At 62.8% G+C, this 114443-nt stretch carries 105 protein-coding genes, 1 tRNA gene, 5 pseudogenes and 1 riboswitch (1 of these 112 only partly in view); of the genes and pseudogenes, 55 read left to right on the forward strand and 56 right to left on the reverse strand.

The window, feature by feature from the left end:
• Positions 1 to 535 carry the 5' portion of a 3-keto-disaccharide hydrolase gene (locus V1294_RS35770; protein ID WP_334503889.1) on the reverse strand. Its footprint begins 68 nt before the window's first position, so only the first 535 of its 603 coding nucleotides appear in the window; it begins with the start codon at positions 533 to 535; the stop codon falls past the left edge of the window.
• A gap of 227 nt (positions 536 to 762) precedes the next feature.
• Here V1294_RS35770 and V1294_RS35775 point away from each other — a divergent pair, with 227 nt between their 5' ends.
• The 3 genes from V1294_RS35775 (at position 763) to V1294_RS35785 (ending at position 1968) form a co-directional block, all read left to right on the forward strand.
• On the forward strand, positions 763 to 1230 hold the full coding sequence (locus tag V1294_RS35775) for a cupin domain-containing protein (protein ID WP_334503891.1): 468 nt from the start codon (positions 763 to 765) through the stop codon (positions 1228 to 1230).
• Positions 1231 to 1327: 97 nt separating this feature from the next.
• Positions 1328 to 1567 (forward strand): DUF2171 domain-containing protein, encoded by a 240-nt coding sequence (locus V1294_RS35780; RefSeq protein WP_275190496.1) that lies wholly within the window; start codon positions 1328 to 1330, stop codon positions 1565 to 1567.
• A 59-nt stretch (positions 1568 to 1626) separates the two neighbouring features.
• Positions 1627 to 1968 carry a hypothetical protein gene (locus tag V1294_RS35785; RefSeq protein WP_334503893.1) on the forward strand — a complete coding sequence of 114 codons (342 nt, stop codon included), beginning with the start codon at positions 1627 to 1629 and terminating at the stop codon, positions 1966 to 1968.
• On the opposite strand, the gene V1294_RS35790 is transcribed toward V1294_RS35785, so the two are convergent.
• Positions 1942 to 5484 (reverse strand): sensor domain-containing phosphodiesterase, encoded by a 3543-nt coding sequence (locus tag V1294_RS35790; RefSeq protein WP_334503895.1) that lies wholly within the window; start codon positions 5482 to 5484, stop codon positions 1942 to 1944. The genes V1294_RS35785 and V1294_RS35790 overlap by 27 nt on opposite strands.
• Before the next feature lie 384 nt (positions 5485 to 5868).
• Here V1294_RS35790 and V1294_RS35795 point away from each other — a divergent pair, with 384 nt between their 5' ends.
• The 3 genes from V1294_RS35795 to V1294_RS35805 are packed head-to-tail and all read left to right on the forward strand — an operon-like array spanning position 5869 to position 9117.
• Positions 5869 to 6918 carry an Ldh family oxidoreductase gene (locus tag V1294_RS35795; RefSeq protein WP_334503897.1) on the forward strand — a complete coding sequence of 350 codons (1050 nt, stop codon included), beginning with the start codon at positions 5869 to 5871 and terminating at the stop codon, positions 6916 to 6918.
• A 28-nt stretch (positions 6919 to 6946) separates the two neighbouring features.
• Entirely contained in the window at positions 6947 to 8314 is a 1368-nt protein-coding gene (locus V1294_RS35800) for an LLM class flavin-dependent oxidoreductase (protein WP_334503899.1), read from the forward strand.
• A gap of 17 nt (positions 8315 to 8331) precedes the next feature.
• A complete protein-coding gene (locus V1294_RS35805; RefSeq protein WP_334503902.1) occupies positions 8332 to 9117 on the forward strand; it encodes a fumarylacetoacetate hydrolase family protein in 786 nt (261 codons plus the stop codon).
• A gap of 196 nt (positions 9118 to 9313) precedes the next feature.
• Here the strand turns inward: V1294_RS35805 and V1294_RS35810 are convergent, their stop codons facing one another.
• Positions 9314 to 10501 (reverse strand): acyltransferase, encoded by a 1188-nt coding sequence (locus V1294_RS35810; RefSeq protein ID WP_334503904.1) that lies wholly within the window; start codon positions 10499 to 10501, stop codon positions 9314 to 9316.
• A 30-nt stretch (positions 10502 to 10531) separates the two neighbouring features.
• A complete protein-coding gene (locus V1294_RS35815) occupies positions 10532 to 11815 on the reverse strand; it encodes a serine hydrolase domain-containing protein (protein ID WP_334503906.1) in 1284 nt (427 codons plus the stop codon).
• 129 nt (positions 11816 to 11944) lie between these two features.
• Between V1294_RS35815 and V1294_RS35820 the strand changes: the two genes are divergently transcribed.
• On the forward strand, positions 11945 to 12406 hold the full coding sequence (locus V1294_RS35820; RefSeq protein WP_108519885.1) for a carboxymuconolactone decarboxylase family protein: 462 nt from the start codon (positions 11945 to 11947) through the stop codon (positions 12404 to 12406).
• A 134-nt stretch (positions 12407 to 12540) separates the two neighbouring features.
• On the opposite strand, the gene V1294_RS35825 is transcribed toward V1294_RS35820, so the two are convergent.
• The 6 genes from V1294_RS35825 to V1294_RS35850 form a co-directional block, all read right to left on the reverse strand.
• The gene (locus V1294_RS35825; protein WP_334503908.1) at positions 12541 to 13401 is read right to left on the reverse strand and encodes a D-amino-acid transaminase; all 861 of its coding nucleotides are present in this window, start codon (positions 13399 to 13401) and stop codon (positions 12541 to 12543) included.
• A 57-nt stretch (positions 13402 to 13458) separates the two neighbouring features.
• Positions 13459 to 14190, reverse strand: coding sequence for an amino acid ABC transporter ATP-binding protein (locus V1294_RS35830; protein ID WP_334485402.1), 732 nt, complete (start codon positions 14188 to 14190; stop codon positions 13459 to 13461).
• A gap of 6 nt (positions 14191 to 14196) precedes the next feature.
• Positions 14197 to 14889: an amino acid ABC transporter permease gene (locus V1294_RS35835; protein WP_334485404.1), complete on the reverse strand. Its 693-nt coding sequence runs from the start codon at positions 14887 to 14889 to the stop codon at positions 14197 to 14199.
• Positions 14890 to 14891: 2 nt separating this feature from the next.
• Positions 14892 to 15623, reverse strand: coding sequence for an amino acid ABC transporter permease (locus V1294_RS35840; protein ID WP_334485406.1), 732 nt, complete (start codon positions 15621 to 15623; stop codon positions 14892 to 14894).
• Between the two features lie 214 nt (positions 15624 to 15837).
• On the reverse strand, positions 15838 to 16689 hold the full coding sequence (locus V1294_RS35845) for an amino acid ABC transporter substrate-binding protein (RefSeq protein WP_334504967.1): 852 nt from the start codon (positions 16687 to 16689) through the stop codon (positions 15838 to 15840).
• Between the two features lie 103 nt (positions 16690 to 16792).
• A complete protein-coding gene (locus V1294_RS35850; RefSeq protein WP_334503910.1) occupies positions 16793 to 17761 on the reverse strand; it encodes a LysR family transcriptional regulator in 969 nt (322 codons plus the stop codon).
• A gap of 669 nt (positions 17762 to 18430) precedes the next feature.
• On the opposite strand from V1294_RS35850, the gene V1294_RS35855 reads away from it, so the two are divergent.
• From V1294_RS35855 to V1294_RS35865, 3 genes are all read left to right on the forward strand, one after another.
• On the forward strand, positions 18431 to 19402 hold the full coding sequence (locus V1294_RS35855) for a Bug family tripartite tricarboxylate transporter substrate binding protein (protein ID WP_334503912.1): 972 nt from the start codon (positions 18431 to 18433) through the stop codon (positions 19400 to 19402).
• Between the two features lie 149 nt (positions 19403 to 19551).
• A complete protein-coding gene (locus tag V1294_RS35860) occupies positions 19552 to 20037 on the forward strand; it encodes a tripartite tricarboxylate transporter TctB family protein (protein ID WP_334503914.1) in 486 nt (161 codons plus the stop codon).
• Between the two features lie 7 nt (positions 20038 to 20044).
• Entirely contained in the window at positions 20045 to 21553 is a 1509-nt protein-coding gene (locus V1294_RS35865) for a tripartite tricarboxylate transporter permease (RefSeq protein WP_334503916.1), read from the forward strand.
• A gap of 7 nt (positions 21554 to 21560) precedes the next feature.
• Here the strand turns inward: V1294_RS35865 and V1294_RS35870 are convergent, their stop codons facing one another.
• Positions 21561 to 22946 carry a M20 family metallopeptidase gene (locus V1294_RS35870; protein ID WP_334503918.1) on the reverse strand — a complete coding sequence of 462 codons (1386 nt, stop codon included), beginning with the start codon at positions 22944 to 22946 and terminating at the stop codon, positions 21561 to 21563.
• A gap of 194 nt (positions 22947 to 23140) precedes the next feature.
• On the opposite strand from V1294_RS35870, the gene V1294_RS35875 reads away from it, so the two are divergent.
• Together V1294_RS35875 and V1294_RS35880 are read left to right on the forward strand one after the other, a co-directional pair.
• Entirely contained in the window at positions 23141 to 24529 is a 1389-nt protein-coding gene (locus V1294_RS35875; RefSeq protein ID WP_334503920.1) for an LLM class flavin-dependent oxidoreductase, read from the forward strand.
• A 319-nt stretch (positions 24530 to 24848) separates the two neighbouring features.
• Complete coding sequence (locus V1294_RS35880) at positions 24849 to 26108, forward strand: IS110 family transposase (RefSeq protein WP_334494766.1); 1260 nt, start codon at positions 24849 to 24851, stop codon at positions 26106 to 26108.
• 216 nt (positions 26109 to 26324) lie between these two features.
• Here the strand turns inward: V1294_RS35880 and V1294_RS35885 are convergent, their stop codons facing one another.
• The 3 genes from V1294_RS35885 to V1294_RS35895 all read right to left on the reverse strand — a co-directional run bounded on the left by V1294_RS35885 (position 26325) and on the right by V1294_RS35895 (position 29899).
• Positions 26325 to 27989, reverse strand: a complete 1665-nt coding sequence (locus V1294_RS35885) for a thiamine pyrophosphate-binding protein (protein WP_334503922.1) — start codon at positions 27987 to 27989, stop codon at positions 26325 to 26327.
• Between the two features lie 123 nt (positions 27990 to 28112).
• Positions 28113 to 28625 carry a GFA family protein gene (locus tag V1294_RS35890; RefSeq protein WP_334503924.1) on the reverse strand — a complete coding sequence of 171 codons (513 nt, stop codon included), beginning with the start codon at positions 28623 to 28625 and terminating at the stop codon, positions 28113 to 28115.
• A 149-nt stretch (positions 28626 to 28774) separates the two neighbouring features.
• On the reverse strand, positions 28775 to 29899 hold the full coding sequence (locus tag V1294_RS35895; RefSeq protein ID WP_334503926.1) for an alkene reductase: 1125 nt from the start codon (positions 29897 to 29899) through the stop codon (positions 28775 to 28777).
• A gap of 106 nt (positions 29900 to 30005) precedes the next feature.
• Here V1294_RS35895 and V1294_RS35900 point away from each other — a divergent pair, with 106 nt between their 5' ends.
• The gene (locus tag V1294_RS35900) at positions 30006 to 30386 is read left to right on the forward strand and encodes a winged helix-turn-helix domain-containing protein (protein WP_108519874.1); all 381 of its coding nucleotides are present in this window, start codon (positions 30006 to 30008) and stop codon (positions 30384 to 30386) included.
• A gap of 71 nt (positions 30387 to 30457) precedes the next feature.
• Positions 30458 to 31309 carry an SDR family NAD(P)-dependent oxidoreductase gene (locus V1294_RS35905; protein ID WP_334503929.1) on the forward strand — a complete coding sequence of 284 codons (852 nt, stop codon included), beginning with the start codon at positions 30458 to 30460 and terminating at the stop codon, positions 31307 to 31309.
• 152 nt (positions 31310 to 31461) lie between these two features.
• Here the strand turns inward: V1294_RS35905 and V1294_RS35910 are convergent, their stop codons facing one another.
• The 7 genes from V1294_RS35910 to V1294_RS35940 form a co-directional block, all read right to left on the reverse strand.
• Positions 31462 to 31668, reverse strand: coding sequence for a hypothetical protein (locus tag V1294_RS35910; protein WP_028350436.1), 207 nt, complete (start codon positions 31666 to 31668; stop codon positions 31462 to 31464).
• 93 nt (positions 31669 to 31761) lie between these two features.
• Positions 31762 to 32961 (reverse strand): hypothetical protein, encoded by a 1200-nt coding sequence (locus V1294_RS35915; protein WP_334503931.1) that lies wholly within the window; start codon positions 32959 to 32961, stop codon positions 31762 to 31764.
• The gene (locus tag V1294_RS35920; RefSeq protein WP_334504969.1) at positions 32958 to 33956 is read right to left on the reverse strand and encodes a hypothetical protein; all 999 of its coding nucleotides are present in this window, start codon (positions 33954 to 33956) and stop codon (positions 32958 to 32960) included. Before V1294_RS35920 ends, V1294_RS35915 begins: the two co-directional genes overlap by 4 nt.
• A 265-nt stretch (positions 33957 to 34221) precedes the next feature.
• Positions 34222 to 34497 (reverse strand): YiaA/YiaB family inner membrane protein, encoded by a 276-nt coding sequence (locus V1294_RS35925; protein WP_334485432.1) that lies wholly within the window; start codon positions 34495 to 34497, stop codon positions 34222 to 34224.
• 380 nt (positions 34498 to 34877) lie between these two features.
• Complete coding sequence (locus V1294_RS35930) at positions 34878 to 35237, reverse strand: hypothetical protein (protein WP_334503933.1); 360 nt, start codon at positions 35235 to 35237, stop codon at positions 34878 to 34880.
• A 191-nt stretch (positions 35238 to 35428) separates the two neighbouring features.
• A complete protein-coding gene (locus V1294_RS35935; RefSeq protein ID WP_108519868.1) occupies positions 35429 to 35704 on the reverse strand; it encodes a YiaA/YiaB family inner membrane protein in 276 nt (91 codons plus the stop codon).
• Between the two features lie 43 nt (positions 35705 to 35747).
• The gene (locus V1294_RS35940) at positions 35748 to 36443 is read right to left on the reverse strand and encodes a PspA/IM30 family protein (protein WP_334503935.1); all 696 of its coding nucleotides are present in this window, start codon (positions 36441 to 36443) and stop codon (positions 35748 to 35750) included.
• A gap of 104 nt (positions 36444 to 36547) precedes the next feature.
• Between V1294_RS35940 and V1294_RS35945 the strand changes: the two genes are divergently transcribed.
• Positions 36548 to 37156, forward strand: coding sequence for a TetR/AcrR family transcriptional regulator (locus V1294_RS35945; protein ID WP_334503937.1), 609 nt, complete (start codon positions 36548 to 36550; stop codon positions 37154 to 37156).
• Positions 37157 to 37319: 163 nt separating this feature from the next.
• A complete protein-coding gene (locus tag V1294_RS35950) occupies positions 37320 to 37769 on the forward strand; it encodes a hypothetical protein (protein WP_334503939.1) in 450 nt (149 codons plus the stop codon).
• 163 nt (positions 37770 to 37932) lie between these two features.
• On the opposite strand, the gene V1294_RS35955 is transcribed toward V1294_RS35950, so the two are convergent.
• From V1294_RS35955 to V1294_RS35965, 3 genes and pseudogenes are all read right to left on the reverse strand, one after another.
• Positions 37933 to 38346, reverse strand: a complete 414-nt coding sequence (locus V1294_RS35955; RefSeq protein WP_334503940.1) for a Rieske (2Fe-2S) protein — start codon at positions 38344 to 38346, stop codon at positions 37933 to 37935.
• A 17-nt stretch (positions 38347 to 38363) separates the two neighbouring features.
• Positions 38364 to 39470, reverse strand: coding sequence for an amidohydrolase family protein (locus V1294_RS35960; protein WP_334503941.1), 1107 nt, complete (start codon positions 39468 to 39470; stop codon positions 38364 to 38366).
• Positions 39430 to 40302: pseudogene (locus V1294_RS35965) on the reverse strand (amidohydrolase family protein); the annotation flags it as partial. The pseudogene V1294_RS35965 and the gene V1294_RS35960, both read right to left, overlap by 41 nt.
• A 215-nt stretch (positions 40303 to 40517) precedes the next feature.
• On the opposite strand from V1294_RS35965, the gene V1294_RS35970 reads away from it, so the two are divergent.
• Complete coding sequence (locus V1294_RS35970) at positions 40518 to 41003, forward strand: hypothetical protein (protein WP_334503943.1); 486 nt, start codon at positions 40518 to 40520, stop codon at positions 41001 to 41003.
• 113 nt (positions 41004 to 41116) lie between these two features.
• Here the strand turns inward: V1294_RS35970 and V1294_RS35975 are convergent, their stop codons facing one another.
• Positions 41117 to 41269 carry a hypothetical protein gene (locus V1294_RS35975; protein ID WP_334503945.1) on the reverse strand — a complete coding sequence of 51 codons (153 nt, stop codon included), beginning with the start codon at positions 41267 to 41269 and terminating at the stop codon, positions 41117 to 41119.
• On the opposite strand from V1294_RS35975, the pseudogene V1294_RS35980 reads away from it, so the two are divergent.
• The 5 genes and pseudogenes from V1294_RS35980 to V1294_RS36000 form a co-directional block, all read left to right on the forward strand.
• Positions 41257 to 41997, forward strand: a pseudogene (locus V1294_RS35980) (FAD-binding protein); the annotation flags it as partial. The gene V1294_RS35975 and the pseudogene V1294_RS35980 sit on opposite strands and share 13 nt — an antisense overlap.
• A gap of 66 nt (positions 41998 to 42063) precedes the next feature.
• Positions 42064 to 42534 (forward strand): hypothetical protein, encoded by a 471-nt coding sequence (locus V1294_RS35985; RefSeq protein ID WP_334503949.1) that lies wholly within the window; start codon positions 42064 to 42066, stop codon positions 42532 to 42534.
• A 122-nt stretch (positions 42535 to 42656) separates the two neighbouring features.
• Positions 42657 to 44165, forward strand: a complete 1509-nt coding sequence (locus V1294_RS35990; RefSeq protein ID WP_334503951.1) for a glucan biosynthesis protein G — start codon at positions 42657 to 42659, stop codon at positions 44163 to 44165.
• On the forward strand, positions 44153 to 46294 hold the full coding sequence (gene mdoH / locus V1294_RS35995) for a glucans biosynthesis glucosyltransferase MdoH (RefSeq protein WP_334503953.1): 2142 nt from the start codon (positions 44153 to 44155) through the stop codon (positions 46292 to 46294). Before V1294_RS35990 ends, mdoH begins: the two co-directional genes overlap by 13 nt.
• 113 nt (positions 46295 to 46407) lie before the next feature.
• Complete coding sequence (locus V1294_RS36000; RefSeq protein WP_334503955.1) at positions 46408 to 48174, forward strand: adenylate/guanylate cyclase domain-containing protein; 1767 nt, start codon at positions 46408 to 46410, stop codon at positions 48172 to 48174.
• Between the two features lie 127 nt (positions 48175 to 48301).
• Here V1294_RS36000 and V1294_RS36005 read toward each other — a convergent pair.
• Together V1294_RS36005 and cpdR are read right to left on the reverse strand one after the other, a co-directional pair.
• Positions 48302 to 48376: transfer RNA gene (locus V1294_RS36005), tRNA-Val, on the reverse strand.
• A gap of 136 nt (positions 48377 to 48512) precedes the next feature.
• A complete protein-coding gene (gene cpdR / locus V1294_RS36010; RefSeq protein ID WP_027539837.1) occupies positions 48513 to 48872 on the reverse strand; it encodes a cell cycle two-component system response regulator CpdR in 360 nt (119 codons plus the stop codon).
• 322 nt (positions 48873 to 49194) lie between these two features.
• On the opposite strand from cpdR, the gene V1294_RS36015 reads away from it, so the two are divergent.
• The 7 genes from V1294_RS36015 (at position 49195) to V1294_RS36045 (ending at position 56302) form a co-directional block, all read left to right on the forward strand.
• Positions 49195 to 50082, forward strand: a complete 888-nt coding sequence (locus V1294_RS36015) for an N-formylglutamate amidohydrolase (RefSeq protein WP_334485462.1) — start codon at positions 49195 to 49197, stop codon at positions 50080 to 50082.
• A gap of 637 nt (positions 50083 to 50719) precedes the next feature.
• Entirely contained in the window at positions 50720 to 51499 is a 780-nt protein-coding gene (gene hisN, locus V1294_RS36020) for a histidinol-phosphatase (RefSeq protein ID WP_334503957.1), read from the forward strand.
• A gap of 8 nt (positions 51500 to 51507) precedes the next feature.
• Positions 51508 to 52035, forward strand: a complete 528-nt coding sequence (locus V1294_RS36025) for an isochorismatase family protein (RefSeq protein ID WP_334503959.1) — start codon at positions 51508 to 51510, stop codon at positions 52033 to 52035.
• Positions 52036 to 52188: 153 nt separating this feature from the next.
• Complete coding sequence (locus tag V1294_RS36030) at positions 52189 to 53151, forward strand: Bug family tripartite tricarboxylate transporter substrate binding protein (protein ID WP_334503961.1); 963 nt, start codon at positions 52189 to 52191, stop codon at positions 53149 to 53151.
• Between the two features lie 333 nt (positions 53152 to 53484).
• Positions 53485 to 53763 carry a hypothetical protein gene (locus tag V1294_RS36035; RefSeq protein ID WP_334503963.1) on the forward strand — a complete coding sequence of 93 codons (279 nt, stop codon included), beginning with the start codon at positions 53485 to 53487 and terminating at the stop codon, positions 53761 to 53763.
• A 241-nt stretch (positions 53764 to 54004) separates the two neighbouring features.
• Positions 54005 to 54099: riboswitch (TPP riboswitch) on the forward strand.
• On the forward strand, positions 54089 to 54760 hold the full coding sequence (locus V1294_RS36040; RefSeq protein ID WP_247514253.1) for an O-methyltransferase: 672 nt from the start codon (positions 54089 to 54091) through the stop codon (positions 54758 to 54760). It overlaps the preceding riboswitch by 11 nt.
• A 336-nt stretch (positions 54761 to 55096) precedes the next feature.
• Positions 55097 to 56302 carry a Bcr/CflA family efflux MFS transporter gene (locus V1294_RS36045; RefSeq protein WP_334503966.1) on the forward strand — a complete coding sequence of 402 codons (1206 nt, stop codon included), beginning with the start codon at positions 55097 to 55099 and terminating at the stop codon, positions 56300 to 56302.
• A gap of 323 nt (positions 56303 to 56625) precedes the next feature.
• Here the strand turns inward: V1294_RS36045 and V1294_RS36050 are convergent, their stop codons facing one another.
• On the reverse strand, positions 56626 to 57519 hold the full coding sequence (locus V1294_RS36050) for a LysR substrate-binding domain-containing protein (RefSeq protein WP_334503968.1): 894 nt from the start codon (positions 57517 to 57519) through the stop codon (positions 56626 to 56628).
• A gap of 328 nt (positions 57520 to 57847) precedes the next feature.
• On the opposite strand from V1294_RS36050, the gene V1294_RS36055 reads away from it, so the two are divergent.
• Positions 57848 to 58600, forward strand: coding sequence for a sulfite exporter TauE/SafE family protein (locus tag V1294_RS36055; RefSeq protein WP_108519993.1), 753 nt, complete (start codon positions 57848 to 57850; stop codon positions 58598 to 58600).
• A gap of 202 nt (positions 58601 to 58802) precedes the next feature.
• On the opposite strand, the gene V1294_RS36060 is transcribed toward V1294_RS36055, so the two are convergent.
• On the reverse strand, positions 58803 to 59447 hold the full coding sequence (locus V1294_RS36060) for a LysE family translocator (RefSeq protein WP_334503970.1): 645 nt from the start codon (positions 59445 to 59447) through the stop codon (positions 58803 to 58805).
• Between the two features lie 187 nt (positions 59448 to 59634).
• On the opposite strand from V1294_RS36060, the gene V1294_RS36065 reads away from it, so the two are divergent.
• Entirely contained in the window at positions 59635 to 61449 is a 1815-nt protein-coding gene (locus V1294_RS36065) for an adenylate/guanylate cyclase domain-containing protein (RefSeq protein WP_334503972.1), read from the forward strand.
• 154 nt (positions 61450 to 61603) lie between these two features.
• Positions 61604 to 62251: pseudogene (locus tag V1294_RS36070) on the forward strand (di-heme-cytochrome C peroxidase); the annotation flags it as partial.
• Between the two features lie 46 nt (positions 62252 to 62297).
• Here the strand turns inward: V1294_RS36070 and V1294_RS36075 are convergent.
• Entirely contained in the window at positions 62298 to 62708 is a 411-nt protein-coding gene (locus V1294_RS36075) for a GFA family protein (protein WP_334503977.1), read from the reverse strand.
• Between the two features lie 76 nt (positions 62709 to 62784).
• Positions 62785 to 63732 (reverse strand): alpha/beta hydrolase, encoded by a 948-nt coding sequence (locus V1294_RS36080; RefSeq protein WP_334503979.1) that lies wholly within the window; start codon positions 63730 to 63732, stop codon positions 62785 to 62787.
• A 219-nt stretch (positions 63733 to 63951) separates the two neighbouring features.
• Between V1294_RS36080 and V1294_RS36085 the strand changes: the two genes are divergently transcribed.
• The 3 genes from V1294_RS36085 (at position 63952) to V1294_RS36095 (ending at position 66683) form a co-directional block, all read left to right on the forward strand.
• Positions 63952 to 64419, forward strand: a complete 468-nt coding sequence (locus V1294_RS36085) for an Hsp20 family protein (protein ID WP_108521067.1) — start codon at positions 63952 to 63954, stop codon at positions 64417 to 64419.
• 207 nt (positions 64420 to 64626) lie between these two features.
• Positions 64627 to 65400, forward strand: a complete 774-nt coding sequence (locus V1294_RS36090) for an alpha/beta fold hydrolase (protein ID WP_334503981.1) — start codon at positions 64627 to 64629, stop codon at positions 65398 to 65400.
• A gap of 128 nt (positions 65401 to 65528) precedes the next feature.
• A complete protein-coding gene (locus V1294_RS36095) occupies positions 65529 to 66683 on the forward strand; it encodes an IS110 family transposase (protein ID WP_334495995.1) in 1155 nt (384 codons plus the stop codon).
• A 597-nt stretch (positions 66684 to 67280) separates the two neighbouring features.
• Here V1294_RS36095 and V1294_RS36100 read toward each other — a convergent pair.
• A complete protein-coding gene (locus V1294_RS36100) occupies positions 67281 to 67958 on the reverse strand; it encodes a hypothetical protein (protein ID WP_334503983.1) in 678 nt (225 codons plus the stop codon).
• Between the two features lie 481 nt (positions 67959 to 68439).
• Between V1294_RS36100 and gltB the strand changes: the two genes are divergently transcribed.
• The 6 genes and pseudogenes from gltB (at position 68440) to V1294_RS36130 (ending at position 78337) form a co-directional block, all read left to right on the forward strand.
• Positions 68440 to 73188 (forward strand): glutamate synthase large subunit, encoded by a 4749-nt coding sequence (gltB, locus tag V1294_RS36105; RefSeq protein WP_334485497.1) that lies wholly within the window; start codon positions 68440 to 68442, stop codon positions 73186 to 73188.
• Positions 73189 to 73332: 144 nt separating this feature from the next.
• Complete coding sequence (locus V1294_RS36110) at positions 73333 to 74790, forward strand: glutamate synthase subunit beta (RefSeq protein ID WP_334485499.1); 1458 nt, start codon at positions 73333 to 73335, stop codon at positions 74788 to 74790.
• Positions 74791 to 74985: 195 nt separating this feature from the next.
• On the forward strand, positions 74986 to 75366 hold the full coding sequence (locus V1294_RS36115) for a BA14K family protein (RefSeq protein ID WP_334485501.1): 381 nt from the start codon (positions 74986 to 74988) through the stop codon (positions 75364 to 75366).
• 89 nt (positions 75367 to 75455) lie between these two features.
• Positions 75456 to 75701 (forward strand): annotated as a pseudogene (gene gltD, locus V1294_RS36120) (glutamate synthase); the annotation flags it as partial.
• Positions 75702 to 75847: 146 nt separating this feature from the next.
• The gene (locus V1294_RS36125) at positions 75848 to 76474 is read left to right on the forward strand and encodes a hypothetical protein (RefSeq protein ID WP_334503985.1); all 627 of its coding nucleotides are present in this window, start codon (positions 75848 to 75850) and stop codon (positions 76472 to 76474) included.
• Positions 76475 to 78337: a caspase family protein gene (locus tag V1294_RS36130; protein ID WP_334503986.1), complete on the forward strand. Its 1863-nt coding sequence runs from the start codon at positions 76475 to 76477 to the stop codon at positions 78335 to 78337.
• A gap of 58 nt (positions 78338 to 78395) precedes the next feature.
• Here the strand turns inward: V1294_RS36130 and V1294_RS36135 are convergent, their stop codons facing one another.
• Positions 78396 to 80099, reverse strand: coding sequence for an outer membrane beta-barrel protein (locus V1294_RS36135; RefSeq protein WP_334503988.1), 1704 nt, complete (start codon positions 80097 to 80099; stop codon positions 78396 to 78398).
• A gap of 194 nt (positions 80100 to 80293) precedes the next feature.
• Between V1294_RS36135 and V1294_RS36140 the strand changes: the two genes are divergently transcribed.
• Complete coding sequence (locus V1294_RS36140) at positions 80294 to 81313, forward strand: KpsF/GutQ family sugar-phosphate isomerase (protein ID WP_334503991.1); 1020 nt, start codon at positions 80294 to 80296, stop codon at positions 81311 to 81313.
• A 120-nt stretch (positions 81314 to 81433) separates the two neighbouring features.
• Here the strand turns inward: V1294_RS36140 and V1294_RS36145 are convergent, their stop codons facing one another.
• Complete coding sequence (locus tag V1294_RS36145; RefSeq protein WP_334503993.1) at positions 81434 to 81988, reverse strand: carboxymuconolactone decarboxylase family protein; 555 nt, start codon at positions 81986 to 81988, stop codon at positions 81434 to 81436.
• Between the two features lie 72 nt (positions 81989 to 82060).
• Between V1294_RS36145 and V1294_RS36150 the strand changes: the two genes are divergently transcribed.
• The gene (locus V1294_RS36150) at positions 82061 to 82396 is read left to right on the forward strand and encodes a winged helix-turn-helix transcriptional regulator (protein ID WP_334503995.1); all 336 of its coding nucleotides are present in this window, start codon (positions 82061 to 82063) and stop codon (positions 82394 to 82396) included.
• A 183-nt stretch (positions 82397 to 82579) separates the two neighbouring features.
• Here the strand turns inward: V1294_RS36150 and V1294_RS36155 are convergent, their stop codons facing one another.
• The 3 genes from V1294_RS36155 to hemH all read right to left on the reverse strand — a co-directional run bounded on the left by V1294_RS36155 (position 82580) and on the right by hemH (position 85288).
• Positions 82580 to 83026, reverse strand: a complete 447-nt coding sequence (locus V1294_RS36155; RefSeq protein WP_334485511.1) for an NfeD family protein — start codon at positions 83024 to 83026, stop codon at positions 82580 to 82582.
• Between the two features lie 44 nt (positions 83027 to 83070).
• Positions 83071 to 84072, reverse strand: a complete 1002-nt coding sequence (locus V1294_RS36160) for an SPFH domain-containing protein (protein WP_334485512.1) — start codon at positions 84070 to 84072, stop codon at positions 83071 to 83073.
• A gap of 178 nt (positions 84073 to 84250) precedes the next feature.
• The gene (hemH, locus tag V1294_RS36165; RefSeq protein WP_334503997.1) at positions 84251 to 85288 is read right to left on the reverse strand and encodes a ferrochelatase; all 1038 of its coding nucleotides are present in this window, start codon (positions 85286 to 85288) and stop codon (positions 84251 to 84253) included.
• Positions 85289 to 85378: 90 nt separating this feature from the next.
• On the opposite strand from hemH, the gene V1294_RS36170 reads away from it, so the two are divergent.
• From V1294_RS36170 to V1294_RS36190, 5 genes are all read left to right on the forward strand, one after another.
• Positions 85379 to 85777, forward strand: a complete 399-nt coding sequence (locus tag V1294_RS36170) for an MAPEG family protein (protein WP_334485514.1) — start codon at positions 85379 to 85381, stop codon at positions 85775 to 85777.
• Positions 85778 to 85876: 99 nt separating this feature from the next.
• Positions 85877 to 86293 carry a hypothetical protein gene (locus V1294_RS36175; protein ID WP_334485515.1) on the forward strand — a complete coding sequence of 139 codons (417 nt, stop codon included), beginning with the start codon at positions 85877 to 85879 and terminating at the stop codon, positions 86291 to 86293.
• Between the two features lie 80 nt (positions 86294 to 86373).
• Complete coding sequence (locus V1294_RS36180) at positions 86374 to 88035, forward strand: efflux RND transporter periplasmic adaptor subunit (RefSeq protein ID WP_334503999.1); 1662 nt, start codon at positions 86374 to 86376, stop codon at positions 88033 to 88035.
• A 12-nt stretch (positions 88036 to 88047) separates the two neighbouring features.
• On the forward strand, positions 88048 to 91176 hold the full coding sequence (locus tag V1294_RS36185; protein ID WP_334504001.1) for an efflux RND transporter permease subunit: 3129 nt from the start codon (positions 88048 to 88050) through the stop codon (positions 91174 to 91176).
• Between the two features lie 30 nt (positions 91177 to 91206).
• Positions 91207 to 91572 carry a hypothetical protein gene (locus V1294_RS36190; RefSeq protein WP_334504003.1) on the forward strand — a complete coding sequence of 122 codons (366 nt, stop codon included), beginning with the start codon at positions 91207 to 91209 and terminating at the stop codon, positions 91570 to 91572.
• Between the two features lie 25 nt (positions 91573 to 91597).
• On the opposite strand, the gene V1294_RS36195 is transcribed toward V1294_RS36190, so the two are convergent.
• The 4 genes from V1294_RS36195 to V1294_RS36210 all read right to left on the reverse strand — a co-directional run bounded on the left by V1294_RS36195 (position 91598) and on the right by V1294_RS36210 (position 96035).
• The gene (locus tag V1294_RS36195) at positions 91598 to 92035 is read right to left on the reverse strand and encodes an acyl-CoA thioesterase (RefSeq protein WP_334504004.1); all 438 of its coding nucleotides are present in this window, start codon (positions 92033 to 92035) and stop codon (positions 91598 to 91600) included.
• Between the two features lie 169 nt (positions 92036 to 92204).
• Complete coding sequence (locus V1294_RS36200) at positions 92205 to 93233, reverse strand: nickel/cobalt transporter (protein WP_334504971.1); 1029 nt, start codon at positions 93231 to 93233, stop codon at positions 92205 to 92207.
• 62 nt (positions 93234 to 93295) lie between these two features.
• Complete coding sequence (locus V1294_RS36205; RefSeq protein ID WP_334504006.1) at positions 93296 to 93931, reverse strand: DUF1007 family protein; 636 nt, start codon at positions 93929 to 93931, stop codon at positions 93296 to 93298.
• 13 nt (positions 93932 to 93944) lie between these two features.
• The gene (locus V1294_RS36210; RefSeq protein ID WP_334504008.1) at positions 93945 to 96035 is read right to left on the reverse strand and encodes a M3 family metallopeptidase; all 2091 of its coding nucleotides are present in this window, start codon (positions 96033 to 96035) and stop codon (positions 93945 to 93947) included.
• 230 nt (positions 96036 to 96265) lie between these two features.
• Between V1294_RS36210 and V1294_RS36215 the strand changes: the two genes are divergently transcribed.
• From V1294_RS36215 to V1294_RS36245, 7 genes are all read left to right on the forward strand, one after another.
• A complete protein-coding gene (locus tag V1294_RS36215; RefSeq protein ID WP_334504010.1) occupies positions 96266 to 96526 on the forward strand; it encodes a hypothetical protein in 261 nt (86 codons plus the stop codon).
• 652 nt (positions 96527 to 97178) lie between these two features.
• Complete coding sequence (locus V1294_RS36220) at positions 97179 to 98321, forward strand: type III PLP-dependent enzyme (RefSeq protein WP_334504013.1); 1143 nt, start codon at positions 97179 to 97181, stop codon at positions 98319 to 98321.
• A 121-nt stretch (positions 98322 to 98442) separates the two neighbouring features.
• Positions 98443 to 99054 carry a GNAT family N-acetyltransferase gene (locus V1294_RS36225; RefSeq protein ID WP_334504015.1) on the forward strand — a complete coding sequence of 204 codons (612 nt, stop codon included), beginning with the start codon at positions 98443 to 98445 and terminating at the stop codon, positions 99052 to 99054.
• Between the two features lie 4 nt (positions 99055 to 99058).
• Positions 99059 to 99232 carry a hypothetical protein gene (locus V1294_RS36230; protein WP_334485532.1) on the forward strand — a complete coding sequence of 58 codons (174 nt, stop codon included), beginning with the start codon at positions 99059 to 99061 and terminating at the stop codon, positions 99230 to 99232.
• 93 nt (positions 99233 to 99325) lie between these two features.
• Complete coding sequence (locus V1294_RS36235) at positions 99326 to 99715, forward strand: RidA family protein (protein ID WP_057855534.1); 390 nt, start codon at positions 99326 to 99328, stop codon at positions 99713 to 99715.
• Between the two features lie 42 nt (positions 99716 to 99757).
• Complete coding sequence (locus V1294_RS36240; protein ID WP_334504017.1) at positions 99758 to 101188, forward strand: homospermidine synthase; 1431 nt, start codon at positions 99758 to 99760, stop codon at positions 101186 to 101188.
• 224 nt (positions 101189 to 101412) lie between these two features.
• Entirely contained in the window at positions 101413 to 101634 is a 222-nt protein-coding gene (locus V1294_RS36245; protein ID WP_334504019.1) for a hypothetical protein, read from the forward strand.
• A 20-nt stretch (positions 101635 to 101654) separates the two neighbouring features.
• Here V1294_RS36245 and V1294_RS36250 read toward each other — a convergent pair whose 3' ends face one another.
• From V1294_RS36250 to V1294_RS36320, 15 genes and pseudogenes are all read right to left on the reverse strand, one after another.
• The gene (locus tag V1294_RS36250; protein ID WP_334504020.1) at positions 101655 to 102395 is read right to left on the reverse strand and encodes an acetoacetate decarboxylase; all 741 of its coding nucleotides are present in this window, start codon (positions 102393 to 102395) and stop codon (positions 101655 to 101657) included.
• 121 nt (positions 102396 to 102516) lie between these two features.
• Complete coding sequence (locus V1294_RS36255; protein WP_334504022.1) at positions 102517 to 103254, reverse strand: ABC transporter ATP-binding protein; 738 nt, start codon at positions 103252 to 103254, stop codon at positions 102517 to 102519.
• Entirely contained in the window at positions 103244 to 103981 is a 738-nt protein-coding gene (locus tag V1294_RS36260; protein WP_334504024.1) for an ABC transporter ATP-binding protein, read from the reverse strand. The genes V1294_RS36255 and V1294_RS36260 overlap by 11 nt, the downstream gene beginning before the upstream one ends.
• Positions 103978 to 104943, reverse strand: a complete 966-nt coding sequence (locus tag V1294_RS36265; RefSeq protein ID WP_334485542.1) for a branched-chain amino acid ABC transporter permease — start codon at positions 104941 to 104943, stop codon at positions 103978 to 103980. Before V1294_RS36265 ends, V1294_RS36260 begins: the two co-directional genes overlap by 4 nt.
• Positions 104940 to 105806: a branched-chain amino acid ABC transporter permease gene (locus V1294_RS36270; protein WP_334504026.1), complete on the reverse strand. Its 867-nt coding sequence runs from the start codon at positions 105804 to 105806 to the stop codon at positions 104940 to 104942. The genes V1294_RS36265 and V1294_RS36270 overlap by 4 nt, the downstream gene beginning before the upstream one ends.
• Positions 105807 to 105862: 56 nt before the next feature.
• A complete protein-coding gene (locus tag V1294_RS36275) occupies positions 105863 to 107107 on the reverse strand; it encodes an amino acid ABC transporter substrate-binding protein (protein WP_334504028.1) in 1245 nt (414 codons plus the stop codon).
• A gap of 88 nt (positions 107108 to 107195) precedes the next feature.
• Positions 107196 to 108137 carry a dioxygenase family protein gene (locus V1294_RS36280; RefSeq protein ID WP_334504030.1) on the reverse strand — a complete coding sequence of 314 codons (942 nt, stop codon included), beginning with the start codon at positions 108135 to 108137 and terminating at the stop codon, positions 107196 to 107198.
• Between the two features lie 233 nt (positions 108138 to 108370).
• Positions 108371 to 108667, reverse strand: a complete 297-nt coding sequence (locus tag V1294_RS36285) for a hypothetical protein (protein ID WP_334504032.1) — start codon at positions 108665 to 108667, stop codon at positions 108371 to 108373.
• Between the two features lie 253 nt (positions 108668 to 108920).
• A pseudogene (locus V1294_RS36290) lies at positions 108921 to 109526 on the reverse strand (MgtC/SapB family protein); the annotation flags it as partial.
• Between the two features lie 33 nt (positions 109527 to 109559).
• The gene (locus V1294_RS36295) at positions 109560 to 110576 is read right to left on the reverse strand and encodes a WD40 repeat domain-containing protein (protein ID WP_334504034.1); all 1017 of its coding nucleotides are present in this window, start codon (positions 110574 to 110576) and stop codon (positions 109560 to 109562) included.
• Positions 110576 to 111625, reverse strand: a complete 1050-nt coding sequence (locus tag V1294_RS36300; protein WP_334504036.1) for a CobW family GTP-binding protein — start codon at positions 111623 to 111625, stop codon at positions 110576 to 110578. Before V1294_RS36300 ends, V1294_RS36295 begins: the two co-directional genes overlap by 1 nt.
• A gap of 17 nt (positions 111626 to 111642) precedes the next feature.
• Positions 111643 to 112533 carry a metal ABC transporter substrate-binding protein gene (locus V1294_RS36305; protein ID WP_334504038.1) on the reverse strand — a complete coding sequence of 297 codons (891 nt, stop codon included), beginning with the start codon at positions 112531 to 112533 and terminating at the stop codon, positions 111643 to 111645.
• Between the two features lie 2 nt (positions 112534 to 112535).
• On the reverse strand, positions 112536 to 113405 hold the full coding sequence (locus V1294_RS36310; protein ID WP_334485562.1) for a metal ABC transporter permease: 870 nt from the start codon (positions 113403 to 113405) through the stop codon (positions 112536 to 112538).
• Positions 113405 to 114160 (reverse strand): metal ABC transporter ATP-binding protein, encoded by a 756-nt coding sequence (locus V1294_RS36315; RefSeq protein WP_334504040.1) that lies wholly within the window; start codon positions 114158 to 114160, stop codon positions 113405 to 113407. Before V1294_RS36315 ends, V1294_RS36310 begins: the two co-directional genes overlap by 1 nt.
• Before the next feature lie 2 nt (positions 114161 to 114162).
• On the reverse strand, positions 114163 to 114351 hold the full coding sequence (locus V1294_RS36320) for a hypothetical protein (protein ID WP_334504042.1): 189 nt from the start codon (positions 114349 to 114351) through the stop codon (positions 114163 to 114165).
• Positions 114352 to 114443: the final 92 nt, after the last annotated feature.

Genomic DNA, 114443 nt, shown 5'->3' on the forward strand with positions numbered 1-114443 from the left:
CGCTGGCGTGTTTTGAATCCTGGACATCGACGGTTTTCTGGCCGTTGAACACGACCACGAGATGCGGACCCTTGGCCGTGATTTCGTAGGTGTTCCATTTGCCGCCCGCCTTCGGCATCGGGTCGACCTTGGCCACATCCACGATCGCGCCGGTGCCGTAGGTCGGATCGGGCCGCTTGTCGAAAATATTGACCTCGTAGCAGATCTTGGCGTCGATCTTGGCCGACTGGTCGCAGCGAATGAAGATCCCGCTGTTGGCATCATCGTCGGCCCAGAACTCGGCCTTGATCTGAAAATCCTTGTAGGACTCCTTGCTGACGAGATAGGAGGGATCCTTGCCCTCGGTGATCTTGTCTGCGACCAGCGCGCCGTCCTTCATCGCCCAATTGGCCTTGCCGACCTCGGTCCAGTCGCCCATCTTGGTGCCGTCGACAAGCGTCACCCAGCCATCGCCCTGCCCGGACGCGACGCTGGAAAATTGAAGTGCGGCGGCGCCGATCAACAGAGCGGCCGCAATTATCGACAAGCGCTTCATGAACGTAGCCCTCCCATGGCTGCTTTTAGTTGGGCCGAAACCTATCACCGCGACGCGCGGCGTAAATCCGTTTTTCATGCTGCAGCTGCGTTGTGCGACATTTCGCTTTCCGCTGCCGCCGATCACGCATGCACCTGCGCGCCTTGCTCCGCGGGAAGGAGACCGGCTAGCATCACGGCAACAGAGATGAACGCATCTCAGCTCACGAGACGGCAACGGAGGAAACCATGAAGGCGATCATCCGCTCCTGGCGACACCTCATGACACCGCTGGCTTTCGCCGGCATGTTGAGCATCTCTTCCGCTGCGGAACTCAATCCGGCCGCCGTCATCTACAAATTGCCGGACCAGATTCCCTGGGGCCCGGTCAATGCAGCCGGTGCGCAAAGCGCTGTTGTCGTAGGCGATCCCGCCAAACCCGGCTTCTATATGGTCTACAACAAGTGGACGAAGGGCAATCATTTCAGCCGTCCGCACTTCCACCCCAATGATCGCTACATCGTCGTGCTGCAGGGCACGTGGTGGGTCGGCTCGGGGCCGAAATTCGATCCCGCCAACACGACGCCGATGCCGGCCGGCAGCTTTGTCACCCATTTCGCCAAGCAGGTGCATTGGGATGGTGCCAAGGACGAGGACGCCGTTCTCCTGATCATGGGAGAAGGCCCGGCGACCTCAACCGCGGCGGAAGAGAAATAACCGCTGGCGGAACGGGACCGGCTTCGAGAACAACGACCCAGCAACCATTCCGGCAGCGGCGCGTTTTATGTCCCAACCAAATCAGGGGATATAAGACATGGCTTCTGCTTCACAGATCCGGGAACATATGGACGTCATCTCATCGGACAAGAAGACGGTCGGAAAAGTCGACCATATGGAAGGAACCGACAAGATCAAGCTGACCAAACAGAGTTCGCCTGATGGCCAGCATCATCACTTCATTCCGATGTCATGGGTCGACCACGTTGATCAGCATGTCCATCTCAACAAATCAGGCGCGGACGTGACCTCGCACTGGCAGCACGGCCGGCAATAGCCGGCAACATGCATTGCGCCGCCCGTGGATGCAGATATCATCAGGCTTCAGGAGGTTGAATGCATCCGGCGGCGGTACTGCAATTCGAACGCATGATCGGCGAATACAACACGTGGCGTGCCGTTCCGGAAACGGAACGCTCGCCCGCCCCGGCGTGGTGGTGGGGACCCGCGATGGAGTTGCGCGCCTCCTCTCAGCCGCTCCCGGCCGAATGGTGCATCGAGCTCGGATTGCCAGACCGGGCGACATATGCTTCCGCCGCAGACATCTTCCTTGCGATCTTCGCAGGGCAGACGTCGTTGCCTTGGCCTTACGATTTCCCCTGCAAAACCGAAATTCCGGACCCGGCTGTCCGTGAGCTGCATCCGCAACCGTCAGACGACAGCGCCTTCCAACCCTGAGCCGGCTTCCGGCTGCAACGGCGGCGAGGCGAGCCGCGGTTCGGCGCGAAGCAGATCGGCCATCTGCCTGGCGGGCAGCGGCTTGGAGAACAGGAAGCCCTGCATTTCGTCGCAGGCGTGGCTGCGCAAGAAGGCCTCCTGCTCCAGGGTCTCGACGCCCTCCGCAATCACGGTCATGCCGAGCGCCTTGCCCATGCTGATGATCGCCTGCGCGATGGCCTGGTCTTCGGAATCGACGGGAAGGTCGCGAACGAAGGAGCGATCGATCTTGATGGTGTCGATCGGAAACTGCTTCATCAGCGACATCGACGAATAGCCGGTTCCGAAATCGTCGATCGCGAGGCGAATGCCACGGCTCTGGATCGCATCCAGCACCTTGATCGCGCGCGACACGTTCCGCATCACCATGCTTTCGGTGACTTCGAGCTGCAGCAGCACCGGCGACATGCCGCTTGCCAGCAGCGCCTCGTCGACATCGTGCAGCAGATTCGGGTCCGCGAATTGCCGCGGCGACAGGTTGACCGCCATCGTCACCGGCCGCAGGCCGCGTCGCTGCCAGGTCATGTTTTGCGCGCAGGCGTCCTTGAGCACCCAGCGGCCGATCGGAACGATCAGCCCGGTTTCCTCGGCCAGCGGAATGAACTGCCCCGGCGATACGGTGCCGAGTTCGGGATGGATCCAGCGCAGCAGCGCCTCGACGCCGGTGATCTGGCCGCTCGCCATGTCGATCTTGGGCTGATAGTGCAGACAGAACTGGTCGCGCTCCAGCGCGCGGCGCAAGGCACTTTCCAGCGTCAGGCGCTCGATCGACTGCGTCTTGATCTCCTTGGTGAAGAAGCGGAAGGCGTTCTTGCCGTCCTCCTTGGCGAGATACATCGCCATGTCGGCGTTCTTGGTCAGCGTCAGCACGTCGGCGCCGTCAAAGGGGTACATCGCAATGCCGATCGAGGCGGTGGTGTGGCATTCGTGACCGCTGAGCTGCAACGGCTGGCTGAGCACGGACAGAAGCTCTCCGGCGATGCGCTCGACCTCGTGGCGCTCGGCGGTCTCCTCCAGAATGACCACGAACTCGTCGCCACCCAGCCGCGCCACGACATCGTTCGAACGCAGTGCGCGCCGCAGCCTGCCGCCGATCTCCACCAGCAGCATATCGCCGGCGTCGTGCCCCAGCGAGTCGTTGATGACCTTGAACCTGTCGAGGTCGATGAACAGAAGGGCGAACTGCCGCTGATAGCGCGCGGCCGCATCGATCGCACGGCGGAGCATACCGTTGAACATTTCCCGGTTCGGCAGATTGGTCAGACTGTCGTGCGACGCCAGATACTCGATCCGCTCGTCGGCCTTGGTCTTTTCATCGACGCGGTCGAAATTCTCTAATGCGAAAGATACGTTGTCGACGAGCCGTTGCAATAAGTCGGCAAATTCGGGCGTGAACGTGTCTTTCTCCATCGACATGAAAGACATCACGCCGACGACTTGCCCATGCACCCACAGGGGGAATGAACCGCCGGAATTCGTGCCGTCGTTGCGCGCGGTGGCGTGAAACGCTTCGGCGCGCGGATCGCCGAGGTAATCGTTGATGATGCAGGCCTGCTGCGAACGTATCGCCGAACCACAGAGCCCGCGCCCCTCCGGGTGCGCCTCGCTGGTCGATATCACTGCCTCGCGGGCGCTGGACGCAGTCGGACCGGCGGCAGCCACGACGTCGAGATACTCGCTGTCCGGCTTTATCAGCGCGATGGAGGTCAAGGTGAACTTGCCGCCGTTGGCCGCGGCCTCGCACACCAGCTCGAACAGTTCCGCCCGGGATGCCGCACGGATGATCGCCTCGTTGGTTGCGCTCAACGCCGCCAACATGCGTGTCAGGCGCTCCTTCTGGACCTCGGTCCTCGCCTTCTCGTCGGCCCGATCGAAGGTCCCGATCGCGAACGACACGTTGTCGGTGAGTCTCTGCAACAGTTCGGCGAATTCGGGCGTGAACGTATCGATCTCCGAAGAGATGAAAAACATCACGCCGACCGCCTGGCCGGAAACCAGCAGCGGGAACGCCGCGCCCGACATCGCGCCGTCGCTGTGAATGAACTGGTGAAACGCCGACCCGCGCGGGTCAGCGCGCAAATCGTTGGCGATGCAGGCCTGGCGGGAGCGGAAAGCGTTGCCGCACAGCCCGCGTCCTTCCGGATGATCCGCGTTGATCGAAACCTTCACCCGGCGCATGTTGCCGGCCGTTGGTCCCGCCACGGCCACCATGTCGGTGTAGTCGCTGTCGGATCTGGCCAGCATGATGCTGGTCGAGTTGAACCGGCCGCCCGTCGCGGCAGCTTCGCATACCAGTTCGAACAGCTCCGTCCGCGACGTTGCACGAACGATCGCTTCGTTGGTCGCACTGAGCGCCGCCAGCATGCGCCCCAGACGTTCCTTCTGGGCGTCGGCTCTCGCCTTTTCGCCGGCGCGCTCGAAATTGTCCAGCGCGAACGAGACATTCTCCGCGATCCGCGCCATCAGGGCGACGATCTCCTCGTCCTCCGCCCACAGTTTTCCGACAAAGAACAGCAACACGCCGATGCTCTCGTCGGCCTTGATCAGCGGAACGGCGACGCAGGCGGTGACAACCGCTTCGCGTGCGGCCTGATGCCAGGGCTGGCCCTGTGTCGAGTTGAGGATATCGTTGTTGACGGCTGGCAGCTGCGTCCGGAATGCCCTGCCGCAGACGCCCGTTCCATACGGGTTACTCGCATCGATCGAGAACGGCGCCCGCATGATCTGTTCGACGATCGCGCCGGTGCCTGCGGCCGGCTTCAACCAGATCGAGTCCGGCTCCGCAAGCAGCACCACGGTAGCCGCGGATTTTCCGCTGTATACCGCGGCATCGCAAACGCGCTGATAGAGATCCTGTTCGGTCTTGGCGCGCAGAATCGCTTCGTTGGTCGCGCTGATGGCGCCGAACATCCGGTTCAACCGCCGCATCCCGCGCTCGCCGTTCTTGCGCGCGGCCTCATGTTCGAAATTGTCGAGCGCAAACGAAATGTTCGCCGACACGCGCTCCAGCATCGAGACGATCTGCCCGTCGATCGAGTGAGGTTCCCGCCGCGAAACGAGAAGCACGCCGACGCCCTCGCCGTTGCAGGTCAGCGGCAGCGCAGCCGCCGTGCCCACTTGGCCGGCTCTAGCTCCCTCGCGCCAGGGCAGTGAGCGCGGATCATTCAGGAAATCGTTGCTGACGCATATCTTCCGGTCGCGGAAGGCCTGCCCGGAGACCCCGGACCCTTCGGGCGTACCGGCCACGATCGAGATGTCGATGCTGCGCAGGCGCGGGACGTCGTCGCCACAGCCGGCGGCGAAGCGCAGGAGATTGGTTTCCGGCTCCAGCAGGAAGATCGCCACAGCCAGGAAATCCCCGACCGAGAACGCGGCCTCGCAGACCTTCGCGTACAGCTCTTCAGGTGATTTGGCGTACAGAATCGCTTCGTTGGTCGCATTCAACGCCGCAAACGTGCGCGCGATATCGGTCTTCACCGTCCCCAAGCTCCCTGCCGGCAGCACCGCTGCCCCGCGGATTTTATGCGTGCAGGTGGCCTAAATGCTCGTTATTGACGGCCCGCAGTTGCGATTCAGAGTAAATGTCGGACCAACGAACCGCGACGTCGCTCAGGAGAACTACGGGCTGATTCACGATTTGTCAGCCATACCGCCGGCGCGCCGGCTGGGATGCCGGCCCCGCCGAAAGCATGTTCGAATTTTGCAGGATGAAATTCGAAAGCCATCGAGAACCGTGCCTGCGGCCTGGCTAACAGGATATTTCCACGCTTGCCCTGCCGCCGCCGCTTTGAGACCATGCCGGCCGCGGCAACAAGCAAGACCCGCCGTTCGCGCGGGCGCTAAAAGGTAGAGGAAATTCCCATGCCGAAGGTCCAGGCCGGCCGTCTCACGCATATCGGCGCGGCGCTGCTCAAGGCCGCCGGCGCGTCGGAGGAGGAGGCTCGCGCCGTCGCGGCCGGCTGCGTCAACGCCAATCTCGCCGGCCACGATTCGCACGGCGTAATCGCGATCCCGACCTATATCGACCGCATCAAGGCCGGCCATATCGTGCCCGGCGCCAAATGGACCATCGTCCAGGAATCGCCGACCACGACCGTGATCGACGGCCATTGGGGTTTTGGCTTTCACGTCAACGCCCAGGCGATGGCGCTGACGATCGAGAAGGCGAAGACCGCCAACGTCGCCGCCTGCACGGTGTTCCGCCAAAGCCATGTCGGGCGGCTCGCCGCCTATCCTCTGATGGCGATGCGCGAGGGCATGATCGGCATTGCGACCGCCGACTCCGGCCGCTCGCCGAAGCATGTCGCGCCGTTCGGCGGCCGCGAGGCAAGGCTCGGCACCAATCCGATCTCGATTGCGGTGCCATCCGACCTCGAGGCGCCGTTCTATCTTGACATGGCGACCTCGGCGGTCGCGGCCGGCAAGATCGCGCTGTCGGTGGCGCGCGGCGAACAGATCCCGCAGGGCTGGATCATCGACGCCGAGGGACGGCACACCACCGATCCCACCCAGTATCGCAAGGGCGGCGCACTGCTGCCGCTCGGCGGCAGCGAGGGCTACAAGGGAAGCGGCCTCGCTGCAATGGTCGAAGTGCTGTGCGGCCTGCTCACGGGCTTGGGCTTTGGCGTCGAGCCGACCGGCCGTCACAATGACGGATGCTTCATGGCGGTGTTCAATGTCGCCGCCTTCCGCCCCCTGAAGGATTTCGAGAAGGAAGTCGGCGAGTTCGCGCGCTATCTGAAATCGACGCCGCCATCGGAAGGCTCCCCCGGCGTGTTCTATCCCGGCGAGGTCGAACATATCCGCGAACAGCAGCGCAGGCGCGACGGCATCGAGGTCGAGGACGCGACCTGGGACAAATTGAAGGCGCTGGCCACCGACTACAGGCTCGTCGCAGAGCTCGACTTGTAATGAATTCCGCCAGCACAAGGAGAACCGCATGACACGGCAAATGGCACTGGTGGGATTCCTGCAGGCGCAGAACTGCACCAATCTGCCGAGTTCGTGGCGGCACCCGGAATCGCGCGACGATTCGATGTCGGCCGATTACTACCAGGAGATCGCCCGGATTCTCGAAGCCGGAAAATTCCACATGGCGTTCTTCGACGACCGCCTGGCGATGCCCGACCGCTACGGTAACGACCACGCCCACACCGTCGAATACGGCATCCGCTGCGTGAAGATGGACCCGCTGATCGTGCTGACCACGATGGGCATGGTGACGACGAAGCTCGGGCTGGGGTCGACCTGCTCGACCACCTATTACGAGCCATTCGATGTCGCGCGCCGCTTCGCCACCCTCGATCTGATGTCGGGCGGACGCGCAGGCTGGAACGTCGTCACCTCGCTCAACGACGGCGAGGCCCACAACATGGGGAAGGACGCCCATCTCGAACATGACCACCGCTACGATCGCGCCGACGAATTCATGGAAGTCGTGCTCGGCCACTGGGACACCTGGGCAGACGACGCGTTGATCATGGACAAGAAGAGCGGCCGCTTCGCCGATCCGGCCAAGGTGAAGCGGCTCGACCACAAGGGCGAGTTCTTCAAGTCGCGCGGTCCGTTCACCGTTCCGCGCTCGGCGCAGGGCCATCCCGTCATCATCCAGGCCGGCGCGTCCGGCCGCGGCCAGCGTTTTGCGGGGCGATGGGGCGAGGTGATCTTCACCGCCGCGCGCAACGTGGCCGCCGCCAAGGAAGGCTATGCGGCGGTCCGCAACGAAGCGGCCAAAGCCGGCCGCGATCCCGACCAGATGCGCCTCTGCAACCTCACCACACCCGTCTGCGGCGCAACCAAGACTGAGGCCGAGGACAAGATGGCGCTCATCAACAAGCTGCCGCTGCAGATCGATGCGCTGTCGCTGCTCGCGGAGGCGCTGAACTTCGACTTCGCCGCCAAGCCGCTCGACGAGCCACTGACCACCGAAGACCTCAAGAGCATGCAGGGCATCCTTGGCATTCGCGACGGCGTGCTCAAGAATTCGGGGAAGACCAATCCGAGCGCGCGCGACTTCGTCACCTTCTCCGGCCGCGGCCAGGTGCATGACGCGATCGTCGGCGGCCCGAAGGAGATCGCCGACAAGCTGGAGGAGATGTTCGTCGAGCGCGGCTGCGACGGCTTTGTCATCGCAGCCACCATCGTGCCGGGCTCCTATGCCGATTTCGTCCGGCACATCGTGCCGGAACTGCAGCGCCGCGGGCTGTTTCACAGGGATTACGCCGGCAAGACGCTGCGCGAGAATCTCGGCCTGACGCGTCCTGCCGCCGGCGCCTGGAAAGCCACGCCGCGGGCCGCGGCCGAATAAGAACAAGAAGAAGAACCATGCGTTGGCTCAAATTCACCACCGCCGGCAAGACCTCCTGGGGCATTGTCGAGGGCGACAACGTGATCGCCGTCAACGGAGATCCGCTCGGCGAGTGGCAGCGCGGAACGCAGTCACATGCGCTGAAAGCCGTCAAGATCGAGCTGCCGCTGATCCCGCGCACCTTCTATTGCGTCGGGCTGAATTACCTCAAGCATCTCAAGGAAGCCGCCGACAAGGCCGGCACGGTGCCCAACGTGCCCGATCGACCCGAGATCGGCTATCGCGCGCAGAACGCGCTGATCGCCCATGACGAGGATGTGGTGATTCCGGCGACCGCGACCGAGAAGATCCACTACGAGGGTGAACTCGTGGTTGTCATCGGCAAGAAGGCAAAACACTTGAGCGAAGCCAACGCGATGGATTGCGTGTTCGGCTACACCATCGGCAACGATGTCAGCGAGCGCACCTGGCAGAAGGCCGACCGCAGCCTGTGGCGCTCCAAGAACGCCGACACCTTCAAGCCGATGGGGCCGTGGATCGAAACATCAGTCGATCTCGACAAGATGGAAACCGTGATCCGGGTCAACGGCAAGGAGACCGGCCGCTTCCGCACCAACGACATGATCTTCGGCATCGTGCCGTTCCTCGTCGAGCTGACCAAGTATTTCACGCTGTGGCCCGGCGACGTGATCTGGATGGGCACCGACGGCGCCTCACCTAACCTGAAAGCCGGCGACGTCGTTGAAATCGACATCACCGGGATCGGGACGTTGCGCAACAGGTTCGCGGCGGAGGAAGTTTGACGTCCTCAGAAATGAGGACAGGCGCGGGAATCGGCATCGAGTAAGGTTCGTCCGCGCGAGTATCTATCCTGCGTAGAATCATAATGACTCGCAGCTCCACCCCGCTCGGCCCTTAAGCAATCAATATCTCCGCTTGCGGCCTTATGGATTGCTTCGCTTCGCTCGCAATGACGGCTGCGACCTCCTCAGTTGAACCTTAGATCATTCTCGACACAATCGGAACTTTCCGCAACAGCGCCGTGGCCCCCCAGCTCAGCACCAGCGTGCCGACGAAAACGACAGCAAATTTGACGACGGCCGGCCATGAATAATCGTAAACGGCGTATTGCAGCCAGAGGATGAAGATGTAGTGGGTGAGGAAGATGCCGTAGGCAGATGGCCGCATGGCATCGAGCAGCTTCATGCCCGATGCGGCGAAGGCCAGCGATACGGTCAGCACCGTGAACGTCATCGCTGCGCTGAACAGCGCAAAGGCAAGGCCATAGCCGGTCTGCCAGGATAGCGGCGGTGAATCGAAATCTGCGATCCAGTTGTGATGGGCATAGACCAGCAGCAGGATGGCGCCATAGAACAACGACGCAAAGGCAAGCCAAAGCGGCCAGCGCCTGACCAACGCACCTTCCTCGCTCAGGATTCCTGCACGAAGGCTAACCACGCCTATGCCGACACCGGTCAGGAAATAGCCGGCATAGAGCAGAATCCGGCTGGTCTGGATCGGCAGCGGATAGCCGCCCGGCTCCAGCCAACTCGCATCGCCTGATATCAGCCGCATCGGCACGTAGAAGACGACCGAAACCGCGAGGAACGCCGCAAACGCCGTCCACGGCCGGTCGCGCAGCGAAAAGATCAGCAGGCCAGACATCTTCCGCAGGCGCGGCGCGACTGCCAGCAGCGCTGCGGCAACGATGTCGAGCGCCAGCAGCACCCACAGGAACCATGCCGGACCCGACGGCCAGGGGCCGACCGTCAGCGTGCGCCACCAGAAATGAAAGAAGTTGAAGTCGGTGGTGCCGGGCAGATGATAGCGCAGGAAGGTCGGATAGTACGCAATCGGCATCAGCACGAAGATCGAAACCAGAAAGGGAATGCCGAGCCGCCATGCCCGATGGCGCAGGAAATCCGCGGCGCCTCTGCGCATCAGGCTGTCGTGAACGAACAGGCCCGAGATCAGGAACATGCAGGCCATGAAGAAGCTGTCGTTGAACAGCACGACGAGGTCGAACCCCAGCCAGCGCATTTTATCGCCGCTGCCGAAATGGGTGTAGTTGACCACGGAGTGATGGACCAGCACCAACAGCGTGATGAAGGTGCGGGCGCGGTCCAGCGCAACGATGCGCGCCCTCACCTTGACGGTCCTGTCGCTCCGATCGGTCTTGCGCAGCATCTCGCTATTTCCCATCGAGCCTGCGCCCGGTCATTTCTCGAACGCGTCGTAAATCAGCTTCTTGACGTTCACCTGCACATGTTGGCGGGCCGACGGCGCGTTTTCCAGCACGACAAAGAACATTTCCTGGGCGCGGTCGATGACGAGGTAGGCGCCGGTGGCGCCGTCCCATTTGATTTCGCCGAGCGAGCCCGGTGGCGGCGGCACGGCATTGCCGGGATTGGTGCGGACACCAAAACCGTAGCCAAACCCAAAGCCGTCGCCAGGGTAATAAAAGTAATTGCGTTCGACGCCCGAGCCCGGGCCGATATGGTCAGTCGTCATCGCCGCAAACGTAGCGGGACTGAGATACGTCCTGCCGTCGAGCGTGCCGCCATTGAGGAGCATTTGCCCGTAGCGCGCGAGATCGGCAACCGTCGAGACCAATCCGCCGCCGCCGGATTCCCATCGCGTAACATCGAGCGAAGTCCGCTCAACATGCTGATCCTTGCGCAGCGGCCGGGCATAGCGGCTCCGCTCAGCCGGATCGGTCAAAAAGAATTTGGTCGTCGTCACCCCCAGGGGATCGAACAGTTCCGTCTTTTCGAACTGGTACAGCGACTGCCCGGACACGACCTCGATCACGCGGCCGAGCACGTCGATCGAATGCCCGTAATCCCACAGCGTGCGCGGCTGCTCCGCCAGCGGCAGTTTGGCGATCCGCTCGGCAAATTCGGCATTGTCGAAGTCGCCGAGATAAATGCCGTCATACGCCGCCTTCACCGGCCCTCGCGGCCCGTAGAAGCCATAAGTGATCCCCGACGTATGCAGCAGCAGGTCCTCGATTGTGACCGGCCGGCGCAATGGCGCGAGATCGAGCACGGCCTTGCCGGACTCATCCTTGCGCTCGACGCCCACCTTCATGCCGGCGAAAGAGGGAATGTACCTGGCGACGGGATCGTCGAGTTTGATCTTGCCGCGATCGATCAGCATCATCGCGGCAAAACTGGTGACCGTTTTGGTGAGCGAATGCAGCGGAAAGATCGTATCCCTCGTCATATCGATTCCGGCATCGACATCGCGCTTGCCGAACCATTTGAAATAGACCGGCTTGCCGTGGCGTTGGATCAGGACGATGGCGCCCGGAATTTCCCCTTGTGCGACCTGGTCGTTGAGGAACGCGTCGATCCGTGAAAGCTTCTCCAGCGACAATTGCGCGTTCGGCGGCGGACCGAATGCCACGACGGGAAGCAAGGCGCCCAGCCAGGCCAGCGCGACGACCACTGCCAGCAGTGACGCATGATGACTTGATGACACCGGCTTGTGCGTAGGCATCCGCGATTTTCCCCATTGCAGGTAACGACCTTATTAGATCGACAAGCATCGATCCAGATGGCGACCATCTTCTCGATCGGATACACTCCGACAATCGTTCAAATTGAAAACGTTCAGAGGAGAACGACCATGAAACCCCGGATGAACTACTACCAGGCCGCTCCTGACACCATCAAAGCGCTCGTCGCGCTGGAGGCACAGATCGTCGCGTCCGGTCTCGAAAAATCGCTGATCGAACTGGTAAAGACGCGTGCCTCGCAGATCAACGGCTGCGCTTATTGCATCAACATGCACACCCAGGACGCCCGCAAGCTGGGCGAGACCGAGCAGCGGCTGTATCTGTTGAACGCCTGGCACGAGTCGCCGCTGTACACCGACCGCGAACGCGCCGCCTTGGCATGGACCGAGGCATTGACGCTGATCGCCGAAACCCACGCGCCCGACGATCTCTACGCAGACGTGCGCGCCCACTTCTCGGAGACGGAGACGGTCAATCTGACCATGCTGATCGGGGCCATCAATGCCTGGAACAGGCTTGCGATCGCCTTTCGCGCGGTACACCCGGTGAAGGCCAAGGCCGCGGTGGCTTAAGTGACCGCGCAGCGCATCAGCGTCCTCACTCGTCATGCGCGGGCTTGACCCGCGCATCCATCAAACAAGAAAATCTTTGAAGCGCGATGGATTGCCGGGTCAAGCCCGGCAATGACGCTGCGAGAACTATCGCACTACACCGCCGTCGCCTTGGCGAACTCGACATAGATCTCGCGCAGGCGGTTGGTCATCGGGCCGGGCTTGCCGTCGGCGACCTTCTTGCCGTCGATCGATACCACGCCTTGCACGAAAACGCTCGCGCTGGTGACGAAGGCTTCCTTGGCGGCCAGCGCCTCCTCGACGGAAAACGCCCGCTCCTCGACGCGAAGCTGGCGCTCTTCGGCCAGAGCAACCACCGCCTTGCGGGTGCAGCCGGGCAGGATCGCGCTGCCGTTCTGCCGCGTCACGATCACGTCGTCCTGGGTCAGGATGAAGCACGACGACGAGCCGCCTTCGGTCACCTTGCCGTCCTCGATCATCCAGGCCTCGCCGGCGCCGGCCACCGCCGCCGCCTGCTTGGCCAGCACCTGCGCCAGCAGCGCCACGCTCTTGATGTCGCGCCGCGCCCAGCGCAGATCGGGCACCGTGATCACGTTGATGCCGGTCTTGGCTGACGGCGCATTGATGATGTCCTTGGTCGAGGTGAACATGATCAGCGTCGGCTTGACGTCGCCCTTGGGAAACGCAAAGTCGCGCCCGGTATCGGCGCCGCGGGTCACTTCCAGATAGACCATGCCGTTGACGAGATTGTTGTGCGCGATCAGCTCCTTCTGGATCTCCTGGATGCGTGCGGTCGTCTCCGGCAACGCCAGCTCGATCTCGCCGACCGAGCGCTCCAGCCGCGCCAGATGCGAGGCATTGTCGATCAGCTTGCCTTCGAGCACGGCGGCGACCTCATAGATGCCATCGGCAAACAGGAATCCGCGGTCGAGGATCGAGACCTTCGCCTCTGAAAGTGGCACGAACGAACCATTGACGTAAGCGATCTGTTCCAAAGTAGAGGTCTCCTGTCAGCGCGAAGCAATTGCGCCGCGTTTATTATAACCAAATTGTCAATGCGAGAGAATCTTCGACAAGAACTGCTGCGCGCGCTCGCTGCGCGGACTGCCGAAGAAATCGGTCTTCAGCGCATCCTCGACGATCTCGCCCTTGTCCATGAAGATCACGCGATTGGCGACCTTGCTGGCAAAACCCATTTCGTGGGTGACGACCATCATGGTCATGCCCTCATGGGCCAGATCGACCATGACGTCGAGCACCTCGCTGATCATTTCGGGATCGAGCGCCGAAGTCGGCTCATCGAACAGCATCGCGATCGGGTCCATGGCGAGAGCCCGTGCAATCGCCACGCGCTGCTGCTGGCCGCCGGACAATTCGGCCGGGTATTTGTTTGCCTGCACCGTCAGTCCGACGCGCTCGAGCAGCTTGTGGCCCTTGGCCATGGCTTCGTCGTGCGAGCGCCCCAGCACCTTCTCCTGCGCCAGGCACAGATTCTCGATGATCCGCAGATGCGGAAACAGCTCGAAGTGCTGGAACACCATGCCGACGCGGGCGCGCAGCTTCGGCAAATCTGTCTTGGGATCGTTGACCTTGATGCCGTCGAGGATGATCTGGCCCTCCTGAAACGGCTCCAGCGCGTTGACACATTTGATCAGCGTCGACTTTCCAGAACCCGACGGCCCGCACACCACCACCACCTCACCCTTGGCGACGCTGGTGGTGCAGTCCTTCAGCACCTGGAAACTCGGCCCGTACCATTTATTGACGTGGCTGATTTCGATCATGGGTTCTCACCGAACAATAGCAATGCGCGCCTGCAGGCGCCGGACGCCATAGGACGCGACACAGGAAATCACGAAATAGACCAACGCCGCGAACAGATACATCTCGACCAGGCGCCCGTCGCGCTGCGCCACCTTGCTGGCGGCGCCGAGGAAATCCGGGATCGACAGCACGTAGACCAGCGAAGTGTCCTGGAACAGCACGATGGTCTGCGTCAGCAGCACCGGCAGCATGTTGCGGAATGCCTGCGGCAGCACGATGTAGCGCATGGACTGAGCATAGGTCAGGCCGAGCGCGCTTGCCGCCGCCGGCTGTCCCCTTGAGATCGACTGGATGCCGGCGCGCATGATTTCGGAGAAATACGCCGCCTCGAACATGATGAAGGTGACGAGCGAAGAGGTGAACGCGCCGACACGTATCGGCCGCGACGCGCCCGTCAGCCATTGGCCGATATAGGGCACCAGGAAATAGAACCAGAAGATCACCAGCACCAGCGGCAGCGAGCGCATGAAGTCGACATAGAGCCCGGCGATACGGCCGAGCAGCTTGTAGCTCGACAGCCGCATCAGCGCGATCAGCGTGCCGAAGACCAGGCCGCCCAGCGCCGACAACCCGGTCAGCATCAGCGTAAAGCTCATGCCGTCGAGGAAAAGATACGGCAGCGAGCGGCGGATGACGTCGAAATCGAGATTGTCGAACATCGTCATTTCCCCGTGATGTAGCCGGGGATCGCCAGGCTGCGTTCGAGGAAGCGCATGCCGGTGACGACGATGATGTTGATTGCGAGATACATCACGGTCGCGGCGGTGAAGGCCTCGAACACCTGGAACGAGAATTCCTGCATCGCCCGCGCCTGGCCGGTCAACTCGATCAGGCCGATGGTGATCGCGACCGAGGTATTCTTGATGGTGTTGAGGAATTCGGACGTGAGCGGCGGCAGGATGATGCGGAACGCGATCGGCAGGAGCACGTAGCGATAGCCTTGCCCGGTCGTCAGCCCGAGCGCGGTCGCGGCCTGCTTCTGCCCGCGCGGCAGCGAGGCGATCCCTGCGGCGAGCTGTACGGCGACGCGCGCCGACATGAACAGGCCGACCCCGATCGCCGCCGTCCAGAACGGCGCGTTGGGAAGCTGCTTCATCCACAGCCCCGCAGCGCGCGGCAACAGTTCGGGCAGCACGAAGAACCAGAGGAACAGCTGCACCAACAGCGGCATGTTGCGGAAGAATTCGACGTAGCCAAAGCCGATCCAGGATGCCGTCTTCGACGGCAGCGAGCGCAAGATGCCGATGATCGTGCCGAAGATCAGCGCAATGACCCAGGCCAGCAGCGCCGTCTTGATGGTCAGCAGCAATCCCGCCACCAGCATGTCGAGATAGGTGCCGGCCCCGGTCGGGTTCGGCTCGAAGAAGATGTGCCAGTTCCAGTTATAGTTCACGCTGCACCCTGCCCAAAAGTGCCGGTAAGGCCCCTGGTCACTAACGCTTATGTATCACTAACGCTTATGCGTCACTATGCTTATGCAAAAGTCCGGCCATTCTCCGCTTGAAAAATGGCCGGACCAGCTATTTGCCCCTCACCCTGCATAACGGCTTCGCCGTTATTGCTGGAGGCGCCGCGCATAGCGCGGCGCCTCACGATGAGGTCTGCCCTTACTTATACGAATCCGGATCCGGCGAGTCCGACGGCTTGGCGAACTCGTTCTTGAGTTCGGAGCTGATCGGAACGTTGAGATTCAGGTTCTTGGGCGGGATCTTCTGCATGAACCACTTGTCGTAGATCTTCTGGCCCTCGCCGCCCGTGTAGAGCGCCGCGGTCGCGGCGTCGACCACCTTCTTGAAGGCCGGATCGTCCTTGCGCAGCATGATGCCGTAGGGCTCGGGCTTGGAGAACGCATCCTTGGAGATCACATAATCATCCGGCGCTTTCGAGCCGGCGATCAGGCTCGCCAGCAGGATGTCGTCCATCACAAAGGCCACCGCGCGGTCGGTCTCGACCATCAGGAACGCTTCGGCGTGATCCTTGGCCGGGATGATGTTGATGTTGAGGCTGCGCGCTCCGTTGGCCTCGGTGAGCTGCTTGATGTTGGTGGTGCCGGCGGTGGAGACCACCGACTTGCCCTTGAGATCGTCGATCGAATTGATCTTGGCCGCCTTCTTGGTGACGTAGCGGCTCGCGGTCAGGAAGTGGGTGTTGGTGTAGGCGATCTGCTTCTGGCGCTCGGCATTGTTGGTGGTCGAGCCGCATTCGAGATCGATGGTGCCGTTGGCGAGCAGCGGGATGCGGGTCGACGACGTCACCGGATTGAGCTTGACTTCGAGCTTGTCGAGCTTGAGCTCCTTCTTCACGGCATCGACGATCTTGTAGCAGATGTCCATGGCGTAGCCGATCGGCTTCTGGTTGTCGTCGAGGTAGGAGAACGGAATGGACGAGTCGCGGAAGCCGAGCGTGATGGCGCCGGTCTCCTTGATGTTCTTCAGCGTCCCGGTGAGTTCCTGCGCCATTGCCGGGGTGGTGCACAACGCACCCGCGAGCAGGCAGCCGATAATCTGACGGTGTTTCACGTAACTTCTCCCTCCAAAGGTTTCAGATGATTGCTCATCCACCCTAACTCAGCAACTTGCCGGGCCGTTTGGCCGGCGGTCTCGAACTTGTCTTCGCAAGACCGCCCCCGGCGTGCGCGGCACTATGCCTGCACAATTCGGACCAAAACAGATTTAGCCCCCGTTGACCATCATGCATTCGACCCCTGAATGCGACTAAAGACAAAGGCAACGCCCATTTTTCGCCGCCGATCGGGGTCAGCCGCTTCCGCCCCGAAGCCGCCCCGGTGCCCTCCGTTAACCAAGCTACGCCGCGGCCGCTCAGCGCCATCCCGCAGAGGACGTCGGACATGTCGCTTTCGATCACCCGCGTGCCGAAAATGGGAGCATTTTCGAGGATGAGATCGACCAGCCGGGCGAAATAGACGCCGGGCGAATACATCAGAAGCGGCACCGGATGCGACGCCCGTCCGGGCAGCGACGCGCCTCCCTTGGCCACCAGCGCTTCGCTGGCATAGGGCCGCAGGAATTCTGTGCCGAGCGTCACACACTCGTAAAGACCCGGATCGAGATGGATCGGCTGCTGGGCATGGTGGTAGCAGATCATCAGATCCACATTGTCTGACACCAGCGAGGTGACGAGATCGTGGATGTTGCCCACCACCACCGAACAGCTCAGCCGCCGCTCCTGTGACCAGGCCTGCCACCAACGTGGCAATCGCGCGGTCGCCATCGCAAACGGCAGGGCGATGCGGATATGTTCGTTGCGGCGAAGCGGCTTGCCGCCAAGCTCGAGACGGCTGTCGAGCATCTGCCGCAGCAACTCGCCGGCATGTTCGCGGAAACGCTCGCCTTGCGGCGTGAGCTGCGTCGGGTAGACGCTGCGGTCGATCAGGTCGAAGCCGAGCCAGGCCTCCAGCGACTTGATGCGGCGGCTGAACGCGGCCTGAGACGTATTTCGTTTCTCGGCGGCGCGTGTAAAATTGCCGGTCTCGGCCACCATCAGGAAATCCTGAAGCCAGCGAAGCTCCATCACGCTCCCCGCTTTGATGCGTGCCGCGCCCGCCGCGCGGCCGCAAAGGCCGCCTCGGGGCAGCGCAAGGCCGTGGACGCCAACCGGCGCCGGTTCTCGATACGAAATGTGAAGCCCCATGCCGGCAAACGTAGCGGATTGGCCGGCAGGCCGGCCAATGCATGCTTTGCATCGCCACACGGTGCCGTCATCAGTGCGACAATCCCGATCATTCCTCGGCCAGTCATATAAGCCGGTCCGCGTTCACCCATGAGGTCGCGCCTTCATTAGCCTGCCACGTCGCGAGCAGGTTATGCAAATTTTGCATCATGCAGACCTGGCATCAATGGCGGCGTCCCGGGACTTGATTTGGCGAGCGACACCCTTCGCCCGATCGGTTCTTGCGCGTTTCGATCGGACGATCACTGACGGCCGATATTGATCGATCGCAAGCCGGAGGCCAGCGAAGCAAGCGCGTTTGCCCTGCCGCCGGCGGCATAATTCCGTATCTCGGGAAGCCGCGCCAGACCAATTTGTCGCATGCCACATTTCCACCCGATTGCGACGGCCTCGGCGGTGTTCGCCGCGGTCAATACGCTTTTCTTCTCTGGCGATTTCGGGGAAGATCGAACCCAGAAAAAGAAGATAAGCGCGCCTCCCCACAAAAGAGGCCGCAAGGGAGTGTTCGATATGTCCAGAGCTCGCCGTCTGACGATCGCTGTCGCTGCCGTCGGCATGCTGATTTCAGCAGCCGCCGGCGCGCAGGAATATCCCACCAAGCCGATCACGCTGATTGTCCCGTGGCCCGCGGGCGGCTCGACCGACATCTCGATGCGCGCGATCGCCGAAAGCGCGTCCAAGGTGCTCGGACAGCCGATCGCCATCGACAACAAGGCCGGCGGCAGCGGCACCGTCGGCCCTGCCACCATGGCGGCAGGCGCCAGGTCCGACGGCTATACCATCGCCCAAATCCCGATCACCGTGTTCCGCCTGCCCTTGATGCAGGAAGTCTCCTGGAATCCGGACAAGGACTTCACCTATATCGTCCACCTCACCGGCTACACGTTCGGCGTCACCACCAGCGCCGAGTCGCCGTTCAAGACCTGGAAGGACGTCGTCGACTACGCCAAGCAGAACCCCGGCAAGGTGACCTATGCCACCCCGGGCGCCGGCACGTCGCTGCATATCGGCATGGAGCAGATCGCCGGCATGGCGGGAATCAAGCTGACGCAGGTGCCTTTCAAGGGTGGCGCGGAAACCAATGCCGCAGTGCTCGGCCAGCACACCATGCTGCAGGCGGACTCGACCGGCTGGCGGCCGCTGGTCGACGCCGGCAAGCTGCGGCTTCTGATGGTGTGGACCTCGGCTCGCTCGCCGAACTATCCCGATGTGCCGACGCTGAAGGAACTCGGCTACCCCATGGTCTATGACTCCCCGTTCGGCATCGCCGGCCCCAAGGGGATGGACCCAAAGATCGTCGCCAAGCTGCACGACGCCTTCAAGAAGGCGCTGGACGATCCGGCCGTGATCGCCACGCTGGCCAAATTCGACATGGTGCCCAGTTACAAGAGCACCGAGGACTACAAGAAGTTCGTCGTCGAGGTCACCGAGTCCGAGCGCAAGGTGGTCGACAAGCTCGGGCTGGCGAAGAAGACCAAATGAATCGCCGTGTCCCGGGCGCGACGCAGCGCGCGAGCGTTGCTTCGCAGAACCGGGACCCTGCTCAGCAGCGCACCACCATAGCGTCAAGACGCGCGTAAACACGCTAATGGTGCAGCGCTACGTCCGGGGAACGGCTGAAAGAATAATCGATGAGTAACGACACCGACGTCAAATTCCGCCTCAACAATTCCGAGCTGTGGGGCGGGCTGGTCGGGCTTGCGCTCGGCGGCTTCGTGATCTGGTCCGGCCTCAAGCTCAAGCTCGGCACCATCAACGATCCCGGCGCCGGGTTCGTGCTGTTCTATACCGGCATCCTGATGTGCCTGTTCGCCGCCTCGGTCATCATCGCCGCATTGACCGAGGGCGGGCCGACCTTCGGCTCGCGCTGGGTGAACACGCGCTGGACCAAGCCGCTGCTGGTGATCGTCTGCCTCATCGCCTTTTCCTTCGCCCTTAACCCGCTCGGCTTTCTGCTGTCCTCGATTCCGCTGATGCTGCTGCTGTTGCGCGTGGTCGACCCGGTCCGCTGGCCGCTGGCCGTTCCGGTTGCCGTGCTCGTTCCGCTCGGCATGTGGTGGGTCCTCAAACGCCTGCTTCTGATCCAACTGCCTTCGGGCATCTTCGAAATCGGCTGATCGCACCATGGACACACTCATCAATGTCGCCCATGGCTTCGGCGTCGCCCTTCAACCCGTCAACCTGATCTACTGCTTCATCGGCGTGTTCATCGGCACGCTGGTCGGCGTGCTGCCCGGCATCGGCCCGATCTCGGCGATGTCGCTGCTATTGCCGATCACGCTGTCGGGAACGCCGGAGTCCGGCATCATCATGATGGCCGGAATCTATTACGGCTCGATGTATGGCGGCTCGACCACCTCGATTCTGGTCAACATTCCCGGCGAAGCCGCTTCCGTCGTCACCTGTATCGATGGCCACCAGATGGCCAAGCAGGGCCGCGCGGGACCAGCGCTCGGCATCTCCGCATTCGGTTCGTTCTTCGCCGGCACCTTTGCGCTGATCGCGCTGATGCTGGTGGCGCCCAAGCTCGCCAGCGTCGCAATCGCCTTCGGTCCGGCCGAATATTTCAGCCTGATGGTGCTCGGCCTCGTGGTGCTGACCTTCCTGACGCAGGGCTCGATGGCGAAGGCGCTGCTGATGGCCTGCATCGGCGTCGTGCTCGGCGTGATCGGGCTCGACAGCATTACCGCGCAACCGCGCCTGACCTTCGGCCGCCTGGAGCTGATCGACGGCATCGGCCTCGTTCCCGTGGTCATGGGCCTGTTCGGCGTCGCCGAAGTCCTGTTCAACACCGAGCAGGTCATCAAGCGCGACGTCATCAACACCAAGATCACGCACCTCCTTCCAAGCAGGGAGGACTGGAAAGCCAGTGCCGGCCCGATGACGCGCGGAACGGTCCTTGGATTTTTCCTCGGCATTCTGCCCGGCGGCGGCGCGGTGATCTCGTCGTTCGCGTCCTACGCGTTGGAGAAGCGGCTGTCCAAGACGCCGGAGCGCTTCGGCAATGGCGCGATCGAGGGTGTTGCAGGTCCCGAGGCCGCCAACAACGCCGCCGCCGGCGGCGCCTTCATTCCGCTGATGACATTAGGCATTCCGCCGAACGTGGTGATGGCGCTGTTGCTCGGCGCCTTCGTCATTCACGGGCTGCAGCCCGGTCCGCTGATGATCACGCAGAACCCCGGCCTGTTCTGGGGCATCGTCGCCAGCATGTATATCGGCAATCTGATGCTGCTCGTGCTGAACCTGCCGATGATCGGCATGTGGGTGCAGCTCCTCAAATTGCCCTACAACATCCTGTTCCCGCTGATCATCCTGTTCACCATCATCGGCGTCTATTGCTCGAGCAATAACGTGTTCGACGTCTATGTGATGATCGCATTCGGCATTATCGGCTATTTCATGCGCAAGCTCGGCTACGAACCGGCGCCGCTGGTTCTGGCCTTCGTGCTCGGGCCGATGCTGGAGAACAACCTGCGCAAGTCGCTTATTCTCTCGCAGGGCGATCTGATGACCTTCGTCGAGCGGCCGATCTCGGCCGCCTGTCTCGCATTGGCGGCCGTACTGCTGATCGGCCCGCTGCTGCCGGCACTGCGCAAGAAGCGCGAACTGGTCGCGCTCGATGAAGGGGTGTGAGCCGCAGCTAGAACGCCCGCTTCATCTCGCCGAGGTCCCAGAACACCCCCGCCATGATGGCGAGCGCTTCCTCGGTCACCGGCAGAAGAATGTGTTCGTCCGGCGCATGCTGCGAGCAGCCGGGATAGGAATGCGGCACCCAGATCGTCGGCAGGCCCAGTCCTTCAGCGAACACGTCGTTGGGCAGCGAGCCGCCGAAATTGGGCAGGATCGCCGGCGCCTTGCCGGTGGTCTTCAGGATCGAGTTCGCCGTCCAGTTCACCCAGGGGCTGTCGACATCGGTGCGCGAGGCCGCGAAGCGCTGCGCGCCGCTGACCTCCACCATCGGAAAGCCGTTGCCATGCAAATGCGCGCGCACAGCGTCGATGACCTCTTCATATTTGGTGCCGACGACGAAACGGAGCTGCAGCACGGCATTGGCGCGACCGGGAATGGCGTTGGCCGGCTTCTCGATATTGCCGGACGACATCGCCAAAACTTCCAGCGTATTCCAGGCAAACAGCCGCTCGGCCGGCGACAATCCCTCCTCGCCCCAGTCGGCCGCCAGCGCCGGCTCATCGGCAGTCGGCTCGATCTTCACGTCCGCGAGCGCCGCGCGGACGGCGTTCGAGATCCGCGGCGGCTTGAGCGCGTCGAGCTTCATCCGCCCCTTGCCGTCGACGAGGCTCGCGATGGCGTTGCAAAGGATCGTCGCGGGGTTGGCGAGCACGCCGCCCCAATTGCCGGAATGGTTTCCGCCCTCGCGCAAGTTGACGTCGAGGTGAATGCGGTTGCCGCCTCGGCAACCGAGGAAAATGGTCGGCCGATCGGCCGACAACCGCGGCCCGTCGGATGCCAGGAACAGATCCGCCTTCAGGTCCTCGCGGTGGGCTTCGCACACCTGCCGCAGATCGGGCGAACCGATCTCCTCGCCGGTTTCGATGATGAATTTGGCGTTGAACCCGAGCTTGCCGCCGCGGGTCTCGCGCACCGCGCGCAAGGCCGCGAGATTGATGCTGTGCTGGCCCTTGTTGTCGGCGGTGCCTCGGCCATAGACGCGCTCGCCCTTGGTCGTGACCTGCCACGGATCGAGGTTGTCGCGCCATTCGCCTTCCATGCCATCGACGACATCGCCATGGCCGTAGGTGAGCACGGTCGGCAGCGAGGCATCCTCGCGATAATCGGCCAGCAGATACGGACCCTTGCCGCTCGGCGATTCGATCAGGCGGGTGGAGAAGTCGAGGGCGGCGAAGGCGGGCTGGAGGTCATCGACGAGATAGGCGCGCAACGCCTCGCCGCTGCCGGGGTTCTGGCTTTCGGTCCGATAACCGACCCTGCGGCCGAGCTCGGCGAGAAACGCGCCGGAATTCAGATGCTCACGCACCCGCGCAATCGCGTCGGCCCTATCAGCCATATTTTTCTTTCCCTTGTTCACTAATGTGTGGAACGCAACCTATCGGGATAAGCCGCCCGCTGGAAGTGGCATGGACTGCCGAATGGGCCTTGCTAAAAATCGCGAGGATGCAACAATTTCAGGCAACAGCCCGGCGTTTAACCGGGCGAACGCGCAGGGGGACCCTGGACCCTGCACGCACCGAGGTTCGCGTCATGACAAAACAAATCCGGCTCAATGCCTTCGCCATGAACTGCGTGGCGCATCAATCGCCGGGGCTCTGGACCCATCCGCGCGACCGCACCTTAGGCTACAACCGCCTGCCCTATTGGCTCGATCTGGCGAAGACGCTGGAGCGCGGCCGGTTCGACGGGCTGTTTCTCGCCGATGTGCTCGGCGTCTACGACGTGTTCGGCAACAGCCCGGACGCCGCGCTGCGCAATGCCGCGCAGACGCCGGCGAACGAGCCCTTGATGCTGATCCCGGCGATGGCGGCGGTGACGCAAAACCTCGGCTTCGGCGTCACCAGCAATCTGTCCTTCGAGCCGCCCTACCCGTTTGCGCGCAGGATGTCGACGCTGGATCATCTGACCGAAGGGCGGATCGGCTGGAACGTGGTGACCGGCTATCTCGATAGCGCCGCCCGCGGCGCTGGCAAGGACAAGCAGACCGCGCATGACGACCGCTACGAGATCGCGGATGAATATATGGAGCTGGCCTACAAGCTCTGGGAAGGAAGCTGGGAGGACGACGCCGTGCTGCGCGACCGCGCGCGCGGCATTTTCGCCGATCCTTCCAAGGTGCACCGCATTGAGCACGAGGGCGCCAACTACCGGCTCAACGCCATTCATCTCAGCGAGCCGTCGCCGCAGCGGACGCCGGTGCTGTATCAGGCCGGCACCTCGCCGCGCGGACGGCAATTTGCCGCCCAGCACGCGGAATGCGTGTTCATGTCCGGCCCGTCGGCCAAGGTCATCGGTCCGCGCGTGGCGGCGATCCGCACGGCTGCGAAGGAGATCGGACGCAATCCGGCCGAGATCCTGATGTTCTCCATGATGACGATCATTCTCGGCCGCACCGAGGCCGAGGCGAAGGAAAAATACGCCGACTATCGCTGCCACATCGCGCCCGAGGGCGCGCTGGCGCTGATGTCGGGCTGGATGGGTATCGATTTCTCGGGCTACGACCTCGACCAGCAGGTGCGCCACGTTCAGAACGACGCCGGGCGCACCGCGCTCGACAACGTCACGCGAGCGGATCCTGATAGGGTCTGGACCGTGCGCGAGGTCGTCGAGCATGTCGGCATCGGCGGCGCCGGCCCCGTCGTGGTCGGCACGCCGGAGAAGGTCGCCGACGATATCGAAGCCTGGTTCGAGCAGACCGATGTCGATGGCCTCAACGTCGCGTTTGCCACCTCGCCCGGCGATTTCGAGGATATCGCCGACATGCTGGTGCCGGAGCTGACAAAGCGTGGACGCTACAAGAGCGCGTATTCGGAAGGAACGCTGCGGGAGAAGCTGTTTGGTGCCGGACGGGCGCGGTTAACGGAGCAGCATCCGGCGGCGAGGTATCGCGTGAAGCCACGCGCTGCGGCGGCGAAGTAACTTGTAGGGTGGGCAAAGGCGCACTTCGCGCCGTGCCCACCACCTATCCACATCGCTAATCTGAATGGTGGGCACGCTTCGCTTTGCCCACCCTGTACCCTTCTGGCGTTCGGCACCAGTCGTTGATGTAGACTGGCTGCACGGGCCGATCTGCCGGGAGCTGCCTGACCCACCCGTGCTATGAGCCACCTTCGTAGGACCTGCGCCCCGGTGGAGCGGCTGCGATCAATATCCACTAGGAGGTTTGCGCCAAGAGCGCCAGTACAGGGATCGATCGGGATCGCAGTGGGCCCGCTTTGAGAAGCGAGGAGGTCCAGTAATGGTTGAGGATGTGCGTTGGTTTGTCGGGATCGATTGGGCAACACAGAGCCACCGCGTTTGCCTGCTTGATAGCGAAGGAGGACGCATGGGCGAGCGGGAGTTCGCCCATGGCGGAGCCGGACTGACGGAACTGCGAGATTGGTTGCTGCAGAAGACCGGGGCTGCGCCGGGGCAGATCGCCGTCGCGATCGAGATGCCGCATGGTCCCGTGGTGGAGATGCTGCTCGAGCACGGGTTTGTGGTCTTTGCCATCAATCCCAAGCAGCTCGATCGTTTCCGCGATCGCTTCACAGTCGCAGGCGCCAAGGATGACAGCCGAGACGCCCTTGTCCTTGGAGACTCACTGCGTACCGATCGGAAAGCCTTCCGGCAGCTTGCGATCGACAATCCGGTGGTGATCGAGCTGCGCGAGTGGTCGCGCCTCGTGGACGAGTTGCAGCAGGAACGGACGCGTCTGGCCAATCGTCTGCGTCAGCAGCTGTGGCGCTACTATCCGCAGGCGACCGAACTAGCCGATGATGTCGGGGACGACTGGTTCCTGGCGCTGTGGCAAAAGGTGCCGACCCCCGCCGCCGCCGCGAAGGTAACGGAGAAGACGGTTGCGCGCATCCTCAAGGACCACCGCATCCGGCGTCTCGATGCCGCCACCGTGCTGCAGACCTTGCGCAAGACGGCCTTGTTCGTCGCCCCAGGCACGACGGAGGCCGCTTGCGTGCATATCCGCAGTCTCGCGGCGCGCATGCACCTGGTCAATCAGCAGATCAAGGAAGCCCACAACGCCCTGGACGGCCTCTGCGCCGGGCTCGCGGCACCGGACGAGGAGAGCCCGTCGGGGCAGAGCCGTGAGCAGTGTGACGTGGCAATCCTTCGCTCCTGGCCGGGAATCGGCAGGATTGTTCTCGCCACACTGCTCACCGAGGCAGCGCAGCCGCTGCAGGCCCGAGATTATCACGCCTTGCGTGCGCTGGCAGGGGTTGCTCCGGTGACGCGGCAAAGCGGCAAACAACGCTTCGTGATCCGCCGCCACGCCTGCAACAGGAGGCTGCAGACCGCCGTTCATCATTGGTCGCGCGTTGCCATCCAGCACGATGCTGCCGCGCGGCGCCGCTATGATGCCTTGCGGCAGCGCGGCCACGGCCATGCACGTGCGTTGCGTAGCGTGGGCGATCGCCTGCTCTCGGCTCTATGCTCGACCCTCAAGAGCCGGACCCTGTATGATGCCAACCGCGGGAGTTCGCAGATCTCCGTCAAACAGTAAGCCTCATTCCTTGGTTCGGCCGCTTGCGACCATTCCTTCGTCCCGACCTGCCGAACCCGACAGCGACGCGCGCAGACGCTGTCCAGGATGCCATCGGCACCGGCGTAGCCGGCGCGGAGCGTCCTGGACGGCGGCGAGCACGGCGCTACGCTCGTCATTCAAGGACGCCCAGCTCCTTGACGAAAGCTAGGAGGTCCTACGATTTCGCAATGACGATCAATTCACCGAATTGCTCACGACAACCTCGATCAGCTTCGCGCCAGGACGGCTGAAGGCGGATGACAATACGGACTTCAACTGCGAAGGATCGGTGACCCGCGTCGCCTCCAACCCCAGCGACTTCGCCATTCCCGTAAAATCCACCGGCGGGTCGATGAAATCCATGCCGACATAGTGATCGTCGCCGTGGAAGGCGAGCAGCCGCTGCTTGATGATGCGGTAGCCGCCATTGTTGACGATCACAAATGTCAGCGGCAGGTTGTGATTGGCCGCCGTCCATAGCGACTGGATCGAATACATCGAACTGCCGTCGCCGGAGTAACACACGACCGGCCGCTCCGGATTGGCGAGACTGACACCGACGGACGCCGGCAATCCCCAGCCGATGCCGCCCGAAGCCAGCGCGTGATAGCCGTAGCGGTCGCGATGCGGCCGCAGCGCGATCATCTGCCGCGATGACGTCAGTCCCTCGTCGACCAGGATCGCGTTATCAGGCATCGCCTCGACCACCTGCAGCGCCAGCCAGTCCGGATCGATCGGCGAGGTTTTGCCCGCTTTCGAAATTTGTTCGACTAGCGGCTTGCGCCGGGCCGTCCAGTTCTTCGACGCCAGCGCGTCCAGTCCCTGTCTCGCCCGCGTCTCGAGCGCCCCGCCGCCCGCGGCCTTCAGCGCCGGCACCAGCGCGCGCAGGGTTTCCCGCACGTCGGCCTTGAGCGCGATCTCGGCACCGTAATTCCTGGCGAGATCGTGATCGACCAGCCCGATTTGCGCGATCGACAGCCCGTCCGGCAGCGGATCGGTCTCGCTGTAGACCGACATCCGCAGCGGATCGCCGCCGAGCGCAATGATAAGGTCGTAAGGCGCGAGCGTGTCGCGGGCAATCTTCTGGATGCGCGCCAGCGCGCCCATGAAGCACGGGCTTTCGGACAGGAAATGCGCGCCATAGGGTGTCGACGACTGATACGCCGGACAGCCCAGCGTCTCCGCCAATTGAGCCGCCTCCCGCAACGCGTCGCTCTTGACGATCTCGTCGCCGACGATGATCACCGGCCGCTCCGCTTTCAAGATGCGCGCTGTCAGTGCCTGCAGCGATTCGCCTGACGGTTGGACGCGGGTATCGACCCGGGTCGAACGGCCGAGTTCGATGCCGGCCTCGGCATTGAGGATGTCGCCGGGCAGCGAGATGAACACCGGCCCGGTCGGCGGCGTGGTCGCGATCTTGGCGGCGCGGCGCACGATGCGCGGCAGGTCTTCCAGCCGCGTTACTTCCACGGCCCATTTCACCAGCGGCTGCGCCATCTGCACCAGCGGGCCGTAGAGCACCGGCTCCGTCAGGCCGTGGCCCTGCTCCTGCTGGCCGGCGGTCAGGATCAGGGGCGTGCCGGTGAAGCTGGCGTTGTAAAGGGAGCCCATCGCGTTCCCAAGGCCGGGCGCGACGTGGACGTTGCAGGCGACGAGCTTGCCCGAGGCGCGGCTGAAACCGTCGGCCATGGCGACAACGAGGCTTTCTTGCATCGCCATGACATAGGTGAGGTCCGGATGGTCCTTCAGCGCGTGCATGATCGGCAGCTCGGTGGTGCCGGGATTGCCGAACAGATGCGTGACGCCCTCGTCCTTCAGCAGTGCGAGGAATGCGGAGCGGCCGGTGATCTTGTTTTTCATATTTCCTCTCGCCCGCCGGTTCGTTGACTTGCGGGATGGAGGCAGATGATCAAACTTGGAGGGCGCGCGCAATGGAGGGAGGTCATGGCTGCACTGCGTCCGGGGCACGAAGCAGCAGCAACACTAGAACATCCCCTCGCTGTTGGTACGCTTCTTCTTTTTCGAGCGTTGCCAGACCACGCCGGGATATCCCTTCAGCGGCACCAGCGGTTCGCCGGTGTAGGCCCATTCCTGCAGTTCCTCGATCGCGATGTGATAGAGCGGTTGCCGCCCGGTGCGGCCGGAAAACAGCGCACGGGGGATGTTGACCATATGCGGCGAGCGCGGGCGTTCATAGGCGATCGGCGTGCCGCAGTTCGAGCAGAAGCTGCGTACGGTCTTGGTGGCCTCGTCTTCATAACGTGCAAGGCTGGTCTTGCCCTTGGTGATGCGGAAGCGTTTGCGCCAACTTCCGACATAGGTCGCATACGCCGCGCCATGCGCCCGGCGGCTCGCCGGCGAATGATCGTGCCAGGCCCAGCGCGCCGGCACGTCGATCTCGAAGGCGACCTTGCCGCACAGGCATTGGCCGGCGGCGGGTTTGCCGAGGGATACGGCCTTGGTTTTCTTCTTCTCTAATTCCTCTTCCGGAAACATGTTTGGCCCTATCCTCACGTTTCGTCATTGCGAGGAGCAAAGCGACGAAGCAATCCATTCTTTCCCCGTGGACGGATGGATTGCTTCGCTGAGCCTGTCATCCGGCGGCGCTACGCGCCGACCGGGTGGCTCGCAATGATGGCGGTAACTCACGCCTGCTCCAGCTTGCTATGCTCCGGATAATCCGTATAGCCCGCTACGTCGCCGCCGTAGAACGTCGCGCGGTTATAGGGCGTCAGCGGAAAACCGCGTTGCAGGCGGCGCGGCAGGTCCGGATTGGAAATGAAGATGCGGCCGAACGCGACCGCGTCGGCATGGCCATCCCGGATCGCCGCATCCGCCGCTTCGCCGGTGAAGCCGCCGGCGGTGATCAGCACGCCCTTCCAGATCGGGCGGAACAGCACCATCGCCGACGGCACGTTCTGATGGTTGACCTCGGCGCGGCCGGCGCCGGAGGAGCGCGGCTCGATGAAATGGAGATATGCCAAGCCAAGCGGACTGAGCTGTTCAACCGCATATGTGTAGAGCGGCATCGGGTCCGGCTCGCCGCTGCCATTGGCGACGCCATAGGGCGACAGCCGCACGCCGACGCGATCGGCGCCCCACACGTCCACCACCGCCTGCGTCACTTCCATCAGGAAGCGCGTGCGGTTCGGAATCGAGCCGCCATATCGGTCGGTGCGCAGGTTCGTGTGCGACTGCAGGAATTGCTCGATCAAATAGCCGTTGGCGCCGTGCACCTCGACGCCGTCGAAGCCGGCCGCAAGCGCATTCTTCGCCGCCTGCCGATAGGCGTCGACCACGCCAGGAATCTCCGATGTCTCGAGCGCCCGCGGTGTCTCATAAGGCACCGCCTTGCCGTCCGCGGTCGCTGTTCTCAGGTCCGCGATCGGCACCGCCGACGGCGCAACCGGCAACACGCCATCAGGCTGGAACGAGGAATGCGAGACGCGTCCGACATGCCAGAGCTGCAGAAAAATGATTCCACCCCTGGCGTGAACGGCATCGACCACCTCGCGCCAGCCGGAAATCTGTTGCTCGGTATAGATGCCGGGCACGCCGGGGCTGCCGAAGCCCGTCTCCGTCACGGGCGAGGCTTCGGCGATCAGCAACCCGCCCGGCGTCGCGCGCTGCGCATAATATTCGGCGTTGAGCGGCCGCGGCGCGAGCGAGGGTTTTGCCGCCCGCATCCGTGTCAACGGCGCTAACGCGAGACGATGATTGAGCTGATAGGGGCCGACCTTGAGCGGCGAAAACAGCGATGGATAATTCATGTCTATTCCAGAACCCCGTGTTGATACGGATATGTAACCGCTTCAGCTTGTTCGTAAAAGGTTTGGGACGCAACGCGTAGCCTCCAAGCGAGTGAGCACATCTTCCATGCAAAAACCGAGCGGCAAGTCGCTTCCCTCACTCAGTGTTCGCATTGATATCGACGCAGGGGGGCGTATCGGTCCTGGCAAGATCGAGTTGCTCGAAACGATCCACCGAAGCGGCTCGATCTCGGCCGCCGGCCGTGCGATGGATATGTCCTACAAGCGCGCCTGGGATCTGGTCGACGAGACCAACCGAATCTGCCGCCAGGCCGCGGTGGAACGGCAAACCGGCGGCAAGAATGGCGGCGGCGCGGTGCTGACGCCGTTCGGCCTCTCGCTGGTCGCGCGCTACCGCAAGATCGAACGCAATGCCATAAGCGCGGCGCGCAAGGAATTGCAGGCATTGCGATCCGATATCGGCCGGGCGAAGAAACGCGCGGGCTGATAACAGGCGGAAAGTATGCGATAACTGGACGCGCTGAGGTCGCCCTCCCCAAGCAGTCCAGGAAACTTTACATGCCCCATCCCGCCATGTCGCCGAACAATGTTGCCGTGATCACCGGAGGCGCGTCCGGCATCGGGCTTGCCGCCGCCACGCGTTTCACCGCCATCGGCATGAGGGTCTGCATCGCGGATATCGGGGCTGACCGGCTCGCCGAGGCGGCGGCCCAACTGGCATCCGTCGCAAAGGGCGGCGCTGCCGATGTCATGACAGCCTCGGTCGACGTCAGCCGCTTCGACGACCTGGCTAACCTGGAAGCCGCAGTGCAAAAGCGGTTCGGCGGCACCGATATCCTGATGAACAATGCCGGCATCGGCCCCGACAGCAACAGTTTTGGCCCGCTGGAAAACTGGCAGCGCATTCTCGCGGTCAATTTGTGGGGCGTCATTCACGGCACGCAGGCGTTTGCCCCTCACATGGTCGAACGCGGGCGGCCCGGTCTCATCATCAACACCGGCTCCAAGCAGGGCATCACGACGCCGCCCGGCAATCCCGCCTACAACGTCTCGAAGGCCGGCGTGAAAGCGCAGACGGAGGCGCTGCAGCACGAGTTGCGCAACATACCGGGCTGCGGGATCACTGCCCATCTGATGATCCCCGGCCACGTCTTCACCGCGCTGACCGCGCGCGGCCGCACTGAGAAGCCGCCCGGCGCCTGGACGGCGGAGCAGACCGTCGACTTCATGATCGCACGCATCGAGGCCGGGGATTTCTACATCCTGTGCCCGGACAATGACGTGCCGCGGCCGCTCGACGAACGGCGCATGCTGTGGGCGGCCGGCGATATCGTGGAAAATCGTCCCGCGCTGTCGCGCTGGCATCCGGATTATGCGGAGGCGTTCGCGAAGTTTGTGAAGGGGGAATGAGCGTAATGCGTAGGGTGGGCAAAGGCGCGCTAGCGCCGTGCCCACCATCACGCACTCCGCAAGAAATGGTGGGCACGCGGAGCCTGTCATCGGGCGCGCATTCGCGCGACCCGTTGGCTTTGCCCACCCTACAAACTACAAATCGCGCATCCCTACAGCGTCACCTGCTTGTCGCCGCATTGCTTGCAGACGTATTTGACGCGGGTTGCTCCCTTTTCAGCCTGGACGCGGTTCGGCGCACCGCATTTGCCGCAAACTGCCTCGATCCTGGTGTTGCCCTGCTTGATGACGAGGGCCTTCTTTTCCATCGTCTCGCGGATCAGGCGCTCGGCCTCCTCGCGCATCGCTTGCTTCGACATCGGCCTGCCCCGTCGTGAACCGTTACGGCGGCGGTCTTATCACAGTCACGATGCATTTCGTAAGCCGGTCAACAAAATTTGCGTGACGGAATGTCAGATGGTCTCCGGCGTCAGCGCCAGCAGGCGCCGCACCAGGGCCAGCGCCGTTTCCGTGGCCGGATCTGCCGAAATCACGGGAACTGCAAGTGCGATGACGTCGATCGGGTCGTGCGACAGGACGATGAGATGCGTCGCGCTGTTGGCGGCCAGCAGCGACATCACGCGTTCGACGGCGGGATCGGACGATGACAGGCTCCACGGCGCGTCAGGGCGGCGCAGCACCCGCACGCTCGACAGGAAATCGCGCAGCAGCGGCGGATCGTAGCTCAGGAGCTCGCTCTCGCGATAGCGCCGGGCGCTTTCGAAGATCGGGTGACGCGCGAGTTCCGCGATCAGCGCGTCGCGGGTTCTGGCCGGCGACGCCGCGACGGAATTGAGAACGCCGGGCACCTGCGATTCGAAGTGGGCACGCAGCGCGTCCACCATCAATCCGATGGTGAGAACGCCGGCGATCGCAATCGCGCAAAATCGCATGACCTGCGCCGCATCGACCTCCGGCGCGACAAACGCCGCTGCAATACCGAGAAGCGCCGAACTCGAGAGTCGCAACGCCGTCATCAGCAGCGCCTGACGCTGCGTCTCCGCGCCGCGTTCCGCGATCAGGATCGCGGTAACGACGAGCAGCGCCCCCAATGCCCCGAGCCTGACCGGAATATCCGGCATCAACACCCTGAAATCGGTGACGATGAAGGGAATGACGAGGACGGCGCCGACGGCGAGGCGGCCGATGCTGCGATTCTCGGACGCCATCAGCGTGGTCCGGTCGCGCGTCGCCAGCAGCCAGGCGCAGATTGCAAAGCCGCCAAGCTGGAACAGCACAAGCAGGATGGCAAAGGGCGCGGCAAAACGCTCCGACCCTACCGCGCCGGCGAGACCGAGCGCGATGCCGCCGGCCAGAATGACGATCTTGGCCGGGCGCGGGGCATGACGCCGCAGGATCCCTTCGGTGACGATCAAGGCGCCCAGCGGGATCAGCGCGGCCGGGATCATCGACAGGTTGTCGAGCGCCCCGCTGCCGCTCCACCACGCCACGCCACGTACCAGGAACAGCAACGCGATGATGCCAAGCGCGACCAGCAGGCGCCGGGTCAGCGGGCTCCTGGGATCACGCCGGTAGAGCGTGGCCATGGCGACGCCAAGGCCAATCGCGCCGCACAGGTTGACGATGGAATCGGCGATCATTCCCGGCGTCATGGGCCGCTCCCATTACCGGATGTCCGCGGCCGCAAGATGCCGAACGGCCGCGTATCGTCCATCCAGTGAACGGCGGGAAGCACCAGCCGCTGCAGGGCCAGCGCGGTGCCGGTCGCAAGCAGCGCCGGAAGCGAGCCGGAGGGCACTTCGCTCAGGAGATAGCGACGCGCGCCCGCGAGATCGATGCGGCCGAGCTGCAGGACGTCGTCGCCCCTGGCGTAGTCCAGCTCGCGGGCGCAAAACGCGTTGTATTGCTCGTCGCGATGTTTTGGCGCGGCTTCGAAGGTTTTCTTGAGCGCGTCCGATCCGCCGGTATAGGCATTGGTGATGACGAATCTGGCTTCATCGAAGCCGGCTTCCTCACCCACGCCGAACACAGCGCGGTGACGCGACATGATGCCACGCGCCAGTTGCAGATGCGCAAAGCTCTGGCGTGAGTCCGGATGCGGCGACGGAAAAACGTCCGCAAAGGTCTGGCTGACCATGCCGACGACGGACGGCACCTGGGTGACGTTCGATATCCATTTCGGGCGCAGCCCGTCACGGACAAAGAGAACCAGCGCCGTCAGGCCATACAGGACCCAGGACAGTCCCCGCCCGCGCTCGTCGGGATCGACCATGACGAGGCCGAGATGGGTGACTTCGGCAGGTTCGCCATCGAGTTCGACATCCATCACCGACAGCGCGTTGAAGGCGATCGGCCGCCCGGTCGCCTCCTCGGAGATCAGCGTGACGATGGCACGTGACAACCGTTCGCGGTCGCCGGAGAAAATGCCGTAGGTGAGGCTTTCCGCAGGCAGCGTTTTGGCGGCCACGACGCGCAGTTGCGACACTAGTTCGCCGAGCTCGGCTTGCGGAAGCGACAGGCCGGGGGTTTCGACAATGCGCGTGATCAACCCGGAATGGGTGCGAATGGTGAGATCGATGGTCGGCTGGCGCAGCGCCTTCAGCCAGAAGACGCCATAGCCGCCAAGACTTGCGGCCGCGGAGCGGATCTGGCCCAAAGCACGACGGATCGCTGAATTGCCACTCAAGAAAGACGCCATGCCGCTTGCCCGCACTCGGTCCGGATTTGTGCGCCGAGCCCGTTAAGGAGCCATGAGTGCGAGACGTTACTGTGGCAGGAGGGTAAACGATGTGTTGGTGACGTCAAACATTCTGCAAGGCAGGCAAACGGCGAATACCGAAGCATCCGCCGCCTGTCTTCGCCACGACCTCGCCACAGGTTACGAGACCTTGGAAATGATGAAGCCTTGAAAACTAAGAGCCCTTGGAAACTTCCATCAGCAGCCGTTCGGTCTTGGCGTCCTCGATGCGGTTCACAAAGCGGCTGCTCTCATGCACGTCACGCACGGTCTTGGTCAGGGTGACGCAGGACTGAATAAGCATCACGATGCCCATCGCAAGATAGCCCTTGATCCAGAGGTCGACGGGGAGAAAGTAGACGCCGATCGCGACCAGGAAGGCCGAGGCGCCGAACGAACCGTAGGTAAAGGTGACCCAGGCGTTGCTGTGATGCTGGATATTCTGATTCATGGCGCCGTCCTGCAAATGAGATTATGCGATGAAATATCAGTCTCAGACAGGCTGCGTTTCGCGAAGCCGCGCCGCAACCTGATCCGCCCGGCATTTCTGCGCCCGCGCCGGTTAAGGAGCTATGAGCCGATCAGCCTTAGGTTGTGACAGGGTAAACGATACATTGAGCCGCGACGCCAAATGAATCATGACAGGGAACTGCGGCTCCGGCCATGGCGTCCATGAACACGAGCGCTTTCTTCATCGAAGTCAGACCTTCTGCAATCGTCAGTTGACCGGCACCGTCAAAGCGACCAAGCGAACGGCGGATGCTGAGACATCCGCCGTCCTCGCTCGCTAGCGCCGCGCGTCACAGGTTACGCGGCCCGCACATCGCTTCGTCACGCGCAGAGCGGTTCAATCGAACGCCGTTGCCGGTTGCCATTATCGTTCGACAACAGCGAGCACATGCCCATCGGCAGCAGCAGGAACAGGCCGGCGCAGAGTGCGCCGTTCATGACCTCTGGCGGCACCGTCGGCGAGAACATGATCGCGAACAGGGCGAGAATCAGGCCGATGGCAATCGTCATGCCGAAGGCTGCGGTCAGGGATGCCCTCAAGAGCGTCGGCAAACCCCGTGCAAGATACCCGTCCATGAGCCCGGCGATCGACGATACAGGCAAGGTGAGCAGAAAGGCCGTTATTGCGCATACACCAATGAAGCCATCGTCGATCCGACCCGCGATGGCAGCAGCAACCATCCACACCGCGAGCGCAACCAGCGAAGGTCCCAGCAGAAGAAACACCACGGGTCGTTTCATTGAAGTCGATCCTTCCTTGAGACTTCCGACGCAAAGCCGGATTGCAGCGATTTCTCGATCATGCCTGGCCGCCGAACGGACGGCGAATGCCGAAACATCCGCCGCCCGCCTCGCCAGCACCGCGTCACAGGTTACGCGGCCTTGGAAACTTCCATCAGCAAACGCTCGGCCTTGGCGTCCTCGATGCGGTTCACCATCTTGCCGCTCTCGTGCATGTCGCGCACGGTCTTGGTCAGGGTGACGCAGGACTGAACGAGCATGACGATGCCCATCGCGAGGTAGCCCTTGATCCAGAGATCGAGCGGTAGGAAGAACACGCCGACGGCGACCATGAAGGCCGAGGCGGAAAACGAAGCGTAAGTGAAGGTAACCCAGGCACCGCTGTGGGGTTGGACGTTCTGGTTCATGACAATCTCCTGTTGATATGGGTTAAATCGATCAAATTCAGTTTCAGGCAGCCTGCGTGCGTTTGGCGTTCAGCCGCGCGAGCACGTCGTCCGCGGTTGATTTCAGCCGAGGGCCAAAGCCCTGTTCGGCGAGCTTCTCGGCGGTCGCCAGCGGACCGCTCGCGGCATCGAGTTCGATCAGGGCGTCAGAAGCGGCCTGGGCCTCGATCTGGCGTTCACGCAGCCGCTTCAGCGTGTTCTCCGCTTCCGGCAGCGTGGATTCGTAGGGACGCGCGGCTTCGATGCCGCCCCGGCGAAGCGCACGAACCGCTTCCGACGCGCGGGCGATGCGACGGCCACGATCAAGCTCGGTGATCCGGGCTTCGGCATTGGCGACCTGCCGCTTCATGCGCGTGATTTCAGACGCGAACAGCGTCCGCGCAGTCATCGCGGCATCGCGGTCGGCCTCGAGATTGGCAATCGCCTGTGCCGCTTCGCGGGCGAGATCTTCCCGGCCGCCATCGAGCGCTGCGGTGGCGCGGACTTCGAGATCGGCGATCCGGGCGTTGGTGGCGTCGAGACGGCGGCCTTCCTGCTGGTCGCCTGCGATCGCCAGCGCCAGCGTGCGCTTGGAACGTTCGACGGCCGCGGCCGCGTCACGCATCTGCTGGTCGAGAATGAGAAGTGCCGAGCGGTCTTCCAGTTCTTCTCCCGCGGCAGCCACGCTGCTCCGGAAGAGCGTCAAAACAGTTTTGAACATTGGTAACTCCCTGTGTTATGAGCATCGCTCATGATTCAGTTGTAGCACCAACATGAGCATTGCTCAAGAACTATTTTGAGCATCGCTCAAGAAATTGGTAAATAATGTCTAAAGCAATGGAAAGACGAGCAAAATTCCGGGAGGAACTGATCCTGGCGGCGGAGCGAAGCATCTCCGCGGGCGGATTGGCCGGCCTGAAGACGCGGGAGCTGGCGCGGGAAATCGGCGTCGCCAACGGCGCGGTCTATAATCTCGTCGAGGATATGGACGAACTGATCCTGCGGGTGGGATCGCGCACGCTTGGGCGGCTCGACGCCGCGCTGACAACCGCTGAAAGCGATGGCCCCGCCTCCCCTCGCGAAACGCTGGTGCGCATCGCGGTCGCCTATTGCAATTTCGCCGCGGAAAATCTCGAACTGTGGCGCGCGCTGTTCGAACACCGGATGGCGCCGGGCAAACCTGTTCCGGAATGGGCGATCAGCGAGCAGATGGCTCTGTTCCGCCATATCTATCGTCCGCTCGCCGCGCTGTTTCCAAACCGTTCGCCGGCGGAGCTCGGCGTGACGGCGCGCAGTCTTTTCTCCGCCGCGCACGGCATGGTGCTGCTCGGCCTCGAACAGAAGCTGATCGCGGTGCCGGTCGAAGCGTTGCGCGAGGAGATTGCGATCATCGTTGGAGCGATGGTCGATGGGCTGACGGCGATGCATGATTGAGTTTCGACGAAGCTCGCGCGCACCGCGCCTCATGAATCAAAATTTAGCCAGTCTCGCACGGAGTTGAATAGCCGATCGCTCCAAACGAATGGTGATTCCTCGCAATCGTCGCCACCTGACGAAGTGTCCTGGTTGGGAGCAACCTTTCTGACGGAGAATGATCATGTTTCGAAAGCTGGTAATCGCGTTGGGGGCAGTTGCGTTGGTCGGCCTGGCCTCACCGACAATGGCGTTGGCGCGCGGCGGCGGAGGTGGAGGCGGTCATGGCGGCGGCTTTGGTGGTGGTGGCGGCTTCCATGGTGGCGGCATGGGTGGCGGCGGCTTCCATGGCGGAGGCTTTGGTGGTGGCGGCTTCCACGGTGGAGGTTTCCACGGCGGCGGTTTCGCCGGTGGTTTCCACAATGGCGGCTTCGGTCGCGGATTCCATGGCGGTTATGGACGCCGCTTCGTGTACGGCTCGGGGCTAGGCTACGGCTTCTACCCGTATGGCTACTACAATGATTACGCCTACGACCCCTACGCCTATTACAATGACGGCGGCTGCTATGTGGTTCAACGCCGCGTGCACACCAGGCATGGCTGGCGGCGGCAGCCCGTTCAGGTCTGCGGTTGAGGCCGTGTTGGCGGCGTCAAATGATCTCGGTGCAATCTCGCACTGAGATCGCCGCCATCGCGTTTCGGGCGAAGCATGCGACTTGATCTGAAGGTGGGTACCGCAAGGAAAAGCGCGTCAGAACATCAGAGCCCAGCTCTGATTCAATCAGAACCGATGTGGCTCAGGTCTCGATGATGACATAGCTGTCCTCGACAAGCACCGGAAACGTCTCGGCGACGTAAGGCCCCTTCTGCAGTGCTTCGCCGCTTTCGACCGCGACAGGATAGGAGCGGACCTTGACGCGCTTCGGATCGAAATACGATTGTCCGTTGCGCATGTCGAATTCCCAGCCGTGCCACGGGCAACGCAACAGCTCGCCGACGCGCGAGCGCTGGTAGACGCCGGGCTCCGGCGAGGTCAGCCGCGCGACGCAGGCGGCCTTTTCCAGCGGCGCGCCTTCGTGCGGGCAGCGATTGAGCAGCGCGAAGAACTCGCCATTGACGTGGAACACGACGATGTCGCGGCCGTCGACGCCGAACACCTTGTTGCCGCCGGGCGGGATGTCGGACGTGCGGGCGACGATGTGACGGGCCATGTTATCCTTGTCGTCGCTCAGAGCTTGTAGAGCGCGCGGGCATTGCCGTTGAAGATTTTCCGGCGCTCGGTCTCGCTCAGTGGCGTCTTGAAGGCAAAGCGCGGATCGTCGAAATCCCAGTGCGGATAATCCGACGAGAACAGCAGGCGATCGGCGCCGACCCACTCGATCAGCGAGCGCAGATGCTTGCCTTCATCGGGCTCGTCGATCGGCTGCGTCGTGAACCAGAAATGCTCTTTCACATACTCGGACGGGCGGCGCTTCAGATGCGGCACCTCGCTGCGGAACGCCTCGAAATGCCGATCCATCCGCCAGGTGGCCGACGGGATCCAGCCAAATCCACCTTCGATGAACACGATCTTGAGATCAGGGAAGCGTTCCGGCACGCCTTCGAGCACGAGGCTGGTGAGCTGCGCCGCCATGGTGTGCGCGTTCGACTGGTGTTCCTCGACATAATAAGACGGCCAGCCGCCGCCGGTCGGCGCATGCCCGCCATAGCCGCCGACGTGAATGCCGAGCGGCAGGCCGAGCTCTTGCGCGCGTGCGTAGATCGGCCAGTAGCGGCGGCGGCCGAGCGGCTCGTTGGCGCGCGGGCAGACATTGATCTGCACATAGCGGCCAATTTTTGCGCAGCGCTCAATCTCGGCGATCGCGAACTGCGTATCGTCCTGGCCGGCGAGGATCGAGGCCTTCAGCCGCGGATCGCGGTCGGACCAGAACGCGAGCTGCCAGTCATTGATGGCGCGCTGAATCGCGGCGCCGAATTCCAGGTTCTGCTGCGAGAAGATGAAGAGATCGAGCACCTGCAAAATGCCGTACTCGATATCGAGCGGATCGAGATGCTGCTTGCGCATGAAATCGAGATCCGAGCCCGGCGGCCCGCCGGTCGGCGGCCAGGCGTCGCGGCGCGCGATCAGCGGCGAGGAGCGCGGATACGGCGTGGTGCCGATATAGGGCGTGCGCAGATGGCTGCCATAGGTGCGCAGATGCTGCTGCCAACGTTTTGGGAGGAACTGATCGAGGTCGCTGTGCGCATGAATGCTCGGATGCACGTCGCAATCGATGATGCGCAGCCGGCTCCTGGCGGATTCTTCCTCGGCAAGGATAGGGCGGTACGCGAACATGATCGCGGATGATCGACGCCGGTTCGCGCTCGACCCACGGCACCTCGACGCGCACGCCGCGCCAGGTCTTGTTGGCGCGCCACATGAAGGCCGGCAGCCAGCTCACGCCTGATTCCATCAGCACCACTTTGAGATCAGGGAATTTGCCGAACACGCCTTCATAGATCAGGCTCAATATCTGGGCCTGAAACGCCTGCGCTTCGGCCAGATAATATTCGTAGCGATAGGACGGCCAGCCGATCGAACTCGGCGCGGTGCGGTAGGCGCTGCCGGCATGGATCGCGACCGGCAGCTTGTGCTTCGCGGCCGCTTGCCAGACCGGCCAGTAATGCCGTCGTCCGAGCAGCGTTTCGCCCTGCGCCAGCACCAGCACGGAGACGAAGCGGTTGTCGCCGGCTCTGCGCTCGATTTCCTCCACCGCCAGATCAGGCGCCTGCAAGGGCACCACGATCGAGGCGCTCAGCCGCGGATCTTTTGAAAGCCATTCGGCGGCGATCCAGTCGTTGATCGCCTTGCAGAAGCCGGCCGCCATATAGGAATCGAACACCGCCTGCGCGCCATAGACGACGTTGCAGATCGCGTGGCTCGAACCGAGCTGGTCGAACGCGCCGCGCTGCACCATCGCAAGCTCGCTGCCCGGCTTGCCATTGACCGGCCGCCAGTCGGCGCGGCCCGAGAACGGCATGTTGGGCGGATAGGAGTTGAGGTCGAGGCCGTCGATGGCGCGGCTGACCACCTGCTCTTTCCAGTGGTCGTCGAGATAGGGCAGCAGCGTGGTGCGGGTTCCGTCCACCGCGGGATGAATATCGCAGTCGATCCGCGTGGCCGCCATGGAGCTTCCTCGGGTTTTCGTCTCGGCGATCTTGGCGTCGCGCCCGCAAATGTGCCGCCGATGCGAAGGCGGCGCAAGCGCATAACTTGGGGGGCCGCCCTGCCCGAACTGCACAGCGCATCGAGCCTGCCGTTCGCGACGCGAAATATTCGCCACTGGCGAAGCAAGCCTGCCGTGGTACGGAATGCGAGCGCGCATCACGCAGGGAGATGAAAATGAAATCCGGCAGGCTGGCGGTTGTCGTCGTCTCGCTTCTTACCGCCGGCGCTTCCACCGCCTCCGCCGCACCGGCAACGGCCAGCGGACCGGCAGCTCTGGCGCTGGCCGGCGTCGTGGCGCTGTATTCGCCGCTGCTGACGGCGGATGAACGCGAAGCCGTCAGCGCATTATTCGTCGGACAGAGCGGCGTGCGTTACGCCAAGAAGATTTCGGTTACCGCGGACAAGATCGTCTGCCGCGTCAGCAATGTCGACATCACCGCGCGCTCCTGCGAACTGACCTTCAAGGGCAACAAGCAAACCGTAACAGGGCGGCGGGCCAGCGAGATCTTTGCGACCGAAGCCATGGCCGGCATTCCCGCCGACGGCGCTGCCGGATCAGTGTTCGAAAGCCTCTCGAAGCTCAACTGCACGCTCGACCCGGCCGAGATCAGGCAGAAGGCCGGCGGCGGCGCGACGTGCTCCTTCGAGACGGGGAATTGAAGGGAAGCAGGCACCATTGCCGCGTGATTGACAGGCCGGTCGATCCCAACCCAAATGCCCGACCAAGAATAAGCAAGCAGGACAGATCGCGTGGCAGGCAACGAACAGGAAACTTACGAATGCGACGTGCTGGTGGTCGGCTCGGGCTGCGCCGGAATGGACAGCCACAGCGGAATTTTCAGGTCGAACGCCGATTTGGCGAGGCGGCCTGCGAGCGCATTGCCGTTGGTCAGCGTCATGCCGCGGCCGTGGCGCAGCACGTCCACTGCATGTCTCGATCACCGAGCGCAAGGACGGCAGCAAGGGCGTGATGCCGCATTTCATCGACCGCGCCAAGCCCGGCGTCATCGCCGTGATGCGCGACGGCAAGCGCTTTGCCAATGAAGGCAATTCGTACCACGACTTCGTGCAGGCGATGGTGAAGGCGGCGAAGCCGGGCGAAGAGATCACCGCGTATCTCCTGTGCGATCACCGCGCGCTCCGAAAGTACGGCCTTGGATGCGTGCCACCGTTTCCGATGCCGCTGCGCCATCATCTCGCGACCGGCTATCTCAAGCGCGGCACCACGCTCGCCGAACTCGCCGACCGCACCGGCATCGACCGGCAAGGGCTCGAGGCGACGATCGCCGAGTTCAATGCCCCAGCCGCGGAAGGCCGCGATCCCGCCTTCGGCAAGGGCTCGCGCGCCTATAACCGCTATCAGGGCGATGCGCTGCACGGCCCGAACCCCTGCGTCGCCCCGATCAAGGACGGGCCATTCTACGCGATCAAAATGGTGATCGGCGATCTCGGCACCTATGCCGGCATCAGGACCGACGAACACGCCCGTGCGCTGGACGAACACGGCCAGCCGATCACAGGCCTCTATGCCGCCGGCAACGACATGGCGAGCATCATGGGCGGCAATTATCCCGGCGCCGGCATCACGCTCGGACCCGCGCTGACATTTGGATATATCGCAGGCAAGCATATCAGCGACAAAGCTGCGCCCTAGAAATGTCGGGAGCTGGAACGAACATCGATCGATTCGATTATCTCGAATCGAACCGGAGATCGTTCAATGCGTGCGTCGCGCTTGTCTGCTGCTCTCGCCCTGTTGATCTTCCTTCCGCCGCTCGCCTTTGCCGGCGACGCGGAATGGCGGCGCTACGAGATCCCAAGCACCGGGACCAGCGTCGACATGCCGGTCTCGATCTTCACCCGGGATGCCGGACAACCGGAAGGCGGAACAGGACGGCGCTTTTTCACCAACGACAATCGCGCGGATCTCACTGTGCAGTCCGTTCCCAATCCCGACAACGATTCACCCGCCACGTTCCTGGCCAAGAAGCGGCCGCCTGCCGGCATCATCTACAAACGGATCACGTCTGATTTCTTTGTCGTGTCCAGCATTCGCAACGACCGGATCTGGTACAACCGCTGCAACCGCGGCAACGGCACCATGGACTGCGTGATGATCAATTATCCCGTTGCGGAAAAACGCCAGTGGGATGGCGTGGTCACCCGGATAAGCCACACATTGCGAAGCTAGCACGGTCCGCATGACCGGATTTTAGGCAACCTGGAAAAACGGCAGTTCTGTTCCGAAGTGAGGAACCGTCGGGGTGTCACTGCGTTGCCGAGGGGTCGTCGTTAGTAACCGCGAGGTTGTTCGTGAATCGCAGGAATTTCCTCGCTGCTTCCGCGTTGCCGTTGGTAACCGGCGTGGCGCCCGGGCTTCTGTCCGCCGCACATGCCCAGCCGGCGCCGTTCGATCGATCCATCGTCCGGCAAATGGCGCGGGATCTCGCCAGCAAGCCGTACAAGGCGCCGAGCGAGAAGTTGCCCGATAATCTCGCCAACGTCGATTACGACCATTATCGCGCGATCCGGTTCTTGCCGGAACGCGCGCTCTGGCGCGGCGAAAAATTGCCCTTCGAGGCGCAGTTCTTCCATCGCGGGTTCTTCTACAAGAACCGGGTCGACATCTTCGAGGTGAAGGACGGCCAGGCGACGAAAATCCCCTACCAGCCCGATCTGTTTTCGTTCGGCGAACTCACGCCGCCGGGCCCGGCGGTAGACCTCGGCTTTGCCGGCTTCCGGCTGCATGCGCCGATCAACAAGCCCGACTATTATGACGAGGTCTGTGTGTTTCTCGGCGCGAGCTATTTCCGCGCGGTGGCCAAGGGCCAACTCTACGGACTTTCGGCACGCGGTCTTTCGATCAACACCGGCGAAGCCAAAGGCGAAGAGTTTCCATTCTTCAAGACGTTCTGGATCGAGAAGCCGGCAGCAGGCGCCAATTCCATCGTCGTGCATGCGCTGCTCGACAGCGAGAGCGCCGCCGCGGCCTATCGTTTCACCATCCGGCCCGGCGACACCACGGTGTTCGATGTGGAGATGGCGATCTATCCGCGCGTGGATCTAACTCATGCAGGCCTCGCGCCGATGACCAGCATGTTCTTCTTCGGACCGAACGACCGCAAGGACGTCGAGGACTTCCGCCCCGCAGTTCACGATTCAGATGGCCTTGCCGTCTTCAACGGCCGCGGCGAGGAGCTGTGGCGGCCGCTGCATAATCCGAGGGATTTGCAGGTTTCCTCGTTTTCCGACCTCAACCCGCGCGGCTTCGGCCTGATGCAGCGCCAGAAGGATTTTTCCGCCTTTCAGGACCTGGAATCCAATTTCGAGCGGCGGCCAAGCCTGTGGGCGGAGCCGATCGGCGATTGGGGCGAAGGCGCGGTTAAGCTGCTCGAAATCCCGACCAAGGAAGAAATTCACGACAACATTGCCTCGTTCTGGCTTCCCAAAGCTCCGTTGCCGGCCAAGGGCGAGCACACTTACACCTATCGTATGCACTGGGGACCGGATACTCCGAAGCCGACGTCATTGGCGCGGTTTTCCCGAACCGGCATCGGCGCGAGAGGCGACAACGCCACGATCTTCGTGCTCGACGTGACCGGCGAGAAACTGAAATCCGTCGATCCGAAAAAGCTGCGCGGGGACGTGACGGCCGAGAAGGCCAAGATCCAGAACATCGTCACCCAGCCAAATCCGGCGACCGGCGGTTGGCGGTTGAGCTTCGAGCTGTTGAAGGAAAAGACCCCGGTCGAACTCCGCGCATCGCTCATGCAGGACAATGAAGCGATATCGGAGATCTGGATTTACCGATGGACACCTTAGCGAAAGCCGGTGGCGCGTCCGGGCCCGGCGATATCCCGCTGCACGAATTCCTTCCCCGGGAAGCGCCGATCGATATGGCGGTGCAGCCATTGCGGCGGTTCGAACCACCGCCGGCGCCCGACTTTGCACCGATGTGGATCCGGCGCGGTTTCATCCTGACCGGCACCGCGATCCTGACTGCGGCGGGCTGTTACGAGATGTACCGGGTTCTCCAGGTCGGTGGCGTCACGGTCCTGGAATCGATCATCCTCCTGCTGTTCGTGCTGCTGTTTGCGTGGATTGCCTTTTCCTTCATGTCGGCGCTTGCCGGCTTCTTCGTGCTGCTGGCGAGGAAGAAAAACGAGCTCGGCATCGACCCCGGCATTCCCCTGCCGGCGATCCACAGCCGGACCGCAATGCTCCTGCCGACCTACAATGAGGATCCCTATCGCGTGCTGGCGAGATTGCGCGCGATTTATGAATCGGTCGAGGAAACCGGATACAGCTCGCAGTTCGACTGGTTTGTGCTGAGCGACACCACCGATCCCGCGATCTGGATCGCCGAGGAAAAACGTTTTCTTGGACTTCGACAGGACCTCGGCCACGCGGCTCCGATCTTCTATCGCCATCGCCCCGAGAACACCGCGCGCAAATCAGGCAATATCGAGGACTGGGTGAAGCGGTTCGGCGCCGGCTATGAGAGCATGCTGATCCTCGACGCTGACAGCTTGATGACCGGCGACACCATCGTCAGGCTCGCCGCCGCGATGGAGGCGCATCCCAAGGTCGCGCTGATTCAGACGTTGCCGGTTATCGTCAATGCAAGATCGCTGTTTGCGCGGTGGCAGCAGTTCGCAGGAAGGCTGTACGGCCCGATGCTGGCCGCAGGGATTGCATGGTGGCACGGCTCCGAAGGCAATTACTGGGGACATAACGCGATCATTCGTGTCCGGGCCTTTGCGCAATATGCGGGGCTGCCCGAACTCGGGGGACGCAAGCCGTTCGGCGGGCATGTTCTGAGCCACGACTTCATTGAGGCCGCGCTGATGCGGCGCGGCGGCTGGGCCATCCACATGGCGCCGACGCTTCGAGGCAGCTACGAGGAATCTCCGCCCACGCTTTCGGATTTTGTCGCACGCGACCGGCGCTGGTGCCAGGGCAATCTGCAGCATCTGGCGCTGTTGCCGACGCGCGGCTTTCACTGGGTATCACGGCTTCATTTGCTGACCGGAATTGGATCATATCTCACCGCGCCGCTCTGGCTGATCTTTCTGGTGTTTGGAATTCTGGTATCGCTGCAGGCACAGTTCGTCAGGCCCGAATACTTCCCGAAAGGATATTCGCTGTTTCCGACCTGGCCGGCGCAGGACCCGATCCTGGCGGCGTGGGTGTTCGTCGGCACGATGGGCATGCTGATCGCGCCAAAGCTGCTGGCCTTCATTGTGCTGCTTGGGGATAGCGAGGCGCGAAGGAAGTTCGGCGGCAGCCTCCTCGTGTTCGCGGGCATCATCGCCGAGACGGTTCTTTCGGGCCTGGTCGCGCCCATCATGATGATCTTCCAGTCGTCCGCCGTTGCTGAAATCCTGTTCGGGCGCGATGCGGGATGGCAGGTTCAGCGTCGGGACGACGGCGCGGTCCCGCACCGCGATATCGTCAGCACCTATTCGGTGCCGACGTTGATTGGCGTCGTCATGGCCATCAGTGCCTATGCCGTGTCGCTGCCGCTGCTGCTTTGGATGACGCCGGTGATCATTGGCCTGTTGCTGGCTGTTCCGATGGCCATGCTGTCGTCGTCCACCGGTTCAAACCGGACGCCGCGACTGTTCAAAACGCCCGAGCAGACTGCGCCGCCGCGCGTCCTGCAGCGAGCCAATGAACTCGCCAACGCGCCACATTCGCCCCTCGCCTGTCCGCTGCACGAATTGCGCCACGACGCCGGCTTGCGCGAGGCGCATCTGAACAACCTGTCCGCCCCAAAACCCAGAAAGCGCGGCGAGGTCGATGCGAATCTGGCAATCGCACGCGCCAAAATCGAAGATGCGGAGACTTTCGAGGATGCGACGGGCTTTCTCAGTGCGCGGGAAAAGCTCGCGGCCCTCAATTCGCCTGCCGTTCTCGCAATGCTGTTCGCCCTGCCGGAAACGGTATAGTTGCCGGATCGAGACTCCTACTGCTACAGATTGAGCCGCGGCTCGGCGGCCATCCGATAAGCAACCTTGGCCAGCGCAGCAAATCTGCTAGACTGCTTGCCGGAGAGGCGAAAATGCACGCGCCTGGACCCGAGCGAAGACTCGCTGCGGTCCTTGCCGCCGACATGGTCGGCTACAGCCGGCTGATGGAGGTTGACGAGGCGGGGACGCTTGCCCGCCTGAAAACCCACCGGCTTGAGCTCATCGATCCCTTGATTGCCAAGAACCGCGGCCGCATCATCAAGACCACCGGCGACGGCATGCTGGTGGAATTCCATAGCGTCGTTGATGCGGTGTCGTGCGCGGCCGAAGTGCAGCGGCGGATGGCGCGGCGCAATGCCGACGTGTCGCCGGCGCGGTGGATCCAATTCCGCATCGGCATCAATCTGGGCGATATCATCATCGAGGAGAACGACATCTTCGGCGACGGCGTCAACGTTGCGTCGCGTCTCGAGGTGCTCGCCGAGCCAGGCGGCATCTGCGTCTCCGGCGCCGTGCGCGATCAGGTCGGCGACCGGCTCGACGACATCGCCTTCGAGGATCTCGGCAACCAGAACGTCAAGAACATCACCCGCCCGATCCACGTCTTTCGGGTGCGCTTCGAGCCGGAAGCCGCCGAGACGCCGATGAGCGGCAAGGACGGCGCGGCAGCGACCATCGCGACCAGGAAGCCGTCCATCGCGGTGCTGCCGCTGGTCAACATGAGCGGCGACCCGGAGCAGGAATTCTTTGCCGACGGCCTCACCGAGGACATCATCACCGAGCTGTCGCGCTTCCGCGATCTTCTCGTCATCTCGCGCAACTCGACCTTCGTGCACAAGGGCAAGGCAGTGAAGGTGCAGGAAATTGCCCGCGAGCTCGATGTCGAATACGTGCTCGAGGGAAGCGTGCGCAAGGTCGGCGATCGCGTCCGTGTCACCGTGCAGCTGATCGACGCACAAACCGACCGGCACGTCTGGGCGGAACGCTATGACCGCAAGCTCGAGGACATTTTCGCCATTCAGGACGAAGTGACCGGTGCGATCGTTGCCACCCTCCCCGGCCGCGTCGAGGCTGCCACGCACGAGCGGGCGAAGCGCAAGCGGACCGACAACATGGCGGCCTATGAGTACGTCCTGGCCGCCAAGGTGCTGCACCACCGCTCGCAACGGGAAGCCAACGCCGAGGCACAGGCCCTGCTCGAACGCGCGCTTGCGCTCGATCCGGACTATGCGCACGCCCATGCCTGGAGGGCGTGCGTGCTGGGCCAGACATGGGTCTATGGCTGGTGCGCGGATCGCGACGCCACCTTCCAAGAGGTGGCCGCCGAGTTGCAGCTTGCGCTGGCGCTCGACGATAACGACAGCGACGTTCATCGCATCCTGGCCGCGGTGAATTTGACCCGCGACGATCACGACAGCGCGGCATATCACCAGGAGCGCGCGCTGGCCCTCAATCCCAATTACGACCTTGTGGTGGTACAGCAAGGCGAGTTTCTGACCTGGCTGGGCCGGCCCGAGGAAGGCATCGACTGGATCAGAAAGGCGATGCGCCTCAACCCCTACCACCCCGAGCGTTTTTGGAATCACCTCGGCCGCGCGTTCTACTGCGCCGAGAAATACGCGGAGGCCGCCGAAGCCTTCGCGCGGATCACGCGGCCCGATTTCACGCATCACGCCTTCCTCGCCGCCATCTTCGCGCAGATGGGCAATGGCGTTGCGGCTGCGGCGCATGCGGCCGAGGTCGTGAAGCTCGAACCGGGCTTCTCGGTGACGAGCTATCTCGCCACCCAGCACTACAAGCATGAGGCCGACCGCCGGCGGCATGAGGCCGGTCTGCTCAAGGCGGGATTGCCGGTGTGAGGTTGGCGCGATTTGCGGCACAAGCCCGCCTTCGCCAAGTGGCTACGCCGCGGCAGCCTTCGCTTGCTTCGCTACGATAGAGTTCGGTTTGGCTTGCCGAGCCGTAGCTTGCGAAGCAAGCGAAGGCTGGTGGGCGCGACAGGGATCGAACCTGTGACCCCTACCATGTCAAGGTAGTGCTCTCCCGCTGAGCTACGCGCCCTGGAAATGGGATGATCGATCATCCCGCTCCAGCTTTAATCGTATTGGGTGGGGTCCGTATATCGGCTCCGAAGCGCCCCCGCAAGGATGCTTGGACGTAATTTCCGGAGTGTTTTCGGACCAAAAAGGAGGCCGAATCAGGCCGCCAGCATCTTGTTCACTTCACTGACCAGCTCGCGGAGGTGAACCGGCTTGGCCAGCACCTTGGCGTTCTTGGGCGCTTCCGAATCGGAATTCAGGGCGACGGCCGCAAAGCCGGTGATGAACATGATCTTGATGTCGGGGTCGAGTTCCGAGGCGCGGCGCGCCAGCTCGATGCCGTCCATTTCCGGCATCACGATATCGGTCAGCAGCATCTCGAACGGCTCCTCGCGCAGCCGCTGATAGGCCGACATGCCGTTATCGTGGGGTGAGACCTGAAACCCGGCATTTTCCAGTGCCTTGACCAGGAAGCGGCGCATGTCGTTGTCGTCTTCGGCGAGCAGGATCTTGTGCATGGCGGTCGGTCGTCGCTTCCGGCTTGGAGGATCATTCCGCCCACTAAGCCCGACAGAGGGTAAATTTCAGTTAAAAGGTAACGGCTTCTTGGCGATGGCGGGCGGCGCTATTTTTGTAGCGGCATGTACCAAGATCGATCAAGGCGGCGCTTTTCGGGCGGTTGCGACACCTTCCACGAGAACGGCGGCTTTTTTCGCTTGGCAGAATGATTACGATTACGGACAATGCATCCTTACAAAACCCCTGCCCCTCCCGGTAGAATCGGTCGCTTGATCGACCGGCCGACGGGAAATGCGGACATTCAAGGGACGGCGCCCGACGATGACCCAATTTGATGGCGAACTGTCGCCTCCCTTCGAGATCGTGGAGCCGGCCAGCTGGCGGGCGCCGATCATCTTCAACTCGCCCCATTCCGGCTCGGTCTACTCGTCCGAATTCCTCAACGCCTCCCGGATCGACCTCGCCGCGCTGCGCCGCTCCGAGGATTCGTTCATGGACGAATTGATCGGCGGCCTGAGCGAGCAGGGCTTTCCGACGGTGCGGGTCAATTTTCCTCGCTCCTATGTCGACGTGAACCGCGAGCCTTATGAGCTCGATCCGCGGATGTTCACCGGACGCCTGCCGAGCTTCGCCAATACCCGCTCGATGCGGGTGGCCGGCGGCCTCGGCACCATCCCGCGCGTGGTCGGCGACGGGCAGGAAATCTACCGCGAGCGGCTTTCCGTCGACGACGCGCTGGGACGGATCGAGGCGCTCTACAAGCCGTATCACCGGGCGCTGCGGCGGCTGATCAACAAGGCCCATCAGGCGTTCGGAACCGTGATCCTGGTGGATTGCCATTCGATGCCCTCGGTCGGCGTCTCGCGCGACGAGCCGCGGCGGCCCGACATCGTGATCGGCGACCGCTACGGCACCAGTTGCGCGAGCCTGCTGCCCGATGTCGTCGAGGAAATCATGAGCGGGCTCGGCTATTCGATCGGCCGCAACAAGCCCTATGCCGGCGGGTTCATCACCGAGCATTACGGCAACCCGGCGAGCGGACTGCACACCGTGCAGCTCGAACTCAACCGCGCGATCTATATGGACGAGCGGCGCCGGGAACGCAGCCCGCGCTTTGCGCAAGTGGCCACCGATTTCGCCGCGCTCGCCGACGCGCTGGCGCAGGTGCCGCTCGGGGATCTCGGCCCGTTCCAGGCGGCGGCGGAGTAGAGGCCAGACCGATCAGCCGCAACGTCTCCGCCAACGCGTTCACGTGCGTCCTGGACGCGCCATGGGCGGAGGACCGCAGGGCCGAATGAAAAATCTTGAAATCAACCCCATGCAAAGAAGGGTTCGCCCAGCTTGAGGCGCCCTCGTCGGAGACCGAAGGTGCTCAGCGGCGCGGGGGCAAAAGAAAAAAGGGCCGCTTGAATGAACAAGCGGCCCAAGTCTAGGGAGGAAACGCCCAAGGAGGGCAGCGATAGGGCGAGGCCCTACCGCACCGCAACAATATGCGGCCGCGCTGCACAAAACGCAAGGGTTTTTGGCTCGGTTCCGGTCCAAAGTGGAACAGACTGGCGGATCGGCAACACTTCCGATGTACGGCTATTATATAAGTAAAATCAATATCTTAGATGGATTTCTGGTTGAGCCCCGGCCTCCTTGCAGTGCTGGTATGCCAAAACTCGCAACTTCGTGATGGCACGGCTAACCAAAAATCCACGCTTAAACGAAGCCTTTTCGAAAGCCGATTCGAAAGCCAGTTCGCAATACGAATGGGAATAACGCGCCGTTGGCGGTGCGCGGCAGCCCGGATTGGGCTAGGCAAGAGGCGGTATTCTTTCTCGATTGGCGGTAAGGGATAGTCGTGACGGTCATCGATTTCACAGCCTTCATAGGCCGCCTCGCGACTGCGTCCGGCGAAACCATCCTGCCGTTCTTCCGGACCTCACTCTCCATCGACAACAAGAGCGCGAGCGATTTCGATCCGGTCACCGAGGCCGACCGCGCCGCCGAAGCTGTCATGCGCCGCCTGATCAAGGCCAACTTTCCCCAGCACGGCATCGTCGGCGAGGAATTCGGCAACGAGCGCCAGGACGCCGAGTATGTCTGGGTGCTCGATCCCATCGACGGCACCAAATCCTTCATCGCGGGATTTCCGATCTGGGGCACGCTGATCGCGCTGCTGCACAAGGGCACGCCGGTGTTCGGCATGATGCACCAGCCCTATATCGGCGAGCGCTTTTCAGGCGATTCTGGCTCGGCGCATTATTCCGGGCCGTCCGGTGAGCGGCGGCTCACCGTGCGGCGCTGCGCGACGCTGAAGGAAGCGACCTCTTTTACCACCAGTCCCCTGCTGATGAACGCCGCGGACCGCGAAGCTTTCGGCCGGGTCGAGGCAGCGGTGCGGCTGACGCGCTATGGCGGTGACTGCTATTCCTACTGCATGCTGGCGGCCGGCCATCTCGACCTCGTGGTCGAGACCGAACTCAAGCCTTACGACATCGCCGCATTGATCCCGATCGTCACCGGCGCCGGCGGCGTCGTCACCAACTGGGAGGGCAAGCCCGCCCAGAGCGGCGGCCGCATCATCGCTGCCGGCGACGCCCGCGTGCACGAGGCGGCGCTGAAGCTCTTGAACAGCTAGGGGCCTCGATGGACGCGATGTTGGTCGTCCATATGCAGGTCGGGCTCCTCGGCGGCACGCCCAAACGTGATTTGCACGGCGTCGTGGATCGCATCAACCGGCTGGCCGCCAGGGTCCGTGCCCAAACCGGCAAGGTAATTTTGATCCAGCATTGCGGCGGCACGGGAGACGCCTTTGAGCCGCAAACGCCGGGATGGCAGTTTCTTCCCGAAGTTGTCCGGGAAGCTGCCGACATTATCGTCCCGACTACTCTGAACGATCCTTTTGCCGGCACGGACCTGCAGGCGCGTTTGAAGGAGCTCCAGCCCGACCGGGTCCTGATCACCGGATGGGCAACTGATTTCTGCGTTGATTCCACGGTTCGTTCGACGGTTGCACATCATTACGATGTTGTGGCGGTAGCCGACGGCCACACCCTGAGCGACCGTCCTCACCTCGATGCCCTCAGCATCATTCGCCATCACAATTGGGTCTGGAGCAACCTGATCACCCGGCGTTCCATCAAGGTCGCTGCGACAGATGAATTGCTGCCTTGATCCACGCGTGGCGGGACGGGGTGCAACCGGCTGAATCGGCCGCAACCTCTGGCACCGACGCGCAACAAGCGGCATACTCGCCCCATCACGGACGAACGCGCGGCGCTTCTTGCGAGCCCCGCGCCAAAACAGATCCGGATCAGGGGGGCTTGCATGAAAACGGCACGCACGCTGTTGGCCGCGCTGTCGCTGGTACCGGTAGCGGCAACCGCACAAGATTTCCCAAGCAAACCGATCAAGCTGATCGTGCCGTTCCCACCCGGCGGCCCCAACGACATCATCGCGCGCCTGGTCGGTCAGCGCATGTCGGAAATCACGAAGCAGCCGGTTGTAATCGACAATCGCGGCGGCCAGGCCGGCGTGCTCGGCACCGATGCGGTCGCGAAGGCAGCCCCCGACGGCTACACGATCGGGATCGTGAGCGCGAGCGCGCTGGTCATCAACCCGACAATGGAAAGGGTGCCTTACGACGTGACGAAGGACTTTGCGCCCGTCACGCTGGTAACGACGGTGCCGGAAATGCTTGTCGTCGCCAGCAACGTTCCCGCCAGCGACATGAAGGAGCTGGTCGCGCTCGCCAAGGCGCAGCCGGGGAAACTCAATTTCGCATCTGCCGGCGTCGGCGGTATGCCGCATCTTGCCGGTGAATTGCTCAAGCAGACGGCCAGGATCGACATCGTGCACGTGCCCTATCGCGGCGCTGCGCCCGCCATCAACGATCTGCTCGGCCAGCAGGTGCAGATGGCGTTCCTCGATTTGCCGGTGCTGCTGCCGCATATCAAGGCCGGCACCCTGCGCCCGATTGCCCTCGGCGCTCCGAAACGCGCGCCCACCTCGCCTGACGTGCCGACCACCGCGGAGGTCGGCATGCCGGACCTCCTGATCGAAAACTGGTACGGCATGGTCGCACCGGGCGGAACTCCCGAGCCGACCGTCGCTACCTTGAATCGCATCGCCAACGAGGCGATGCACGACCCGCAGGTGAAGCAGAAGCTCGCCGATCAGGGACTGACAGTCGCCGGCGACACGCCGGGACATTTTCGCAACTACATCGGAGCCGAAACCCAGAAATGGGCGCGCGTCATCAAGGCCGCCGGCCTTGCCACGGGCAAATGACGCCCGGCGTCCCTGTCAGGCATCAAGCAGGCGTCCACGCAATTCCCCTGCTGTGCCCTAAGAGCAGAAACGAGTCGGTTTAAGGCAATAACGAGTCCACCAGAACGTTGCGGCGCCGGCGTCACCCGCCCGCTCGCCGCGAACGTCCGGTCCCGCCCAGGAAGCCGACGTAGAACGCAAGTCGCGTTTTCACCCAAAGCAGTCGTCAACTGGCAATGTCAATTGGTATTCGACTTATGCGCCCAGAGTCAGGATAGCAGCGATGACAAAGGCTCGCGCGGTTTTCGTATGAGTTTGAACCATCTGCCTCGTGTTAACGACCAAGAGCCAATCATGTTCGACGATCTGATGACCCTCTTGGTTATTCTGTCTTTCGGCTTTCCCGCCATCCCATGGTTTTTTGGTGCGCGATGGGGGTTGAGAGGAGTTTGGCTCAGTACGGGATTTGCCGTCATCATCCTACTATGTCTTTTTCCAATATTGTTTTGGGTTGCATGCGGTGCCTGTGGGCAGGGTGCGATAGCCATCTTTGTGCTGGGGCCGACCTGGATTGCTTCGGCATTGCTTACGGTCACTTCGGCGGCGTTCACTTACTACAAATACACGCGCTAATTTCCGCAAGGCCCCGAAGGCGCGGGGGTAACGATACCGCCCGCGCTGGGCGTCGCAGACGAAGTGATTGAGTAAGGCATCAGCGATGTCGGCTCTTGGCACGGAACGGACTAACTGGGCCGGTCTGTTGATGTCCGCTGAGGTAGATCGGAAGTGGACGGCGGAGGGTCAAACGAGAGCTATTGACCCAAAACAGACATTTGATTGCGGTGCTTGACGGCGGCCCGTCGGCCTGAAACGCTTCGTGCGTCCGGGGTGCCTGCTGTGCGGGCTGAGATCACACCCGTTGAACCTGTGTGGGTAATGCCAACGAAGGGAGCAAGCGATGTCCGTTGTCGGCGATCAATATTTGCAGGATCTTCTTGATGTTCTTCATGCTAAGAGCGACGAGCAAGCTGCGTTGATCCGGGCATTCGAGGACCCGGACACCAATGAACATGCACCAAGCGTAGTAGAAATTAGAGCCTTTCGGAGCGATAAGCTTGTCGCGCTTGATCGCGATAAGGCAGAGTTTTGTTACCAGCTATGCCGCGCCAAAAAAGCCTCCACGATCATCGAGGTTGGTACATCGTATGGTGTGTCGACAATCTATCTTGCCGCAGCGGTGCGCGACAATGTTAGTCTATTCGGCGGGGAAGGAGTGGTGATCGGAACCGAGTATGAACCGAACAAAGCGGCCGCGGCACGGGCAAACTTTGCGCAGGCAGGCTTGGGGCGATTTATCAATCTCCGCGAAGGTGATCTTCGCGAGACCCTAAAGCAGATCGACAGGCCAATCGACTTCGTCCTCATGGACGTTTGGATCGCCATGGCACGCCCCGCAATAGAATTGATCGCGCCGCATCTTTCAGACGGTGCGGTTGTGGTATGCGATAACACGAAAGATCATCGAGCGTCCTATGCAGATTATTTCGCGTTTCTTAATGATCCGGTCAACGGCTTCACCACAATGACATTGCCCTTCCAAGGCGGCTTGGAATTGTCGGTTCGGTGCTAAGCACGACGCCCCCTTCCTGAATGCCCGCTGTTGGCCTGTCTCCACCGTTAGTGAGGCGGCAGAGCATCGCATCTCTGTCCGGGGGCCGACATCATCGACCAAACGCACACCCGTTAGGCGCTGCCTCGCCGATCGTTGACACTCACAGAGCGAGTTTCTACACTGGGCGCAGATCATTGGAGATATTCGAGATGACGATCGCAACCGTCGTAGTAGGGCGCTGGCGCATGGACCGGTAACGGCACCAATGCCGGTACCCCGTGCGCCCCCGACAAGTTCGGGGGCTTTTTTTTGAGCAAATTTCTGGCCGGCCTGTCAGATTGAGAAGAGGATACCATGCCTGGAAAAGCCGCAGACCCGCCGGCCCTGATGACCTTGATCGTGCTGAGCGGCCTGTCGGTGGTATCTCTCAACATGTTCCTGCCCTCATTGGCAAACATCGCCAGTGAGTTTCAGGCGGACTATGCGCTCGTCAATCTGTGTATCGCCGGATATGCGGCCGTGAGCTGCGTGCTGCAGCTCGTGATGGGGCCGTTGTCGGATCGCGTGGGCAGGCGGCCTGTGATCCTTGCCGCCTTGCTGCTTTTCCTTGTCGCATCGCTGGGCTGCCTGTTGGCGTCCAACGTCTGGGCGTTTCTCACCTTCCGTCTGATGCAGGCGGTTATCGCCCCCGCCTACGCCGTTTCTGTTGCCATTATTCGGGATGTCTCCGCCGGCAGCAAAGCAGCGAGCTCCATCGGCTACGTGGCCATGACCTCGGCCATCGCTCCCATGCTGGCCCCGATGCTTGGTGGCGCGCTCGATGATCTGTACGGATGGAGGGCCAGTTTCTGGGCTTTTCTCGTCATGGGCGGCGCGACTCTCGCGCTGTGCTGGGTCGATCTGCGGGAGACCAACAAAACGCCCGCAGCTACGTTTACTCGGCAAGTTCGATCGTACGGGACGCTCGTGGGATCAGAGCGCTTTTGGGGTTACGCGCTGTGCATGACGTTTTCCAGGGGGGCGTTCTTCGTCTTCATTGGTGGAGCGTCGCTTGTCGCTGTCTCCACGTTCCGGATTTCCGCCGCACAGCTTGGTTTCTATATGGGAACCATCACAGCCGGTTTTGTTCTCGGTAGTTTTCTGTGCGGCCGCTTCTCCGAACACTATGGGCTCACGACCATGATGCTGACGGGCGGATTGGTCGCATGTGCGGGCTTGATTCTGGGAATCCTGCTTTGCCTTTATGGCGTGGTGAGTTTGCCGATCTATTTCGGCGCCTGTGGTTGCGTTGGTCTCGGCAACGGGTTGGCGATCCCGAGCAGCAATGCGGGTGTCGTCTCGGTTCGGCCGGAAATGGCAGGCAGCGCATCGGGACTGTCAGCTGCGTTGACGGTCGGCGGCGGGGCATTCCTGTCCGCGATCACGGGCATGGTTCTGACCGAAGCGAATGCCGCCCCAACCCTGTTGGCAATGATGCTGCTGTCCTCGGGAATGGGCTTGCTGGCAACGCTGTACGTCATGCGGCTCGACGCGCAAGAGAAACTGCTCGAGCGAGAGTGAGAAGTCGATGCTTGAAAGAATTTTTCCTGTTGGCACGAATGCAAAGTGGCGCGGCCTCCCTGATACTTCCGCTATTGGCCCTTCAGTGACCTGCGAGTCCCTTCCAATGTCCGGAATGCGGCAAAACCGACCGCACTGACGGGACTCAGAATTCGACGACGTCGGACGCCGGGGACTCGTAATCTACTTAAACTAGACTCCAAATCCGTTTGTCAGGCCGACTTGAAAGTATTGGCCTTCATGCTCCGCCAGACTCGTAGTTCGCTTTAAAGCACACCTGCGGCGTCCCCGGACCTTCAGCATTTTCGCTCTCCCTCACATGTTCAGCGTGGCGCAGATTTGCGGAGGTGCTCCGCCAGTTGCTGCGCGGGCCTGGGCAGCGCGCGAAAACTCCGCGCGCAGATCACAAGCCGGCGGTTGGCCCAGGAATCCCTGATCCTGATGACATTGATCTTCATTGATCGCGCGCATCGTTTTGCCGCCACTTCAGGCATCACGCCAATCCCGATGCCGGCGGCGACCATCTGGCCGATCGCATCAAAACTGTTCAGCCGTGCACGAAAGCGAAGGCGCGCGCCGAGACGAGCCGCATGTCCACTGATATGGGTATGCAGCGCAATCGAGCTGATCAGGCCGACGAATTCGCGCTCCACCACTTCACTGAAATCGACCTGCCGCCGGTTCGCAAGTTCATCGCTCCGCGCGGCGACCAGCACCAGGCGATCTTCGCTGAACGGGCTCCGTTCGATATTGTCTGCAAGCGCGTGCTCGGCGGCGAGCCCGAGATCGGCCGCGCCAGTTACGATGGCGCGGGCGATTTCGGCGCTTTCGCGCTCCTCGACGTCGATCGAAATGTTAGGATGTGCGGCCAGGAAGGCAGCCAGTGCCTTCGGCAGATATTCCGAAAGCCCCGACGTGTTGGCGAGGAAGCGGACGGTGGCCTTCGCGCCACGGGCAAAGGCGGCCAGATCGCCGCGCATCGCATCGACATTGTGAAGCACGACCCTCGCATGATCGAGCAGGCTCTCGCCGGCCGGCGTCAGTTCGACGCCGCGACGGCCGCGCGTCAGCAGCGCAACGCCCAGCGCCTCCTCCAGTCCCTTGATCCGCTCGCTCGCCGACGCCAGCGCGAGATGAACCCGCCCCGCGCCATTGGTGATGCTGCGCGTCTCGGCCACCGCGACGAAGAGCTGAAGATCGACCAGATCGAAACGCATCGGGATTCCCTACGACTTCGCGCGCGCGTAAGCCGTCATTGCCTGCGACAAACGCGAAGCGTTTGCGCAAGGGAGCGAACGGGTCGCGCGAATGCGCGCCCAGCGACGAGCGCAATGCGCTCGCACTGTGATGACAGGCTCCGCGACGACTTGTCCGCCGTAGCTCAACGAGCGAAGGCGGAAGCAATCCATTCTTTCTTTGTGCTTTGACATGGATTGCTTCGCTTCGCTCGCAATGACGAGGAGGCAAATAGCCTTCGTCTTGTCCGAAGGCTATCTCCGGAACCTCCAGATTGTGCCCGATGCGTCGATCGGTCAAGGTCGCCCCATGTTCGATTCCCTGCTTCTCCTCGTCACCGCCACCTTCCTGCTCGCGGGCTTCGTGAAGGGCGCACTCGGGCTCGGCCTGCCGACGGTGTCGATGGGCCTGCTTGCGGTGTCGATGCCGCCGGCCCAGGCGATCGCCATCGTCATCGTGCCGGCGATCGTCACCAACATCTGGCAAACCTTCGGCGGTCCGTACTTGCGCGATATTTTCCGGCGGCTATGGCCGTTGCTGGCCGGAACGGCCGCCGGCGTCTGGCTGAACGCGGGGTCGCTGACCGGGCCCTATGCGCGCTACACCACGATCGCGCTCGGCCTGTTGCTGGCGATCAATGCCATCATCGGCCTCTGCAAATTCAATTTCACCATTGCCCGCCGAAACGAAAAATGGGCCGGCGGCATCGTCGGGCTGATCACCGGCATGATTTCGGCGGCAACCGGCGTGCAGGTCATTCCGTCGGTGCCGTTCCTGCAGGCGATTGGCATGGAGAAGGAGGAACTGATCCAGGCATTAGGCGTGTTCTTCACGGTCGCGACCCTGGCGCTTGGCCTCAACCTCACCGGCGCCGGTCTGCTGACGGCTGCAACCGCACTGCCGGGCGCGGTCGCCATGGCAGCGTCCTTTGCCGGCATGTTTATCGGGCAGGCGGTGCGGACGCGGCTGCAGCCGGATGTCTTTCGGCGCTGGTTCCAGATCGGCATGATTGTTCTCGGCCTCTACCTCGCCACCAATGCGCTTGCGAAACTGATGTCGTAACTTCCCCGCGAAGCCGCGCAGGAAGGCCCGCGAATTCCTTGTAGAGGAATACCTCCAGACGGGCAGACAGCCGAACCTGGAGCCCCGTCCGGATGGAATCGGAACAGGGCTCTAGATTTTTGATTTGACGCGTTTTCTTGACGCGAACCGGTCTCCACCCCGGATCAAGTCCGGGGCAGGCTTTCGCTGGAAAACGCTTTAGTTAGCGCGCCTCCAGCATCGCAACGCGGACGCCGAGATAGACGAACAGCCCGCCGAGCATGCGGTTGATCCAGGCCATCACATTGGCCGATTGCCTGATTCGGCCGGCCGCCCTCGCCGCAAAGGCTGCGATCCCGAGGCACCACAGCGTGCCGGTGGAGATGAAGATCATGCCCAGGGCCAGGAACGCCAGCGTCTTATGGCTGGAGTCCGCGGCCACGAATTGCGGCAGGAAGGCCAGGAAGAACAGCGCCACTTTCGGATTGAGCACGTTGGTCATCGCACCCTGCCAGAACACGCGGGAAAGTGACGTTTCGGTGACGGCCGCCGCCTCGGCAATCGGCTGCGGCCGCGACAGCAGCATCTGGATGCCCGTCAACAGGAGATAGGCCGCGCCGCCCAGTTTCAGGACCGCGAAGGCCGTCGATGACGCCATTAACAGCGCCGACAGGCCGATGGCGGCGCCGAAGACATGGACCAGACAGCCGCAGCAGATGCCGATCACCGCCGCCACCCCGCCGCGCCATCCGAACTGGATGCTGCGGCCGAGAATATAGGCCGTGTCCGGCCCCGGGGTAACGTTGAGCAGCAGACCGGAGAGGATAAACAGCCAAAGTTCGTGAATGCCGAGCGTCTCTGTCATCATTCGACCGGTTCCCCTGGCGTCCTGGGCCTTAATTATGCATATCCCGACCCCTGAGGGATTGCAGTACTATCATGAGCAAATCGGGCTTCCACCAGATTGCGCATATTTTATAAACATTGGAATCGTTTGAGCGACCGCGTAGTGGTTATCCAGCGCATTCCGGCGCCGTTGGGGATATACTGGGGACATGGAGAGACGCCTGGCAGCCATCGTCTGCGCTGACGTCGCCGGCTATTCCCGCATGATGGGGGCCGACGAGGCGGGGACGCACGCCACGTTCAAGGCGCACAGGTCCGCGATCTATCCGATCATTCTCAATCACGGCGGCCGCCTGGTGAAGAACACCGGCGATGGCTTCCTCCTGGAATTTCCCTCGATCGTCGGCGCCATCGAGGCGGCAGTCGCGATGCAGATGGTGATGGCGGAGCGCAACGAGCACCTCCCCGCCGACCGCCTCATGCAGTTCCGCATGGGCATCCACATGGGCGACGTGATGGCCGACGAGGACGAGGTGTTCGGCGACGACGTCAACATCGCCGTCCGCCTCGAATCGGTTGCCGCTCCCGGCGGCGTGGCGGTTTCGGGCAAGGCTTGTCATGAAGCAGGCAAACGCCTCAGCGTCGCGCTGGCCGATGCCGGCCCTCACCGGTTCAAGAACATCGACGAGCCGATCCAGGTCTGGACCTGGCAACCCGCAGGCTCCGACGCCAGCGGCCCTGCGCACAAAGCCTCGACCGAAACATCGGTCACCAATCTTCCGGCCCAGTATCGGACGGCGATCGTGGGCGTGCTGCCGTTCGCGAATCTGAGCGAGAGCGCGGACGAGTATTTTTCCGACGGACTGACCGAGGACCTGATCCACGCGCTTTCGCTGCAATCGTTCTACCGGGTGCTGAGCCGCAACTCGACGTTCTCGTTCAAGGGCAAGAGCGTGAGCACGCGCCTGATCGCGCGCGAGATCGATGCGAGCTATCTGATCCAGGGCTCGGTCCGGCGCGCAGCAACCAAGATTCGCGTCACCGCCGAGCTGATCGCGCCCGAGACCGGCGAACAATTATGGACCGGCCGGTTCGATCGCGACATCGGCGACCTGTTCGCGATGCAGGACGAGCTCACCACCAGCCTGTCGGCGGCAATCGCGGCCGAGATCTACCGCGCTGAAGCCTCCGCCCCGCCGCGCTCGAACTCGAACGACCTCACCGCCTGGGATCGCTTCCTTAAGGGACTGTCCTACTATTATCTGCAGACGCAGGCCGATCTCGAAACCTCGATCAGCTTGTTCAAGGAAGCCATCGCGCTCGATCCGACGTTGTCGATCGCCCGTGCCTATCTCGCCACGATCCAGATCCAGGGCATCCAGTTTGGATGGATCCGGAGCACGCGCGAAATGTTTGATTACGCAATGAGTCTGGCGGAAAGCAGTGTCCGGCTCGATCCCCGTTCGTCCTTTGCGTTCCAGACTCTCGCCTATCTGAACGCGGCGGAAGGGCACCACGAGACGGCGATGGATGCCGCCAAGCGGGCGGTCGGGCTCAATCCGTACGATATGGGCGCCCGCGGCGTGCTTGGGATTTGTCATCTCGTGTCCGGCCAACACCGGCCCGCAATCGAACTGTTTACGATGGCGGCGCAGAGCGGCAACAACGATCCCCGGTATCAATGGGCGGCCGTGAACGCGTTCAGCCACTACCTGCTCGGACAATATGACGCGTCGCTGTCCTGGGCTCGGGAGCAGCTCTATACCAATCCCAATATGCTTCAGGCACTCGCGATCCGCGCGGCAGCGCTCGCCCAATTGGGACGGACTTCGGAGGCGGCAACGGCGGCCGAGGCTCTGCTCAGCAACTATCCCAGCCTTACTGTCGAACGGCATTTGCGGAACTTCCACTGGAAGATGCCTGAGGACATCGCCCATTACCGGGACGGCCTTGTGAAGGCCGGCATCCCCTTCAGTAGATTGACCCTCGTCGAATCCTCCCCAAAGCTCGCCGCAGATTCCTGAGTGCGAGTGAGGCTGTCGGTTGACACCGCGTCGGATTCCGCCAAAACTTCCCTACACGCTGAAGTAGTTCACCATTGAATTGCCCTTTCAGACCGTCGCTCCTGATCGGAGCGGGATGCTTTTTTCATATTCGATGCCTTTGAGGATTTAACCCATGCCTGACCACAGCATCGGCACCGCCCCGGGCGGGCAGATCCCCGTTTCACCCAACAATCCCTGCCCGTTTTTGCGCGCGCTGGTCGCCAATGGCTACGTCGGCGGCCACGACGTGCCGCTTGCGCAGCTCACCGAATTAATCGGCCTCGCAAGCGGCGAAACCGGCTCGGCCCAAAAAAATGTGCGGATGAAAACCTGGATGGTCGCCGTCATTGCGAACGGTCTCGGGCCGCTGCGCGTGTTGAAGAGCGCAACCACCGGCGCGGTTCTCGACGAACTGCGCGATGGCCCGCTCGACAAGCATGGCGGCGGCTCGCGCATTCTCGACGTCGATGCGAAGGTCCATGAAGACGAAATCGCCCGGCTCGCCGGCTTCGGCAAGGACCGCAAGGATCCTGCCGGCGGCATCGAGCGCGGCCTGACGGCGAAAGAGATCGACACCTTCATGAAGGCCAATATCAAGCGCGACGGCGATGCGGCGCACTGGTACTACCCCATGCTCATGAAAGGCGAATGGCCTGTGCTGCTGAAGATCCTCGGCAAGGGCGAAGGCGAGGAGCGTTACCTCAGCGTCGCCGAAGTCAGGACCCTGTTCGTCGAGAAGCGGCTGCCCGAGCGGATCACGGCACGGTTGCCGAAGCCTTCGGCTGGAAGATAACTGCCGAAGGCTGGTGCGTCCGACCACGCATTCGCTACGGCTTCGGCCCATAGCCCGGAACCCATTTTTCGTGCTGGGGCAAGTCGTCCTGAATCGTCCACCAGGGCGCGCGCGACGACGTAAATACGTGCAGGCGCGGCCGAACCTTGGGATCATCGTCGAACAGACCGGCGGGGATACTGACCGTCTCCAGATAACTTGCCTTGCCTGGAGTCAGACAGCCGCAGATCTTGCAACGATAGCGGAAACTGCCGGGCGCGGATTCATAGCGCACGGTCATGTCCTCGCCTGCCGAAAATCGGAACTTGTCAACTTCGACGTGAGCGTATGTTGCGAATGCCGCGCCGGTAAGCTTGCGGCAATTGGCACAATGGCAGTGTGTGATCGAGCGTACCTCATCGACTTCAAACCTGACGGCACCGCACAGGCAGCTTCCACGAATCATGACGGCATTCTCCAGACCCGAAGTACCGCCAGCGCGGTTCGCGTCCGATTGAACCGGATCAAATCACGGCAAGCAACTACTTGAACAGCGGCGTGCCCGGCACGAAGGCGTCGAACGCCGCCCAGAATTGCGAGCGGTAGCGATCCTGCTCCTGCAGGATCTCGTGCCTGGAGCCCGCGATCACCAGATGCGAGCCGGCGCGCAGATGGTAGGCGAATTCCTCGATCGCGGCCGTGGAAACAATGGTGTCGTTGCTGGCGGCCAGCATCAGGATCGGCTGGCGGATTTCGGACGGGTAGTTCATGCCACGAAAGGTATTCATCGCCCTGAACGCGGTATCGGCCCAAGCCACCGTCGGCGAGCCGATGCCCAGCGTCGGGTCTTCTTCCAGGATCGCGGCGTTGCGGGCGTAACGCACGGGATCGCTGGTGAAGGGGTTGTTGATGAAGGATTCCGTTCCGGTCAGCGCGTCGCTGCCGCCGGGCACGTAGCGGCCGCCCTGCCCCATCAGCCGCATGACCCGCAGCAACGCCCGCGACGGAAGCGCCGTCCTGCGCCCCGGCAGGTCGATCATCGGCGCCGTCAGCACCATGCGGTCGAACCAGCGCTTTCCCGCACGCGCCACCCGCAGCATGACCGCCCCGCCCATCGAATGCGCCAGCGCGAAATAGGGCGGCGGGCAATCCGGCAGCACCACCTGCTGCACGAAGGTTTCGACGTCGATTTCGAAATCGGAGAAGTCGCGGACATAGCCCTTGCGCGGATCGCGCAGGCGGCGCGAGGAATGCCCCTGGCCGCGCCAGTCGATCATCGCCACCGCAAAACCGCGATCGCGCAAGTCCCGCACCGTCTCGAAGTACTTTTCGATCGGCTCGCTGCGCCCGGTGAAGACGCAGACCGTGCCCTTGCGTCCCGCCGGCGGCGCCCAGCGCGCGAACCGCAATTCCGCGCCGTCGGGCGTCTTGATGGTGCCTGAGACGACGTCCTCCGGAACCGGATTGGCGGGGATAGAGACGAGCGTCATGAGGAGGAACCGGCCAGGTGAAAAGGGCTGGAATTCAAGGGTGGGAGCGTCGAAAAGGGCCCGTTTGGCCCCTCTTGAACGCCATTTCACCCCTCCCATATCATTTCTGTGCAGGCCGCTACCAGTGTTTCGGAACCGAAACATGAAGGCTGCACATGTGCGAAAGCCCGGCCCGATGGCGGGCGGGTAACTGAAACAGTCGCTCAATGGAGGACTACCATGCGTACCTACGATCTCACCCCGTTTTATCGTTCCACCGTCGGCTTCGACCGCTTCTTCAACCTGCTCGATCAGGCGACATCAGACGGCAGCCCCGGTTATCCCCCCTACAATATCGAGCGCACCGGTGAGAACGCCTACCGCATCAGCGTTGCGGTCTCCGGCTTCTCGCAAGGCGAGCTTTCGATCGTCGCGAAGGAAAACACGCTGACGATCAAGGGCGAGAAGTCAGCCAACGAGAACGGCAAGGACAATTCCGAGGTGCTCTACCGCGGCATTGCGGCGCGCGCCTTCGAGCGCATCTTCCAGCTTGCCGATTTCGTGCAGGTGAAGGACGCCTCGCTCGAGAACGGCCTGCTCCACGTCGATCTCGTCCGCGAGATCCCCGAGGCCAAGAAGCCGCGCAGCATTCCGATTAATTCCGGTGCGAAGGCCCCGCAGGTGGTCGACGCTTCGGTCGCCGCGTAACGCAGGTCAAGTCTTCGGCCGATATTGGCTGAATGCGAAAACGCCCCGGGAAAACCGGGGCGTTTTTTTTGCGCAATCCTGATCTGCAATTTTGCAGCGTTGTGCTCAGTCACGTCGCCGTGAGGTTGTGTAACGATGCCGCCGCTCTCCTCGAATTTCGAACTGGAGCGGGTGAGCCGCTTATCAAGCCGATCATGGAGCAGACCGATGAGCATTTTACGAACACTGACAATCGTGGCCGGCGTCCTCGCGGGATCGCTCGGCGTGCAAGCCGCGCCGGCGCTCGCCGCAGGCCCGCTCAAGGCGAAGAATGTCGTGCTGGTACACGGCGCGTGGGCCGACGGATCGAGCTGGGCGCAGGTGATTCCAAAGCTTCAGGCGGCGGGCCTTCACGTCACTGCCGTACAGAATCCACTGACCTCGCTGGCAGATTCCGTTGCCGAGACACGCCGCGTTTTGGCGCAACAGGACGGCCCGACGGTTTTGGTGGCGCATTCCTGGGGTGGCACCGTGATCAGCGAAGTAGGCACCGATCCGAAGGTCACCGGGCTAGTGTATGTCGCAGCGCGCGCGCCCGATGCCGGCGAGGATTTCGTCGCCCTTTCGCAGAAGTTTCCGGCAGGCCCCGCGCGAGCCGGCGTGCAGGAGCATGACGGCTTCACCAAATTATCCGAGGACGCCTTCCTGAAATATTTTGCCAACGGGGTCGACCCGACGACCGCGAAAGTCCTCTACGCCGTGCAGTGGCCGACCGCGGCTTCCATTTTCGCCGGCCGCACTACCGCTGCCGCCTGGCGCAGCAAGCCGAGTTGGTACGCAGTGTCGAAGCAGGACTACACCATCAATCCCGACCTTGAGCGGTTTCTCGCCAAGCGCATGAACGCGACGACGGTCGAACTGGACGCCGGCCATCTGTCGCTGGTGTCGCAGCCGGACAAGGTCGCCGACCTGATCCTGGCCGCCGCAGGCCAGCGCGAATAACCCGGCACAATGAAAACGCCCCGGAAAACCGGGGCGTTTTTGGTTGGTAGGTTCGTAGATCCTATGGGGTGGCAGGTGGTCAGGGGTAAGCTGAGTTTGCGAGCACCCAACCACCCGGAGGATCAACGATGCGCACTGATCACACTGACACACCCGCCGGCTGCGAGTATGGCACGGTTTACATTGCTTTCGAACTGAGCAAGGCGAAATGGCAGCTGGGCATAATGATGCCTGGCGGCGAGAAGATGAGCCGTTACCGGATTGATGGGGGCGACCTGGCGGCGCTGTCGGGTTTGCTGGTCAAGGCTCGGGCGAAAGCGGCGCAGGCGGGGAAGCCGGTTCGTATTCTGTCCTGCTATGAAGCGGGTCTCGACGGTCATTGGCTGCACCGCTGGCTGGCCGACAACGAGGTACTCAATTACGAGATCGATGCGTCGAGCATCGAGGTGAACCGGCGGGCCCGGCGTGCCAAGACCGATCGGATCGACCTGGCGCAGTTGATGCGCTCGTTTCTGGCGTACCTGCGGGGCGAACCGCGGGTTTGCAGCATGGTTCGGGTTCCCACGCCTGAGGATGAGGATCGCAAACGGCGTACGCGCGAGCGCGAGCGGCTGCTGAAGGAGCGCACCGGACACAGCAACCGGATCAAGGGGCTGCTGCATGGCCAGGGCATCCGCGATGTCATGCCCCTGAAGCCGGGCTTCTTGTCGGGTCTGGACGAGATGCGTACCGGCGATGGGCGCGTTCTGCCGCCACGGCTGAAGGATGAGATCCGCCGCGAGCATGAGCGGCTGGTATTGGTGCACACGCAGATCAGGGCGCTCGAGGCGGCGAATGCGGCCGCGCATCGGGCACCGGCAAAGGACTCGGTCGAGGCGAAGGCGGTTCAGCTTGCCCAACTCAAGGCGATCGGCCCGCACATCGCCCAGCTCCTGGCCAACGAGGTCTTCTACCGTGACTTTAAGAACCGGCGTCAGGTCGGCAGTTGCGTCGGACTGACCGACATGCCCTACGACAGCGGCGCCCGCCGTCGACAACAGGGCATCAGCAAGGCGGGCAATCGCCGGGCGCGAACGACCGCAATCGAGCTCGCCTGGCTGTGGCTGAGCCATCAGCCCGACAGCGAGCTGAGCCGCTGGTTCCGCGCGCGGGTTGGCAACCTCAAGGGCCGCATCCGCAAGATCGCCATCGTAGCGCTGGCGCGCAAGCTGATGGTGGCACTGTGGCGCTATCTGGAAACCGGCCTCGTGCCAACCGGCGCGGCGCTGCGCCCAAGCCTCTAACGAACGCCGGTGCGCCAATGACGGCCGACGTGACCCAGGACAGACGTGTGACCGAACCCGGGTTTGGGTCTTCGGATTCCGCTTTCGTAGATGGGTCCCGTCTCTTCTGGGCCTTACCTTCACCCGTGCATGAAAGATCAGGGTCCGGGTCACCACACCCGACCGGATACAAGTTGATGCGGTGTCTGCCGCATAACAACGTCACGGCCCAGTCCAGGATGTCGCGTCAACCCGCTCACCGCGCGCACCAAAACGTTCCGATCCGAAAGCTTCGCGCCAGCCTTGCCGCCGTCAAGGTCGCTACGCGCCGCCTCCGGCGGTGGCCTGCGGCCAACCTTGACCGCGGCCGCGCCTGGCGCAGCGATCAACCATCGGAACGAAACAGCCACTGCGAGCGCAGCGCGCTCCACGACAACGACCGGGAGCAACACATGCCCTGATCAATCATTCCCCTTGACAACCACAACCCCATACAAGCCCGGATGGAGCGCAGCGCAATCCGGGATAACTCTATCCGCTCGCAAGGTCCCCGGATTGCGCGGAGCCTGTCATCGGGCGCGCGTTCGCGCGACCCGTTGGCTCCTCCGGGCTACGCATTCATTCCAGCCCCTGCACCGTCGGCATGTCTTGGGTCGGCGCAATCTGCGGAGCGGGCTTTTCTGCAGCCGAGCCGGTTGTCACCGGAGCGGCTGCCGGCACCTCGGCCGGCTTCGGGGCCGGCACTGCTGCCTGTTTGATCGGTGCGGCAGCGGGTTTGGCGGCCAGCGGCTTTGCCTTCGGCACCGGCACGGTGCGGCTCGCAACGCGAGGGACTGGCCGTGATGGCGGCGCCGCCGCCTGAACATGGGCCGGCGCTTCGGCCTGTGGCGGCGGAGCGGCGGAGGGTCCGCCGAGAGCGCTCTGGTCTTCGTCGTAATTGTCGCCCATCCCGCGGGCCGGCACGAAGCGGATGATCCGGCCATTGCGCGCGTCGATTACCAGCCGGCCGCCTTCACCGCCGCGGTCGATCGCCGCAATCGTGTAGACGAAGCCGCGGAGCCTGGGGATGCCGAGCGGCAAGAATCCGTTGTCGCGCAGCACGGAATAGACTTCTGTCGACGGCAACAGGCCCGGGCCGGGGCCGTATCCGTATTGCGGCCCGGGAACCGGGCGCGGTGCCACCGCATAGGGGGCGTCGAAATCCGATGCCGCAGTGTAACGCCCGGGCACCTGCGCCTGCGCGCTGCCCGCCAGAAGGACCAGTCCCGCCGCCAAAGATCCCGTGAACAACTTCATCACCGAAAGCTCCTGTAAGCCCCGCAGCCGCCGGGCCTGAGCGGGAGCACTTCTGCGCTCACGCCTGCCGGCCCAGACTGGAATTTCATGGCGAAATCCGGCGGTCCTTGGGCCGGATCGGGGCACCGTTGCCGCAAACGCCCGCTGGCGGTTTTTTCCCGGCCGCCAAGCGCCGATTCGCACGCGGGCGAGGACTTTCACGTGCTTGTGTGATAGACAAAAATTTGGCATGGTCGAAGTTAGGACAGCATCACTGTCTCAATTGCGGGGCGGTCCCGGCACAGGGATTGCAACGAAACCGTGGCGCCACGAGCTCCAGGGCAGTGCAGGCAAGGCCGTTCCTCAGGGACGTTGAACGCCCAAGCCTGAATTTAAGAAATTGCGGCTCGCGGAGGACGAGCGGTGGCCCGGTGGGTGCCGCAAGCGTCCAAGGTGCGCCGACGATGCGGTGAGGCCCTTAGCCTTTTTTGAGAGGAATAAGATGAGCGGGTCGGAATTCGAGCGCGAAAACATCGTGGCAGAAGCACTGTCGGCGACCGCGGTTTCGAAACCGGCCGACACTTTGCTTGAAGATGTTCAGCGCGAACATGACTGGCGTCCGCCAGCCGTGGGACTCTACGACCTCGGCATGGAAAAGGATTCCTGCGGCGTCGGCTTCATCGCCAACATCAAGGGCAAGAAGTCACACCAGATCGTCTCCGACGCGATCAGCATTCTCTGCAACCTCGAGCATCGCGGCGCAGTCGGCGCCGATCCGCGCGCCGGCGACGGCGCCGGCATTCTCGTGCAGATCCCGCATGCGTTCTTCGCCCGCAAGACCGCAGCGCTCGGCTTCAAGCTGCCGGAGCCCGGCCAATACGCGATCGGCGCGCTGTTCATGCCAAAGGAGACGGCATGGCGAAAGGTGATCCAGAGCATCATCGCCGAACAGATCAAGGAAGAAGGCCTGGTTTTGCTCGGCTGGCGCGACGTGCCGTCCGACAACGCCTCGCTCGGCGTAACCGTCAAGCCGACCGAGCCCTATCATATGCAGGTGTTCATCGGCCGCAACGGCACGGCGAAGACCGAGGAAGAGTTCGAGCGCAGGCTCTACATCCTGCGCAAGTCGATCTCGCAGGCGATCTATCAGCGCCGCGACCGCGGCATGGCCGGCTATTATCCGGTCTCGCTGTCGTGCCGCACCGTGATCTACAAGGGCATGTTCCTCGCCGACCAGCTCGGCAAGTACTATCCCGACCTGCATGAAGAAGATTTCGAAAGCGCGCTGGCGCTGGTGCATCAGCGCTTCTCGACCAACACCTTCCCGACCTGGTCCCTGGCGCATCCATACCGGATGATCGCCCATAACGGCGAAATCAACACGCTGCGCGGCAACGTCAACTGGATGGCGGCGCGCCAGGCTTCCGTGCATTCGGAGCTCTACGGCAAGGACATCAGCCGGCTCTGGCCGATCTCCTATGAAGGCCAGAGCGACACCGCCTGCTTCGACAACGCGCTCGAATTCCTGGTGCAGGGCGGCTACTCGCTGCCGCACGCGGTGATGATGATGATACCGGAAGCGTGGGCCGGCAATCCGTTGATGGATGAGCAGCGCCGCGCCTTCTACGAATATCACGCCGCCCTGATGGAGCCGTGGGACGGCCCCGCCGCGATCGCCTTTACCGACGGCCGCCAGATCGGCGCAACACTAGACCGCAACGGGCTGCGCCCGGCGCGCTATCTCGTCACCAAGGACGACCGCATCGTGATGGCGTCCGAAATGGGCGTGCTGAAGATCCCCGAGGACCAGATCGTCACCAAGTGGCGGCTGCAGCCCGGCAAGATGCTGCTGGTCGACCTCGAACAGGGACGTCTCATTCCCGACGACGAGATCAAGGCGACGCTGGCCAAGAGCCATCCCTACAGCGACTGGCTGCATCGCACCCAGCTCGTGCTGGAGGAACTGCCCGACGCGCCCACCAAGGGCATCCGCTCGAACCTGCCGCTGCTCGACCGGCAGCAGGCGTTCGGCTATTCGCAGGAAGACGTCACCATCCTGATGACGCCGATGGCGGCCACCGGCGAAGAAGCCGCGGGCTCGATGGGCAACGACACCCCGATCTCGGCGCTGTCGGACCGGCCGAAGCCGCTCTTCACCTACTTCAAGCAGAACTTCGCGCAGGTCACCAACCCGCCGATCGATCCGATCCGCGAGGAGCTCGTCATGAGCCTCGTCTCGATCATCGGGCCGCGGCCGAACCTGTTCGACCTGCAGGGCATGGCCTCGACCAAGCGGCTCGAAGTGCGCCAGCCGATTCTGACGGATGCGGACCTGGAAAAGATCCGCTCGATCTCCGATGTCGCGGACACCCATTTCAAGTCGCGCACGCTCGACACCACCTTCCACGCCGGCTTCGGCGCGGCGGGGATGGAGCAGGTGCTTGACGAATTGTGCGCGCGCGCCGAGGGCGCGGTGCGCGAAGGCGTCAACATCATCATCCTGTCGGACCGCATGGCCGGCTCGGACCGGATTCCGATTCCCTCGCTGCTGGCCTGCGCCGCTGTGCATCATCATCTGATCCGCACGGGATTGCGCACCTCGGTCGGGATCGTCGTCGAGTCCGGCGAACCGCGCGAAGTGCATCATTTTGCGTGCCTGGCCGGTTACGGCGCCGAGGCGATCAACCCGTATCTGGCGTTCGAGACCATCATCGCGATGAAGGACCGCCTGCCGGGCGCGCTCGACGACTATGAGATCGTCAAGCGCTACATCAAGTCGATCGGCAAGGGCCTCTTGAAGGTGATGTCCAAGATGGGCATCTCGACCTACCAGTCCTATTGCGGCGCGCAGATTTTTGACGCCGTCGGGCTGAAGGCCGATTTCGTCGCGAAGTATTTCGCCGGCACCCATACCCGCATCGAAGGCGTGGGGCTTGCCGAGATCGCCGAGGAAACCGCGCGCCGCCATACGGACGCGTTCGGCGATGCGCAGGTCTACAAGACTGCGCTCGACGTCGGCGGCGAGTACGCTTACCGCACCCGCGGCGAGGAACATGCATGGACGGCCGAATCCGTCTCGACGCTGCAGCATGCCGTGCGCGGCAATTCGCAGGAGCGTTACCGCGCGTTCGCAAAAATCCTCAACGAGCAGTCCGAGCGGCTCTTGACGCTGCGCGGCCTGTTCCGGATCAAGACCGCCGAGGACGAGAAGCGCAAGCCGGTGAAGCTCGACCAAGTCGAGCCGGCCGCCGAGATCGTCAAGCGTTTCGCCACCGGTGCGATGAGCTTCGGCTCGATCTCGCGCGAGGCGCACACCACGCTCGCGATCGCTATGAACCGGATCGGCGGCAAGTCGAACACCGGCGAAGGCGGCGAAGAGGCCGATCGCTTCAAGCCGCTGCCGAACGGCGACAGCATGCGTTCGGCGATCAAGCAGGTCGCCTCGGGCCGTTTCGGCGTGACGACGGAATATCTCGTCAACTCCGACATGATGCAGATCAAGATGGCGCAGGGTGCCAAGCCCGGCGAAGGCGGCCAGTTGCCCGGCCACAAGGTCGACGCGACCATTGCGCGCGTGCGGCATTCGACGCCCGGCGTCGGTCTCATTTCGCCGCCGCCGCATCACGACATCTATTCGATCGAGGATCTGGCGCAGCTGATCTACGACCTCAAGAACGTCAATCCGGACGGCCAGGTCTCGGTCAAGCTGGTTTCCGAAATCGGCGTCGGCACGGTGGCCGCGGGCGTTGCGAAAGCGCGCGCCGACCACGTCACCATCGCAGGCTTCGAGGGCGGCACCGGCGCCTCCCCCCTCACCTCGATCAAGCACGCAGGTAGCCCGTGGGAAATCGGCCTTGCCGAAACCCATCAGACGCTGGTGCGCGAGCGGCTGCGCAGCCGCATCGTGGTCCAGGTCGACGGCGGCTTCCGCACCGGGCGCGACGTCGTGATCGGTGCGCTCCTGGGCGCCGACGAGTTCGGCTTTGCCACCGCGCCGCTGATCGCGGCCGGCTGCATCATGATGCGCAAGTGCCACCTCAACACCTGCCCGGTCGGCGTCGCGACGCAGGATCCGGTGCTGCGCAAGCGCTTCACCGGCCAGCCCGAGCACGTCATCAACTACTTCTTCTTCGTTGCCGAAGAGGTGCGCGAGATCATGGCGCAACTCGGTTACAGGAAGTTCGACGAGATGGTCGGCCAGACCCAGATGCTCGACCAATCCACTCTGGTGGCGCACTGGAAGGCCAAGGGCCTCGACTTCTCAAAGCTTTTCGTCCGCCAGAAGGAAGAAAAGGGCCAGAAGATCTATCACGCCGAGGCCCAGAACCATCATCTGGAGAAGGTGCTCGACCGCCGCCTGATCGAGAAGGCGCAGGCCGCGCTCGACCGCGGCGCGCCGGTCAGAATCGAGGAAGAGATCAACAACACCGACCGCTCGGCGGGTGCGATGCTGTCGGGTCAGGTCGCAAAGATCTACGGCCATGCCGGGCTGCCGCATGACAGCATCCATGTCAGCCTGAAGGGCACCGCGGGGCAGGCGTTCGGCGCGTGGCTGGCGCGCGGCGTCACTTTCGATCTCGAAGGCGAAGGCAACGACTATGTCGGCAAGGGCCTGTCCGGCGGCCGCATCATCGTCAAGCCGCCGAGGAATTCCGGCATCGTGCCGGAAGAGTCCATCATCGTCGGCAACACGGTGATGTACGGCGCGATCGAGGGCGAATGCTATTTCCGCGGCATCGCCGGCGAGCGCTTCGCGGTGCGTAACTCAGGTGCGGTCGCGGTCGTCGAAGGCGCCGGCGATCATTGCTGCGAGTACATGACCGGCGGCATCGTCGTGGTGCTGGGCAAGACCGGGCGCAACTTCGCGGCCGGCATGTCGGGCGGCGTCGCCTATGTGCTGGACGAGGCCGGCGACTTCGAAAAGCTCTGCAACCTCGCGATGGTCGAGCTCGAGCCGGTATTGTCGGAAGAGCTGATCAATGCGGGCACTTACAACCACTCCGGCGATCTCGAGGCGCATGGCCGGGTCGACGTGTTCGCCAATCTGCTGGAGTCCGATATCGAGCGGCTGCACATCCTGATCACGCGCCACGCCAAGCTGACCGGCTCGAAGAAAGCGGCCGAGATCCTCGCCGACTGGAAGACGTGGCTCCTGAAATTCCGCAAGGTGATGCCGGTGGAGTACCGCCGCGCACTGAAGGAATTGAAGGCGAACGCCGACGCCGAACCCAAAATCGCAATCGGGGCTTAGGGAATCGAGGCCTCATCCTTCGAGACGCGGCGCAACGCGCCGCCGCTCGGGATGAGGAGAAAAGACTGAACGTTCCTCATGGTGAGAAGGCGCGAGGCCGTCTCGAACCATAGGGCCAAGAAGATGCAAGGGCGTCAGGTTCAAATGGGCAAGATCACAGGTTTTCTCGAGATCGACCGGAATGAGCGCAAGTACTCACCGGTCGCCGAGCGTTTGAAGCATTATCGCGAATTCGTCATTCCCCTGAGCGAGAAGGACACCCGCGATCAGGCCGCGCGCTGCATGAATTGCGGCATCCCCTATTGCCACGGCACCGGTTCGGTGGCGCCGGGTACGCCGGGCTGCCCGGTCAACAACCAGATCCCAGACTTCAACGACCTCGTCTATCAGGGCAACTGGGAAGAAGCCTCGCGCAACCTGCACTCGACCAACAATTTCCCCGAGTTCACCGGCCGCATCTGCCCCGCCCCGTGCGAGGCATCCTGCACGCTCAACATCGACGACAACCCGGTCACCATCAAGACCATCGAATGCGCCATTGTGGATCGCGCCTGGGACAATGGCTGGCTGCAGCCGGAGATCGCGCCTGCCAGGACCGGCAAGAAGGTCGCGATCGTCGGCTCCGGCCCGGCGGGATTAGCGGCCGCGCAGCAGCTCGCGCGCGCCGGCCACGACGTCCATGTCTACGAAAAGTTCGCCAAGGCCGGCGGTTTGCTTCGTTATGGCATCCCCGACTTCAAGATGGAAAAGCACATCATCGACCGCCGCGTGGCGCAGATGGAAGCCGAGGGCGTGACGTTCCATTACGGCGTCCATGTCGGCGGCACTTCGCCGGGCTCTGTCGATCCGCGCGAGTTGCTCAACCAGTATGACGCGGTGGCATTGACCGGCGGCGCCGAAGCCGGCCGCGATCTGCCGATCCCCGGCCGCGACCTCGACGGCATCCACTTTGCGATGGATTTCCTGCCGCAACAAAATCGCCGCGTCTCCTCCGAGCCGCTCGGCGACGCCAAGGAGATTCTCGCCGAAGGCAAGCATGTCGTCGTGATCGGCGGCGGCGACACCGGTTCGGACTGCATCGGAACTTCATTCCGGCAGGGCGCAAAATCCGTCACGCAACTTGAAATCATGCCGGCGCCGCCCGAGCACGAGAACAAGGGCCTGACCTGGCCGAACTGGCCCTTGAAGATGCGGACTTCGTCGAGCCAGGCCGAAGGCGCCAAGCGCGAATTCGCGGTGCTGACGCAGAAATTCTCCGGCGTCGACGGCAAGGTGCAAAAGCTGCATTGCGTGCAGGTCGACGACAAGTTCAAGCCGATCGCCGGTACCGAATTCGAACTCGAGGCGCAGCTCGTGCTGCTCGCCATGGGTTTCGTGCATCCGGTGCACGAGGGCATGCTGAAGAACCTCGGCGTCGATCTCGACCAGCGCGGCAACGTCCGCGCCAACACCCATGACTACCAGACCTCGCTTCCCAACGTCTTCTCCGCCGGCGACATGCGCCGCGGCCAGTCGCTGGTGGTTTGGGCGATCCGCGAAGGCCGGCTGTGCGCGCGGGCGATCGATCAGTATCTGATGGGGACGACGACGCTGCCGCGGTAACGGCCGCCATCGCCGGGCTCACTCCCGGCGAACGGGAATCCCGGCGAAGATCGATGGAAGCGTGGGTCAGCCCACGTATGCCGCGATGTGTATGGACACCTCATCGTATTGCCCGCAACCTCGCCTGGTTCGGATCAGCGCTCACCGTTCCTCCGGTGCGCATTACTATCCGGAATCATAGGGAAAGGCGGCAATATGAGAACTCAGGGAACGGGCAATTCCGTTCGCCAGCGCATCACACGCGTATTGGCGGCCGGCGCTCTGCTATTCATGTACGCATTCGGCATGATTGCCACGACCGGCGCCTTTGTTGCAGCGGGCGTATCTCCGGCCTTCGCGCAACGCGGCCGGGGGCGAGGCCGGGGCGGCGGCTGGGGCCGAGGTCGAGGTGACGGTGTCGGCGCAGCAATCGGGATCGGGGTCGGCGCGGCCATCATCGGCGGCGCGATTGCGGCGAGCGCCGCCGAGCAGCAGCGGCGCGATGCCGTCAGCTATTGCATGCAGCGCTATCGTTCGTTCGATCCCGAGAGCATGACCTATCTCGGCCGCGACGGCCTCCGCCGTTCCTGCCCGTAGAAGACGACTGTCTGTCAGGATATTTCAGGACCCCGGCCGAAGTGCCGGGGTTTTTGTTTGCATTCGCCGAAAGCCATCACAAGTGCGAGCGTGAATTCGCGGTGCTGACGCAAAAATTCTCCGGCGAGAACGGCAAGGTGCAAAAGCTGCACTGCGTCCGGGTCGACGACAAGTTCAAACCAATCGCGGGCACCGAATTCGCACTCGACGCGCAGCTCGTGCTGCTCGCCATGGGCTTCGTGCATCCCGTGCACGAGGGCATGCTGAAGACGCTCGGCGTCGATTTCGACCAGCGCGGTAACGCCCGTGCCCGATTTTTCGAATTTCGCAGCGCACCACAAAGCGCTGCAATGCCGTTGTACGCCCAGCACAAGAATCCCGACGGCAGCCGAAATGTGCTGCGTCCCGTCTCTGGGCCTATGGTTTCGTGTATATTGAGCTACGATTCTACCAACGTAGAAATCTAGCTTGAATTCTTCACATGCCTGAAATTTTGCAGCGGCCTAATTTTTATAGATATCTGCGCGAGGCTGGCTCGTTGGACGATTATCTGCGCGAGCAGATGAGGGATCGCCTTGCCCGTCGAAGATCAGGGATGCTCGATGAACGGAACGTTCAGAGCTATCAACACGGTAACCGTTGGGCTCTTGAAGCGTCAGTCGCCGGCGAGTCGGAAATGCGCTCCATGGCCGCAGAATCAACCCTCCATACCATCGATATCATCAACCACGAAACCGCGATTATCGAATCGTACATAGAGACGATAGTTGAACAATTCCACTCCTCGCTGATGGAACATCTCTTTCAAACAGCGGAAGAGGCCGCGAGATCCACTGGAAACAAGATCAGCCGAAATGAACATGGTGGTAACATTCCGGCTGGGTTTCTTGCAATGCTTGAAAAGATCGAGTTTGGCGTAGATCGTCACGGACGCGCGACACGACCGACAATGTATGTTCCCGCTGCCGAAAAAAACTTCCTTGAAGCCCTCGAGAGCCAACCTGCTGAATATCACCTCAAGGTGGAAATGCTCTCAATAGAAAAGGAGAATAAGGCGATTGCGCTGGAGGCAGAACGCATTTCCAAATTCCGCTGGCGACGACAATAGATGCGGGTACTACTCTCAATCGGATGCGACGATTATTTGCACGCTTCGAAGCTAAATGGAGCGGTTAAAGATGCTAGATCAGTCTTCTCGGCATTAGTTGGAGATCAAGAACATCAGTATGATGAAAAGCGATCAAAATTACTCATCTCTCCGAACGCCGAGCAATTCCGGAGCGCTCTTTCAGAGTTACTCTATAGCAATTCAAGTATCACCGTATTTACCCTATTCTTTGCAGGGCATGCCACGGTATTCGACGAGACTCTCTACCTAGCTCTTAACGATACCCTCCCTGATCGAATTCCTGCTACAGCCGTTGGCTTTCCAGAAATCTTAAGAACAACAGCCGGCGCACGGCCGAAGCAGGCGAACTTTGTTCTTGACGCATGCAATGCAGCGGGTCTCGCCTTCGACATCGGATCGATACTGAAGCGCACCATCGTTGGCAATTCTGATACCATGGGTATCTCGTTTATTGCATCATCGGCTGCAGAGCAGTCAGCCAGCGAGTCCAGCGAAGGAGGAAAATTTACGCTCGAGTTTGCCAAGACCTTAAGTGGAGAGCGGTTTGTACAACAGATGAGGCCATTTCTCAGTCTAGCGGAGATCGCTCAGCAAATCCAAGCGGACGCCTCTCTCGGAAATCAAGCCATCTCTTACTGGACGCTCAATCTTCAAGGACCGAATCTCTTTGCTAGAAACCTGCATTTCTCTGGCCCTGCTTATGCAACGGACACAATCGTCTCGCAGCTTCAGAAGCAGAAAATCACTACCGGCGAGAGAGCTGCAGAATTCAAATCAGCTGTAGTTAAGCTAGCAGGCGGGGTGAACGAAAGAGCGCTTTCGAAGACTCTAGAAGGAGTCTTTTCAGAAATTGATCCTGACCAGCGATCTTCCCTTATCTACGGTCTCGCCGAAGGACTAAAGATCGAGCTGGCAGGAGCCAACGATCCTTTCTTAGAGGCCCGCGTTCTTGCCGTTTTATTTGGGCAAATCTTGGGATTTCCTCCATCACTCGCACGAACGGCCGCAATGGATGGCATGATTGAGTGGTACGTAAGCGCAAGTCGGCAAGCACTTCATAAACTCAATGAATCCTTGAGCACCGATAGAAATGCGCTGCTTGTTGAGGGTTTTTCTGATTTATATGAATTGCCAATTCGAATATCAGACGTATTCGGACAATGTGCGCTCCTCTTCTTCAGTCAGCGAGATATATCAGAGAGCGACACAACGCTCATTTCAACCGTAATACAACGAGCGCTCGACCGTTACGGAAATTCGGTCCTGGCACTAGCTGATGATCAAGCTACAGGCTATTTGCTGTTCTTAGAGGTATGCCGCCGTACGCACTGGTCTGAGTTCAGTGATGAGGTCTTGGGACGCCTCTATCACGATCTCCACAAAAATTTTGCCCGATGCGGAGCTTATTCTTTGAACGCCAAGGGGCAGTACGACTTGTTGAAGGAACGATATCAAGTCTCTCCGTCAATCACTCGAGGCCTTTACAGTTTTCCTTCCGACCTAACCACGGTAATCCTCAGTTTTGCAGCGCTTGGCTCATTGGATGAATTTATTGATTTTACGTTGATCGAAATTGACCATACGACCATCAACTATTTCGTCCCGGACAAATTCGATCGATTTGGGCTGGCGGACGGATTACAAGGAGCAAACTATACACTGACTCTCGGTCGCGACTTCTGGCGATGCATTGACCTCCGCCGCATTCTACGGAGCGATATTCTTCCTAAGTATCATTCTTCTGCGTCCGCGATGACCTGGGAGGAGAATTTCTGCTCTCTAGTGGCGGCATTGGCTCTAAGGGATCGGCTTCCTTGGCACATAGTGAAGCTAAACGAGTGAGGAGTGGGCGCGTGTTTCTCTTGCTCCTTCCCGCTCGCGAGGAGGGCCGAGAGAGAAGTCAGTTCTGCAACCTCACCCCCAGCATCATCACCGTCGACACCGTGCTGTTGCCCGGCAAATTCGAATCCAGCCAGTCGCGGCGCAGCGTGCCCCTGAGCCAGACATTGCGGTTCATCTTGTAGATCGCTTCGCCCGACACCGCGTAGATCTTGTCGCGCCTGGGATTGCCCTGATAGTCGAGATCCCCCCAGGTGAACTTGCCGATCGCGGTCAGCCAGCGGCGGAAATCGTGGTCGACTTCGACGGTGTAGATGTGCGTCAGCACGCCCGACGTGCCGGGCAGCGTGGTTTCCGTGATCGTGGTGTCCGAATAGAACTTTGCCGTCGTGAGCGGCGTCGCGGTCCAGACCAGCGAGGACGAGACGAGCAGGCCTTCCAGGCGGTCCAGCCTCGGATCGACATAATCGCGCGCGGCGTAGCCGACGCCGATCTCACCGGTCAACAGCCGCGAGAATTCGAAGCTGGTGCCGCCCTTGACGTAGCCGCCCGCGGAATCGCGCGCAAAGCCGGCGCGGTCGAGCCTGACGTCATGCACGCGGCTGTCGCCCTGCACTTCCACGAACGGCTTCAGGCCAGGCCTCAAATCATAGCTGACGCGGCCGACGCCACCGTATTGGCTGAAGTTGCGGTCGTCGTTGGTGGTCGACGTGCCGTCGGTGAGTTTTGAGTTGGTGTAGTCGGTGCGGTCGACGGTGGCGCCGGCGGAAACCTGCAGCCGGTTGAAGCTCTGGTCGACGCCGAGGGTGCCGCCGACCGTGGTGTAGATCGGATATCTGGCGAGGCCCGCCTGAACGTTCGGGCTGCCGGGATTGTCGGTCGAGACAAACAACCGACCTTGCGCCAACAGCCTGGTGTCGCGGCTGACATCGAGCCGGCCGTCCACATGGCCGATGAAGCCGGGCCGATCGATATCGAGCGGCGCCGACAGCGGCGTACCGTCGGCGTTCGGCATGAGGTTGCTGGTATAGCCGGTGAAGGAGCCGCGCAGATCGGCCACCAGCGCGTGACGCTCCCAGTCGGAGAACGCAACGAATTCCGGCGCGATCACATAGAACGGCTTGCCTTGCGCCGGGGCGAGCCGGCCGGGATTGGTATCGTAGCCGCCGGAGAATTCGACCGCGGATTTGATCAGGAAACTGCCGGCGTAATCGCCGACCGCGCCGAACGGATCGTCGTCGATCCGCAGGCGCTTGCGTGGCGGCTGTCCTACCACAGTGCCCGCCATTGCGGGCGGGATCGGCGTTTTGTGCGCCGACTCCGACGGGGGAATCGAGAGCCGCAGCCGCGTGTTCGACGCAATAGGCGGCGGCGGGCTGCCGGGACCGACCGGCGGCTTCGGCTTCGCCTGCCCGGGATAGTATTTCGGTTTCTTGCGCTTGCGATTGAGCGAGTCGTATCCGGAATCGGCGGCGCCGCTGGCGGCCGGCAGGCCGTATTTCGGGATCTGTCCGATCCGCGACGGCGCGGGCTTGTCACGTTCCTGCAGCTTCGGATTATTGAGCGGATCGTTCGCCTCCGCCGCGGTCCGGCGCAGCGGCGAATCCGGCGACGTCACCTGGCTGGTGCGCTTTGAGCTGAACAGGTCCGGCGTGACGACCTGCGCTTGCGCCGCGGTTGCCGCGAGAGCGATCAGCGCAAGGCACGGCAAGACCGCGCGAAAGACGCGCGCGCGGCTGTTCCGGCCGGCTGCTGGCCCCGCCATCACGATAAAAAATACCCCAACAAAAACAAATACTTCATAGACGCGCGCCGAGCCCTCGCGGAACACGTCGTTAATGGAGTTAAAACAATTATGGTTAATGAGCCGTTGAGAGCGGCCCTATGCGCGTCGCATCGCGGGACGGGTCATGCTAAGGAAAGGCCCGGGGGCAACGCCCCTCTTCCCTGGAAACAGATATGGCCAATCCGAACCCGCTGATGGCAAAATCATCTGGCACCGATCCCGCTGATGCTGCCGTCCAATCGGCCCTGCGCACGCTAGACGCCGAGGCCGGCGGGATCGCCGCGCTGTCGGCGGCGCTGCAGTCCGATCTCCGTGCGCCCTTCACTGCCGCCGCCGACCTGATCCGGAACGCCAAGGGACGGCTGATCGTCACTGGCCTGGGCAAGTCCGGCCATATCGGCCGCAAGATCGCCGCGACCTTTGCCTCCACCGGCACGCCGGCGTTCTTCGTTCATGCCGCCGAAGCCAGCCATGGCGACCTCGGCATGATCACGGCCGAGGACGTCATTCTGGCGCTGTCCTGGTCCGGCGAGCAGCCGGAGATGAAAAACCTGATCAGCTACGCCGCGCGGTTCCGGATTTCCGTGATCGCGATGACGGCGGAGCGGGAATCCTCGCTCAGCAAGGCGGCCGACGTCGCGCTGACGCTGCCGAAGGCGCGCGAGGCCTGCCCGCACAATCTCGCGCCGACCACCTCCTCGCTGATGATGCTGGCGCTCGGCGATACGCTGGCGATCGCGCTGCTGGAAGGCCGCGGCTTTACGTCGGTCGATTTCAGCGTGCTGCATCCGGGCGGCAAGCTGGGTGCAATGCTGAAATATACCCGCGATCTCATGCACGCGGGCGACGCCGTGCCGCTGAAGCCGCTGGGCACCAAAATGTCCGACGCGCTGGTCGAGATGACGTCAAAGGGCTTTGGCTGCGTCGGCATCATCGACGCACGCGGGCATATTGTCGGCATCGTCACCGACGGCGATTTGCGCCGCCACATGGACATGGGGCCCGATCTGATGGCGGCCACCGTAGACGAGGTGATGACGAAAAATCCGAAGACGATCGACCGCGACGTGCTGGCCGGCGAGGCGCTGGAGATCCTCAACTCCTCGAAGATCACGACGCTGATCGTCACCGACGCCGGCAAGCCGGTCGGCATCGTGCATCTGCACGATTTTTTGCGCGCAGGCGTGGCGTAGATCGGACGGTCCCGTAGGGTGGGCAAAGGCGCACTTGCGCCGTGCCCACCATCACGCACTCTGCCAGGAATGGTGGGCACGCTTCGCTTTGCCCACCCTACAAATCCTCGCAATGGCGAGTCAGGCCGCCGGAAACCTTGCCGCCTTCGCCTCCAGCGGCAGCGCCAGTCCGTTCGCGAGATACGATACGGTGTGATAGAATCCGCAGAGCAGGATGATCTCGAATATCTGCGCCTCGTCGTAATGCGCCGACAGCGCCGCGAATTCGGCATCGCTCAGCGTTGCGCGGTCGTGCAGCGCATCGACGACGGCGATCAGCGCCTGCTCGGCCTCCGACCAGCAGGCCTCGGTGGCCGCGCCGCGCACGGTGGCGCGGACCTGTTCATCGGTCAGTTTTGCGGCAGCCGCAAACGCCGCGATGTGCACGCCCCATTCGTACTCGCATCCGGTTCGCGCGCAGGTGCGATCGATGACGATCTCGCGCTCCCTCAACGACAGCGGCCCGCGATCCAGCAGACTGCCGGCGCGGAATTTCTCCCAGGCCCGGGCGTTGCCGGCCATGACGCGAAACAGCACCAGCGGCGGCGCGCCGCGCATGATGCGGTCGAACTGCTCGGCAATGTCAGGTGCATAAGGCGGCTCAAGCGGCGCAATGCGCGGCGCGGTCTGGGACATGGCCAACTCCTGTGCTACAAATAACGTAGCGAAATGCTACATTATCTGTAGCGACATGCAAGAGGGCTTTCGATGCCGAAACCGGCCGCCGTCCCCAGGAAAACTGCTGTTCGCGGCTCTAGAACCGGCCGGCCGGTCATGGCGCTGCTCGATCTGCTCGGCCGCCGCTGGACCTTGCGGATCATCTGGGAGCTGCGCGACGGCCCGCTGACCTCGCGCGCGCTGCGCACCGCCTGCGACGACGCCTCGCCGACCGTGATGCAGGCCCGGCTGTCGGAGCTGCGCGAGGCCGGCCTCGTCGAACTCCTGGCCGGCGACGGCTATCGCCTCACACCGCTGGGCAGGGAGCTGATGGAAAGCTTCCTGCCCCTGCATCGCTTTGCCGAGCGATGGAGCAAGCGGAGTTAAGTGGCCTCTTCTACCTCGCCCCGCTTGCGGGGAGAGGTCGGATCGCATTGCAGATGCGATCCCGGGTGAGGGGGTACAGGTCCATCAACTCGCACCGAACTCGCGGATAGAGCCCCTCACCCCAACCCTCTAAGAGCAAGCTTCGCTTGTCTCGACCCCGCAAGAGCGGGGCGAGGGAGTCTACTACGCCGCCGCCACTGTCAGGCTCGCGCCATCGGCCTGCACCACCTTGACGCGGCTACCGGCCGGCGCGTCGGGGCCGGCGACACGCCAGATCGTGTCGTCGATCCGCACCGTGCCGGTGCCGTCGACGATCGGCTTTTCCAGGGTGAATTCCCGGCCGATCAGCGCCTCGGTCCGCTTGTTGAGAAATGGGTTGCTCTGGCTGCGGCTTCCTGCGCTGCGCGCGAAGTGTCGCCACGCCGGCACGGCGGCGACTGTGAAGATGGCGAACAACAGGAGTTGCGTCTGCCAGGACGGGTTGATCACAAACGAGAGCAATCCGACCAACAGCGCCGCAAGCCCGAGCCAGAACAGAAAAATGCCCGGCGCGAGCAGCTCCAGCGCCATCAGGATGAAGCCGAAGATCAGCCAGTTCCAGGTGCCTAACGTAGAGAAAATTTCGGCCATGACACGAACCTCTAATCAAACAGAATGACCTTCCGGACCCGCCCCTACCGCTGCGGCGCGACCGGCGGCGGCGTCGGACCGGTGTTCGGCACCGAGGACGTCCGCCGTGCGGCGGCTGCCGCGGAGGCCGCACTTTCGCCGAAGGTGGCCTTGGCGATCTCGCCGATGCCGGCAAGCGACCCCAAAATGCTCATCGCTTCAATCGGCAGCATGATGATCTTCTGGTTCGGCGAATCCGCAAGCTGCCCGAACGCCTTGATGTATTTGTCGGCGATAAAATAGTTCAGCGCGGCGACGTCGCCCTTGGCGATGGCCTCGGAGACCATCTGCGTCGCCTTGGCCTCGGCTTCGGCCGAGCGTTCGCGCGCTTCGGCGTCACGGAACGCGGCTTCCTTGCGGCCTTCGGCCTGCAAAATCTGGCCCTGCTTGGCGCCTTCCGCACGAAGAATCTCGGACTGGCGCTGGCCCTCGGCCTGCAGGATGTCGGCACGCTTGACGCGCTCGGCTTTCATCTGCCGTCCCATCGCTTCCACCAGATCGGCCGGCGGCACGATGTCCTTGATCTCGATGCGGTTGACCTTCAGCCCCCACGGCGACACCGCGGCATCGACCACGCGCAACAGGCGCTCGTTGATCTCGTCGCGATGCGACAGCACCTGGTCGAGGTCCATCGATCCCATCACGGAGCGGATGTTGGTCATGGTCAAGACGATGATCGCCTGCTCGAGATTGGCGACCTCGTAGCTTGCTTTCGCCGCGTCGAACACCTGGAAGAACGCAACGCCGTCCACGGTCACGGTGGCGTTGTCCTTGGTGATCACCTCCTGCTCGGGAATGTTGATCACCTGCTCCATCATGTTCATCTTGCGGCCGACGCGGTCGAAATAGGGAATGATGAGGTTGAGCCCCGGCGCCAACGTGCGGGTGTATTTGCCGAACCGCTCGATGGTCCAGTCATAGCCCTGCGGCACCGTCTTGACGCCCGCAAACAGCGTGACAATGACGAGCAGAACAAATGCGATCGCGAAAATGTCGAAACCCGTCATGAAGTCCTCCAAAGCCGGCAAGGGCGTTACCGGACGCGATATATCTTTCTGTCAGCAAGGCCGCGGCGCCGGTTCAGCCGGCTGTTCTCAAGTTATGGTTATATAGCCAGGCAACGGTTTGGCGGCCAGATGTTCGCATGTCCGAACGGCGGCAAGCTATCGGCAAATTTTTGAAGGGCTATATCCAGCCTTGAAGCTCGCGCAAAACGAGCTGGCGGATGACGTCCATGCCGGGATCGCTGTCGTTGAGGCAGGGAATGGCGGAAAATTGCTCACCGCCGTTGTGCTTGAAGATCTCGGCGTTTTCCTGCGCGATCTCCTCCAGCGTCTCCAGGCAATCGGCGGAGAAGCCGGGGGTCACGACGGCAATGCGCTTGACCCCATCTTTCGCAAGCTTTTCTATGGTCTTGTCCGTATAGGGCTGCAGCCACGCGCCGAAGCCGAAGCGCGACTGAAACGTAAGGATCAGCTTTGCGGCATCAAGCCCCAGGCGCTTGCGCAAGCTTTCCGTTGTTGCAACGCACTGGGCGTAATAGGGATCGCCCTCGTCGACATATTTCTGCGGCATGCCGTGAAACGACGCCACGATCAGTTCGGGCTGAAACGGCAAGGTCGCCAGATGCGCTGACATGGAAACGGCGAGCGCCTCGATGTAATCGGGATCGTCGTAATAAGGCGGGCTCACCCGCAGCGTCGGCTGCGCGCGCATGTCAGCTAACGCGCGAAACACCTCGTCGCATACGGTCGCCGAGGTCGCGGCGGAGTATTGGGGATAGAGCGGCACGACCAGCAACCGGTCGCAGCCCTGTGTGGTCAGCGCATCGATGCGCGAGCGGATCGACGGGTTGCCGTAGCGCATCGCCCAATCGACCACGACGTGGTCGTGATCGGCGATGGCGTCTGCAAGCTTTTCGGCCTGGGCGCGCGTAATCGTCTTGAGCGGGGATTCGTCTCTCTCGGTATTCCAGATCTTCCGGTAGTCGCGCGCCTTGCGACCGGGACGCACGCGCAGGATGATGCCGTTGAGGATCAGCTTCCAGCGCAGGCCCTGATCCTCGATCACGCGCGGATCGGACAGAAACTCCTTGAGATAAACCCGCACACCCCGGGCGTCGGCGGTGTCAGGCGTGCCGAGATTGACCAGCAGCACGCCGACGCGTTGCGGCTGGGCTGCCGATGCCGGCCTGGGATGTCCGATGGGGGCGACCGCGGTCATGATTTCGATGGCTTCGCGCGTTGCACTATCCTTGTCAAGATAATGGCCGGTTCGATACGCTTTGCCCATGTCCTGCGGGCGGGAGGAACCATGACGGTCGCCGAATGGTGCGTTTTCGGAACGCTGATGCTCTATTTGCTGACGATCGCCTCGGTCAAATGGGCCGGGTATCGCCATTTCGACAATGCCAGACCGCGCGATCCCGCCTTCTACGAGGACGCGATCCGCGCCCGCGCGCTCGGCGCCCATCAGAACGGCATCGAGGCGTTTCCGTTCTTTGCGGTCGCCGTCCTGCTGGCGGAATTCCGCCTAGGGCCGCAGCACCTGATCGACGAGCTCGCGGTGCTCTTCCTGATCGTGCGAATCGCCTATGTCTTCACCTATCTCGGCAATCGCCCGACGCTGCGCTCGATTCTCTGGAGCATCGGGTTCGCGATCAACATCGCGATTTTCTTTCTGCCGGCGATCAGAGCTTATCTGCCGGCGTAAGGTCGTCATATGATGGCCTGGGCCGGGCTCTCTCGGGGACCTTGAATTCCCGGTTCCCCGGCGGTAACTAGGGAATACCTGTGCTACAATAGAGCCATCATGCCAAAGCAACTGATCATGCGAATTCTGGGAGCGGCGATCGTCCTGATCGCGCTTTCATTCGCGCCGTCCGTTGCCCAGGCCCATATCGGCCATCAGCACCAGGCATCCGTTCATGGCGGCCAGAGCCAGGTCGCATCTCAAGCCGTTCTTCATGAATACGGACGGTCGGCCAGGTCTGCATCGTTGCAGCAGGCTCAATGGAAGCAGGACAAGATGCCGCCGGCTTCAGACCGGAATTGTACCGGCGACTGCTGCTTGTCCGCATGTGCCGCCTGCTGCGCGGCCGGGTTGCCGAGCGCCGTGGGGTTCGTCCCGTTTCCCCGGTCGATAACGCGTGTTGCGTTTGTGCCGTCACAGGTATGGCCGGACCGCGAGCCTGAGTCGCTCAGGCGGCCTCCCAAACACTTCGTCTGAATCCAACCGAACAGTGTGTTTGCGAGGCATGCCGCGGGCTGCCCGCAAGCGACGGCAATTCAGATTGAAGGACGACCAGTATGCTTTCCCATTTCGGGCGTGCCCTGCGTGCTCTCGCGGTGACCGCAGTTCTATGCGCTGCGATTGCCCCCGCTTCCGCCCACGAGGGCCATGACCATGGGGAACAGCCGCCCGTCTCGGCAGGCGCGCTGCCACGCGGCGAGGCCGATTCCGACGCGTTCGAGATCGTTGCGATTGCCCGCGGCGAAAATCTCGAGATCTATCTCGACCGGTTCGCCACGAATGAGCCGGTAACCGGCGCAACGATTGAAGTCGAATCCCCTGGCGGTCCCGTAAAAGCCGCGGCGGGTGCCGACGGCACATACCGGGTGGCAGCGCCGTGGCTCGCAAAGAGCGGACGTACGGACCTGATTTTCACGGTTACGGCGGGAGACACCACCGACATTCTGCCGCTGACGATTCAGACGGCGCCAGACGCCGCGCAAAGCGTAGCACAACAGGAAGCGGCTGCCGGCGGGTATATCAGCAAGGTTTCGGTTCTTCTCGTCCTGGGCGGCGCTCTCATCGGGGCGCTGCTCGCTGCCATTGCCCTGCGCGGTGGGCGCAAGGCGGCAGCTCTTGTTGCGATCTTTTCCATGTTCTTGGGTGCGCGCGAACCGGAAGCGCATGAAGGCCACGGCCATGAGGAAGAAAAGGCGCAAGTCGCGATCAACACCGTCTCGGGCGAGCGCGCCCAGCGCCTTCCGGATGGCGCGGTTTTTGTGCCCAAGACGGTGCAGCGGATATTTGCGGTGCGGACGCTGGTCGCGGAAAACGCGGAGCACAAGAAGATCACTGAATTGCCGGGGAGGATCATCCCCGATCCCAACGCCAGCGGGTATGTGCAATCCGCCGTCGGCGGACGCCTTTCCGCGCCGTCGGGCGGCTTTCCCCGATTGGGCACACGGGTGAAGCAAGGCGACATCTTGGGCTATGTCACGCCACCTATTGCGGCGATCGATGTTTCCGACATGCGGCAGCGCCAGGGCGAACTCGATCAGCAGATCTCGATCGTCGAACGCAGGTTCGCCCGCTATGAGCAGCTCGCGCCGTCGGGCGCCATATCGCGGACCCAACTCGAGGACACGCGGCTCGAGCTGGAAGGGCTGCGCGAACGGCGCGCATCGATCGAAAAATCGCGCCGCGATCCCGAAGCGCTGATCGCGCCGGTTGCAGGCGTGATCGCCGAAGGCAGCGCCGTGGCTGGCCAGATCGTTCAGCCGAGCTCCATCGTCTTCAACATCATCGATCCCTCGCGGCTGTGGGTCGAGGCGCTGAGTTTCGAGAGCCTCGAACCGTCCCGCAGCGCGCGAGCGTCGACCTATACGGGCAGGAATTACGACCTTGTCTATCAGGGCACCGGCTTCGCCGATCGCAGCCAATCGGTGCCGGTGCATTTTGCCGTGACGGGCGACACGGCAGGCCTTAGGGCCGGCCAGTTCCTGACCGTGCTGGTCACGACCGACGATACCAAGGAAGGCCTTGCGGTGCCGCGCAGCAGCGTCGTTCGCGGCTCAAACGGCCAGGATTTCGTGTACGAGCACACAGCCCCCGAGCGGTTCATGGCAAGGAGCGTACGCACGGAGCCGCTCGACGGCGATCGTGTGCTGATCGTGTCCGGCTTCACGCCCGGCAAGCGGATCGTGTCGCAAGGCGCGGACCTTCTCGATCACGTCCGCTGAGGAGGCACGCGCATGTTCACATTCCTCGTCAGCGCCTCGCTCCGCAATCGCCTCTTTGTTCTTGCGATGGCGGGCATCCTCGTCCTTCTGGGTGCCTATACCGCTCGGCAGTTGCCCGTCGACGTGTTCCCGGACCTCAACCGTCCGACCGTCGTCATTTTGACGGAATCAGAAGGTTACGCCCCGCCGGAGGTCGAACAGCTCGTCAGCTTCCCGATCGAGGCCCAGATGAACGGCGTGCCGGGCGTCAGCCGGGTACGGTCGGTTTCGGGCATCGGGCTTTCGATCGTTTACGTGGAGTTCGAGTGGGGAACTGACATCTTCCGTAACCGCCAGCTGGTCGCGGAACGCCTCGCGCAAGTGCAGAGCCAGCTGCCCTTGAACGTCACCCCGCAGATCGGCCCGATCAGTTCGATCATGGGTCAGATTCTCCTGATCGCGGTGACGTCGAAGACGGCATCGCCGATGGAGGTGCGCGAGATCGCCGACTTCACGATCAGGCCCCGGCTGCTCGCGATACCCGGTGTCGCGCAGGTCATCCCGATTGGCGGCGAGGTCCGTCAGTACCGGATTGCGCCGCTGCCTTCCGCGTTGCGCGCACTCGGCGTGAGCTATGAGCAAATGGAGCAAGCGCTCAGGCAGTTCGGCACCAACACCGGCGGCGGGTTCACCGACCAGAATGCCCGCGAGTTTCTCATCCGAAATATCGGACGCACCACGAGCCTGGAAGACCTGCGCAACATCGTCGTTACCACCATCGAAGGACGCCCCATCCTGCTGCGGCAGGTGGCGAACGTTGACTTTGCGCCCAAGGTTAAGCGCGGCGATGCGGGTTATATGAGCAAGCCCGCGGTGGTAGTTTCGGTCACGAAGCAGCCCAACGTCGACACGGTTCAATTGACCGAGCACATCACGCAGGCGCTCGCGGAACTGGAGCTCAGCCTGCCGTCCGGCATAAGCGCTCGCGAGATCATATTCAGGCAGGCGAGCTTCATTGAAAACTCGATCCAGAACCTCGAACGGGTGTTGCTCGAAGCCGCGCTCGTCGTGGCCGTCATCCTGTTCGCGTTTCTCCTCAACTGGCGCACCACAGCAATTTCGCTCACGGCGATCCCGGTCTCGATCCTGACCACGGCCATCATCTTCAAGCTGCTTGGCCTATCCATCAACACGATGACCCTCGGCGGCATTGCGATCGCCATCGGCGAGCTGGTCGATGACGCCGTTGTCGATGTCGAGAACATCTTCCGCCGGCTGCGCGAGAACAGGGAGCAAGGCAATCCCCGGTCGGTCTTCGACGTGGTGGTTTCGGCCTCCAACGAAGTGCGATCGGGCATAGTCTACGCCACGATGATCATCGTCCTCGTGTTCGTGCCGCTGTTTGCGCTTTCGGGCATCGAGGGACGGCTGTTCGCACCGCTCGGCCACGCCTACATCATCTCGATCCTCGCGAGCCTGTTCGTTTCGATCACCCTCACCCCCGTGATGGCGTATTACCTGCTGCCCGGGATGAAACGCCTCGCGCAACGGGAGAGCTGGCTCGTCCGCAAGCTCAAATCCGCGAACCATGCGGCACTCGGGTTTGCTTTCGCTCACAGGGGATTGCTGCTCGGCGTAACGGCCGTGGCGGTGCTGGGCGCCGGTGCGGGCGTCTTTGGCTTGAAGCGCGCGTTCCTTCCGGCCTTCAACGAAGGTACGTTCACGATCAATATTGCGTTCAACCCCGGCGTTTCACTCTCTGAATCGACTCGAGTGGGCTCGATCGCCGAGCGTCTTCTGCTCGATGTGCCGGAGGTGATCAGCGTCGGGCGGTGGACAGGCCGCGCGGAACTGGACGAGCACGCGGAAGGCGTCCATTCGTCCGACCTCGAAGTCGATCTCAAGCGCTCGCAGCGGCCAAAGCCCGAGATCGTCGCGGATATACGCTCCCGGCTTTCGGTGCTGCCGCTCTCGGTCAATGTCGGGCAGCCGATATCGCACCGGCTCGATCATCTGCTCTCGGGTGTCCGTGCCGAGCTCGCCCTGAAACTGTTCGGCGACGACCTCGACACGCTGCGAAACAGCGCGGAAGAACTCCGTCTGCGACTCTCGAAAATCGAAGGCATCCAGGACCTGCAGGTCGAAAAGCAGGTTCGGATTCCGCAACTCGAGATCCGCGTCGATTATACGCGGGCCGCTTTGTACGGCGTGCAGCCGGGCGCCGTGACCGATCAGTTGTCGCGCCTGTCGAGCGGGCGCGTCATCTCGCGCGTGGTCGACGGCTACAAGCGCTACGACGTCGTCATGAGGCTACCCGACCGGCTTCGCACCACCGAGAAGCTCGGCGACCTCTTGATCAAGACCCCATCGGGGTGGATACCGGCGCGTCAGATCGCGGATGTGAAGGAGACCGATGGGCCAAATCAGATCCTGAGAGAGAACGGCCGCAGGCGCATCGTCGTACTCGCGAATTCGGATGGCAAGACCGACATGGCGGAGATCGTGCGGCGCATTCGCGCGGAACTGGATGCAGCGAGCCTGCCGCAGGGCGTCACTGCGAGCCTTGAAGGCACATTCCAGGCGCAGGAGGAAGCCAGCCTCAGGATCGGTATCCTTTCGGTTATTTCTCTCGCGCTGATCTTCGCAATTCTCTACAGCCGCTACCGCTCTGCCGTGCTCGCCTTGATCATCATGGGCGGGGTGCCGCTGGCGCTGATCGGCTCGGTCGCGGCACTGGCGCTGGCCGACCAGCCGCTGTCCGTCGCCAGCATGGTTGGCTTTATCACGCTGGCGGGAATCGCGACACGCAACGGCATTCTCAAGATAAGCCACTACATCAATCTCGCCCTGCGCGAGCAGATGGAGTTCGGGCCGGCGCTTGTCATCCGCGGAAGCCTCGAGCGCATGACACCCGTCCTGATGACCGCGCTGTCCGCGGGGCTGGCGCTGCTGCCGCTGCTGATCGCGGCTGACGATCCGGGCAAGGAGATATTGCACCCGGTCGCCGTGACGATCTTCGGCGGACTTGTCAGCGCGACATTGCTCGATGCCCTGATCACGCCCGTGCTGTTCCTCACGTTCGGCAGGAAGCCGCTCATGCGACTGATGCAACGCCAATCGGAGGAGCAACTCGCAGATCATGCTGCTTCGCATTCTTATTGATCGTTCCTATCTTCCCAAAGGAGACTACGCATGAAGTTCAGATATCTCACTCTCGGTGTTGCCCTGCTGGCCGCCCTGCCCGCCAATGCACACGAGCCGAAAGCTTCACATGGCGGGCGTCTCGCCGATGCCGGTCCTTACCACGTGGAACTCGTCGCGAAAGACACGGCGATTGAAGTCTTCCTGATCGGTGAGAACGACAAGCCGGTTGATCCGAAGGGCTTCAAGGGCGTCGCCATTTTCAATCTGGGAGGAAAGGCCGAACGCATCACGCTCGCGCCTTCGGAAAAGAACAACCTGAGCGGAACAGCGGCCACGGCCCTGCCGGCCAAGTTCAAAGGGGCGGTTCAACTCACCTTGCCGGATGGCAAGACTGCAACGGCGCGATTCGAATGACGCTGCCGGCAAATCAACCGCAGCATCATGCTCCAAGATGATGTTCGCGCGCCGCGATCAGGTCCCGGATTGCCTTCGATATCGGGACCGGACGATGCGTTTGCTGGTTGGTGTTGACCCAGACGATCTCACCGGTCACGAGCGCTTCCATGCCGCCCTTCAGGAAGATGGCGAGTTCGAAGGTGAGGCTTGAATTGCCGATCCGCGCCACGCGCGCACCGACGTCCAATTCCCAGTCGAACCGGACCGGCGCCCTGTATTCAATGACCGATTTGACGACGTGGAAATCCTCGCCGGTCTGCTTGGCGTCGGCATATTGATCGTAGCCGAGCGCCCGAAAATACTCGGTGATGGTGGTGTCGAAATAGGTCAGGTAGTGCGCGTTGAAGACGACGCCCTGACCGTCGATCTCGGAATAGCGCACCCGGAACGGGTGAAAGAACCAGAATTGCTCGCGTGACATGGGATTCCCGGCTATGCACGTTCGGCTGCATGCATAGCTTACCGAACCTGTATGATAAAGTCGGCCGCTTGTAGCCCGGATGGAGCGCAGCGCAATCCGGGACTGGTGCGCCCGCGGGCTCTACGGCCCCCGGATTACGCTTCGCTCCATCCGGGCTACGGCCACACAGTCACAAACACGTCGCACGTTCGGCGGCGAGGTAGCCGAACAACAGGCCGAGGCCGAACAGCAGCACGAGGCCGGCCGCACCGAACTCGATGCCGCGCATGATGAGCGCACCGCCGCCTTCGCGTCCGGCGCTGAGCCGCCGGGCGAGGCCCTTTGCGGATACGGCGATCACGGCGATGGTTGCGACCGTGATGGCGGTGCCGAGCCCCATCACAAAGGTCGCGGCGATGCCGGCCAGAAACAGACCCTGCGCGAGCGAAAAGACCAGCACCAAGATCGCGCCCGAACAGGGCCGCATGCCGACGGCGAAGATCGCGCCCAGGCCGCGCCGCCAGCCGCCGGGGCCGGCGAGTTGATCCGGCGTCGGCCCGTGCGAATGGCCGCAATGCTCGTCGTGAACGTGACCATGACCTTGAGAGTGGTCGTGGCTGTGAGCGTGGTCAGGGCCGTGGTGGTGATCATGGTGATAATGGCCATGATCGTGGCTGTGATCATGATGATGCGCAGCCGCCATCGCAGGCTGTGGCTTTGCCTGCAACGCCCGCATAAAACCGCCGCCCTTGGTCCAGACCAGCCGGGCGCCGAACGCCGCGATCAAGGCGTAGCTTGCGATCTCGATCGCCTTCTCCGCGGAGCACATCGTCTTGGCGGTAGAACTAAGCAGCCAGGCGAGCACCGCAACCAGCGCCACCGCCACCAGCGCCTGCAGCAGCGCCGAGGCGAACGACAGCACGATGCCGCGCCGCGCGGTTTCCTCGTTGGCGACGAGATAGGACGAAATCACCGCCTTGCCGTGGCCGGGGCCGGCGGCGTGAAAGATGCCATAGGCAAAGGAAATCCCAAGCAGCGTCCAGACCGCGCTGCCATCCGACTTCGCGGCGCGGATGGTCGCCGACATCTCGCGATAGAATTCGGCTTGCTTGGCGAGGATCCATCCGATGATGCCGCCGACCTGCGGCTCGGCTGGCGGCCGCGGGCCGCCGAACGGATTTTGCGCCATCAAGGCGTGCACGGCGGCGTCGAACACCATGACGGCCGCAAGCGCGGCAAGTGTGATCGCTATGCCTTGCGCAAGGCGTGCCGGCGCCCGCCTCACGGGCAATCAACCATGATCTTGTTGGCGAACATCGCGCCATAGTTGGAATTGTCGCCGTTCATGAAATTGTTTTCGTTGAGGCGCTGGGCATTGGCGGTGCCGTCATTCGGCCGCTGGAATTGCATCTTGCAGGCGGCGGGCGCACCGTTGAGCTTGATCGGGTCCTTGTCGTCGAACTTGAAGTCGATGAAGTAGGACGGGTCGAAGACTTCAAGCGCCGTCTGCTTCGCCTTGAACGGCGTCTTGACCGGCAGCATGAAATGCAGCGTCAGCTCGCTGTCCTTGTATTCGAGGAAGTAATCCACCGGCTCGACAAACTTCTCCTTCTTGCCGTCGGCCTTGGCGAAGGTGAAGAAGTTGAACTCCTTCAGCGATTCGACATTGGTCTGCGCCAGCGGCGCCAGCTCTTCGCGGGTGTAGACGCCCTTGGTCTTGGTCGCCATCCCCTGCAGCGCGTAGGTCGTGAACATTTCGTCAAAGGTCCAGGCGTGGCGGACGCCTGTGATCGAGCCATCGGGCGCATAGACCACTTCGCTCTTCGCAGTGATCCAGACGTGCGGATGCGCCTCGGCGGTGGCCGTGCCAAGCGCGATGCCAGCAGCGAGGAGGAGCAAACCGAGTAACCTGTGCATCGTTGATGTCACCTCAGGCCGCCGGTGTTGCTTCGAGCAGGCCTCGCCGCCGCAACAGCGCGTCCGCCTCCGGCTCGCGACCGCGGAACGCGACATAGGCATCCTCCGGGTCGCGCGAACCGCCCGACGAATAGATGTCGTCATGCAGGCGTTTGGCGGTGGCGGGATCGAAGATGTCGCCAGCCTCCTCGAAGGCGCCGAAGGCGTCGGCGTCCATCACTTCCGACCACATATAGCTGTAATAGCCGGACGCATAGTGATCGCCGGAGAAGATATGGCCGAATTGCGTGGGCCGGTGCCGCAGCGCGATTTCCGCGGGCATGCCGATTTTTTCCAGCTCCGCCTTCTCGAACGCGCCGACGTCGCGGCTGGCCTCGGCCGGCTGGGTGTGGAATTCGAGGTCGATCAGCGCCGAGGAGACGAACTCCACGGTGGCAAAGCCCTGGTTGAACTTGCGGGCGGCGAGGAAGCGGGCCAGCAGGTCGTCCGGCAGCTGCTCGCCGGTCTGGTAGTGCTTTGCGAACTGCCGCAACACCTGCGGCTGCTCCTGCCAGTGCTCGTAGAGCTGCGAGGGCAATTCGACGAAATCGGTGAACACGGACGTGCCGGACAGCGAGGGATAGGTCACGTTGGACAGCATGCCGTGCAGGCCATGGCCGAATTCGTGGAATAGCGTCCGCGCATCGTCCGGCGACAGCAGCGACGGCTCGCCATTGGCGCCCCGGGCGAAGTTGCAGACATTGATGATCAGCGGGGCGATCTCGCCGTCGAGCTTCTGCTGGTCGCGCAGCGAGGTCATCCAGGCGCCGGAGCGTTTTGAGGACCTCGCAAAGTAATCGCCGTAGAACAGCGCCTTGTGCTGGCCGGCGGCGTCCTTGACCTCCCAGACCCGGACGTCCGGATGCCAGACCGGAACGTCCTTGCGCTCGGCGAAGGTGATCCCGAACAGGCGGGTGGCGCAGTCGAAGGCGGCCTCGATCATGTGGTCGAGGACCAGATAGGGTTTTATAGCCGCATCGTCGAAATCGGCGCGGCGCTGGCGAAGCTTCTCGGCGTAGTAGCGCCAGTCCCAGGGAGCGAGACTGAAATTGCCGCCCTCCTCTGTGATCAGTTCCTGCAGGGCGTCGCGGTCGGCAAGCGCCCGCGCCCGGGCCGGCTTCCAGACCCGCTCCAGCAGGCCGCGCACCGCTTCCGGCGTCTTGGCCATGGAATCCTCCAGCCGGTAGGCGGCGTAGGTCGCAAAGCCCATGATCCTGGCCGCCTCCTCGCGGAGCGCGAGGATCTCCACGATGGTGGCGTTGTTGTCGTTGGCGTTGCCATTGTCGCCGCGCGCGGTGAAGGCCTTGAAAACCTTCTCGCGCAGGTCGCGGCGCGACGAGCTCTTCAGGAACGGCTCCACCGAGGAGCGCGACAGCGTCACGATCGCCTTGCCTGCCATGCCCCGCTCTTCGGCGGTCGCCTTCGCCGCGACGACGAAGGCTTCGGGGAGACCGGCGCGGTCGTCCTCGCCGAGCTCCATGAACCAGTCCTGCTCGTCGCCGAGCAGATGGTGGCTGAACGAGGTGCCGAGCTGGGCCAGCCGCTCGTTGATCTCGGCCCGCCGCTTCTTGGCGGCCTCGTCGAGGCCGGCGCCGGCGCGGTAGAAATTGGTGTAGGTGCGCTCCAGCAGCCGCATCTGTTCAGCCGTCAGGCCGAGCTGGGCGCGCTTCTCGTGCAGCATCGCAATGCGGCCGAACAGCACCGCGTTCATCATGATCGGGTTCCAGTGCCGCGCCATCCGCAAGGAGACTTCCTTGTCGATCTCCAGGATCGCCGGATTGGAGTGCGCCGAGACCAGGTCGTAGAACACGGCCGCGACCTTGGAGAGCAGCTTGCCGGAGCGCTCCAGCGCCGTGATGGTGTTGGCGAAGTCCGGCAGGGTGGGATCATGGGTGATCGCCGCGATCTCGGCGGCATGGTCGGCAAAGGCCCGCTCGAAGGCGGGCAGGAAGTGCTCCGGCTCGATCTCGGCGAAAGGCGGCGTCTCGAACGGCGTCTGCCACGGCTGGAGCAGCGGATTTGCTCCGGCTTCCGGAGCGGCTGCCGTCTGCAGGGTTTCTGACATCACAAATCCCGTCTTTTCCTCTGGAGCCCTCTCGGCCCTGATTGATCAGGGCCGGGCTCCAACTTTGGTTTGACGCGTTTTCTTTAGCGCGAACCGGTCACCACTTCGCCCGAAAAACGCTCTGGAACATGCGGCAATCTATATCACGCGATGCGGCATTTTTGGGCCTTTTGCGCTTGATAGATCGGCCCTTTTCGGAGAGATTGCGCCCCTTGAACAGGACCTTTTCCATGAGCTCACAGCCCGCTTCCACCTCCTCCCGCGCGATCGTCTGGCCGAGCGTCATCACCGTCATCTCGGCGGCGATCCTGATCGGTGCCGAAGTGTTCGGCGCGGCGTTTGCCGGCGGCTGGGCGCTCGCGATCCTGTTCGGCCTCGACGACACCGCCGCGCATATCCTCCAGGCGGTGCTGTTCGGGATCGGCGTGCTGATCATGGTGGCGTTCATCCGCGCCGCGCAACGCATCGAGCCGTTCTTCAAGCGCGCCTGACGCGCGTTCAAGAAAGTGCTGCGGCACAGGCGCTGAAGCGCTCGCGCATCTTTCCAGAAATCTTAACGTACGTTCATGTTTGTTGATCGGCCGCGCGCGCCGAGAACCAATTTGTAAGCACACGTCGGGGAAATTTGTCCCCAGCCTAAAAAAATTGTTGCGAAGCAGAATCAAAAGTCTTATTTCCAGCCTTGCCCAATTTCGCACGTGCCTGTGGTCGTGTGTCAGTCGGTAGGTATCCGGACAAGAGGCCGGACAGCCGCCAAGGGGTGGAAGAACCGAGGGTCGCTCCATAAGCGGCCAGCATCTCTCTCAAGAGATGCCGTCGAAGGTCTCGCCATCCTTTGCAACCGTGACTGGCAGCCGGAGGCGAACCGGCGCACCCCGCTCTCAACGGGGGACGCGACTTAAAGCAACGACGGATCGGGCTTTTTTGGTCTCTACCGGCATTCCAACGCCGGCGCGGGCTACTGAAAAGGCTTGTCCTTCATTGCCAGGTGTGCGGGCGGGAAAATTCCCGACCAATCCACGGCAGCACAATTCGGTCTGAGTTCAAGGCCTTGTCGCGTCTCCATCGTGCGGCAACGCCAGCAAACTCACGTCCGAGATCACATTTGAACGGGTCCCGTCGCTGGGCCGTTTGGAGGGTGCTATGACCGAACGTATTCAGGAATTCCTGCGCAACCGCCGCAGCGAGGGCCAGGACACCGAGCCGTGCCTCGTGGTCGACCTCGAAGTCGTGCGCGACAATTACCAGACCTTCGCGAAGGCCTTGCCGGACAGCCGCGTGTTCTACGCGGTGAAGGCAAACCCGGCGCCGGAAGTGCTGTCGCTGTTGGCCTCGATGGGCTCGTGCTTCGACACCGCCACCGTCGCCGAGATCGAAATGGCGCTGGCTGCCGGTGCGACGGCTGACCGCATCTCCTATGGCAACACGATCAAGAAGGAGCGCGACATCGCGCGCGCCTTCGCGCTCGGCATTCGCCTGTTCGCGGTCGACTGCGCTGCAGAGGTCGAAAAGGTCGCTCGTGCCGCCCCCGGCGCCAAGGTGTTCTGCCGCATTCTCTATGACTGCGCAGGCGCCGAGTGGCCGCTGTCGCGCAAGTTCGGCTGCGATCCGGAGATGGCGGTCGAGGTGCTCGACCTCGCCAAGCGCCTGGGCCTGGAGCCGTGCGGCATCTCGTTCCATGTCGGCTCGCAGCAGCGCAAGGTGAAGGCGTGGGACCGCGCGCTGGCGATGGCCTCGACGGTGTTCCGGGACTGCGCGGAGCGCGGGATCAGCCTGTCCATGGTCAACATGGGCGGCGGCTTCCCGACCAGGTACCTCAAGGACGTTCCTCCGGTCGTGCAATACGGCCGGTCGATCTTCCGTGCGCTGCGCAAGCACTTCGGCAACCAGATCCCGGAAACCATCATCGAGCCGGGCCGCGGCATGGTCGGCAACGCCGGCGTGATCGAGACCGAAGTCGTTCTGATCTCGAAGAAGAGCGACGAGGACGAGGTGCGCTGGGTGTATCTCGACATCGGCAAGTTCGGCGGTCTCGCCGAGACGATGGACGAGTCGATCCGCTACGCCATCCGCACGCCGCATGACGGCGCGGACATGACGCCGTGCGTGCTCGCGGGTCCCACCTGCGATAGCGCCGACGTGCTGTACGAGAAGCTGCCGTATCCGCTTCCGGTGACGCTCGAGATCGGCGACAAGCTGCTGATCGAAGGCACCGGGGCGTACACGTCGACCTACTCGTCGGTGGCGTTTAACGGCATCCCGCCGCTGCGGACCTACCACATCTGAACAGCCTCGTTTGAGGCTCGAAGAACGGGAGCCGGTGCGCCGGCTCCCTCCCCGTCATTTGCCGATTTTCTGACAACGCTTGGCGCGGCGTACAGCCGTTGCGAGCGGGGACTGACGTGTCATGACTGCTTTGCGGAAGACCACTGCTGCCCTCATCTCCGATGCCGCTCCATTCGCGATCCGTGCGGAGCAGGCCTCGGACGTCGCCGCGCGTGAAGCGCTGCTGGATGCCTGCTTTGGCGACAACCGCCATACGCGCACCTGCCAGCGCCTGCGCGACGGACGCGCGCCCGCCGAAGGCCTTGCCTTGTCGGCCGTGCGCCAGGGCCGGGTGGTCGGGTCTGTGCGGTTGTGGCACGTCAGCGCCGGGGGCATCCCGGCGCTCATGCTCGGCCCGCTGGCGGTGGAGGCATCCTCCCGTCAGCTCGGCGTCGGGGCTGCGCTGATGGACCACGCGCTCGCGGCGGCGAAGGCGCGTGGCCATCGCGCGGTAATTTTGCTGGGCGATGAGCCCTATTACGCCCGCTTCGGCTTCTCGGCCGCCAAGACCGGCGAGCTGCGGCTGCCGGGCGCATTCGAGCGCGACCGGCTGCTCGGCCTGGAGCTGTGTGAGGGCGCGCTCGATAGCGCCTGGGGCATGATCGCCGCGACTGGCGCGCCGCTGCCTAAACCCAAGGCAGGCCCCAAGGCAGGCCGCGCCAGGAAGTCGCTGCTCGTGCCGCGCGTGGCTTGATGCCATGCCGGAGAACCCTCTTCCCAAGCCGAGCGCCGGCGCCCGCCCACGCTTCCGCAGCGTCATCACCACGGTGCTCCTGATCGTGATCTCGGTCCTGATCGTGCGGGACTTCCTGGTGCGCCGTTGGGGCGGCTCCGCGCCCCCGGCCTCCGACGTTGTCAGGCCATCCCGCTAGGCCCGCGAGGGGTTGCGCGCACGGGCGAAAAGCCCTTAAACCGCGCCAAACCCGCCCGGATCATCCCCAGTCCTTCCCATGATCGAGGTTCCGATGCCCCGTCGCCTGATCTCCACCGGCTCGCCCCTTGAGAAGACCGTCGGCTACAGTCGCGCCGTCATCGACGGCGACTTCGCCTTCGTCGCCGGCACCACCGGCTACGATTACGCCACCATGACGATGCCGGCGGATGTCACGAGCCAGTCACGGAACTGCTTCAGGACCATCGAGGCCGCCCTGAAAGAGGGCGGCTTCGCGATGGCCGATATCGTCCGCGCGACCTACTACGTCACTGACGCCAAGGACGTGGATGCCCACTTCGCCGTCTGTGGTGAAGTCCTTGGCGACATTCGCCCCGCGGCGACGTTGCTGATCGTCGTTGGCCTCGCAAGACCCGAGATGAAGGTCGAGATTGAAGTCACCGCGAAGCGCCGCACCGCCTGATCCCACCTTCACGACAGATCGTATTTTTCCGGAGACCCACTTATGAGCCCGTCCGCGCAAATCCATGCGAAAATTTCCGGCCCCATTGTCATGATCGGCTTCGGCTCGATCGGCAAAGGCACGCTGCCCCTGATCGAACGCCACTTCGATTATGACAAGTCGCGCTTTGTGATCATCGACCCGCATGAGGATGGCGAGCTCGCCAGGCAGCACGGCGTGCGCTTCATCAAAGAGGGCATCACCCGCGAGAACTACCGCGAGGTGCTGGTGCCGCTGCTCACCGCAGGCGGCGGCCAGGGCTTTTGCGTCAACCTTTCGGTCGATACTTCGTCGGTCGACATCATGACGCTGTGCCGCGAGATCGGCGCGCTCTACATCGACACCGTCGTGGAGCCGTGGCTCGGCTTCTATTTCGACAAGAACATCGGCCCCGAGAAGCGCTCCAACTACGCGCTGCGCGAGACGCTCTTGGCGGCCAAGCACAAGAGCCCTGGCGGAACCACGGCGGTTTCCACCTGCGGCGCCAATCCCGGCATGGTGTCGTGGTTCGTCAAGCAGGCGCTGCTCGACATCGCTCGCGACACGGGCGTTGAGGTCAACGAGCCGAAGAGCCGCGAAGGCTGGGGCCAGCTCGCGCACAAGCTCGGCGTCAAGGGCATTCATATCGCCGAGCGCGACACCCAGCGCTCGAAGAAGCCGAAGCCGATCAACGTGTTCGTCAACACCTGGTCGGTTGAAGGCTTTGTTTCCGAGGGCATGCAGCCGGCCGAACTCGGCTGGGGCACGCACGAGACATGGATGCCGGAGAACGGCCGGGCGCACACCGAGGGCTGTGGGGCAGCCATCTATCTGCTGCAGCCCGGCGCCAACACGCGCGTGCGGTCCTGGTGTCCGACGCCGGGCGCGCAATATGGCTTCCTCGTCACCCATAACGAGTCGATCTCGATCGCGGACTATTTCACCGTGCGCGACGGGTCGAAGGTGGTCTACCGCCCGACCTGCCACTACGCTTATCACCCGGCCAACGACGCCGTGCTGTCGCTGCACGAGATTTTCGGCGCGACCGGCAAGATGCAGCCCTCGTGGCACATTCTGGACGAGAACGAGATCGAGGACGGCATCGACGAGCTCGGCGTGCTGGTCTACGGCCACGGCAAGAACGCCTATTGGTACGGCTCGCAGCTCTCGATCGAGGAAACCCGGCGCATCTGCCCCTACCAGAACGCCACCGGCATGCAGGTGTCGTCAGCGGTGCTGGCCGGCATGGTGTGGGCGCTGGAGAATCCCGAAGCCGGGATCGTCGAGGCCGACGAGATGGATTTCCGCCGCTGCCTCGAAATCCAGATGCCGTATCTCGGCCCGGTGAAGGGTTTTTACACCGACTGGACGCCGCTGTCGGACCGGCCGGGCCTGTTCCCGGAAGACATCGACACGTCGGATCCCTGGCAATTCCGCAACGTGCTGGTGCGGTAACCGCGCCGGCACGGCATAGCCAGAGGGGGCACGCGGTCCCGGAGGTTCTCGCTGCAGTGCACAGCTGCGGGCTCGAATCCGGGCGTAGAACTACGCAAGGGAACCTCGAGACCGCGTAACACTCGATTAATTCAATCGCGCCATCCTGAAAGGGTAATTTTCTGCGAGGGCCCAGGGCCGTCGCCGCAGCTTTATGAGCGAGGGCTCCCGGTTGGAGCGACAACATGCGCGTCATTCTTGCCATCGTCCTGGCGGCCGCGGCCCTGGCTGCGTGCACGGCTGAGAGCAGCAACGACGTCACGGGCTCGATCGACAACTGCGTCCGCAAGCTTTACAGCCAGTACAATCCCAAGGACAAGAAACAGTGCGTCGCGGTGTGCATCGCCTGCGAGCGCGGCGTGACCACGACCTGCTCGACCGCCTGCACGCTGAGGGGCGCGCAGTAAGCGCGGGCAAATGCCCGTGCTCACTTCGTCATATAGTCGAACGCCACCGTGCCCAGCCCCAGCGTCAGGTCCGCCTTGAAATGCAGCGCGGAGACCACTTCGCGCACCGGCAGCCGTGCCACGTCAGCGAGAGCGTGCGGAAACAGGCCGAGCGCGGTGGGGCCGGTCCATGCTTCCTTCAGCGTGATATCTTCCAGATAATAGCGCACCAGTTCGCAGATCCGCGGGCTGCCGTCGACATGCGGGATGATCTTGAGCATGAAGTTCGGCGCCTTCATCGCCTCTAGCACCGCGTCGTGATCGACCGGGCGGTGCTTGTAGCCCATGGTGGCGGAGGCGCACAGCACCGATCCGTAGTGCAAGGTGCCGACCAGCACGTCGCTCTCGACGGCGATCTTCGGCGAAGCCAGCTTCTTCGGAAAGCCCCAGAGCTCGCGGCCGCCGGCGATCGGTCCCTCGTCGTCCAGATACATCGAATGAACGTAGACGCCCTCCTCGCCCTTGAAGCGGACCGGGATCACCTGCCCGGTTTCGGTGTAATCGCCGAAGCCGGTTGAGTCGGGCATCCGGATGAATTCGTATTTGACGACGGGCTCCGTCGCCTCAAGCGGCTCGGGCACCACGGCGGCGAGCGCATCGGGGTCGGTGCGATAGGTGATGATGAAATATTCGCGGTTGAAGAAACGATACGGCCCTGGCGGGAACGACGGGTTGGTCAGCGGCATCGAATAGGCGGTTCGCCTGACGTCATCGATCTTCATCGCTTGCCTCATCTGTCATCTGCACGGACGCGATGACAGATTATGGGGCAGCCAACGGCAACAGGCGAGGCTGTAAAACCGGCAGAACGGTGCAGACAACGTCACGATGCCGTCATTTCCGTCAGACGACGCCGCCGAGATAGAGCCGCTTGACGATGTCATTGGCCTTCAGCTCGTCGACCGACTGCGCCGCCACCGCGATCTCGCCATGGACGATGATGTAGCCGCGGTCGGCGATCCGGATCGCCTGGTTGAAATTCTGCTCCGCCATCAGCACCGTAAGTCCGACGCGCTGCTTGAGCTCGCCGATCTTGGTAATCGTCTGCGACACCAATAGCGGCGACAGCCCGACCGAGGGCTCGTCGATCAGCAGCAGGCGCGGCGAGGACATCAGCGCGCGCGCAATCGCGAGCATCTGCTGCTGTCCGCCGGACATGGTGCCGGCGAGCTGGCTGCGGCGCTCCTTCAGGGCCGGAAAAGTCTCGAATGCCAGCGCTAGATTTTGCCGGATGGCGCCGCGGGCCAATTTGCGGAAAGCGCCCAGCATCAGGTTTTCCGTCACCGTCAGCTTGGGAAACAGCCGCCGTCCCTCCGGCACCAGCGCCACGCCGAGATCGACGATCGCCTCGGGCGAGAGTTTGGTCAGATCGTGCGCCGCGCCGTCGATCGAAAGTGACAGCCGGCCGTGGTCCGGGCGGACCAGGCCCATGATGCACTTCATCAGCGTGCTCTTGCCGTTGCCGTTGGTGCCGAGCAAGGCGACGGTCTCGCCGGCCTCGACATGAAGCGTGACGCCGCGCAGCGCCTTGACGGCGCCGTAGCCGGCATCGAGGCCCTCGATGGCAAGGCTAAGTGCCAAGATAGGCCTCCTGCACCCGCTTGTTGGCCATCACTTCGGCCGGCGCGCCGATCGCGATGATCTTTCCGGCATCGAGGCACATCACCCGCTCCGAGAAGCGCATCACCGCCTGCATGATGTGCTCGATCATGATGATGGTGATGTCCTCCTCGCCGAGGCTGATCAGGAGATCCAGCACCTCGTCGACCTCGGAAGAGGACAGCCCCGCCATCGCCTCGTCCGAAATCAAAAGTTTTGGCCGCACCGCCATCGCGCGCGCGAGCTCCATCTTGCGTAATTCCACCTGGCTCAGCGTATCGGTCGGCGCGCCGGCCTTGGCGGCAAGGCCCATCCGCGTCAGGATCGACATGGCTATGTCTTCCTCCGGCAGGCTCGAACCGACGGTAGCAAAATCGAGCCCGACCATGAGGTTTTCGAGCACCGTCATGCTCTTGAACGGCCGCGGAATCTGGAAGCTGCGGGCGATGCCGCGGCGCGCGCGTAAGTGCGGCGGCAATTGGGTGATGTCCTCGCCGCAGAACACCACGCTGCCGGTCTGCGGACGCAGCGCGCCCGAAATGCAGTTGATCAGCGTGGTCTTGCCGGAGCCGTTCGGCCCGATCAGGCCGAACCGTTCGCCCTTCCTGATATCGACACTGATATTGTCGAGCGCGGTGAAGCCGCCGAAGGTCTTGGTAAGGGTTCCGACTTGTAGCAGGGGCGCGTCCGGCGCGGCGGTTACCGTCATGGCTTGCCCCCCGCGCGCAGGCGATAGCGCGGCCGCAGCAGCCCGATGATGCCCTTGGGCGCGCCGACCACAAACAGCACCAGCATGATGCCGAGCACGAGCACGTTGACTTCCGAGGAGATGGTCACGGCGAGAAGCTGCTGCGTCGAGCCGAGCAGGATGGCGCCGAGCACCGGGCCGATCCAGTGGGCGGTTCCGCCGATCAGCGCCATCGCCAGCGCCGAAACGGAGTAGCTCAGATTGAACGCCGATGAGGGATCGGCATATTGCAGGTACATCGCGGCGGGCGCCCCGGCCGCGGAAATCAGCGCGCCCGATATCATGCAGGCGACCAGTTTCAGCTTCAGGGTCGGCACACCCGTGCATTCGGCGGCGAGTTCGTCGTCCCTCAGCGCCTGCAGGCCGCGGCCGATCCGGGAGTTCTGGATGTAGCGCGCGATCGAAACGGCAATGACGACCAAGAGCGCCTGCACGAAAAACAGCATCTTCACATAACTGTCGAACGGCGCCATCACCGGCGGTCGCTGCAACTGGATGCCGGCCGCACCGCCGACGAACCGCCAGTTCATCACGAAGGTTTCGATGATGATCGCCAGCGCAATGGTCGCGATCGAGAAAAAGATTCCCCGCATCCGCAGGGTCAGGAGACCGACCCCAAAGCCAAGCAGCATGCCGATAACAGCGGCAGCGCCGATCTGCACCACCAGCGGCGCGCCCGTCGCCTTGAACAAGGCGACCGCCGTGTAGACGCCGACGCCGAAAAAGGCGTTGGTGCCGAAATTGACGTAGCCGGCATAGCCGCCGAGGATGCTCCAGGCGACCGCGAGCGCGATGAACTGCAGGATGACGTAGCCGGCAAAAAACGGATATTCGTTGCGGACGATCTGGGTCATCGAAAGCACGGCGACGAGGAAGACGGCCACGCCGGCGCAGAATACGATGGTGTTGCGGTGCTTCGTCATCGGCCGAGCAGACCTTGCGGCCGGACGGCGAGCACGCCGAGCAGCATCGCGAACGAGATCGCCGGCGCCCAGGAAGCGCCGAACATCGTCAGCACGATCGATTCGGCGACGCCGAGGATGATGGCGGCGATCAGCGTGCCGCTGATGCTGCCGAGCCCGGCCATGACCACGACGCAGAAGGTCCGCCCGATATAGGCGCGGTCGAGCGTCGGCTCGACCGGCGCCACGATGATCAGGAGCGCGCCGGCGATCCCGAGCACGGCGGTTGCGATGCCGAAGGCAAATTGCTTGATACGGACCGGATTGGCGCCCATCAGCCGCAGCGCCTCCTCGTCCTGCGCGACGGCACGGATCGCGCGGCCCATGAAGGTTTTCGACAGATACACCGCCAGCAGCACCGTCAGCGCCAGAGCGACCGCGAACGCGACGAGTTGCCGGATCGGTATCCGAAACTCGCCGAACCGCCAGGACTTGCCGATATAGGTCGCCGAGACCGAGCGCTGGTCGACGCCGAACTGCAGGATGATCAGCACCTCGATGATGAAGGCGATGCCGAAGAAAAACGCGATGCCGCGCACGCCGGCGTCGCTGCCGCGCCGCTCGAAGGTCTCGTAATAAACGCGGTAGGCGAGCAGGCCGAACAGGAAAAACAGCGGCGTGATGGCGAGCCCCGCCAGCAACGGATCGATGTCGTAGCTTTCGTTGAGCTGGTACACGCCGTAGGAGGCGAGCACCAGGAATGCCGGATGCGCGACATGGGGAACGTCGAGCAGTCCGAACGAGACGGACAGCCCGACGCTGACGGCTGCATAGAAGCAGCCGAGCAGCGCCCCAAGCACGACAGCACCTAGCAGCAGGTCCATCGAAAACAATTCAGATCCCCCTTGGCCCGTTCTGGACCGGAAAAAAGGCCGCGAGCCTATTTGCGGGCCGCCTCGAAGGGACTGATGAGATTTCCGGTCTTCAGTTTATCCGGGAACAGGATCACCTGCTTGCCGGAGGACCGGAACTGTTCGATATCCTTGTCCTTCACGCCGCGGAACTGCGCCTGCAGCGTCGCGGTTTCCTTGCGCTCGCCATCGGCAGAAAACGCGATCGGCCCGACGATGGTCTTGTGCTCGTTCTCGCGCAGATATTTGGCGATGCCCTTCTGGTCGAGCGACTTGGTTGAATCGACCGCCGCGTCGATCATCTGGCCCATCGCATAGCCGAACGGGGCCAGGTAATAGCCGAGCGGATCGACCTTGGCCTCGACCGCGCGCTTGGTGTATTTCTCGAAAAAGTCCTTGGTGCCGTCGAAATACATGCTCGGTTCCGGCAGCCAGGTGTTGTAGTTGACGACACCGTTGAGCAACGAACCGAGATTGGACATCACCGCCGCGAACTGCAGGCCGACCATGCCGCCGCCGAAAATCTTGACGTCGTCGCCGATCCCGATCTCGTTCACGGCGCGCAGGATGCCGGCCGAGTCGGGCGGATATGACGCGACATAGACGATGTCGGGCTTGGCGGCCTTGAGCGCGCGGATGATGGAAGCGAATTCCACCGTGTTCGGCGGATAGCTCTGGTCGAAGACAACCGGGATGTTGCGCTTCTTGGCGACGTCGCGTGCGGTCAGCGCGAGGTTCTGTGCGAATTCCTGATCCGCTGTGAGCAGCGCCATGCTCTTGCCGCCGGCCTTCTGCGCCAGATCGAGGAACGAGGCCGCCCAGCTGTCGGCCGGGCCCCAGGGCGCATTGTTGAACCACATGTCGTGGCCGACCTTGCTGTTCACCTGGAACGAGAAATTACCCATCAGCAGCAGGCCGCGCTGCTTGACGAACGGCATGATCGGCGCGGTCGGCACGGTCGCATAAGGCGCGAACAGCAGATCGACCTTGTCGATATCGACCAGCTTGGCGTAGATCGCCGGCGTCTCTGATGCGCTCGACTTGTCGTCATAGACGACCAGTTCGACCTTGCGGCCGAGCAGGCCGCCCTTGGCATTGATATCGTCGCGCCAGATTTCGATGCCGAGCAGCGAAGCCTTGCCGCCGCCGGCGAGACCGCCGGTTTGCGGCATCGACATGCCGATCTTGATCGGTGGCTGCTGCGCCAGCGCGCGCGAGCCCTGCCCAACCACCGCGACGGCCATCGCGCCGCCAAGGAACGTCCTGCGCTTCATTGAATCCCCCTCATTTGTCGTTGTTGTCAGTCATTACGGCTCCGCCGGATCTCCGTCCGGTCGCTGCGAATGTTAGGTCAGACCGAGGCTATTTGGCTCCCACCGGCGCGGGTTCATTTTTGGTGGATTTTTTCATGATCGCCGACGGATCGGCGCCGACGCGCCCGCTGGTCTTGTCGGCCTCGCTTTCGCGCGAAACCCGCATGTCGAAGCGGATGCTCGGCATCCCCTTGATCGGGCAGTCCGGATCGTTTGCCGCCACGTCGACGGCGAGATCGCCCGACGAGCCGAATACGACATCGTCGGCGAGATGCGGATCGTCGCGCAGATAGAGCGCGGTGACGAGTTCACGATACCCGGGCGCGCCGACCAGGAAGTGAATATGCGCCGGCCGCATGCCATGCCGTGCCTGCGCCTTCACCATGGTGCCGACCGGCCCATCCATCGGGATCGAATATCCGAGTGGTTTCACGGTGCGCAGCACATAGAGCCCATCGGAATCGGTTGCGAACACGCCGCGATAATCGACCGACGTCGCGCTGGCCTGAATGTCATAGAGGCCGTCGGCGCCGGTTTGCCAGATCGAGACGGTGGCGTTGGCGACCGGCTTGCCGGCGGCATCGGTGACGCGGCCGTAAAGCACGCATTCGCTGCCCGGCTTCGGATTTTTGGCGATCGAGCTGCCGGCGGCGAGCGTCGGCGTGGCCTCGCGGTAAAATGGGCCGAGCAGGCTGGTATGGGTGGCTTCCTCCAGCGCGGTGGCATCGTGCAGGCCGTTAACGAGCGCGGAAAGGCCGAGCGTGTCGGACAGCAGGATGAATTCCTGCCGTTCCGGCGAGCACATCTTGCCGGCGGCGGTCAGGAATTCGATGCCCTTGATCCATTCCGCCGGCGTCAGATTGACCTCGCGGGCGAAGGCATGGAGGTGCTTGACCGCCGACGCCATGATCGTCTTCAGGCGCGGGTCCGGCGTTGTCGCCATCTGATCGAGCACGGCGTCCGTGATCGTTTCAGGCGTTAACTCACGCATGCGTCACTCCCTGAGCTGCCGGCGCTTATTCGACCCGCCGGCCATTATTGCAGCAAGCCTAACCGCTTGTTGGGGATCAACACAAGGCGTTCGGAGGTGGCGCCTGCGCCCCCTCCTACGAATTGATACGAGGCGATGGGGGCGCTTGGCTGCACAATGATGCGTCAGAGCGCACCGCAGATTTCGGCGGCCCACGATTTTGCGATTGCACAATCAGGACCGCGCAAGTGGGATCATTTCTCCCGGATCGGCGGCGCAACCTTCTCCGCCGGCGCCGGCGGCAGCGCGGGCTGAGCGCCCTGCTTCTGCGCATCCGGGTCGGGCCGGGCCGGTTGCGGCGGCACGCCTGACGGCCTTTGGCCGGTCGTGCCCGGCTCGGGCGGCGCAGGCGGCTTCGTTTCCGCGCCCGGCGTCGATTGCGTAGGCGGCGTCGCCTGCGCGATTTTCTGGGCATCGCGCGAGGTGAGCGCGGTCAGTGCAAGCGCTGAGGCGGCCAGTCCCGCCGCGATCAGCAGGGACGCGAGCAACATTTCCCGTCGGTATTCGCGTTGGCGGTCATCGGCAGGCATCGTTCAACCCCACGAATTTGTTCGTAAGCTTCAACGGCCAGCGGGGCGCATGGTTCCGCGGGGAACCAGCGCCCGCTCGAAACACCTAAAATTCGAGGATTCCGGCATCGCACCGGGATTTCCGCGCCGTCCTCGAGCCGCACGATCAGCACGGTGCCGGCTCATGCATGGCGGAACTAATCCGTCGTGCTCACTTCCCGGGTGCTGACCAGTGTGCCACGATCTCCAGGAGATCGTCGCCGAGTTCGACCACATTGACATCGGCCACCGGATAGTTGGCGGCTTCCAGCCTCTCCACCAGGCGATCGCGCATATCGGGCAGCGCTTCAGGGGTGACCGCGAGCTTGAAATAATAGGTTGCTTCCGACGACTGCTCGTTGAGCGGAATTCGATTGATCGCGTTCACGAGGGGACGCAGCAACGTATTGCCGGCGATCACGAAGACCGTCAGCGCCGCCGCCTGGGCGACCATGTCGGCGCCGGCGCAGGATCCGACCGCGGCCGATGCCCACAGCGTCGCCGCGGTGTTGAGGCCGCGCACGTCCATGCCCTGCTTCATGATGACACCGGCGCCGAGGAAGCCGATCCCCGACACGACGTAGGCAATCACGCGCACCGCACCCTCGGCAGCGGTCAGGTGCATGGCAAGATCGACGAAGGCCGCTGCGCCAACGGCGACCAACACATTGGTGCGCAGGCCCGCGGTGCGCTGCCGATATTGCCGCTCCGCACCGATCAAGGTGCCGAGCACGAACGCCGCGGTCAAACTGACCAGCGTGTCGAGAAAATCGTGAATCTGGAAGGTCGTTAGAAACCGCATGGCCCCACATAGCGGCTGAATACGACGGATCGACTAAAACTCAAGCATCCCGGCGTCGCCATCCTCGGTGCCGAAGGCCAGCAGCGTGCCCTTGGCGTTCCAGGCCAGCGCCGAGACCGGCTCGCTGCCATTGCGGCGCACCAGGATTTCCGCGCCGTCCTCGAGCCGCACGATCAGCACGGTACCGTCGCCATAGCCTGCGGCCATGATGTCCTGCTTCGGATGACAGGCGACCATGGAGACGCGCGCCTGCAGCGGTGCCAACATCGCAGGCTCCTTGCCCATCGGGCCGTCCTTGCTGGCGAACGGCCAGATGATCACGGTGTCGGCGCCCGAGGTGGCGAGCCCCTTGCCGCCCGTGCTCCACGACATCGAGCGGACGCGGCCGGGATAGCCGCTCATCCGCATGTGCCTGTTATCGGCAAGCCGCCAGCCGTGCAGCGCCGGCTCGTGCATCGCGGTGACGAGGAATTTGTTGTCCGGGCTGAAGGTGACGGCGAGATGCGAGCCGGCCCATTCCAGAAATTCCGGCTTCGCCGCCATGTTGGGAAACCACAGCGTCACGCCGTTGTAGTGGGCGACCGCCACGCGCAATCCCTTGGGCGCGAAAGCAAGCCCGCCGACGGTCGAGGGCGCATCGAAACTTTTTTCCTCGCCCTTGCCGCTGCGGACGAACGCGGTCTTGCCGGCCGACCAGGCCACCGCGCCATCGGGATGCAGCGCGACGTTATCGATCCAGCGCCGTTTTGCGTCGGTTGCCAGCACCGACGTCTCGCCTTTTGCGTTCAATGCAACGACCTTGCCGTCATCGCCGCCAGTGACGATGCGCTTGCCGTCAGAGGCCGCACATAGGATGGCACCGCCATGGATGGCGACTTTCGAGACTTCGCCCGCCTGGTCCACCATCGCCGCGTGCTCCTCGGCACCGACAAACACCGCGGTATCGCCGAGGAAATAGATCGAGCTGATGGGCATGCCGACAGGCAACGCCCGCACCTGGTCGGTGATGGAAGCGATGGAGGGCGCTTCGCCCGGATCGAACTCTTTCATCACGTGACGATACAGCTTTCAAAGCCGTCGCGGATCATCTGCTCCGGCAATTCGCGGCCGATGAAGACGACGCGGCTTTCGCGCGCCTCGCCGTCCTTCCACTTCCGCTGGTGATCGCCCTCCAGCATCATGTGGACGCCCTGGAAGACGTAGCGGTCATCGTCGTCGGTGAAGGCGAGGATGCCTTTCGAGCGCAGGATCTTCTGGCCCTCGGTGGCGACGAGGTTCTGCAGCCACGGCATGAACAGGGTCGGGTCGAGCGGCTTGTCCGACCGCAGCGACAGCGATTGCATGTCCTCGTCGTGGTAATGCTTCAACCCGCCATGGCTGTGGTCATGGTGGTCGTGCCCATGATGATGATCGTGGTCGTGGTGATGATCATAGCCATTGCCGGCGTCGAGGAATTCCGGCTCGATCTCCAGGATGCGATCCAGGTCGAACGCGCCGCGTTCCAGCACATCCGACAGCGCCACCTTGCAGCGCTCGGTGCGGTGCAGCTTTGCGTAAGGGTTGATGCCGCGGATGCGGGCCTCGACCTCGGCAAGCTCCGGCTTGGAGACGAGGTCCGTCTTGTTCAGCACGATCACGTCGGCGAATGCGATCTGGTTCTTGGCTTCCGGCGCATCCTTCAGACGGTCGCTCAGCCACTTTGCATCAGCCACCGTCACCACCGCATCGAGGCGGGCGTTCTTCTGCACGTCCTCGTCCACGAAAAAAGTCTGCGCCACCGGGGCCGGGTCCGCCAACCCAGTCGTCTCGACGATGATGGCGTCGAACTTGCCCTTGCGCTTCATCAGGCCGTCCATGATGCGGACAAGGTCGCCGCGCACCGTGCAGCAGACGCAGCCATTGTTCATCTCGAACACTTCCTCGTCCGCACCGATGATGAGGTCGTTGTCGATGCCGATCTCGCCGAATTCGTTGACGATGACGGCGTATTTCTTGCCGTGGTTTTCCGACAGGATGCGGTTCAAAAGCGTGGTCTTGCCGGCGCCGAGATAGCCCGTCAGCACGGTCACTGGAATTTTCTGGGACGAAGGTTCAGACATAACGGCTCCGGAGATATTCAGCGTATTGGGCCAGGACTATACCCAATCCCGTTCCTCAGGGCCCTTATATTGTGCCTTACCATATCAATGTAAGTGGGGGCGTCGCCCTTTTCGTCAGTCAAACTGTCCGAGTAAAGGGTGCCACCGACCCTGGCGCCTGTCTCCGCGGAGATCCGCTCGATCAGGCGCGGATCGCTGATATTTTCCAGAAAAACAGCCGGAATTTTCCTGGTTTTGATCTGGGTGATGATCCCGGCAATATCCCGGGCACTCGGCTCGGACTCGGTTGAGACGCCGCGCGGCGCGATGAACTCGATACCGTAGGCTTTTGCGAAATAGCCAAAGGCAGTATGGGTCGAGATCACCTTGCGATGCTCCGGCGGGATTGAGCCGACCCACGGGCTTATCTCGCCCTCAAGGGCTTCGAGCTTCACCCGATAGGCTTCGGCGTTGGCCTCGAAAAGCGCTGCATCTGCGGGAGCTGCTGCGCTGAGCGCATTACGAATATTGTAGACGTATGTTTTGGCATTGGTGACTGTTTGCCATGCATGCGGGTCGGTACTGGAGCCGAGCTTGAGCGGCGTAATGTTGGTGCTTGCAACAACAACCGTTGCCTTGCTGCCGGATGATTGCACCAGCCGCTGCATCCAGCCCTCGAACCCGAGGCCGTTGACGAAGACGAGCTTCGCATCCGCCACCCTCTTTGCATCCGCCGGCGTCGGCACATAGACATGTGCATCGCTGTTGGGGCCGACCAGCGTGGTGACGTTGACCCGGTCGCCGCCAACATTGCGGACGAAATCGCCGAGGATCGAGAAGCTGGCGACGACGTTGAGCCGGTCCTGCGCTTGCACTGGGCCGCTGACCGCGATCAATCCCAAACAGATAAGCCAACACAGTCGCCGCATCTTCACGCCTCGAGGTGACGGCCGGGAAACAATTGCCGTACCAGTCCGCTGACATTGCCGAACAACAGCGACGCCAGATAGAGCCCTGCCGCCACGAGTATGATCGCCGGCCCCGAGGGAATCCGGGTCTGGAACGACAGCACCAGCCCGGCATAGCCGGAGACAGTGGCGCTGGCGACCGCGATGCAGATCATACCGGTAATGTCGCGCGACCAGAAGCGCGCGATGCCGGCGGGCAGGATCATCAACCCGACGCCGAGCAGCGTGCCGAGCGCATGAAAGCCGTTGACGAGGTTGATCACGACCAGCGCCAGAAACGCCAGATGCGCGGGCGCGCCGGCGCGAGAGACCGTGCGCAGGAACAGCGGATCGACGCATTCGATCACCAGCGGCCGGAAGATCACCGCCATCACCAGCAGCGTGAGGGTGGCGTTGAAGGCGATGACGAGCAACGTCTGGTCGTCCATTGCGAGAATGTTGCCGAACAGCACGTGCAGCAGATCGATATTGGTGCCCTTGACGGAAACGATGGTGACGCCGAGCGCGAGCGACACCAGATAGAAGGTCGCAAGCGAAGCGTCCTCCTTCAGCTCCGTATTGCGCGCGACCAGACCCGCGAGCAGCGCGACCGTAAAGCCCGCGATCAGCCCGCCGGTCGTCATCGCGAACAAATTGAGGCCCGATACGAGGAAGCCGATCGCAGCCCCCGGCAGGATCGCATGCGCCATGGCGTCGCCGACGAGGCTCATCCGCCGCAGCATCAAAAATACGCCAATCGGTGCTGCGCCCAGCGCCAGCGCGATTACGGCGGCGAGCGCGCGGCGCATGAACTCGAATTCGGTGAAGGGCGCGATCAGCGCGTCGTACAACATCAGGCGGCCCGCGATGGCATGTCGTCCGCGCAGGCGGCGGCGGTATCGTCGAACGCCTCGCACATCCGCAAGGCCACCATCAGGTTTTCGGCGGTCAGCACTTCTGTGGTCGCGCCCCAGGCTACCGGTCCGCGCGCCAGCAGCAAGGTTTCCGGGAAATGGTCGCGCACCAGCTCCATGTCGTGCAGGGCGGCCAGCACCGTGCGGCCCTCGCCGTGCCAGCGCTTCACCAGCGCCAGCAGGTCGGCCGAGGTTTTCGCGTCGATGGCGTTGAACGGCTCGTCGAGCACGATCAGGCGCGCGTCCTGCAGCAGCACGCGCGCGAACAGCATGCGCTGCATCTGCCCGCCGGACAGCGTGCCGATCGAGCGGTTTTCAAAACCGTTGAGGCCGACGGCGGCGAGCGCCTTGGTGATCTTGTCCCGCGCTGATTTGCCCATGCCGCCGAAAAACCCGGTCGAGCGCCACAGACCGGTGCCGACCAGATCGAACACCGAAATCGGGAAAGTCCGGTCGATGTCGACGGTCTGCGGCAGATAGGCGATGTCGCGGATGTCGAGGCCGCCGAGATCGATCGATCCCGAGAGCGGTTTCAAAATGCCGGCGAGCCCGCGAAACAGCGTCGACTTGCCGGCGCCGTTCGGTCCGATCACCGCCAGCAGCGCGCCTTGCGCGACCTCACCCTTGAGGTGATGCACGGCCGGGTGCCGGTCGTAGCCGAGCGTAACGTTGTGGAATTTGAGCTGCGCCGCCATGCTCACCTCATCGCCACCAGCACGACGACCCATAGCCCGGCGCTGACGGCCAGCGCCGCGGCAAGGCGCGCGGTCACGGTCATGCGCAGGATCGACCAGGGGGCCGGCTGCGCCGGATGCGGCGTCGCGGGGCCATGGGAATGGGCGTGGCCGTGGTGATGGCCGGGATCGTGGGAATGGTCGTGAGGCATGGGAAAATGTTACATTATAACATTAAGGGAGTCCACGTGGTGGCGCGGCCGTAGACCGGCCCTCCCCAAAACACCCGGCCCGTCATGCCCCG

The sequence above is a fragment of the Bradyrhizobium sp. AZCC 1678 genome (genome assembly GCF_036924765.1).
GTDB classification, from domain to species: Bacteria; Pseudomonadota; Alphaproteobacteria; order Rhizobiales; family Xanthobacteraceae; genus Bradyrhizobium; species Bradyrhizobium algeriense.

Coding starts and splice junctions, on each gene's coding strand:
- V1294_RS35785 (WP_334503893.1), top strand. CDS start 1,627: ATGCATCCGGCGGCGGTACTGCAATTCGAACGCATGATCGGCGAATAC.
- V1294_RS36235 (WP_057855534.1), top strand. CDS start 99,326: ATGCCCCGTCGCCTGATCTCCACCGGCTCGCCCCTTGAGAAGACCGTC.
- V1294_RS35870 (WP_334503918.1), bottom strand. CDS start 22,946: ATGGCTGATAGGGCCGACGCGATTGCGCGGGTGCGTGAGCATCTGAAT.
- V1294_RS36110 (WP_334485499.1), top strand. CDS start 73,333: ATGGGCAAGATCACAGGTTTTCTCGAGATCGACCGGAATGAGCGCAAG.
- V1294_RS36160 (WP_334485512.1), bottom strand. CDS start 84,072: ATGACGGGTTTCGACATTTTCGCGATCGCATTTGTTCTGCTCGTCATT.
- V1294_RS36030 (WP_334503961.1), top strand. CDS start 52,189: ATGAAAACGGCACGCACGCTGTTGGCCGCGCTGTCGCTGGTACCGGTA.
- V1294_RS35835 (WP_334485404.1), bottom strand. CDS start 14,889: ATGTTCGACAATCTCGATTTCGACGTCATCCGCCGCTCGCTGCCGTAT.
- V1294_RS36075 (WP_334503977.1), bottom strand. CDS start 62,708: ATGATTCGTGGAAGCTGCCTGTGCGGTGCCGTCAGGTTTGAAGTCGAT.
- mdoH (WP_334503953.1), top strand. CDS start 44,153: ATGGACACCTTAGCGAAAGCCGGTGGCGCGTCCGGGCCCGGCGATATC.
- V1294_RS35800 (WP_334503899.1), top strand. CDS start 6,947: ATGACACGGCAAATGGCACTGGTGGGATTCCTGCAGGCGCAGAACTGC.
- V1294_RS36205 (WP_334504006.1), bottom strand. CDS start 93,931: ATGCACAGGTTACTCGGTTTGCTCCTCCTCGCTGCTGGCATCGCGCTT.
- V1294_RS36140 (WP_334503991.1), top strand. CDS start 80,294: ATGGCCAATCCGAACCCGCTGATGGCAAAATCATCTGGCACCGATCCC.
- V1294_RS36175 (WP_334485515.1), top strand. CDS start 85,877: ATGCCAAAGCAACTGATCATGCGAATTCTGGGAGCGGCGATCGTCCTG.
- V1294_RS36130 (WP_334503986.1), top strand. CDS start 76,475: ATGCGGGTACTACTCTCAATCGGATGCGACGATTATTTGCACGCTTCG.
- V1294_RS36000 (WP_334503955.1), top strand. CDS start 46,408: ATGCACGCGCCTGGACCCGAGCGAAGACTCGCTGCGGTCCTTGCCGCC.
- V1294_RS36265 (WP_334485542.1), bottom strand. CDS start 104,943: ATGACGAAGCACCGCAACACCATCGTATTCTGCGCCGGCGTGGCCGTC.
- V1294_RS36225 (WP_334504015.1), top strand. CDS start 98,443: ATGACTGCTTTGCGGAAGACCACTGCTGCCCTCATCTCCGATGCCGCT.
- V1294_RS36300 (WP_334504036.1), bottom strand. CDS start 111,625: ATGTCTGAACCTTCGTCCCAGAAAATTCCAGTGACCGTGCTGACGGGC.
- V1294_RS35950 (WP_334503939.1), top strand. CDS start 37,320: ATGTTTCGAAAGCTGGTAATCGCGTTGGGGGCAGTTGCGTTGGTCGGC.
- V1294_RS35855 (WP_334503912.1), top strand. CDS start 18,431: ATGTCCAGAGCTCGCCGTCTGACGATCGCTGTCGCTGCCGTCGGCATG.
- V1294_RS36195 (WP_334504004.1), bottom strand. CDS start 92,035: ATGTCACGCGAGCAATTCTGGTTCTTTCACCCGTTCCGGGTGCGCTAT.
- V1294_RS36305 (WP_334504038.1), bottom strand. CDS start 112,533: ATGCGGCGACTGTGTTGGCTTATCTGTTTGGGATTGATCGCGGTCAGC.
- V1294_RS36315 (WP_334504040.1), bottom strand. CDS start 114,160: ATGGCGGCGCAGCTCAAATTCCACAACGTTACGCTCGGCTACGACCGG.
- V1294_RS36170 (WP_334485514.1), top strand. CDS start 85,379: ATGACGGTCGCCGAATGGTGCGTTTTCGGAACGCTGATGCTCTATTTG.
- V1294_RS35850 (WP_334503910.1), bottom strand. CDS start 17,761: ATGGAGCTTCGCTGGCTTCAGGATTTCCTGATGGTGGCCGAGACCGGC.
- V1294_RS35940 (WP_334503935.1), bottom strand. CDS start 36,443: ATGTTCAAAACTGTTTTGACGCTCTTCCGGAGCAGCGTGGCTGCCGCG.
- V1294_RS35960 (WP_334503941.1), bottom strand. CDS start 39,470: ATGTTCGCGTACCGCCCTATCCTTGCCGAGGAAGAATCCGCCAGGAGC.
- V1294_RS35945 (WP_334503937.1), top strand. CDS start 36,548: ATGTCTAAAGCAATGGAAAGACGAGCAAAATTCCGGGAGGAACTGATC.
- V1294_RS36275 (WP_334504028.1), bottom strand. CDS start 107,107: ATGAAGCGCAGGACGTTCCTTGGCGGCGCGATGGCCGTCGCGGTGGTT.
- V1294_RS36035 (WP_334503963.1), top strand. CDS start 53,485: ATGTTCGACGATCTGATGACCCTCTTGGTTATTCTGTCTTTCGGCTTT.
- V1294_RS36250 (WP_334504020.1), bottom strand. CDS start 102,395: ATGAAGATCGATGACGTCAGGCGAACCGCCTATTCGATGCCGCTGACC.
- V1294_RS36270 (WP_334504026.1), bottom strand. CDS start 105,806: ATGGACCTGCTGCTAGGTGCTGTCGTGCTTGGGGCGCTGCTCGGCTGC.
- V1294_RS36090 (WP_334503981.1), top strand. CDS start 64,627: ATGAGCATTTTACGAACACTGACAATCGTGGCCGGCGTCCTCGCGGGA.
- V1294_RS36240 (WP_334504017.1), top strand. CDS start 99,758: ATGAGCCCGTCCGCGCAAATCCATGCGAAAATTTCCGGCCCCATTGTC.
- V1294_RS35820 (WP_108519885.1), top strand. CDS start 11,945: ATGAAACCCCGGATGAACTACTACCAGGCCGCTCCTGACACCATCAAA.
- V1294_RS36260 (WP_334504024.1), bottom strand. CDS start 103,981: ATGACGGTAACCGCCGCGCCGGACGCGCCCCTGCTACAAGTCGGAACC.
- V1294_RS36045 (WP_334503966.1), top strand. CDS start 55,097: ATGCCTGGAAAAGCCGCAGACCCGCCGGCCCTGATGACCTTGATCGTG.
- V1294_RS35805 (WP_334503902.1), top strand. CDS start 8,332: ATGCGTTGGCTCAAATTCACCACCGCCGGCAAGACCTCCTGGGGCATT.
- V1294_RS36095 (WP_334495995.1), top strand. CDS start 65,529: ATGCGCACTGATCACACTGACACACCCGCCGGCTGCGAGTATGGCACG.
- V1294_RS36015 (WP_334485462.1), top strand. CDS start 49,195: ATGACCCAATTTGATGGCGAACTGTCGCCTCCCTTCGAGATCGTGGAG.
- V1294_RS36060 (WP_334503970.1), bottom strand. CDS start 59,447: ATGATGACAGAGACGCTCGGCATTCACGAACTTTGGCTGTTTATCCTC.
- V1294_RS36185 (WP_334504001.1), top strand. CDS start 88,048: ATGTTCACATTCCTCGTCAGCGCCTCGCTCCGCAATCGCCTCTTTGTT.
- cpdR (WP_027539837.1), bottom strand. CDS start 48,872: ATGCACAAGATCCTGCTCGCCGAAGACGACAACGACATGCGCCGCTTC.
- V1294_RS36210 (WP_334504008.1), bottom strand. CDS start 96,035: ATGTCAGAAACCCTGCAGACGGCAGCCGCTCCGGAAGCCGGAGCAAAT.
- V1294_RS35865 (WP_334503916.1), top strand. CDS start 20,045: ATGGACACACTCATCAATGTCGCCCATGGCTTCGGCGTCGCCCTTCAA.
- V1294_RS36150 (WP_334503995.1), top strand. CDS start 82,061: ATGCCGAAACCGGCCGCCGTCCCCAGGAAAACTGCTGTTCGCGGCTCT.
- V1294_RS35910 (WP_028350436.1), bottom strand. CDS start 31,668: ATGTCGAAGCAAGCGATGCGCGAGGAGGCCGAGCGCCTGATCCGCGAG.
- V1294_RS36065 (WP_334503972.1), top strand. CDS start 59,635: ATGGAGAGACGCCTGGCAGCCATCGTCTGCGCTGACGTCGCCGGCTAT.
- V1294_RS36055 (WP_108519993.1), top strand. CDS start 57,848: ATGTTCGATTCCCTGCTTCTCCTCGTCACCGCCACCTTCCTGCTCGCG.
- V1294_RS35885 (WP_334503922.1), bottom strand. CDS start 27,989: ATGAAAAACAAGATCACCGGCCGCTCCGCATTCCTCGCACTGCTGAAG.
- V1294_RS35775 (WP_334503891.1), top strand. CDS start 763: ATGAAGGCGATCATCCGCTCCTGGCGACACCTCATGACACCGCTGGCT.
- V1294_RS36220 (WP_334504013.1), top strand. CDS start 97,179: ATGACCGAACGTATTCAGGAATTCCTGCGCAACCGCCGCAGCGAGGGC.
- V1294_RS36125 (WP_334503985.1), top strand. CDS start 75,848: ATGCCTGAAATTTTGCAGCGGCCTAATTTTTATAGATATCTGCGCGAG.
- V1294_RS35905 (WP_334503929.1), top strand. CDS start 30,458: ATGCCCCATCCCGCCATGTCGCCGAACAATGTTGCCGTGATCACCGGA.
- V1294_RS36245 (WP_334504019.1), top strand. CDS start 101,413: ATGCGCGTCATTCTTGCCATCGTCCTGGCGGCCGCGGCCCTGGCTGCG.
- V1294_RS36200 (WP_334504971.1), bottom strand. CDS start 93,233: ATGGTGTTCGACGCCGCCGTGCACGCCTTGATGGCGCAAAATCCGTTC.
- V1294_RS35895 (WP_334503926.1), bottom strand. CDS start 29,899: ATGAATTATCCATCGCTGTTTTCGCCGCTCAAGGTCGGCCCCTATCAG.
- V1294_RS35915 (WP_334503931.1), bottom strand. CDS start 32,961: ATGACGCCGGGAATGATCGCCGATTCCATCGTCAACCTGTGCGGCGCG.
- V1294_RS36320 (WP_334504042.1), bottom strand. CDS start 114,351: ATGCCTCACGACCATTCCCACGATCCCGGCCATCACCACGGCCACGCC.
- V1294_RS35830 (WP_334485402.1), bottom strand. CDS start 14,190: ATGATCGAAATCAGCCACGTCAATAAATGGTACGGGCCGAGTTTCCAG.
- V1294_RS35935 (WP_108519868.1), bottom strand. CDS start 35,704: ATGAACCAGAACGTCCAACCCCACAGCGGTGCCTGGGTTACCTTCACT.
- V1294_RS36230 (WP_334485532.1), top strand. CDS start 99,059: ATGCCGGAGAACCCTCTTCCCAAGCCGAGCGCCGGCGCCCGCCCACGC.
- V1294_RS36025 (WP_334503959.1), top strand. CDS start 51,508: ATGGACGCGATGTTGGTCGTCCATATGCAGGTCGGGCTCCTCGGCGGC.
- V1294_RS36115 (WP_334485501.1), top strand. CDS start 74,986: ATGAGAACTCAGGGAACGGGCAATTCCGTTCGCCAGCGCATCACACGC.
- V1294_RS35860 (WP_334503914.1), top strand. CDS start 19,552: ATGAGTAACGACACCGACGTCAAATTCCGCCTCAACAATTCCGAGCTG.
- V1294_RS36080 (WP_334503979.1), bottom strand. CDS start 63,732: ATGACGCTCGTCTCTATCCCCGCCAATCCGGTTCCGGAGGACGTCGTC.
- V1294_RS35875 (WP_334503920.1), top strand. CDS start 23,141: ATGACAAAACAAATCCGGCTCAATGCCTTCGCCATGAACTGCGTGGCG.
- V1294_RS35810 (WP_334503904.1), bottom strand. CDS start 10,501: ATGCTGCGCAAGACCGATCGGAGCGACAGGACCGTCAAGGTGAGGGCG.
- V1294_RS36085 (WP_108521067.1), top strand. CDS start 63,952: ATGCGTACCTACGATCTCACCCCGTTTTATCGTTCCACCGTCGGCTTC.
- V1294_RS36280 (WP_334504030.1), bottom strand. CDS start 108,137: ATGCGTGAGTTAACGCCTGAAACGATCACGGACGCCGTGCTCGATCAG.
- V1294_RS35780 (WP_275190496.1), top strand. CDS start 1,328: ATGGCTTCTGCTTCACAGATCCGGGAACATATGGACGTCATCTCATCG.
- V1294_RS36190 (WP_334504003.1), top strand. CDS start 91,207: ATGAAGTTCAGATATCTCACTCTCGGTGTTGCCCTGCTGGCCGCCCTG.
- V1294_RS35900 (WP_108519874.1), top strand. CDS start 30,006: ATGCAAAAACCGAGCGGCAAGTCGCTTCCCTCACTCAGTGTTCGCATT.
- V1294_RS35930 (WP_334503933.1), bottom strand. CDS start 35,237: ATGGTTGCTGCTGCCATCGCGGGTCGGATCGACGATGGCTTCATTGGT.
- V1294_RS35970 (WP_334503943.1), top strand. CDS start 40,518: ATGAAATCCGGCAGGCTGGCGGTTGTCGTCGTCTCGCTTCTTACCGCC.
- V1294_RS36145 (WP_334503993.1), bottom strand. CDS start 81,988: ATGTCCCAGACCGCGCCGCGCATTGCGCCGCTTGAGCCGCCTTATGCA.
- hemH (WP_334503997.1), bottom strand. CDS start 85,288: ATGACCGCGGTCGCCCCCATCGGACATCCCAGGCCGGCATCGGCAGCC.
- V1294_RS35985 (WP_334503949.1), top strand. CDS start 42,064: ATGCGTGCGTCGCGCTTGTCTGCTGCTCTCGCCCTGTTGATCTTCCTT.
- V1294_RS36215 (WP_334504010.1), top strand. CDS start 96,266: ATGAGCTCACAGCCCGCTTCCACCTCCTCCCGCGCGATCGTCTGGCCG.
- V1294_RS35815 (WP_334503906.1), bottom strand. CDS start 11,815: ATGCCTACGCACAAGCCGGTGTCATCAAGTCATCATGCGTCACTGCTG.
- V1294_RS35880 (WP_334494766.1), top strand. CDS start 24,849: ATGGTTGAGGATGTGCGTTGGTTTGTCGGGATCGATTGGGCAACACAG.
- V1294_RS35890 (WP_334503924.1), bottom strand. CDS start 28,625: ATGTTTCCGGAAGAGGAATTAGAGAAGAAGAAAACCAAGGCCGTATCC.
- V1294_RS35795 (WP_334503897.1), top strand. CDS start 5,869: ATGCCGAAGGTCCAGGCCGGCCGTCTCACGCATATCGGCGCGGCGCTG.
- gltB (WP_334485497.1), top strand. CDS start 68,440: ATGAGCGGGTCGGAATTCGAGCGCGAAAACATCGTGGCAGAAGCACTG.
- V1294_RS36135 (WP_334503988.1), bottom strand. CDS start 80,099: ATGGCGGGGCCAGCAGCCGGCCGGAACAGCCGCGCGCGCGTCTTTCGC.
- V1294_RS36285 (WP_334504032.1), bottom strand. CDS start 108,667: ATGTTGCTCGCGTCCCTGCTGATCGCGGCGGGACTGGCCGCCTCAGCG.
- V1294_RS36100 (WP_334503983.1), bottom strand. CDS start 67,958: ATGAAGTTGTTCACGGGATCTTTGGCGGCGGGACTGGTCCTTCTGGCG.
- V1294_RS35925 (WP_334485432.1), bottom strand. CDS start 34,497: ATGAATCAGAATATCCAGCATCACAGCAACGCCTGGGTCACCTTTACC.
- V1294_RS36155 (WP_334485511.1), bottom strand. CDS start 83,026: ATGGCCGAAATTTTCTCTACGTTAGGCACCTGGAACTGGCTGATCTTC.
- V1294_RS36050 (WP_334503968.1), bottom strand. CDS start 57,519: ATGCGTTTCGATCTGGTCGATCTTCAGCTCTTCGTCGCGGTGGCCGAG.
- V1294_RS36295 (WP_334504034.1), bottom strand. CDS start 110,576: ATGAAAGAGTTCGATCCGGGCGAAGCGCCCTCCATCGCTTCCATCACC.
- V1294_RS36040 (WP_247514253.1), top strand. CDS start 54,089: ATGTCCGTTGTCGGCGATCAATATTTGCAGGATCTTCTTGATGTTCTT.
- V1294_RS36310 (WP_334485562.1), bottom strand. CDS start 113,405: ATGTTGTACGACGCGCTGATCGCGCCCTTCACCGAATTCGAGTTCATG.
- V1294_RS35845 (WP_334504967.1), bottom strand. CDS start 16,689: ATGGCGCAGGAACTCACCGGGACGCTGAAGAACATCAAGGAGACCGGC.
- V1294_RS35955 (WP_334503940.1), bottom strand. CDS start 38,346: ATGGCCCGTCACATCGTCGCCCGCACGTCCGACATCCCGCCCGGCGGC.
- V1294_RS36180 (WP_334503999.1), top strand. CDS start 86,374: ATGCTTTCCCATTTCGGGCGTGCCCTGCGTGCTCTCGCGGTGACCGCA.